Raw genomic sequence first — 115343 nt, forward strand, 5'->3', positions numbered from 1 at the left:
GAATCCCGCCGAGCAGCGTTTTTCCGTCGGGACTTACATTAATGCGTTTGTAAATTCCCTTCGCCTTATTCTCGTAACGAACTGTGGTACAAGCAGGCTCTTCAATAAAAGGATCTCCAAAACTGGCGACGTCGGTACCAATCAGTTTGAGTTTGGTTGACATATCGAAAGGCAAAAATTCTTTCGCACCGCCGGTCAGTTTCGCAGCAACTACATCGGCCATTTCGTAGCCTGGCGCGATCAGTCCGTAGATCATGTGGTGCGCCAGCGCGCATTCTCCTATTGCAAAAATGTTGGGATCGGAAGTTTGCAGCTGATTATCGACGATAATACCGCCTCTCGGGTGCGTTTCCAGTCCCGCGATTTTAGCAAGCTCGTCGCGCGGGCGGATACCCGCTGATATCACGAGCATATCTACTTCCAGAAAAGACTGGTCGGCAAACTGCATTCCTTCGATACAATCGCCGCCTTTGATCTCCTGCGTATTTTTGGAAAGATGAATATGCAGTCCCAAGCTTTCCAGCTGACTTTGCAGCATGCGGGAACCGGCCTCGTCGATCTGCCTCGGCATTAACCTGGTTGCAAATTCTACCACGTGCGCTTCTTCCAGACCGAGGTCGAGCAGTGCTTTTGCAGCTTCTAATCCCAGCAATCCGCCACCGATCACCGCACCCTTTTTAGCTTTCCGTGCATAGGATTGGATCAGTTCGAGGTCTTCAATGGTCCGGTACACGAACACGCCGTCTTTTTCAACTCCTGGAATAGTTGGAACAAACGCGCCTGAACCGGTGGCCATGATCAGGTAGTCATATTGTACTACAATACCATGATGAGAACGAACCAGTTTGTGTTCCCGGTCAATATCGACGACTGGATCGGACAGGTAGATCTTTATACCATTATCTGCATACCAATCTTCACCAGCCAGCGTCAAATCGTCGGCCGTTTTGCCAGCAAAGTATTCGCTTAAATGTACGCGATCGTACGCCACACGCGGCTCTTCACCGAATACAGTAATGCTGATCTGCTGGCTTGCCTGCCGCTTCGCCAGAAGTTTTTCACAAAACTTAAAACCGACCATTCCATTGCCAATCACTACAATTCTGATGACTGAAATATGTTTCATAGTATATAGTAACTATTAGTTTGTAAATCAATTATTATTTTGTTGTATTATTCCTATTATAGAATATTGTATACCTCTTTTGTGGCACTCAAAACTAAATGGCAAATAGTCATTTTCCTAATTTTATATTCTTAAATATGGTCATTTATAAATATATATTTTGGTTAAAGGGTTGTTTTGTAAAATTTAGCTTCTAATTTTGATGCCGTAGTAATGATGGTTATTAACTACTATACATAGTACATTTTCAATATTCACTCCTGTATTACGAAACAAATGGAAGCTAAACTAACATTGGTTGGTGCCGGGCCGGGAGACGGAGAGCTGATTACCTTAAAAGGGATCAGGGCACTGGAAAAAGCGGACGTCGTACTGTATGATGAACTCGCCTGTCATGAACTGCTGGACTTCGCGCCGGCGCATTCCATGAAGATCTACGTAGGAAAAAAAGTGGGTGAACCTTCATTTTCACAGGAGGAAATCAACGGTCTGATCGTGCGGCTTGCCCGCAAGAAAGGTCACGTGGTGCGTTTGAAAGGTGGCGATCCGTTTGTATTCGGCCGCGGACACGAGGAAATGGAATATGCCAGGGACTGTGGTGTGACGGTGGAAGTTGTGCCGGGTGTTTCGAGCTGTATCTCGGTGCCTGCGTCGATGGAAATTCCGGTTACCCGCCGGGGTGTGAGTGAAAGTTTTTGGGTGATCACCGGTACTACCCGCGACGGTTCACTTTCTGACGATATGCAGCTTGCGGTTCAATCCAAAGCTACTGTGGTAGTATTAATGGGATTGGGCAAACTGGAAGAGATATGCGCATTGTACAAGCGTTTCGGTCGTGGGCATTTGCCGATGGCAGTGATTCAAAATGGAACGCGGCCTGACGAAAAAAGTGTGATCGGACAGGTTTGGGAAATGCCCCAGCTCGTGCGTGAACAAAAGATCGGTACGCCCGCTATCATGATCATGGGCGAAGTAGTGGCCCTGCATCCATCTTACGCACTGGAATATCTGCATAGTAACGGTTTGGCCTGCTAACTCTTCTACCCTGAAAATATAATATGAAAACAGCTATACGCATCGTAATAGCGGGTCTATCAGCATTGCTGGTAGGTTCGGAAGCATTTGCCCAGTTCAGTTTGTCGGGCCAGCTGCGAACGCGCACTGAGCTACTTCACGGGCAGGGATCTCCTTTGTCCAAAAATGATAAGCCGGCGTTTTTCACTTCCCAGCGTACCCGGCTGAATGCGGGCTACAAAGGTTACCGGATGCATTTTTTTACGGCTTTGCAGGATGTACGCGTTTGGGGACAGGATGCTTCTACCAATAATAGGGTCACAAATCAGCCTCAAAATGGCCTGATGCTGCACGAAGCGTGGGGCGAGATCAGTTTGCTGGATACCAACAAAACCAGGCTGGGTAAAGTGTTTTCGGTTAAAATAGGACGGCAGGAGTTGCTTTACGACGACAGCCGGCTGCTGGGAAATCTGGACTGGCTCCAACAGGCAAGGCGCCACGATGGGGTTTTGCTTAAATTTGAAAACGACGGATTTCTCGCACATATTGGCGCTGCGTATAATCAAAACCGTGAGACAAGGAGCGCGACTTTATACGACGGTGTTCCGGTAGGTTACCCGGCCGGAACGAATGGAATAGGTACCATGTACAAATCCATGCAGTTTGTTTATTTAGGTAAAAAACTGAAAAAGGGCAACGCTTCTTTTCTGGTGTTCAAAGATGATTTCCAGAAGTATAAGTTAGATTCAGCGGGTGCCAAAAACCTGCGCCCAGGCACGTGGAAGCGCATTACTGCCGGACCTTACGTGCAAACTGCATTGGGTAAATTCTGGAACCTGACAGCTAGTGTCTATTACCAGACTGGAAAAGACAAAGACGGAAAGTCGCTGAGCGCGTGGATGTATTCGGTGCGGGGACTGTATAATATGACGCGAAGTTTTTCAATAGGACCAGGTTTCGACTATACCTCCGGCTCAGCAGCTGGATCAGCTAAAAATCACACATTTGATCCATTGTACGGCACTCCTCATAAGTTTTGGGGACAAATGGATTACTTCTATGCGGCCAACGGTTTCGGTCGCGGCGGTCTGGCTGATTTTTATATTAATACACTCATAAAACCTTCCTCCAAACTGACTATACAAGCTGATCTGCACCAATTTTCCAGTGCAACGCCTGTCCGGAATGCGCAGGACCAGAAGCTGTCTTCCAACTTCGGCAGCGAGCTGGACGTGATCGCAACCTACAATCTCACCAATATGATCAGCTTCCAGGGCGGGTATTGCACTTTCCTTCCTACGGGCAGTCTGGCGGCTGTTAAGAATGTGAAAGATCCGCAGAAAATGGCCAACTGGGCTTATCTGATGATCAATATCAAACCCGATTTTTTGAAGTAAGTCCCGACGTAAAATCATCATTTCAAAACTCTTATTACAATGGAAACGACTCAGAAGCCCCTTGAAAAGTTGAACATTTTTAGTTTCAAAGGCGTACAGATGCGGACCTTTCATTTGACATGGATGGCGTTTTTTCTATGTTTTTTCGGCTGGTTCGGCCTGGCTCCCCTGATGACGATCATTAAAAAAGACCTCGGATTGAGCAAAGAACAGATCGGTAATATCATCATCGCATCAGTGGCGGCTACGGTAGTCGCCCGGATTTTAATAGGCAAACTTTGCGATTCGTGGGGGCCGCGGAAAACTTATGCGGCTTTAATGGGCGTTTGTTCCATTCCGGTTATGTCTGTCGGGCTGGTGCATTCGTATGAGGCATTTCTGCTGTTCCGCCTCGCGATCGGCGTGATCGGCGCTTCGTTTGTGATCACGCAATACCACACTTCGGTGATGTTCGATCAGAAGATCGTCGGTACGGCCAATGCGGTCGCTGGCGGCTGGGGTAACCTCGGCGGCGGGATCACAAATATGGCTATGCCGCTGGTTTTTGGGTTTTTTATCAGCATGGGCTACCTGCCTGAGTCGGCCTGGCGCGTGGCGATGATCATCCCGGGCGTGTTCCTATTCATTTTTGCATTCGTTTATTATCGTTTTACAAAAGATACCCCTGCGGGAAACTTTGAGGACCTGGCAATTGCCAATCCAAAAGCTGTCAAAACAAAAGGTGCATTGGCGAAAGCTGCGAAAGATCCGCGTACCTGGGCATTGTTTCTGGCTTATGGTGCATGTTTTGGGATAGAAATTACTTTTGATAATGTAGCGGCACTTTACTTTTTTGAATACTACGAAACTTCGCTGGCCACCGCCGGGATACTCGCAGGTACTTTTGGTTTTATGAACATTTTCGCCCGGGCGATCGGTGGTATTCTGGCTGATAAGGTGGGAAATAAATATGGTATGGTAGGAAAAGGTCGGTTGCTCGCCGCGCTATTGTGTCTGGAAGGTATTGGTATCGCACTTTTTGCGCAAAGCGGCAGTCTGACGATGGCGGTAGTGACGATGCTGGGCTTCGCGATGTTTCTTAAAATGGCAAATGGGGTTACCTATGCAATCGTGCCTTTTATCAATCGGAAAGCGATCGGCTCGGTAAGCGGGATTGTCGGCGCGGGAGGAAATGTAGGTGCGGTACTGGCTGGGTTTCTATTTAAATCTAGCTCTATTTCGTATTCGGAGGCATTTATGTACATTGGCGGGGCTATTGCCTGTATTGCTGCGGTGGTGGCATTAGTGAATTTTGAGAAGACACAAACCATCATGTCCGAGCGCCTATCTCCGTCGGCTGAGGCCGTGGGGAGTTGAGTGCTAGCGGTGTCGCACTTTCCGTCGGCTGAAGCCGTGGGGCTTGGGTACTACCGGTGTCGCACCTTCCGTCGGCTGAAGCCGTGGGGACTGAGTACTAGCGGTGTCGCACTTTCCGTCGGCTGAAGCCGTGGGGACTTTAGTACTAGCGGTGTCGCATTTTCCGTCGGCTGAAGCCAACGGTTATTGATAAGGGCGGGGCGTTTCACTGCCGCCGATTGCATCATCGCCCCATTCGGTCATTCAATCATTCGATCATTCAATCATTCAGCGCATCGGCGCCCGCTCATTCAATCATTGAACATGAAACCAACATCATTCAAATCGACCTGCTGTTACTGTGGCGTGGGCTGCGGGGTGGTGGTGACGAAAGAAAGTAATGGTCAGCTGAGCCTCGAAGGTGACAAAGAACATCCATCCAACAAGGGTATGCTTTGTTCCAAAGGGATGAACCTGCATTATACCGTCATGGACCATTCGGATAGGCTGCTGTATCCGCAAATGCGCATGAATCGGTCAATGCCGATGCAGCGGGTTAGCTGGGACGATGCGTTGGAAAGAACTGCTGCGGTTTTTAAAACATTCATTAAAAAGTTTGGCCCCGATTCAGTTGCATTTTACGTTTCGGGACAATGCCTTACGGAAGAGTATTATCTTGTTAATAAGCTGATTAAGGGTTTTATAGGATCTAATAATATAGATACCAACTCCCGGCTCTGCATGAGCTCGGCGGTAATGGGCTACAAGCTGGCACTGGGCGAGGATAGTGTGCCTGTGTGCTATGATGATATCGAGGCGGCCGATGTTATGTATGTGACAGGCGCGAATCCTGCCTGGTGCCACCCGATTATCTGGCGCCGGATTGAGGCGCATAAGGCTGCCAATCCCAATGTAAAGATCATTTGCGTGGACCCGCGCCGCACCGATACTGCGCGTTCTTCCGACCTCCATTTGCAGATTATTCCAGGTACTGATATTGTGCTCAATCACGCAATAGGAAGGTTATTGATTGAAAATGGGTACGTAAATAATGAATTTATCCTCGATCATACCGACGGTTTTCAGGCTTATTGTGAAAAAGTAATGCAGCGTACGATTGCGGAGGCGGCGGAATTATGTGGTGTTGAAAAAGCGGATATTGAACTGGCAGCGGAGTGGATCGGCCAGTCGCGCGGATTTCTCTCTTTCTGGACAATGGGATTGAACCAGTCTGTGATCGGTGTTAATAAAAACCTTTCCCTGATCAATCTGCATTTGATCACGGGCAGAATCGGTACCCCCGGAAACGGACCTTTTTCACTGACAGGCCAGCCGAATGCAATGGGAGGTCGCGAAACGGGCGGGTTAGCGAATATTTTGCCTGGTCACCGGGAGGTAGCGAATGCAGCTCACCGTCGGGAACTGGAAGCATTTTGGGGTAGTCCGGTGGAAATCGGCAACAAGCCGGGACTCACGGCGACTGAGATGTTCGAGGCACTGGCGGAGGACAAATTGAAAGCGATCTGGATCATTAATACCAATCCGCTGGTGAGTATGCCGGATATGAATGCGGTGGAAAGTGCGCTGAAAAAAGCGCGGTTCGTGGTGGTGCAAGATGTTTCGAACCGGGCCGATACCGTGCATTTTGCGGATGTAGTACTACCCGCGGCGGCCTGGCTGGAAAAAGAAGGTACGATGACCAACGCCGAGCGGCGGATCACGCATTTACCCAAAGTAGTGAATACACCCGGTGAGGCGTTGCCCGACGCGGAAATTATCTGGCGGTTTGCGGCGAAAATGGGCTTTGGAGATTCATTTAATTATAGCAGCGCTTCCGAGGTTTATGATGAATATGTGAAAATTACCGCAGGTACCAGCATTGACGTTACCGGCGTGAGTCACGCGGTTTTGCAACAAAATAGAAGTGTACAATGGCCATTTCCTGCGCATACTGAGGCATTTGACCAAAAAAATAATAACGCCCGGCTTTTCACAGACCACCAGTTTTACACTCCCAACAAAAGAGCGCAGATCCACGCAGTCGACGATGAAAACAGGTCGGAGCCGGTGGATGAAAATTTTCCGTTGATATTAACGACAGGCCGGATCAGGGACCAGTGGCATACGATGACCAAAACAGGCTGGGTCGCGCGACTAAACAAACATATTCCGCAGCCTTTTTTGCAAATTCACCCAACCGACGCAGCGAAGCGAAATATAAGCGACGGTCAGCTGGTTACTGTGCGGGGCAGGAGAGGGGAAGTTCGGGTAAAGGCACTGGTTACCGAAGATGTGCGCCCGGGATTGTGTTTTCTGCCCATGCATTGGGGTAAAATATTGGGTAGCAACGGCGTGAGGGCCAATAATATCACAAGTTCGCTGGTGGACCCACGTTCCAAAGAGCCGGATTTCAAGTTCTCGGCGGTGGAGGTTAGTTTGTATCAAAAACCGGTCGAAAAAATTATTATCATAGGGGCAGGTTCCGCGGGACTGGGGTTTATCAATGCATACCGCGCATTAAATCAGGAAGATCAAATTTACGTTTTTTCCAAAGAGGTCAATCCATTCTACAACCGCGTCATGCTGCCCGACTATATCAGCGGGGCGCAGCGTTGGGAACAGCTCGTCAGGTTGCGGGAAGACCAGTTTGAAGAGCATAATATAGTAGTACACAAAGGATTAGGTATCGCGCATATTGACAGAAAAAACAAAACTGTAATTGACAGCGAGGGCCAGGAACATACTTACGACCAGCTGATCCTGGGTACGGGCAGCCGCGCATTTATGCCAAAAGGAGTGCCGCGGCTCAAAGGGATCTTTAATATGCGCTCGCGTCCAGATGCCGATTCATTAACGCCTTTTTTAACCCAAAAAGACCCGCACGCGGTGATCGTCGGCGGTGGTATCCTGGGTCTGGAACTGGCAGCTTCTTTTCGGGAAATGAATGTAAAAGTGACCGTGATCCAGCGCAGCGGCCGTTTTATGGAGCGACAACTCGATACGCTTGCGAGCGAATTGTTATACCAGGAATTGCTCGACCGACGAGTCGAAGTGTTTTTTAACGATGAGGTAGCAACATTTTCCGGCACGGACAAAGTGGAAGGTATTCGCCTGAAATCGGGCAGAAAGCTGGATTGTCAGGTGGTGGTGATGACGATGGGAACGGTGCCGAATATTGAGCTGGCCCAGGAGGCGGAGCTGGATTGCAAGCGTGGCGTGGTCGTGAACGATTATATGCAGACTTCGGATCCTTCCATTTACGCAGCCGGCGAGATCGCGGAATGGAATGGTAAAATGTGGGGCATCACTTTGGGGGCGGAGGAGCAGGCCGCCGCGATCGCCAGCTATCTTGCGGGGGATATTTCGCAACCATATAAAGGAAGTATTTCGATGAATATCCTGAAAATGGAAGGTTTGCACCTGTGCAGCATCGGACTTACCGAAGTGCCGGCGAACGATCCTTCTTACGAGCAGATCATTTTCACGGATCAATCAAAAAGATATTATAAGAAGTGCATTGTCCACCACGATCGGCTAGTGGGCGCGATTATGATCGGGGATAAGAATGAGTTTGCCGAGTTCCGCGACCTGATCGCCAGCGGCACGGAGCTTTCGGAAAAACGCTTGCAATTGTTGCGCGCCAGCAAACCTGCCGAGCCGCTGATTGGAAAGCTGGTTTGTTCATGTAACAATGTTGGAGAAGGGAATCTGGAAAAGGAAATTTCCGGTGGCTGCGCAGATTTTCAGCATTTGTGTCAGAAAACGGGCGCGGGAACTGGCTGCGGATCTTGTCGGCCCGAAGTGAAAGCGATTTTGAAAAAAGTATTGGAGGGAAATCTGGTGGCTGTTTAGCAAATGCTATTCGATAAACTGACGGAACCGTGAGAGACTATTATACCGTAAAGATCAATCTGCCGGGCGGCATTGCGTCGCCGGGATTTTTGAAAGAAGTGTTACTGGCTGCGTGGGAGGCGAATGTCCGGAAAGTTCGGTTTGGATCGAGACAGCAAATGCTGATGACGGTTCATTACGAGGTAATGCGGTTTTTGGAAAAAGATCTGAAAAACAGGGGGATAAGTTATGAAGTGAATGGTGACCGTGCGCCTAATATACTGAGTTCGTATTGCGGCGAGGACGTTTTCAGGACCGGCCAGTGGCTGGTTGCGAATGAATACCATTCCGTGCTCGACAGCATTGATTATGCGCCCAGATTGAAGATCAATATCTCCGATTCTAATCAGAGCTTCACGCCGTTTTTTACCGGTAACCTCAACTTTATCACCTCTCCTGACCCGCATTTCTGGTACTTATATGTGCGCCCGAAGCAGAGCAATGCTGTATTCCGGTGGCGGGAGCTGATTTATACCAACGAGATCGGGAAAGTGGCGAAGGCGGTGGAGGAATGTATGTTGGATGAAAATTTGACAGAAGAAAAAGCTTTGTACCAGGGAGTTAGCGAGCGCATTCACTATATATCGCAGCCTGCGACGCAGGAACTGGACTTGCCTTCTTTTTCACTTCCTTATTATGAAGGTTTCAACAGGTATGAATCCCGGACGTGGCTGGGCTTGTACCGGCGGGACGAGCTGTTTTCGGTAGAGTTCTTGCTGGATATCTGTACGCTTTGCCTTAAAACCAAAATCGGAGAAATATGCATTACGCCCTGGAAATCGATGATTATCAAGGGTATTGAAGACCAATACCGGAACCAGTGGAGTGGTATTTTGGGGAAACACAATATCAATGTTCGCCACGCCGCAAATGAGCTTGCCTGGCAGACGGAAGATCACCACGATGAAGGAACGATCCTGAAAAATGACCTGATCCGCTATTTTGAAAAACACGATACACGCACTTTCGGACTTTGTTTCGGTATTCAAACGCGGCCGAAATCGGAAGTTTTCAGTTCGGTACTGATAAAAAAGCGTCCTGTTCTGCGGATCGGGCAGCTGGCTGTTTTTAGTCAGTACGATATTTATTACACTGAAAACTTTAATCCGAACAGCCGCCGGTTACTGCTTTTTGAAAAAGGACTTTATAAAATGCAGCTGGCGGTACAGCTGGAAAGGTTGTGCCGGCGGTTTAATAACAAGCGTTTGAAGGAGGAAATGCAGATTGCGCCTTCCGAGCCAGAAGTAGTTGACACATTTACGCCGACCCGGTACATTCACCAATGCCCGGACTGTCTGACAGTATATGATGAAACCTTCGGAGACCCCGTGCAGAGTATCCCGGCGGGAACTTCCTTTAACCAGCTGCCGCAGGATTACTGCTGCTCGATGTGCGGGACGGAGAAATCGGAAATGATATTGGTGGAGGAAGCGATCGTGGCGGCAGACTTCTGAAAAAAAGACTTACAAATAAAAAAAGCTCCTGATTTTTGATCGGGAGCTTTTCTGTACCGGGGACGGGAATCGAACCCGTACGAGCGTTTCGGCTCACAGGATTTTAAGTCCTGCGTGTCTACCAGTTCCACCACCCCGGCATCAGCCATTGATTGAAACTTTGGCACTTTTATGAGAAAAAAAGCACCGTCTCCGGTGCTTTTATCTCTGAGCGAAAGACGGGGTTCGAACCCGCGACCTCGACCTTGGCAAGGTCGCGCTCTACCAGCTGAGCTACTTTCGCAATACCCGATGCGATTATCGTGGTGCAAATGTATGTAGCCGCTTTTTTTGACGCAAGCTTTTATGATAAATATTTAGCAAAAAAAGTCCAGGCGAGGATTAACAAATTGTAAATCAAGCGCGGAAGCTGATGAAATTTTTTCTCAATGCACTTTTGTAAACAGTATGAAGGTCGCATTTGATTTGATCTGGAAGCATTTCGAATTCAGGCATGAAAATTACCGTCCGTCCCAATTCAGTTATCCATTTTATATTTTGATTACCTTTATCGTTGCAGAATATTTGCGTGGACGAGCGTGAAGTACTTTTGCAATTCACTGTTCCATTTGAATTGAATTTTTTAAAATAGCTTTTTCCATGTTTTCGAACGAAGTATTGTTTTTTGGAGGCTTCATAGTGATGATCACCATTATGCTCCTTCTGGACCTTGGCGTTTTTTTTAAGACGAAGGATCATATAGTAAAATTTAAAGAAGCGGCTGCCTGGACGGTGGCGTGGATTGCATTGGCGATGATCTTTTACGTGATCATCAGGACGCACGGGGACCTGATTCATGGAATGGAGAATTATGCGCAGCTGGAAGGTATTGCACAGAAATATGCGCCGCACCTGAAACTGATACCCGGAGATTTCGAGGCAAGTCTGGAAATCTATCGTAAGAACATGTCACTGGAATTTATCACGGGTTACCTATTAGAGTACGCGCTTTCCGTAGATAATATCTTTGTTATTATTCTGATTTTTGCATCTTTTGGAGTAAGACCCAAATACTATAAAAAAGTGCTTCTTTGGGGCGTTTTAGGCGCAATTGTAATGCGTTTTGTATTCATTTTTGTTGGGTCTGCGTTAATGCAGCGATTTGAATGGATTATTTACATTTTCGGTCTGCTGCTGGTTTATCAGGGAGGCAAGATATTCTTTGAAGGCGGAGAAGATGAGAAAATTGATCCTGCGAAGCACCCGGTCGTGAAGTTTGCATCCAAGTACCTGCCCGTTTTTCCAAGGTACGTCAGAGAACATTTCTTTGTATTGAAGAAAGGAAAATGGATGATCACGCCGCTTTTTGTGGTGGTTCTGATTATTGAATTTACCGATTTGATCTTTGCAGTTGACTCTGTTCCGGCCGTTTTCTCGGTCACAAAAGATCCTTATGTAGTTTTCTTTTCAAACATTTTTGCGATCATGGGACTTCGTTCCATGTTCTTTTTCCTGAGTAATATCATGGGGCTTTTCCGGTTCCTGAAATATGGGCTTGGTGTATTGCTGGTATTTATCGGAGGAAAAATGCTGGCACACGCGCCGCTCGAGAGAATGGGTTTCGAAACCGTTTATTCGCTTTATGTGATCCTCGGGATCCTTGCGATAAGTATACTCGCATCGGTACTTATTCCTGAAAAAAAGGTTGCAGAGAACAAGGCATTGCCCAATAGTTGACCCCCAGGATCGTTTTGGTAGCTATGCACAGGATTCTGAAAGCCTATTTAAAGCGACTTACCAATCTTAGTACCCGAAATAAATCGCTCCTGCTGACGCATCTGTCAGCGGAGCAATTTATTGATCTGCACGAAACGGACTTTCTGCTAGGCAAATCATCCATTGAATTGATCAGTCAGCTGGTGCAGGCGAAAGCACGCGTGGCAGTTTGCGATGTGGCGGATTCCCGGTATGAAAAGGTCAATCTGGTTAGCAAAAGGCTTCGCAAAATCAGCCGGACCGAGCAGTTTATCCAGGAAGAGCGCGGCTCTCGCGACTTATTTGTCGGTTACCCGTTTATAAAAGGCAAGCTAGCCGACGGAACGCCTATTCATGCACCTTTCCTGTTTTTTCCTGTACACTTGAAAATGGATCGGGAACAGTGGTGCCTTTACCCGCGGGAGGATAGCAATATCGTGCTCAATCAGAGCTTTGCGCTGGCTTATGCGCATTTCAACGAAACTGCTGTTGCAGATGAAATCCTGGAAAAATCGTTTGAAGAGTTTTCTGATAATTTTCTGGAGTTCAGGACACAGTTGTATGAATGGCTGAAAACAACGCCGTTTAAAATCAATTTCAATCAGGCACTTTTTGAAGATAAGCTGATCTCTTTCACAGCTGAGAAATCTGCTGAACTGGATGTAAATGAGCGGAACGGCGAACTCAAACTCTATCCCGAAGCAGTACTGGGCATTTTTCCGCAGGCAGGATCCTACCTGGTCCCGGATTATAATGCATTGATCGAAAGTCAGGAGCAGGAGCCGAAGCCGCTTCCTTTAATTTCTACCGAGGCTGATACAGAAGCAGTTTTGTCTGAAAACACAAATGCTGCCAGGGTAAAAGAGGAGGAGATACTTACCCCTTTTCCGGTTGACGAGGCACAGGAGGAAATCATATTGAATGTCAAATCCGGGAAATCAGTTGTGGTTCAGGGGCCGCCGGGAAGCGGGAAATCGCAATTAATATGTAACCTCACAGCCGACTTTGCTTCGAGAGGCAAGCGGGTATTAGTAGTTTGTCAGAAGCGGGCGGCGCTGGATGTGGTTTACCAGCGTTTGCAGACGATCGGAATGAACGATTTCGTCGCATTAATTCACGATTTCAAGAACGACAGAGCAGAACTTTACCGGCAAATTGCGGCTCAGATCGAGAAAGTAGATACTTATCGGAAGCAGAATTACAGCCTGGACGCAGTTTTTCTGGAAAGACAATTTACCCAGAACAGCCGGGAGATCGACCGGATCGTGTTGGAACTGAATGCATTCCGGGATGCGCTTTTTGACGAAAAAGAATCTGGGGTAAGTATCAAAGAACTGTATTTGACGAGCAGCTTGAAGTCGCCGCATGTACCGCTTCAAACATATTACAGGCATTTTCGGCTTGATACCTGGGATGATTTCAGGCGAAGGTTAAAAACATATTGCGATTACAGCCGCCACATTCGGCCTCAGCATGAATGGTACCAGAGACGAAGTTTCGCGCAATTTGGTATTGCCGAGCTGCGGAATATGGAAAGTATGTTGCGGGACTGGCCGGATGCGTTTTTTAAACAAAAAGAAAAATTTGAAAACCTGACCGGAGAAGATTTTGCCACTCAGTATCTTGACAAAAGGCCGGAAATACTGGAAAGGATAACGGATATTTCGCAGCTGGTTTCCGAAGGTAATTCGTGGCATTTATTCAGGAATTATGTCGGTTCAAATGGCAATTGTCATGAAAGGCTGGCATTTATCCGGCAAACTACCGATACGTTAGAAGGATTTTTGCAGGAAGACGGTATTGAATTTTCACTGACATCTTCCGGGTTGAATGCATTTGCATTGAGTCTGAAAAAGGCGGTAGAAACAAACGAATCGGCTGTATCAGGGTTTTTCTGGGGATTTTTTGGCAAAGAAAAGAAGGCGATTGAACAGGTAGCGACTGAAAACCGGCTTACTGTTTCACTGGAAGATCTTAAAAAATTGCAGCTTAAACTACGAAACCGGCAGGAGTTGGAAAGCTGGCTGTCGCATGAAAGTTTGAGTTTACAGCGTGTAAATGCTGATTTAACTAATATTCGGTCTGCGGAAGGTTATCTTCAATTATTCAGGCAGGCCGAATCGGCTGCGGATGCAGCGGTGAGAGCTAATTTTCAGCCATGGAGTGGTATTTTAAAAAGAATCGTGGCGCAATCTTCGGATTTCTTTGCCTTTGAGTCTACACTGAATGCGCTCAAAAAATGGCTGGAAACCTGGGATCGAATGGAAAAGGGAATGCTGCCCTATCTGTTGCCGCAGCAGATCCGCAAGCTTATTCAGGAGCCTCAGGATTATTCGGGCAAACTTCTCGTTTCGCTGATCAGAGATTTTGATTCGCTGGCTGATATGGACCGGATTTATGCAGAAATGCCCGCGATCGAGCAGAATGTCACGTCACTGGTTTTGCAGGAAAGTCGTAAGGTTGAGTTGAAAGCCCCAGAGGAAATGGTTACGCTTTTTGAAAATAGCGTCAAATTATCCTGGATCGAGCATATTGAGACGAAATATCCGCAGCTGCGTTCTGTTACTTCATTGAAAATGAGTCAATGGGAAAGTGAATTGCAAACTAGTATCACTTCGAAGCAGAAGCTTAGTATTGATATTAATGCGATAAAACTGCGGGAAGGGACTTACGAGGATATTGAAAAGAACCGTCTCGGTAATACGGTAACATATCGGGAACTGGGTCATCAGGTGACCAAAAAGCGGAAAATCTGGCCGATCCGGAAAATGATGGAAAGTTATTCCGAAGAGGTTTTTTCACTGATACCTTGCTGGATGGCGTCTCCGGAGGCCGTTTCTGCCATTTTCCCGATGGTAGAAAATCTGTTTGACCTGGTCATTTTTGACGAAGCCTCGCAGTGTTACGCGGAATATGGGCTGCCGGCGACTTTCAGGGGTAAGCAGCTTGTGGTCACGGGTGACAGCAAACAGTTGCCGCCGAGCGATTTATATAAGGTCAGGTACGAGGATAGGAGCGAGGAAGAGGATTTTAATGCTGCGATAGAAATAGAATCGCTGCTCGATCTTGCCGCCCAGTCGCTCGACCAGTTTCAGTTAACCGGACATTACCGCAGCCAGTCACTGGATCTGATCGACTTTTCTAACAAAAGCTTTTATAAAGGTACGCTCCGGCTTTTACCCGAATTCAGCGATATTAATGAGCATCAGCCTGGTATTCAGTATATTAAAACGGAGGGAATCTGGAAGAACAATACGAATGTAATTGAGGTTGAAAAGGTAGTTGGTCTGGTAAAGGAACTGGCTGTCAGCGGAAAAACGCTGGGTATTGTTACCTTCAACTTCTACCAGCAGGCGGCTATTCTTGACAGTCTCGAAAAGGAAAATATCAACGTTCCGGACCTTTTTGTAAAGAATATAGAGAACGTGCAGGGAGACGAACGTGACATCATTATTTTTTCGATGGGTTATGCACCCGACGAGCGCGGCAAGCTTTCCATGCAGTTCGGCAGCCTGAATATGCAGGGTGGTGAAAACCGGCTAAATGTGGCAGTAACACGCGCAAGAGAGCGGATTTATTTTGTGACCAGTTTGTGGCCATCACAATTGCAGACGGAACAAACTGCCAATGCCGGTCCTAAAATGTTAAAAGCTTATTTAGAATATGCGCTGGATGTGTCAGAAGGGCGGTTCAAGCCAACTCCCACACCAGTGCAGCATTTCAGGTCTGACTGGCTTTTGAAAGAGCGTATTGCCGGATTCAGTCCGGATTATGAAAAAGAACTTCCGTTTGGGGATATTACCGTAAAATCAGAAGGGGCGTACAAGGGTCTGATCCTGACGGACGATGATCTCTATCATGAGAGCAAATCATCCAAAGAACCACACGCTTATCTGCCCCTTCTGCTACGATTAAAAAACTGGCCTTTCAAACGGGTTTACAGCCGTGAATATTGGTCTGGAACGCTTGAAAAGGATATTCTATAATTCTTTGATGCGGATATTTCTGTAAGACACTTTATCTCCGTGATCTTGCAAAGCGATTTTACCTTTTGGCGAAGCACCGAAACCTTCCCAGGTTTTGAACTTGCTGTTAGCTACCAATTTCTCCCAATCAGCACCTTGAGTAGGGAAATCAACTACTTTTTTTCCATTCAGCCAGCTCTCGCCGCGACCACCTTTGATCACCACTTTCGCCTTATTCCATTGTCCGGCAGGTTTTACCGTCTTGAAATCATTCGGTGGCAACATATCATACAGGGAACCGGATTTGTGGTTACCAGCTTTACCAGCTTTGGCGTCAGGGTGATTTACATCGTCCAAAACCTGGATTTCCGGGCCGGTTGAGTACGGGCAGCAGTATTTTTTATCTTCGATCACGTGATAAATAATCCCGCTGTTACCGCCTTCCGCTATTTTCCATTCCAATTCGAGTTCAAAATCCCCATATTCCTTGTCAGTAACGAGATCCTTTCCGCCTTTTTCAGTCAGTACGATTGCATTATCCTGCACTTTCCATTGCGGTAATACTTCATCCGACTGCCAGCTGTGCCAGCCGTTCAACGTTTTGCCGTCAAAAAGCGTAACCCACTTTCCTTTTTGTGCTTCCGCGTCATTGGATGAAAAAGCCAATGCGAATATCGCCACCAGTGATGCTCTGCTGAAAGCTTTCCAATTCGTGTAATTCATGTTCTCTTTGTTAAAAATTTGGATCACAATATTAAGTACTTTTGAGTTTTTAAATACTTATTTCGGGCTAAAGTTCAGCGGGTACGCTATTGTTACGCGCCCTTTAAAACAAACTTCTCAAAATGGCTTCTATATTTTCAAAGATCGTAAACGGAGAAATTCCTTCGCATAAAATTGCTGAGAGCGACGATTTCCTGGCTTTTCTCGACGCATTTCCCATCGCATTCGGACATACTCTGGTAATTCCCAAAAAGGAGGTCGATTACCTGTTCGATCTCGATGATGATACCTATTCCAGGTTGTTGTTGTTTGCCAAAAGCATTGTTCCGGCCCTTGAAAAAACGGTTCCGTGTATTAGAATAGGAGTGAGTGTGATCGGATTGGAAGTGCCTCACGCGCACATTCATCTATTGCCGCTAAATAGCATGGGCGATGCGGATTTTAGCAAAAAGATCAAAATCTCGCAGGAAGAGTTGGCTGCGCTGGCTACTCAGATCCGTGAAAATTTGCAGGGTCAGTAAAAGACGAAGTCTTTTCTGATACCGAGCATGAAGCCGTGGGTTTGACGGTAAAGATCCCCGATATCAGTAGCGTATGAGCCTTTTACAGTCAATCCGCCAAGTACGTCCACTTTGGTTTGTAGTCCGAATATCCCTGAAAACTGTTTCGGAACACTCAGGTATTTTTCCAGATAGGTTCCGTAATTAAGCGAATAGGACAATTTTGTCTGCCACTCCAATTTCCTGAAAAGTGTTCCTTTCAATCCAAGGTGGTAGAGCAGTACGCGATTATTGCTCGTGAAGTTGTCCGCATACAAAGGCCATTTCCAACTGGTTTGGGAAGCCGGTGGGATAAAAGGCGTTCCGATCGTTCTCCCAAAATAGGACCAGCCGTCGCGCACCTGCTGGTTATTGAAATAGTTGTCGTGGCCGCGGTATTTACCATTTCCAATATCAAAAATATCGCCGCCCTGGTTTTTTGTATAGAGAATTTCAAAAACACCTTCCGTGATCTCGAAATTGGCGCCGTAAGAGTTTTTCTTTTTAATTCTCGCCCCGTACAATCCGTCGTTCAGGGTGGTCAAATAAAACAGAGAACCATCTTCGTAAACGAACTGACGGTAAAGGAATATGCTCATTCCATAAGTCTCGATTTCGATTGCCGCGTCAATAGAACCCAGGTGATTTCCGATGCGGCTGGTACTATCAAAATGCGTGATATTGTCGCCGGAACCGCCGATTGCGCCGGTTATTGCATTAATATAGTTGGAAAATCCGTCAGGCAGTTTTCCATCCTCAGCTGTCAGGTAGGGAGATTTTCCGCCCCACTGGACCTGGTGGTTGAAGCCTCCATATAGTTTGAGTATGGAGTTGGGCTTTCCAATGCGGAGGTAAAATGCTTTTTCATGAAATTTCAATCCGCTCGTGATAGGCCGGTCTCTTTCAAAAATACCATCTGAATAAAACGCCTGAAATGAGATCCACTTTTTAGTGAAAGGTACCGGGACAAAACGGGTAGTTCCAAGATGAATTTTCGGAATAGGAAGCGCATTTCCGGACCAGGCGTAAGAACCTGAGCCTATTGTAGAATCCGCCAGTCCAACCCACTGTTTTTTTCTGCCCACATAAAGCTCCCAATTCTTATATCTGATCGTCGCATGTAGCTGAGGAATAAGTACTTTGGAAAATTCTCCCACATTAGCGACCGCTTCCACTCCGGCTCCGACTCGAAAAACATTTCTGTTTTGATTATCCGCAACCGGCCAGTATCCTTCAATTCCCGCGCGCGCAGACCCAAACGGACCAATTGTTGGCACTGTCCCGAATTGGTTAGCCTGTTGCCAGAACGGAATGTAGCCATTTGTGGTACCCGCTCCCAGCAATTCAATATAGTTCGTGGTGGAATCTGTGTAAATCTCAGGCTGCTTACTATCGGATTGGGGAAAACCGATGAGTGGTAACAGTAATAAAAAAAGTAGATAATGATATCTCATATAAATACCCTCATGCTTTTCCGCGATGTGTATAATGGTGCCATTCTGGTAAAAATAGGTATTACTTTTCGGTTTTCATATTGCATTCAGGCCAGAAAGCGGGCATTAATCAATAAATCCGCTCTTTCGAAAGCCGATCATTATGCCGGTTGAATTCTCGTACAGATCACCAAAATCAGAAGATATACTCGTGAAAACTGTGCTTCCTTTTAAAGCCTTTATATTTTTTTCAACATTCAAAATCACCGAAGCCTGCTGTTTAACCGAACCGTAGTCACTTATAAAAGTCCCTGAATTCCGGGAATATGTGCCTTTGAATGCGAGCCTCAAATTCATCCAGGTGGCGGTTATACCAGTATGAAACGCCCACAGCCGATTATTATTGGTAAACTCCGACTTACTCCGCGGTAATTCTTCCCTCGTATTTCCTGCATTCGGTATTAAAGGAGTGCCAATGCCACTTCCGTAATATGACCAGCCCCGGTTGAATAGGTAACTGTTGTAATAGTTTCCGCTTTCAAAAATTGCCAGTCCGGAAAGTGGATTCTTGTTGATCTGGTTCTGAGTTCCAAGTACTTCAAGCAGAAACGATTGAAATGCGAAATAGGTCTTACTTTTCGGGAGCGGCTTGAGTCTTTTAACACTTACTCCATTCAACCCGTCAGTATAATTAATGATCTTGAAAAGAGAACCCGTTTCGTAAATATTTTGCCTGTATATGAAATACGACCAGTTCTTTCCTTTCCATTCTCCACCTATATCTACGGTACCGAAGTGATTTCCGATTTTTCTGTAATCGACTGTCTTGCCAATGATCGTGTACAAATAGGCAGTCGGCGGGTCAAGCTTCCGTAGCGGAGTAGTTTCTGCCTCGCCTCCCCAAACTGCCTGATGGTTAACTCCTGCATATATTTTATAGCGATCCTGCTTTCCTCCGATCCTGAAATACAGACTCTTATGGTGAAAGTAGGAGTTGGGTATCCAATTTACGCTGCCGTAATTAATTCTGCTCGAACCAAGGTAACCATCGGAATAGGAAAACTTGAATGCGACGAAATTATTCGTGAAAAAAAGCGGGAAGTATTTGGGAATTGCGATTTGTACCCGTGGGAATGGGCGCGAATTGCCGGCCATCGATAAAGAGCCGGAAGTCATCGTCGTATCCATCAACCCCGAAACCATTCTCTTCTGCCCCGCCAGAATCTCAAACACGTTTATTTTGGCAGCAAGATATGCGTCTGACAAAAATGCATTACCCGATTTACCATAGCTGCCTATTCCCTGAATCCCGCCACTCCACTGAAATGTTCTCGGGTTATTAGGATTGTAAATTTTGTAGATACCAACATCTGCCAGCCCAAAGTTACCGTCCAGCGGTACGCTACCGTGCTGATTGGCATATTGCCAAAAGGGTGTTCGGCCAGTGGCGCCTGCCGCTGTGATCGAACCTTTATAATAAAGCGTTGAGTCCTGAGAGAAAGCAGTAAAAGCAAAGCAGGAAATGCAGAGGATTAGACAGAATCGAATCTGGCAGACGGGAAAGGGCATTTAAGTATAAAGAAGTTATTCCTCCGTTGATCAATTGATATTTTGCCAAAGTTATCGGATAAAACCGGATTTTTTCCATCCAACCATCAGCGCGACGCTATTAGGGAACAACTTGCCAAAATCTGTGGCCAAATCGATTGTTAGCCGGTCATTTTTCCTCGCAGATAAAGGGGTATTCATAGAAAACAGAAATGAGGTCTGTCTCAGAGTGCGGGAGAATTCGGTGGAGTAGGAGCCAAAGTTGAATGAGTGACTGCCTTTGAAGATAAAATTCGCCCTTCTATACGATCCGGCGAGGCCAAGGTGATAGGCGAACAATCTGTTATTGGGTGTAAAAAGTGTTGGTGATGTTTGTAAATTTTTGCGGATTAAATGCTGCGGTGCGATAAATGGCGTACCCAGGCTTCGGCCGCGGTACGACCAGCCCTGGTTGTAGACGTAATGGTTAAAATAATTGTCTCGCCCGAAAGTGCCGGTCGCGAAGTCAAATACATTTCCTCCCTGGTTTTTTGTATAGAGAAATTCAAGTAGCATTGTATTGAGTCGAACAGATCGGATAATCTCGTTTGTTGAATTTCGCTTGATCCTGAATCCGTTGAGACCATCTGCCAAATTACTCAGGTTACTGAGTGAACCGTCTTCATAAACATTTTGCCTGTATAGAAAGGAGGTCCATTGATCACCCTTCCATTCAGCGGCTACGTCAATCGTTCCAAAATGATTACCGACCCGACTCGCCGCCCAGGGTTTCCCAAAAACAATGTAACTGTACGCTTGTTCCCTTTTTAGTCCGCCGCTGAAAATCTGGTCTTCGCTTCCCCACATTGCCTGATGATTGAACCCGGCGAAAAGATTTAGCCGGTGCCGGTACCTGCCAAGTTTAATATAAATCGATTTTTGATGGAAGTAAGTCTCGCTAACACGGTCAATGTTGCCGTAATGCACATTTGCCGGACCGAAAAGTCCGTCGGAATACGAAAATTTGAAAGAGAGAATATCATTCAGCGGAAGCAAACTAACGAAACGAACTGTGCTGAGCTCAATTTTGGGATACGGGCGGAAATTGGCCGACATCGCGAACGAACCGCTCGTTAGCATGGAATCTGCCAGGCCCATTGCCCGGTTTCGTTGTCCGACACTTAATTCAAACGGGCCGGCTTTTCCTGCTATAAATAAGTCGGAGAAAAATACGGTTGACTTCTTGCCGGCATTTGCAACCAGCTCAGCGCCGGCAGCCCATTGAAAAAACCTGGGATTGTTGGGATTATATACCCTGTGCAGGCTGGCCTCAAGAAGAGCGAAGGAGCTTCGGGTGGGAACTGATCCGTTTCTGTTGGCATGCAGCCAGAAAGGTACAGCCGGAGACGACCCGGTTGCGGCGGCCCCGAGCGAATAATAAAAGGTGGAATCTTGTGAAAAGACATTCGAGGCACTGGTTACTGCGAGCAGCAACGCTAGAAAAGTAACCCTCATTCATCAGCGTGTTATACCTGTAAAGCATTATAGTGAAAACACTACCTGCCTCTTTTGCGTAGGATAACAACGGCGGTCAGCAGGATGATTTTAAGCTCTAAATAAAGGCTCCAATTTTTGATGTAATATAGATCATACATCAATTTGTGCCGCGCATCGAAAACTCCTGCCCCGTAAGAATACATAACCTGGGCATATCCGGTGATTCCGGGTTTGATATTATGCCGCATGTTGTAATAGGGAATCGTTTCGTCGAAGGTTTCAGTAAAAACCTGCCTTTCCGGTCGCGGACCGATCAGCGAAAGGTCTCTTCTGAAAATATTGATCAGCTGAGGAAGTTCGTCAATACGGGTTTGCCGCATGAAAGAACCATAAGAAAAAGTTCTGCTATCGTTCTTCTTGGAAAATGAGGCTCCGTTCTGCTCTGCATCGAGCCGCATAGAACGGAACTTAATGCATTTAAAGGCTTCGTTATTCATTCCCACCCTTTCCTGGTAGTAAAATATAGGGCCGGGCGATTGCATTTTTATTCTGAAATAACTGAGTATCCAGAGCGGGAACGTGCAAAGGAAAAGAATGATAGAAATGCAGACGTCAATAATTTTCTTTGGATATCTAACTCTCTTTCCGAATGATGGCAAGGAAAGCAGATTGGGATTTATTTCTGAAACGTCGTCAGGGATGTAAACTTTTTTAAGGATCTTTTCACAAAAGTCGTAAACGGTATTAATCCGGATCGATTTGTTTTTACGGACAACCAGCTCGTATATAACCCGGTTTCTGCGATCGTATTGGGGATTTGTGACTAAGTGGATCTTCTCGAACTTGTCCAACATCGGCCTTACCGTGTGGTTGAGAAGATAATCGTCATCAGAACTGTGGGGTATCAGGATGATCTCCTTATATTTTTTCAGTAACAGAGCGAGATCATATTTCTGCAAAAAGTAATCATAACTTGTGACAATCAGTACCTCTTCAGAAACGGAATTTTTACTTAATAAGCGATGAATATACCGTTTCTCAGATACGTATGTATTGCTCATATGTGTGTATTTTTAATGAGAGAGATAGTGTTGTGTTATCTTTTGTGTGTTCGGAACACAAGTTTAGTTATAAAGTTTCTAAAAAGGAAATTATGTTTTTGTAACTAAATATAATTTTTTGATGATGCCGAAAACAAAAAGGCTTACTAATGAGGCAGTAAGCATACTGTTTTAAAAACTATTGAATTATTTTGATTATCAGCCTCTACTTGTTTCTATAAATAAAGTTCGTTTGGATTATTCTGCGGAAACTGTCGACCCAACCTTGTTATAAGTTTTGAACCACGATACGAACGCGGCAACTCCATCTTCAATATCTATTTTTGGTGCGTAGCCCGTCGAGTTCCGGAGTGTTTCCGTGTCCGCCCAGGTAGAAACGATGTCACCGGGAGCCATTTCACGCATATTTTTCACCGCTTCCTGTCCGAATGCATTTTCCAAGCAAGTTATGAAATGGAGCAGATCCACTGGCTTGCCATTTCCAATATTGAAAATCTGGTATTTGGCAGACAGGTCGGTATCTAAGACACTGACGATACCGTCCACAATATCGTCTATGTAGGTAAAATCGCGTTTCATCAACCCGTTGTTGTAAACGGTAATGGGGTTCCCTTTTGTAATGGCGTCGGCGAATAGGAAAGGGGCCATATCCGGCCGGCCCCAGGGCCCGTAAACCGTAAAAAATCGCAGGCCGACGGTCGTAAAATCGTACAGGTGACTGTAAGCGTGCGCCATCAGCTCGTTCGCCTTTTTCGAGGCCGCGTATATGTTGATCGGCGTTTCTGACTTCTGTTCAATCGCAAACGGTTGTTCGGTGTTCAGGCCGTAAACACTCGAACTGCTCGCGTAAACCAGCTTTAGCGGTGGGAAGAGCCTGCAACATTCCAGGATATTAAAGAAGCCCTCCACGTTGGATTTGAGATAGCTGCGCGGGTTTTCCATACTGTAACGAATGCCTGCCTGCGCGGCCAGATTGACAACATAGTCAAACCGATTGGCTTGAAAAAGTTGCGATAGCTCGTCCATTTCTGTGAGGTCGAGCTTATGAAAAACGTAGCTGCTCTTTGAACTTGAATATGCTTTTCCGTCAATAGCGTCATCGATCTCTATTCCGCATTCACGCAACCGGTCCAGTTTCAGATCGACGGAATAGTAATCGTTGATATTATCGATTCCTACAACACTATGTCCATTTTCAACCAGTTTTTGAACCAGGTGAAAACCAATAAAACCTGCCGCACCAGTAACCAGTACTTTCATGATCGATATAACTTAACTATTTGACTGTAAACGGTCTCTTCTGAGAACTCTTCCAATGCAAGTCGCCGGCTTGCGTCGCCCATTGCTTTCCATTCCGACTGTTTTGATAACATTTTTATCACCGCATTTTTGATCTCAGTTGCGGAACGGGGTTTGATAATATATCCATTCTTGTCCTGAATTACGGTCAGATTGCAGCCCGGGACATTGGTGGTGATAACAGGCAGGCCGCAGGCAAGTGCCTCCAAAATACTCCTGGGAATGCCTTCCCGGTAATAGCTGGGAAGTATAAAAACGTCCGACGCGTTCAGGAATTGTGAAATATTATTCTGTCGGCCCAGGAAACGAATTGAGCTATTTGTCTGAAACTTTTCAATAAAATCCCGGGTAACAGTGCGCGGGTTCTTTTCGTCGGGTTCGCCTATAATGAGCAGTTGAAGGTTCTCTTTCGTGGTTGCCGGCAGGGATTCAAAAGCCTCCACCATTTCAGCGATCCCTTTTTCCCAAATCAGGCGGGTAGTGCATAAAAATGTCACTTTCGAACTTTTAATTACATTTTCAGCTCTGTCGGGCGCAAATTTTTCAATATCAACCCCACTTCCTTTCACTACCTTGATCTTATTCCTGAAAGATCTTTTGAACAGAAAATCATCGTAATCGTCAGGGTTTTGAATAATGACAAGATTCGCCCGAAGAAACTGGATCAGAAAAAGTATCTGCTGGACAAATTTTAAAAAACGGTATTTCAATCCGGTATTCGCAAATGCAATTCCCAGACCGGCAATGTGCAATACGACGCGCCTGGACGTGAATATATTGGAGAAAGAATTGATCAGGTTGGGGACAAATTTGAAGGAATGCACCAGATCTATCTTATTCTGATGCGCGAATTCACGTACCTCAAAAATCGTTTTGACAAGATTCAGCGGATTCGTATTGTCCCGCTCCAAACTGGAATTCTGAACAGTAAATCCTTGCTCATTGATGAGGTCGGTATATTTATCCTGCGGAAGCATGACGAACACCTGATATCCCTGCTGCCTGAGATATTTTGCAAAAGAGATTCTGGCTTTGAAAAAATCTTCCCCGTCATGGGCGAGAAGAAGGATGTTTTTACCGGTCATTTCTAAGACGATTTAAGTTAGAAATAGACCATAATCGGCTTGGAAATCGTGGAACAGAACGAAATGGTATAGCTTGTCCTTTCATTACGGGAGACTCAGTGTGTTTTTAAAAATGCCAAATTACTGTAAACCGGTCAAGTTTGATAAATTTTTGCGTAGAAACTATTTGGCGGGAGTGCTGAAATAGCAAAAGCCCCGTAAACGAAACCGCTACGGAGCTTTCATGTATTGTCTTAAACTTTAAGGCTGTACCGTCCAGGTACCGACCATTTCTTTCACGGTCCAACTATTATCAGATGATTTTTTCAAAATGATCCGGCTTCCTACAACATTGCTGGTAATATACTTTCCGGCAGTGCTCGACAAGGGCAATATATTGTCGGTTGCGTGTGGCTGAATGCGTATCGCCAGTCCCTTCCTGACTTCCACAGTTACCTCAGGGAAATTTGGATTCACCTTTTCCATTGTAAGGATACGCGCAGCAGAGGAATTCAGATTGTGAAACAATGGCGTATAATAGCCGATTCCAACCACCTTATTATATGAACCGAAATCTGTGGTGATCGAATTGCTGATGTCGGAAACGGTAACCTCTGCATTGTGAGCAATAATGTGCTTGTAATTAGATGCAGCTTCTGGTTTAACCGGATCAATAACACTGCAATTGTAAATCCTGCTTCCGTCTTTCAGATCGCGGAAACAAAAAGAAGTGGTAACCTGCTGCGGGCTTCTTGTCTCTGTGATCTGCGGCCGTACAATGTGGATGTTGCCGATATTGGAATCGCCGCCATCTGTTGCAGCCCGGTAGATAAGAAAGGCTGCACCCAGGTTCGGGGAAGTGTTTTTAGATGTATTCGGATTTAATACCACCGGGTTTAATACCTGCACCGAGCATGCACGATAACTCCAGTTCCGCGCTACAAAAGCGCTTATCCTTGAATTTTTCCAGATAGGCTTATCGATAATGACAGAGCCAAGGAGCGGACCGGCGACTGTTGTTACAAGACAGCCATACTGGCTTCCGTCATCAATATGATTGGTAACTATAATGTCAATAACTTTTCCGGTATTGCTCAATGCGCCCGGACTTATAATGATGCCAGGGCCGGTGTTTCCCGAAGTTGTCGGATTATCTATTCTTATTTTATCCAGAAAGAAATCACCGCTGCCAGGTTCAATATCTATTCCTGATGAAGGAGCTTCTCCGTTGCTGTTCGAAACTATCGGGTTTACAATGTCAATATGTTTTCCTGAAACCACGGTTATTCCCTGGCGTCTGTTATTATGAGACTTTACATTTACCAGCTTCACGTGTTCACTAAATTTCTTGACACTGGCTGCGCCGATATAAAATCCATCTCCGCCACTGCTTTCGGCCGTCATACCTTCAAACAAACCGTTGGTTAAGCCTTCAATTGAAAAGATGTGTCTCCATTGCCCGGTTGTATACTTTTCGCGATGGTCTTTGAAAACGCAGTTATGTGCTCGTATTACAATATTGCTGGCATCATAAATCGTAATCATTCGCTCGTAGGTTCCAAGCGTTCCCATACCTTCCACCACAGTACCTTCCTCAAACGTCAGTGTACTGTTGCTGTAAATCCTAAGTGTCTTTATCCGGTAGGAAGCAGCTGCTTTTGGGAAGTATACGTTCCGATACTTTTCATTATTTAAAATTACCTGGATCTTGGCACTCTGGTCGGTTGTACCGTCAGCCACCACACCGAACCACTCTACATTTACAGCGCCTTCGTATACGCGTTCGTAACGCTTGGACCCGGTAAGCAGCACAATCGAACCATCGTCTGGTCTGGTCGATTCAGGATTATGTCTGAATAAGCCGTACTTGCCTTTATCTGTTACAAAAACTGCTTTTGCCGTATCGGCGACTCCTGCCCTTACTTCGGCAATGGTCAGGTAGGGAATATACCCGGGAGTTGGGGTGGCCGCGACGCGGGCGTTTTCCTCAGTGTCCGCAGCCAGTGAATTAGCCACATCCATTTTGAAATTGAGTGTGCAAACCTGTGTGAAAGTGCTTTGGTTATTGGCATTTTTATGACTGCGAAGAAGCTGAAAAAGTCCATCACCTGCGTCAGATACAAACTTTCCTTTCAGTGTGTAGTGGACATACGGTTTTTGCGAGGACAGCTGTGTACCCACAAAATCTGTAAAATCGCCACCTGTCTGCTCGAACCCGACAGGTAAAATCATTTTAAGTCGGAATGCATTTGCACCTTCAAATACAAACGCTACGTTTCCGGGAACACTCAGGTAGCTGGCTTTTATATCAATCTGAAATTCTTCATTCAATCCCACATTTGTTGCGGTCGTAGTTACCGAGAAGCGGATAGGATCAATAGCAGATCCTCTGGCCGATAGAAGACTGCTACTGATAAAGAAGAGGCAGATAAGCAGGCCGATGGTTGACTGTAAGCGTGCGCAAAGTAATTTGTTGTACATAGTTTTCTGCTAAGTATTTAAAATATATTACAGTTAAATAAAATATATACTACAAATCTATGTACAATGTTTTAAATAATTTCTATTAATGATTCTATTTTTATACGAACAAAGATTAAACTAGTTCTAATGCCGTAGATTATCGCATGACTGCGGCAGTGTTTTGAATAGCAGTAAGTTAGAGGAAGATTTTATCCGCCGTAAGTACACTTGTGGATACAAAAGTTGAGGGGGTACATGAAGGTATCGCTGTCTGACGGATGGCGTCGGAGAGTTTGTTCGGGATATCCGAAAAGAAAGCAGTTAATAAAATAGTCGTGGCAGTTCTACCGCTTGCGAACTCAGCACGCTGCCAATAATTCGCTGTAAAGCTTTAGATGCTTGCTTGCCATTTCACGCAAACTGTTTTTAGCTGCGTGCGCAACACCGGTATCGATCAATCTCTGGTAGGCAGCCTGATCCATGGAACCGATTGCCAGAATTTTTTCGGCCAATTGTTTGGCATTTCTGTATTCAAATAGCATTTCAGAAGAGGGAACAACATCGTTGATGCCCGGTACATTGGTTCCCAAAAAAGGCTTCCCGGAAGCTAGTCCTTCGAGTGCTACTCCCGACATTCCTTCATATGCCGATGACAAAATATTAATGTCCACAGATTTCATCAGACTGGGGATGTCTTGCCTGAAACCGGTGAAAACTACCCGCTGGGACAAATTATGAGACACTGCGAGCTGCTCTATCACCAGCCTGTCAGGGCCATCTCCGACCAATAGTAAATAGTAGTTTTCGGGCAGGAGCGCCAGGGCATCAACGAGTGTCGCATGATCCTTGGGATAGTTAATCCTGGCGGTCATCATGAGTTTAATAGAATCCTCCGGCAGATTGAAGTGTTTTAACCAATAACTAGAATCATAAATAGGCGCCGACGAAAAGCTGTCGATATTCACGCCGTTGGTAATAACCATCACCTGTTCCGGTGGCGCCACACGCCCAACCAGAAAGTCCCGGACATTGTTTGAAACAGCGACTATCTTATCCAGAGAGGAGTACATTGATTTTTCAATCCATCTGAGATAACCTTTGTTCGCCCTTTTGTTTTGGGTACTGTGTTCTGTGTAGACAAGGACAGGTTTTTTGGCCGAAATCCGTGAGGCTAGTGCTATCCAGTAGAGCGCAGGGAATAAATGCGTGTGAATAATATCATATTTATGGCGGCTCAGAAAATTTCTGAGGCGGAGAATATACAGGGGAGAATAGACGCTATCGGAGCCGAGGTGATAGATCTTTATCCCTTTCTGCCTTAGTGAAGTAAGAAATGCAGGCTCCGATCCAATTTCAGAGAGAAGTAGCAAATCAACCTCAATACCCATTTCTTTGTAGACGGGCAATATGTCAACGAGCAGCTTTTCGGCGCCTCCTTTGCCAAGCTTGCTAACCAAGTGCAGAACTTTCAATGACAGTTAGTTAAATGAATTTCCACTGATCTTAACATTCGATTGACCTTTCGTATCAATATATCGCGTATTGACCGCCTCTGAAGCGACCCGCGCATTTTGTGCCTGAATAGGCTGCTTCGCCTGAACGGGCTTTTTCACGCCTAATAAGGTCATTTTATTACCCGTGATCTGCAAACCGTCCAGCATGAATGTCGGCTTGTGGATTGATATAAATGAAAAAGGGCTGCGCTTGATATTGTAAGTATGGTATTCCTGATTGTATACCATCGTATTGTTCCGGATCGTAATGGGAGAGAACTGATCTTTCAGGTCTATCGACTGGCCGCAATCCTCTGATAACGTTACGGCGATAGAGCTTTGTGAAAAGTTATTCTTTTCTATTAAATGTCCGCCCCAGTCGCATTCAACATGGATATTGCGGGCATATCCACCTATCTTATTATTTCGGATAATAGCTTTTTCAGTGTTTCTTTCCATCACAATTCCGCACCTTCCAATGTATTTAGATTGTGCCAGATTATTAAGAATAGTAGAGTTTTCAACTGTCGGTTTATTAACCGAAATGAACTCGATGCCGTCACCGGAATCGTCTCTTTTAGAATAGCCCCAAACATTATATATTCTGCAATTTCTAATCACAGGAGACTCTACGCGCTTCTTCCGCGTATATTTTCCCCCCAGATAATTTCCGATCAGAATACCACGCCCGTAGAAATTTCTGATCGTAACATTTTCGATAGTCATCGTTTTCACGTTAATACCGCCAATAGCATGCTTGTAGATCATATTTTCATTTCCAAAAAACGGATGACCTTTTGAATAGGGCTTATTATTTCCTACAAATTCAAGATTGCTGATCTTCACTACCATAGTAGGGTTATCAATATTACCCTCAAAGCTGAAAAAATGGTGTGGCGGCACCGCGGAGTTTGTGTCCCTGAGTATCGGCAGCTTGCCTTTGCTATTCTTCAAACCTGTAACTGTGATCTTGGGAGTATCCTGTTTTCTCTTAACCACAACCGCCGAACGCACAGGATATATGCCATACCGGATTCTCAGAGTGCCACCCCCTGCCTTGATTAGATCTTCAAAGGCCCGGGTGATCACTGGTCCGTAATCCTTTACTGTGTCGGAGTAAGTAATGGTTTTTATTGAAGTCTGACTAAAAGAAACTTGGCTTGTACCAAAGGTCAATGTCATTGCCAGCAGCGCTGCTATTCCTGATATCCTCATCACTTTTTTAGTTTGTTTGAGATACTTTTTTTCTCCCTTAGATATAACAAATATCCTAAGGGCACGCAAAACACGTTCCAGATGTGCCTGACAGCAGCGAATTTATTAATAAAGCTTTGAGACCTGTTGTACGGAGCAAACCGCCAGTAATTGATATTAGCTCGTATTCTGCCCTTTGCAGGTACACGCGGATTGCTGGCCATTTCACTATATGCAAGGGTTGAGTATCGCGGATACTTTGCCCTCACAAACTTGGAGCTGTTTGTAAGGCCGCCTTCGAGATAGTCACCCACATAAACCCCTTTATTGAAATAGCGAAGCTTGTAATGATTTGCAATGCGATACCAGACCAACGACTCGGGGCAATGCTTCTCGTTTTCGAAAACAGGAAATGGATATTGTCTTAGAATATTTGTTGCGTACGCCTCGGCCTTGTCACCTTTATAATGGCGACTCAGCCGGTAGTCGAAGTTGTCAGTGTCAAGAATATCATAATCAACACTTCCGCCATTGACTTCTCCGTTTGAGTGGATCCTGTTACCCGAAATTCCGGCAAACTGCATTGCATCAGGAAGCTTCTTGACATTATCCCAATGAAACCACATCGTTTCTAGGGAGTCTTCCGGAAGCCAGTCGTCACTATCTACTATAAAAAACAACTCGCCGAGTGCCATAGAAACACCCTGATTAACTGCCATCGGTTTGCCCGCATTCTCCTGATATTGATACCGGATGGGAAAGTTTTGTGCGGCGATGAATTCCTTCATTACATCCGCAGTGCCATCAGTACTTCCGTCATCAACGACTACCCATTCAAAATCGCGAAATGTCTGTTTGGTCAAACTCACATATAGTCTTTGCAGTAAATCCGCCCGGTTATAGGTCGGGGTAAAGACGGATATTTTTGGATTTACCATACTAGATTTGTCCGGATTCATTTTGATAACGTTGCTGTTGCTTAAAATCCTGCGCAATGATCTCAATAGTATGCTGCTTTTTAAAACGGTCAAGGTTGTTGCATTGCTCTTCGTATTGACCAATTAATTGGGGATCCCGATTCGCCAGTCGTGATACTACCTCCGACATATGTTCCAGATCTCTGCAAAAGAAACCAATATTTCCCGCCTGAGCTGTCAGGTAGGTGAAAAACGGATGCTCGAATGCCAGGATCGGCTTTTTAAAATCAATCACATCGAATACTGCTCCGCTCGCCCGGAAAATGAATTGCTCGGGTTTGAAAAAGAATACTGCATAATCTATTCTGCCAATTTCTTCCTCAAACCGCTCCCTGGTAACATAGGCGGATTTCTCTGACTCCGTAAAGTCGACCACCCAGTTGTTTTGATAAGGTAGTGCATCCTTTTCGATCGGCCCGATCGCGCGTAGCTGTATCAGGTCGTTCTGAATTTCCGGTAAGTTGATTTCGGCAAGCTTGAAGATCAGGTGGGCATTTTTCCGTAGCCCGAGGCTCCCCACGTGCCCTATTACAACCGGTCCTGTTACATTCAGTGTTGAGTCGCGCCGTTCGTTTTGATAGGGGTATGGGTGGTCAATTTCAATGACTTCCTGAGGTACCATGTATCCGTCACGAACCAGGATATTTTTTGAGATCTTATTGAGCAGAATGTACTTGAAGTTTTTGGATCTGAAAGAAAGGATTCGCTGGTAGATCGTCTTCATCCTGTTTTCCCAATCACCCTGAGCCGAGTACAAAAATTCCAGTTCGCCATGCATCACAACTAAAACGGGAACATCACTGTAAAAACGCTTCAAATACTTGATGGCCAGAATGGACAGCGGATGTGCTTTGAAAATAAATATAATATCGTTTCCAGACCTGGACGCACGTCGCAGCAAGTTAAGAAAAAACGCTGCGTCGACCCACGTTTTCCGAATGGCTAATACAAGCTTTTGCAATTTGCCCGGAACAATTCTCTTGGAAGGAATCGAGGCCGATACGATCTGCTTTTTTTCTGAATCGGTCAAATAGCCGAACACTTTCTGCTGATGCAGTTTTTCAGAATAAAATGTCATGTTCTGATCCGGGTAACCGGCCAGCAGAACTTTGATCATCGAAACATTGAAGATCACGTGTGTGTTTTCGTGAGAATTTATATCCAGTATATGAATCATAATTAATAAACATATCGATCCAAATTATCAGAGAATATCCAGATATAGGGTACAAGTAAGTGCTGGGCATTTACGATAATTGAAATGAGCTTAAATAAAGAATAACCTATTATTATAATTAACCAGATCGATTTACTGCGGACATTAACAAAGAGAATGCAGAATAAGAGAATTTCAAATATGTAAAAATAAGAGGCGATTCTTTGCAGCGTAAGGAAATCAATTACCAGAAAGAACAGGATATTTCCAAATGTGTAGAGGTTTAAAAAGCCTTTGTATTTATCCTCATAAATGGTGAGTTTCTCCTGGAAATAAAAGAATATTGGTAGCAGAATAGCGCGCTTGAATATTGCCGCTATCAACCGCTGGGTCTTGCTTAAATTATTTCCATAATTCACCTCATTACCCGATTCCATATAGGATTGCGCTTTATCATTAAGCCTGTCCAGCCCGATTCCGCTGGGTGTATAATCGACTACAATTTGAAGCAGGTTCTGAGAAACGCTGAGTGAACCGATAGCCAGACTTAAAAAGAGAAAGAATACTTTGTATCCCACGCTCCATCTCGCGTGGTAGACAAAATAGGAAAAAATGAAAATGTAGGACGTGATATGTATTTGTGCCGCGATAAAAACCATGATCACAAAATACCAGGGCTTTTTCAGGATAATAAAATGCGTACTCAGCAGGCACAAACTAATAGCGAGTGATTGCCGCACTGCTATTATATCACTCAAATTGGTGCCCCAATATAAAATTGCCGCCAAGAAGACCGCTCCTGCATATTCATAAAAAAATGCAGCCTTGATGCCGATTGTCAGAATAGACAGTACAGTTAAGTAGAATGTAAAGTTATTGGAAAAGAACCGAAGGAATTTAACGAACTGAGTAAAACCCGGTTCCATTGCAATCAGAAAGTACGGGTTGTCAGTGGTAAACGTCGTGAAGAAATTAAAATACGGTTTCCAGTCATTTCCGGTGTGCCAGCGTAAGCTACCCATTATGATAAATCCCACAGAGAGCGCAATGTATGCGGCTTTCCGGGTTTTTCCGGGCATAACCACCATTTCCAGTAGTGCAAAAAGAGCCAGAATACTGAATATGATGAAGTAAAACATGAAAATAAAATGGGATTAATTTCTTGGATTATCAGAAAAGTTGAGTCGAAGACTGGGTACTTTTGAAAAGCCTGGCTTTGATTCGTTTCAATTTATCTTTTCTTTTGATTCCGATAAGTTTAATGATCCGGTCATTCAGGATAAGTGTAATTGCCGATTTAAACCAGGCAATTGAAGGAACCGATCGGTAAATGCCATTATTTATTTGAGCTTGTCTTATTTCATTGAGCAATTTAAAATCACTAGAACTGGCACTTACGCCGGTAGCCCTCATTTTGGCAACAGTTTGCGGCAGATACAACGGATCGTGATTTTTCAGATAACTCAAAAGCAGATCATAATCCGCCGTGATCTTGAAAGTAGGATCGTAAAGCCGGTCTTTAAACAACGCCCGCGAATGGAAAATACCTTGGTGAGATATATTCATCCTGATATTTCTGAAATGAAAGCTGATATCCTTCCATTCCGAACCTCTCAATTTTTCCGGACCCGATTCATAAATAAGCGACACATTTCCGTACACAACTTTGCTCTTAGTATTTACCAGAAAGGGAACTGCGTCGGCAATTACATTTGGCCCGGCCAGGTAATCATCTGCATTGATGAATATCAGCCACTCGCCTGTTGATGCTTTTATTCCCTTATTCATTGCATCATAAATACCCTTGTCTTTTTCACTGATCCAGTAATGTATCCGATCAGCATATCTTTTTACGATCGATACAGTACTGTCCGTCGAATTACCATCGATGATAATATATTCTACGTGCGGGTAAGTTTGTTCAATTATACTTTGTATGGTTTCCTCAATATGCTTCTCACCATTTCGAACAACCGTAATCACAGAAATTACCGGAGTTTCTGCGGTTGCTTTTGCAATAGGACGATCTGTTTTACCGGATTCTGACATATCAGTTTTTTAGTATTCAATACAGGCTGGCTTCTAATTTGACGCGGCCAGAATTTCTTTCAGGAATGTTTGTGTGTAACTTTTGACAGTAAAATATTTGCTCACATGTTCAATCCCTGCAATTGACAGGCTGTTGTAAAGCGTTTCATCCTCTGCCAGCCTTCTGATTTGTGATGCCAATTCTTTCTCATCCCGAGAGTATAGTAATCCCGTTTTTTCAGCCTGTACAATTTCTATTGTTCCCGATGACGCAAATGCTACAACCGGAACACCGTACATCATACTTTCAATAGTAACGCGTCCCAAAGCTTCATTTTTTGCGCACATCAGAGATATGTCAAGATGCTTGTAGATTTCAGCAATATCCTTTGTAAAACCCTTAAACTTCACAACATCGGAAATATTTTCATTTGTCACATATTGCTGCAAGTTTTCGAAATACACTTCGGAACTTACATTCCCTATTACGTGAAGTTCAGCAGGAACGTTGGCTTTCTTTAATTCATGAATAGCTTTGATCGCAGTGAGTTGTTCCTTGGCAGGATCTATAATCCCCACTATTCCGATTACTATCCGGCCGGCAGGCTTGCTCCGCGGAGGGCTTACCTGATCTTCCTGTACAATACCATTATAGAGAATGATCGTATCGCTTCTAATGTTCTGCTGAACTACTCTTCGCTCTCTGATGCTATTTGAAATGCAGATGATCTTGTGTGCTTTGTTCGCCCAGAATTGAAAGGATTTGTTGCCAAGCAAATATTTAAGACCGTAGTCTTCAAATACGAATTCCCTAATGTGCCACAGGTGCTTTTTTCCGGAAATCAATGAAACCATTGCACCAATAAAAATCACTGATGAATTGCTATGGATTACATTGACCTTCCCTTTTAAAGCCAGAAAAGCAAGATAAATCGCCCAGGGAATGTTGTAACAAAACCGTTTTATGCTATGTAAAAGCTGAAACTTCTTTTCGATTTTATATACATCATTCGTAAAGGGAATAACGGTAAATCTGATACCGTGTTTGATCAGCTCGTCCGTGAATTCACTTTTTTCCTTACAGATAATCCACCAGTTAATCTGGTCTTTCAGGGTAATGATCAAAGTCAAAAGTGACCTGTTTGCACCATACAACTGGCCGTAATGCGTGAATGACATGACGGTCGGTTTTCGGTTATTATCTTGCATCCGGTTTTAATTTTTGACTATTCACTTGAACTAATCCAGTTACTTCTTCTGCACTTTCCGGGCGACCAATATGAACGTACAGGCATCGCGGTCCTTGAAACGCTGCCGGGTCGTTTTATCAAACACGTAGATAAGCGGCTGCAATATTAGTGCAAGCAGCGGTCTCAGCGGCTTGGGAACGCGAAACGTAAATGCGTCCTGGAATAACTGAATACCCATGGCTGCGCGGCCGATAATTCCTTTAAAATAGATCACTTCGAACCCTGAATCTGTCACGATCTTTTGCAGACCTGTCGAAGTCCAGCGCCAGAAATCTGTCGGGTCCGGGTGGAACATCCAATATCCGTGGGTACTTAATATCAGCATTCCGTCATCTTTCAATACCCTGCGTGCTTCGGATAAATAAAACAGCGGGTTGACCACGTGCTCCAGTGCCTGGGTTGACAAAACTACGTCCAGGTTTCCTTCCGGCAATGCGATAGTTCCTTCCGGGGTAATATGAATGTCTGCGATCTGGTTTGCGGGCAGATCAATACCAATATATTTATCAACAAATGGTGCGATCAGGGATTCATAGGGTTTGTTACCGCATCCGTAATCAGCCAGCACCAGCTTCACGGGACTTGGCGCAACAAACTTTGCGATCACATCTTCAATGGCTTGTCTCAGCTGCCGCAGGTAATAATAGCGGGTCGCCATTCTTCCGAAAATGGAAGGATAAAGCCTGTCGATGCCGGGTTCTCTTACGTACATTGTATTTAATTTTAGTGATTATAGTTTGACCATTTCTTTAAGCGTATTAAATATTGTATCTCAACTTTTAATCGCGATTCTTCCAGTATAATCTATCCTGTTCAACAGAATACGGGTATTTTCAAAATATTCATCCACTGCCCGGCGGCAGCCTGCCCAATGTCCGTAATCATCAATTATCAAAACGCCTGAGTGATTAAGCATCGGGTAAAGGAATTCCAGTTCATGCGCGGTTGACTCGTACCAGTCGGTATCCAGTCTCAACAATGCTATATTCTGCTGTGGTAACAGTGCAGGAATGGTATCTTCCACCTTGCCTTTCACATAATGCAGATTTTCCGCCGGATAACCGGTCAGCGCCATATTTGCCTTTACATCTTCCAGAGTTGCAAGGCACCAAACGGATGTTTCTTTATTCGCTTCTGCTTCCTTCATCAGTATTGTCGCAGCATCACCTTTGAAGGTTACATCGTCGCCGGTCGGGTCGGACATGCCTTCAAATGTATCATAGAGATAGATCTGCCGATCTGTTTGCCCCAGTTTTGCCAGTGTCAGTGCGATCATCATTGAGCTGCCACCCCGCCAAACGCCGCATTCCACAAAATTGCCAGGGATATTGTATTTAACGATATACCTGACAGCCTGATACAGGGAGTACATCCGCTCAATAGTTGTCATCGTGTAGGGCCTAGACTTTTCATAAAGATCCATAAACACACTATCATCAATGAACTGCTCCTCGGCCTTCACTTCCAGGCGGGATAACTTCAAGCCAAAAGGCTTAAAAAAGATTGAATTGATCGACATAACAAAACCTTTAAATGTTAGAAATAATTAGAACTGCACGAATGAATTGCGATTCTGAAACAACTAATACTATATTTTCAAGGTCTGTCGAGTAAATCAATCTGCTAGATACTGCTGCGTTTGGTAAGCTTGTCTGTAATTGTTTTTAATTGTTTTAAATGAAATAATCCGAAAAGAATACCCGTAATAGCCCCCTTGCAGCCAAGCGAGATCACCTTCCCGAAGGGTGATACATCTGATCCAAATATAGCCTGATAGGCGAAAAGTGACAGGATCAGGACAATTGCAAAAGGTAATTGTGTAAATAGGGGCTTTAAAAAATTGATAAATGATTCTTTTAATAGTTTGTTGATCAGTATGTAAAATATCACAACAAAGTTGATGAAAAAAGCGAAAGACAGTGTAAATGCGACTGCATTAAGCGATTCAAAGTAGATTACACCGGTCAGAATACAGGAAATGATTGTCAATGCACTGAACAACCCTAGTTTGAACAGAACATCCGTTCTCCCGATAGCCTGGAAAATGGCGCCTGCGCTGGAAGTAATGATCTGAATCCAGATCGTCACACTAAAAATTCTGAGTACAGGGATCACAGAGAGCCACTTGGCGCCAAGTAAAATGGTGATGATTTCGTCCGACGCAAAGAAGATGAGTATCGACACGGGCACGCCTAAAAGTGCCAATATGTTAACGAGCTTCACATATTCTTCAAAAATCACTTTGGGCTGATCCCTGAACCGTGCCAGAACAGGATGAAGAACCGGGGTAATCACGTGGGTAAGGTTCTGTACCGGGTACATCATCAGCTGGTACGACTGGTTGTAGATCCCAAGAACCTGATTTCCCATATATTTCCCAATGAGGATATTATCCAGGTTTCTTGAAAAATAATTGATAAAATTGAAAGCGAACTGAAAAAACGAATACCGCGCAATCTTTCTGAAACCGTCCAGGCCAAAACCTTTTTCAATCTTAAAACGCGAGAAATGCAGATAAAGGAAAAATACGATGATACTCGTAAGGATTGATCTCCATACGATCGAATAATAGCTCCATCCCATTTTCGCGAGAATAATCACGCACACACCGGTCAGGATAGCGACTGAAACCTCGATCGTTCCCAACAGTTTGAATGTCTTTTCCTTGGCCAGCAGGTTTTTTGGTACAACTGATAGCGAGCTAAAGAACACGCTGATGGAAAGAAGCTGCCCGATCGGAATGTATTTTTCACTTTCGAAATACCAGGCTATTCCGTAAGAAAGCCCAAAGAACGAGATAGCAAGTGTTGCGCTTAGTAACACACTTAGCTTAAAAATATCTGAGATATCCTTTTTGGTAAGATCCTGGTTCTGAATAATCGCTACTCCGATTCCAATATCACTAAGAATGTAAAAGAATGAGATAAAGACAGTAACGATGCCGAGCGTGCCATATTCACTTGGTGAAAGCAGCCGCGCAAGCACGGAATTAATGCCCAGACCGATAAGTATGTTACTATACTTGGCCAGGAATACAGCAAGAGTCCCTCTCTTAATCTCCTGTTGAACTCCCATTATGCTTCAAATTTTTGTTTAATCTTGATGATCAGGATCAGGAAAGGGAAAAACAGCGAGAAAAGGGTACTTGCGTTTTTTGCAAAAGCAATATTGAAAAACGCATTCCGGTAAGCAGTTGCGCCAAGTGATTTGTACATGGTCAGACGCCAGAACTGCATATTGATCAACGACGATTCGAGTTTGAAACGCAACCCGGAAGAAATCGGCAGCTTTTTATAATTGTCAAAGAAATCATTGATCAGCCCGTCCTTTCCATAACCCCAATCTTTCTTTTTGACCGGCTGGACCACGCGAACCGGGAACTCTGTAACCAGGTAAGTCGTGCCTTTCATGCAGGAAATGCCGGCGAAAAAGATGTAAGGGTAGAGGTTGTCAACCTTAGCCTGATGATATGCTTCAAACAAACCTGCTCTTTTAAAGATCAGTCCGCTCATTTGATGTGCTTTCCACGCACATCTGAACATGGTAGCATTACCCGGCAGGAACTTTTTGACCGGCCCTATCGGGTCTCTTGATTCCGAAACAAGCTCATTATCAATGCTTACAGGGACATAATTGGGTACAATATAAGCCGTTTTGGGATCGGCTTCGATAATATTCAGACAACTGGACAGATATTCGAGGGATATATAGTCATCATCACCCAAAAACATCACATATTCTGACGTCGCTTTTTCAAGCACGAAAAGCACATTGGCTTTCAAACCAATATTCTCTCTTTGTCTGTAAAAATCGATATTGATTTTGCCCAGTTCCTTAAATTCGCTTACTTTTTCGAAGGTATCGTCGGGAGAACAGTTATCAGAGACAACCAGGCGAACCTTGTCAGTAAATCCTCCCTGCCCGACCATTTCCGCAAGCATTTCCAGATTCTTCATCAGGAATTCGGAGCGGTTGTATGTTGGAATTAGTACGCTGAGCATAATATAACGTAGTGTGGATATTGTTTGTCGCGTAGCCCGGGGCTAACGCTGTTTCAATTATCTAAATATTCGCCGATGCTGTCCACAATGGAAATGGCGGGTTTCCAGTCCGGAAACTGGCTTCTAATCTTTTCTGAATCAAGTTCAAGATATTTCATCGTCTCGTCGTACCTCTGAAGGCTGGCCGGTGTAATGGAATTACCAGCGTCAAGCTCCTTATAAATCGTTTCGATGATATCCCTGACCAGCCTTGTTTCATAGCAGGGGACATTGTAGATCCCTGAACTTGCCTCCAACGACGTGATCAACAAGCGCAAAAGCGCTGCCACATCCTTCATATGAATATATTGCCTTGTCTGATAGCCGCTGGTCAGCTTAGGTACTTCCTTGTTAATCAGCGCATTGACCAGATAAGGAATCAAGCGATTCGGATTCTCACCTTTTCCGTATATAGTCGGCAGTATCAAATGAAGGTAGCGGATGTTCAGGTTGGCACTGTTGAAGAAACGGGATAGCATTCGTTTCGAGACACAGTAATTGTTGGGTACCGGCAGTGTTGAGGTTAGCACATCCTGCTCGTTATAAGCTTTTTGCACGCCGTTATTTCCTATTTCCGCATAAGAACCAAAAGTAATGTAGGTTCCTTTGAATGCGTGAGTATTCAGGAATAAAGCGATCTCCAATGGAAGATAGGTATTCAGTTCATACACGTGCGCTTCGCCTTGCCCAGCCTGTATACCACTTCCTGCACAGTAAATAACCGTATTGAAATCAAGAAGCTGATCAAGATCCAATTTCTGCTTGGGGTAATCGAAACTGACATGATTTTGCAGCCGGTTGTGATTGTGCCTGCTGTACCCGACAAGTTCATGATCTGCTGACAGGTCTTTGACGAGGTAGGTGGCAAGAAATGAATCGCTGCCTATGATCGCAATCTTATCTGGCATATTCTAGGATTGTCTCTCTTGTTACTTTTGCAGCTTCGCTTTGTGAGATTGAGAATGCTTTGTACCATTCCAGCGTGATCGCAATTGCTTTTTTTGCATTGTATTTGGGCTTCCAGCCCAGTTCATTAATCGCCTTGCTGATATCCAGTTTGAGCAAACCAGCTTCGTGGGGCTGGCCGGTCATCATCTTGCTTTCGTAAGATCCCGCGCCCCAGTATTGAATCGCTTGCTGAACAAGCTCCTCAACTGTCAGATTATCCTCTGCGAACGGACCGAAATTATAGCTCTGACTATAAAGGCCAGGATTTTCTGCAAGTCTGGTGCCCAGGTGTAAATATCCTGCGACCGGTTCAAGTGCATGCTGCCACGGCCTAACCGAAAAGGGGTTTCTGACATGGATCGCTTCATCTTTTTGAAGTGCCCGAATCACGTCGGGTATAATGCGGTCTTTTGACCAGTCTCCGCCTCCGATCACATTTCCCGCTCTTGCACTCGCTATTCCTTTTTTGTGTTCAGAAAAATGAGCCGGGTTGAAAAATGAGTTTCGGTAAGAGCTGATTACGATCTCGGCACAAGCTTTACTCGCGCTATACGGGTCGTAGCCGCCGAGGCGGTCGTTTTCCCGGTAAGGATAGTGCCACTCGTTGTTTTCATAAACCTTGTCAGTTGTAATCAAAACCACGCAACACGCATTTTGAAGCGCCCTCGCTGCATCAAGCAGGTTGGCGGTACCAATTGCATTTACCTCAAAAGTTTCCGAAGGTATCTGGTAAGAAAGCCGTACGAGCGGCTGAGCGGCGAGGTGAAATATAAAATCGGGCTGGAAGCTGTTTACTTCTGAGATCAGCCTGTCTCTGTCACGAATATCGGCGATCACCGAGTTGCAAAGCTGATCACCGTCAATACAATTGTAAAGGTCTGTCGCATTTAGCGGAGCCAATGCATACCCTTTAACCTCCGCTCCCAGAATGTTCAGCCATTGCAGCATCCAAGCTCCTTTGAAACCGGTATGTCCGGTCAAAAAAACACGTTTGCCTTTATAGTATTCACTTAGGTGTTTGTAATTCATATTCGGGATCACCAGTTTTTCCAGGGAGCTTTCCCGGAATTCCATAAATTTTCAAGCTCCTGTTTGTCCCGCAGCGTGTCCATGGGTTTCCAGAAACCGCTATGTCTGTACGCCACCATCTTATTATCAGCAGCTATATTTTCAAGGGGATCTTTTTCAAAAACAGTGCTGTCAGCTGAAATATAGTCCAATACCTGTGGCTCGCACACGAAGAAGCCTCCATTGATCCAGGAACCGTCGCCTTTCGGCTTCTCCATAAATGAAAGAACATCATCATTCGTTTCGGATATATTAAGAGCCCCGAAGCGACCAGACGGCTGTACCGCAGTAACGGTTAGCAGCTTTTTGTTTTCCTGATGAAATTTCACCAACTCAGCTATATTCACATTTCCTACGCCATCACCGTAAGTCAGGAGGAAAGGCTCATTATTGAGATATTGTTGTACTCTTTTTACCCTTCCGCCGGTCATCGTGTCATGGCCGGTATCAACCAGCGTGACTTTCCACGGTTCTGCCTGAGAGTTATGTATTTCCATCCTGTTTTCCTTCATGTCAAACGTGACGTCTGACTGGTGAAGAAAATAGTTGGCGAAATATTCTTTGATCACATAACCCCTGTAACCCAGACATATAACGAATTCGTTAAAGCCGTGCGAAGCGTAAATCTTCATGATGTGCCAGAGAATCGGGCTCCCGCCAATCTCGACCATCGGTTTCGGCTTTAAAACTGTTTCTTCCGAGAGGCGCGTACCAAGCCCACCAGCTAACAAAACTACTTTCATATTAGAATTGAATTGTCGAAGATGTTTAAAACTATTTGCCTCCAACCGGAGACGAGATATACTAGCGAAGGAGCTTCAAATGAAGCTTTTCCCTTACAAGCATGATATATGCAAGCATGAGGAAAACAGCAAATACGGCAAAGAGCAGGGCAATTGCAACCCTGTTCGGACTGCTTGGATTGAGCGGGACTTTCGTAGGTTCAAGTACTTTAAAAACCGGCCGCTCCTCTTTTACCTTAATTTTAGCCTGTTCCAGTTTCACAACCAGGTCAGAATATATGGACTGAGCGAGCGTATAATCAGATTGCAATCGCTGTTCCTCGATCCTCGCGACATTCAGAAAAGCATTACGGTTTCTGTCTCTGTAACTTTGCAAAGCGTATTCAGCATTTCTGACTCTGGTTTTCGATTCGTTGACGCGGGACGACAAAAAAGCCAGTTGCTGTTTTAGTTTGGCGGTCCTGAAATCTTCAACATAGTCCACCAAATAAATGCGCGAAGCTTCCACCAAAACTGCGGCCACTACCGGATCCGGCAATTCCGATTCAATCGAAATTAGTCCGTTCTTTTGCTCGATAGAAGCACTTACTAGGCTTTTGGCACCTGATATCAATCCTTGTTCCTGACTGGAATAGTTCAGGATGCCGCCGCCTTCGAAAGTAACTTTCGGTACTGCCTTGGTACTGGCTGGCGCTGGTTTTGAAAATGAGAAAAAGGACTTTACTCTGGACATGAAACTAACTGTTGTGTCACGCCTGAGGTAGTCTTTCAGAGTTGCAAATTTTTGTCCTGACTCGGTAGTAATAGGTTGTTTTACGAGATATTCACCAAAGCTGGTGCTCTGCAGGACGTTCGGGTACAGATCAGGCGTAAGATTACCGGTACCCTCTGTTGAGCTGCCACCTACGGCAAGACTGAAAAAAGAGGATCGGCCGCTGCTGTATTCAGGTAAAAGAATGGTTGACGCGGTGTATTTTTTGGTAATTAAAAAACTGGCGAAATACCCCAAGATAACAGCGATAAACCCGGTTAAAATCAGGAGAATAATATACCTTTTAAAGAAACCGATAATGTCGCTCAAATGAATTTCGAACGCGGGCTCGTAAGTCTTAGTAGGTGAGAATTGTTGAGACATATTCTACGCTAAGTGTGATTTGATTGTATTAGAGGAATCGTATTATCGAAATTCCCAGGGTTGTCAGCAAAGAAATAATAGCGAGCCTTTCCCCTGTACTCATTTGACGGTCAGGTTTCGGTTCCTTCATCGGAATCGTCACCACCGATCCAGGCTCGACTTTTGGGTAAGATCTGAAAAATAGAAACCGTGTCGTCCGATGCGTTCTTCCGTTCGGATAACTCACATATGTTCTGTTTTTTCGTGCCCTCTCCGTATACCCACCTGCCTGGGAAATGTATTCTTTAAAATTAAAGCCTTTATCGAAGTTAACTACGGAGGGATTATACACACCTCCCTGGATACGCACCATTTCAGATTTTTTCGGAATGTATAATGTATCCCCATCTACCAAAAGCAGGTTCGCCGGAATATTTGGCTTTTCAACAATTGCTTTCAAATCAAGTGCCACAAGTTCTCTGTTCCGGTAAAAACGGGCGCCTTCAATGTATGCTTCCTTTTTCATACCGCCAACTTTCGGGAACAAATCGGAAATGCGTTCGAAGTTATTGAGAATGGTATAGGTACCTGGATAAGTTACCTCTCCTGCCACCGTAACGATTTTCTGACTTTCGTAACGAGGCGATTTTCTTACCAATACAATGTCGTAGGGAAGCAACTTGAATTTTTGATCTTCCTCATTCAAGACGAGGTTGTCAGTCACATTCAGTGTAAAGATCCGCACATTCTGTGATTCGGGAAGGCCGATCGTGTCATTTTTCACCCGGCGCGATACTTCAATGCGATAGGGAACCCCACCTTCTGTGTAGCCGCCGGCTTGGAAAATAAGGTCGGCAATCGTGATATCTTTATAATAGTAATAGGCTCCCGGATTGATTATCGATCCGTCGATAGAGAGATAAGTAAATTCTTTCAGATCTTCTACCGACTTGATTGTCAGGACATCTCCTGGCAAAAGTTGAATGTCAGGTATTTCGTTATTAATTAATTTCCTAAGATCGATCGCAACAAGCCCGGTTTGTGTATCTCCGCTGGCTCGCTCTAATAGTGCACGGTTTAAGAATGCCCGCTGGCCAATTCCCTGCGCGATATTGATCAGCTCTTTAACCGTCTTTGTTTTCTCATCCAAAGGATAAAAGCCCGGCCTGGTTACAGCCCCGCGGATTTCAACCTGGTTGGCGATTACGTCCAGAATTCTCTTGACAGTATAAATGTCACCATTCTTGGGCGTAAAAGAGGAAATCTGAGTGGAGTCAATCGTACCGATCACGAAATTGTTACCCGTATTGCGTTGGTACTGGATCATATCAGTGTAAGCCTCAGGCGCATAGCCACCAGAATAACGGATCATATCTTTCAATGTTTCCCCAGCCTTCGCTTCGAATATTCCGCTCTTCTTCACCTGACCTGCCAATTCGATCCTGACTTCATAAGGACGAATTAATATAATGTCCTGATCCTGCAGCGCGACATTGTCCTGCAAATCTCCGTCAATCAGAAACCGGTAAAGATCTATTTTGCGTATAACTTTATTGGCACGGATAATCTCAATATTACGGTAAGATCCATTGCGGTTGGGACCACCGGATACGTAAAGTGCATTAAATGCAGTGGCAAGTGAGGAAACCGTATAAGTACCTGGTTGAACCGCTTCGCCGATAATCATCACCCGGATACTCCTGACATTACCAAGTGTAATAGTGGAATACGTTCCTGATCCGGGTCTGTTTAATGTTGAATATGCTTGTCTGAGCCTGTTAACGATGCGCTCATTAGCCTGCTCTATGGTCATTCCATTTACATAAACCGGCGCCAGGTTCAACATTTTCACAGTTCCTTCCGGACTGATCTTCATGCGGAAGTTATCAACCGAGTTGCCGTAAATGTCAACGATCAGCTCGTCGTCAGGCCCAAGAATGTAGTTTTTAGGAGTTGGTATTCTAAGATTTGGTTCAAAAGTAGCTGCCGACCTGCCAAAGAACGCTGATCCGAAAGTCCGGCTGAGCCTGCGCATCTGCGCCCGGCCTGCTGCTGTGGAATCTCTTTCATTATTAGTTTCGTCATCCAGCTCGTCCCGGTCATCTTGTTCACGGGTTTCATCAATCTGATCCCGGTTTGGATCGTTTTGTGCATTGTTACTTTTGGATGTTTGCTGCAATCGTCTTCTGATCGTCGAAATATCATCCAGAGAGTAGCCTCGCTGTAATGCTGCCCGCTCAATATCCATATCCGACATGCCGGCGCCTTTGGCCTGATTGTAAAATTCAACAGCCTGTGTATTAGTGACCTGCGAAGGATCTACTGTCGGCTGGCCAGCTGGCTGCGTAGTTTGTGGTGCTGTATTCTGTGCAAAAACGGAGAGGCTCGAAATGATCAGGAAAAATAAAGAAATACTTTTCCAGTATTTCTTTTGAGAGGATTGATAATGCATGCAGTGTTTTATATTTCGTCCGGTACCTGCGTTTTTACAAGTACCGGCGTGATTTGAATATCCTAAGTTGCGGTAAAACTACAAAATCTTATCATAATATAGTTCTTCCCAAGTCAGCTGCTGAATCCTACGATTCAACACGAATTGAAAGCTCTTTTAACTGACTATCAGCTATTACTGATGGCGAGTCGATCATAACGTCGCGGCCTGAGTTGTTTTTCGGGAAAGCGATGAAATCGCGGATCGATTCGGCACCTCCAAAAATTGAACATAACCTGTCAAAGCCGAATGCGATACCTGCGTGTGGCGGCGCACCAAATTCAAATGCATTCATCAAAAAGCCAAACTGATCCTGCGCTTCCTCAGGTGAAAACCCAAGAATCCCGAACATTTTCTGTTGGAGCTCTTTCTCAAAAATACGAACTGAACCTCCGCCCACTTCAACGCCGTTGATAACCATATCGTATGCATTCGCACGCACAGATCCCAGATTCCCGTCGAGTAACCCAATATCCTCCGGCTTCGGGCTTGTGAACGGATGGTGCATTGCAAACCACCTGTTTTCCGTTTCTCCAAATTCCAATAAAGGAAAATCCAGAACCCATAGCACTCTGTATTCATCCGGATTTCTCAATCCAAGGCGCGTACCCATTTCCAGACGAAGTTCGTTCAGTTGCTTGCGCGCCTTGTCAGCCTGTCCCGAAACTATCAATATTAAATCGCCGGGCTTAGCATTGAACGCAATGATCCATTTCTTAATGTCTTCTTCCGTATAGAATTTGTCAACGGAGGATTTGATTGAACCATCGGCATTGTAACGCACGTAAATCAATCCTTTTGCTCCGATCTGGGGGCGCTTCATCCAGTCTGTCAGTTCGTCGATTTGTTTACGCGTATATTCAGCGCAACCGGAAGCGGCAATACCAACGACCAATCCTGCGTCGTCAAATACACCAAAGCCTTTTCCTGACGTAAGATCTTGATCTTCACCTTTCAATTCAGTAAATTTCATTTCAAAACGAATATCAGGCTTGTCGGAACCATATTGGCGCATAGCTTCCGCATAAGTCATACGCGGTACCTCCGGCAAATCAATTCCTTTTACATTCTGGAAAAGATTCCGGATCATTCCTTCGAATGTATTGAGCACATCTTCCTGCGTCACAAAAGACATTTCACAGTCTATTTGCGTAAACTCAGGCTGGCGGTCTGCACGAAGGTCTTCATCCCGGAAACACTTCACTATCTGATAGTAACGATCAAAACCGGCTACCATTAACAGTTGCTTGAAAGTTTGCGGGGACTGCGGCAATGCATAAAATTCACCCGGGTTCATTCTGCTCGGCACAACAAAATCCCTGGCGCCTTCCGGTGTGGATTTAATAAGCACCGGCGTTTCTACCTCTATAAAATCAAGGTTGTCCAGATAGGTACGGGTGTATCGGGCAACCTGGTGTCTCAATTGTAAATTTTTGCGAACGATATTTCTTCTCAGGTCAAGATATCTGTATTTCATTCTGATATCGTCACCACCGTCGGTTTCGTCTTCGATCAGGAATGGGGGAAGTTTCGCAGGATTCAGAACGCTCAGCTCAGTCACCCGTATTTCAATGTTACCGGTAGCGATTTTATCGTTCTTAGAAAGGCGCTCTATGACCGTTCCTTTGGTAGAAACCACAAATTCGCGGCCCAGTGAGCGGGCGATTTCAAGCACATTTGCAGGCGTTTTACCCTCTTCAAAAAGCAGTTGGGTAATGCCATAGCGATCGCGAAGATCAAGCCAGATCATACCTCCCTTATCGCGAACCCGCTGAACCCAGCCGCACAATACAACCTCCTGATTAACATGTTCTAAGCTTAATTCCCCACAGGTATGTGTACGTAACATATAACTATTTTAATACTGATATATAGAAAGCGCCTGATAATAAATGGCGCAAAAGTACGTATTTTTAGCAAATCTAACATGCAAACGTTTTTTATGAGTGTATATAAAAGTATTGGAGGTCAGCTCGGAATGGCTGCGGCGTCATTATTATTTTGTTTGACCACTGCCTGCCACCCGGAACCTGAACCACCACTCGGAAGCTCAGACGAGTTTGAAACAGTACCTGAACAATTCCCGATCGCGCCGGGAATTATCGACGAAGCTTCGGGGCTGGCGCAAAGTAATACGATGGCTGGCTTTCTGTGGAGCAACCAGGATGCGCAGGCGCCCAACTCGATCTATCTGATCAGTAAAGACGGGAAATCGATTAAAGAATTTACAGTACCAGGTACAGCTAACAGGGATTGGGAGGAAATCGCATCCGGGCCCGGGCCTGTTGATGGTGTCAGCTACCTTTATATTGGTGAAATTGGAAATAACAATGCGCCGACTGCTCCCACAAGTACCATTTACCGCGTGCGCGAGATCGCTGATCAAAATGCTTCTTTCAATGAGTCAATGGTTGAGAAGATCAACTTTACCTATCCCGATGGTCCAAGAGATGCCGAGTCGCTGATCGTTGATCCGGTGACAAAGGATATTTTTGTGATATCAAAAGGGCTGACCTCTGATGTATACCGACTTCCGTTTCCTCAGTCGACCGGCGAAACGATGACAGCCGAGAAAGTCGGTGATGTGCCGTCAGTGTCAATTGCGACTGGCTCCACGATTTCGAGGGATGGAAAGGAAATTATGGTCCGGACTTACCTGGGAGTCTACTATTGGAGAAGAGAAGAAGGGCAAACCATAGCGCAGACGATCACAAAGCCTGCGACGAAGCAGCTGACCGTTGCATTGGAGCCACAAGGCGAAGCTATTTGCTTTGATATTACAGGAAGCGGTTTTTATACGCTTAGTGAAAGGTCCAATGCGACCAGTGTTTCTTTGAATTTTTACAAAAGAAAATAAAATAGGGTATGCTAAAAAATCTATTGACGGCAGCACTGGTACTATTTGCTTTTGCAGCAAATGCCCAAACTGAATCTTACGAAAAGTGGATCCGGGACAATTATTCGAAAGCAGAATATGATATTCCTGTGCGGGACGGGATCAAGCTGCACACGATCGTGTATTCACCCAAAGATGCGGCCGGAGATAAGAAATACCCTTTCTTAATGCAGCGAACGTGTTACAGCGTCGCGCCTTATGGAGTAGACAATTATCCTCCAAGACTGGGACCAAGCCCGGCGCTAATGCGGGACAAGTTTATTTTTGTGTACCAGGATGTGCGTGGCCGCTATATGAGCGAGGGACAATGGACGAATATGACCCCACATATTGATCAGAAAAAGAAAAAGACAGATGTGGACGAAGCTTCCGACACTTACGATACTATCGAGTGGCTTCTCAAAAACATCCCAAATAACAATGGTCGGGTAGGGCAGTGGGGCATTTCCTATCCCGGTTTTTACACAACTGCCAGCGCACTTTCAGGGCACCCCGCATTGAAAGCTTCGTCGCCGCAAGCGCCTATCGCAGATTTCTTTTTCGATGATTTTCACCATAACGGCGCTTTTACGCAAGGATATTACCTTACATTTCCTGTTTTCGGGATCACGCCGCCAAAGCCTACAACTACTTCCTGGTTTGCCGGAGAAATGATCAAGCCAGAGCCTGATGGTTATACATTTAACCTGAAAATGGGTTCGCTTAAAAATTTCGATAAGTACTATGCTAAAAACTGGTATTGGCAGGAAACGGTGGAGCATCCCAATAAAGATGAATTTTGGGAAAAAAGGGACATTCTGCCGCATTTGAAGGATATTAAGCCTGCATTTATGACGGTAGGCGGCTGGTTTGATGCAGAAGATCTGTATGGCCCGCTGAATACCTACAAGACGATCGAGAAAAACAATCCGTCTGCTTATAACACGCTGGTAGTCGGTCCGTTCGGGCATGGGCGGTGGAGCCGTGAAACCGGGCATACGCTGCACAATGACATTTATTTCGGGGATAGTATTGCCACTTTTTACCAAAATAATATTGAGGCCAAATTCTTCAAACATTTCCTGAAAGAAGCGGGCGACGGGAAAACAGGCTTACCAGAGGCTTATTTATTTGATACCGGTAAAAAGGAATGGAAGACTTTTGATAAATGGCCGGTAGCGGCAGTGGAAAAGAAGAAATTGTATTTCCATGAAAAAGGCAAGCTGGATTTTAATGCACCGAAAGAGGGGAAATCGGTCAGCGAATATGTGAGCGATCCTTTGAAACCTGTTCCTTACACTGCCAATTACAAGCAAATGTCCGGCTTCACGCCTTTTGAATATATGTCCGAAGATCAGCGTTTCGCCGCTGCAAGGCCGGATGTACTCGTTTTTGAAACCGATGTGCTCGATCAGGATATTACTCTGGGAGGCGAGATTTCTGCATTGCTTAAAATCAGCAGTACCGGAACCGACGCGGATTTTTTTGTGAAACTGATCGATGTTTACCCGGGCGACGAGAAAAACCACGCTTATCTGACAGATCCGAAAACGGTACTCGCGGGTTACCAGCAAATGGTCAGGAGCGAAATTATGCGGGCGAGGTTCCGTAACAGTTTCGAGAAGCCGGAGCCGCTGGTTGCAGGGAAGGTGACGGACATTCAGTTCTGTTTGCAGGATGTGTTGCATACTTTCAAAAAAGGCCACAAAATCATGGTACAGGTACAGAGCACTGCATTCCCGCTATTTGATCGAAATCCACAGAAGTATGTGGATAACATTTACAAAGCGGCGGATTCGGACTTTACCGCAGCCAAGCAAACAGTATATCACCAGGCTGACGCTGCCAGTGCCCTTGAAGTGGACGTGATCAAATAATGCCAGACATTTTTATGAAATTTAAATCAATAGTAATGAGCATTACCGCTGCCAGCTTGCAGGGCGCGAGCATTTTTGCGCAGGAAATTAAATATCCTCAGACAAATAAAATTGAGCACACCGATGAATATCACGGTACCAAAGTTGCCGATCCTTACCGGTGGCTCGAAGATGACAGGTCGGAGGAAACGGCGGCGTGGGTGAAGGCGCAGAACGAGGTGACTTTTGGTTATCTGGACAAAATTCCATTTAAAGGAAAGATTTTCACTGACCTTGAAAAAGCTTACAACTACCCTAAATATTCAGCGCCCAGCAAAAAGGGTGAATACTTTTATTTCTACAAAAACGACGGACTGCAAAACCAGGCGGTACTTTATCGTCAAAAAGGGCTGAAAGGCGCTCCCGAAGTGGTTTTGGATCCTAATAAACTTTCCACGGACGGTACTACCCGATTATCCGCATTTAGCTTATCGAAAGACGGTGCGCACGCAGTGGTCGGACTTTCCCGGGGAGGCTCTGACTGGCAGGAATATGGCGTAATGGATATGAAAACGCTCTCCATGTTGCCGGACAAGATCGAGTGGGTGAAAATCTCCGGCGCGGCCTGGCAGGGAAATGGATTTTATTACAGTCGCTACCCGAAGCCCAACGGCAGTGCATTGGCGGCTAAAAACGAGAATCACCAGGTGTATTTTCACACGGTCGGGACGGAACAGAAAGATGATAAGCTGATTTTCGAAGACGCTGCAAATCCGCAACGTTTCCATATTGTAAGTACGACCGAAGACGAGCAATATGCCGTGCTGAGCGTGAGTGACAGGGGTAAAGGGAAAGACGGAAATAGTGTTTGGGTTTTGAAAAGAGGCGAGAAGGATTTCAAAGCGATCAAAGAAGAGATTACGGATTTCAGTTACGGAATTATTGACAATCTGGGTGAGGATTTCCTGGTAGAAACAAACGAAAATGCGCCAAATAGCAAAGTAATGCTGTTTGAAACCAAAACCGGAAGTTGGAAAACTGTGATTGCAGAAAAGCCGGAACCTTTGCAGGGAGCAGGCACGGCGGGTGGCAAACTTTTCGCCACTTATTCCAAAGACGTTACCACGCGGGCTTACGTATATAAACTTACGGGCGACCTTGAAAAAGAAGTGAAATTGCCCGCTTTGGGTTCTGCGAGTGGTTTTGGCGGGGAAAAGGATGATAGTTTTGTTTTTTACACATTCACCTCATTCAATTATCCTCCGACTATTTTCAGGTACGAGATCGGTTCTGGAAAAAGCGAAGTTTTCCGGGAGCCTGAGGTGGCATTCAAGCCGGCGGAATATGAAACCAGGCAGGTTTTTTACCCGAGTAAAGACGGTACCAAAATCCCTGCATTCATCACTTTCAAAAAGGGACTAAAACTGGACGGTACCAATCCGACGATATTATATGGATACGGTGGCTTTAATGTAAGTCTTCCACCATCATTCAGCCCCACGCGCATTCCATTCCTGGATCAGGGTGGCGTGTATGTGCAGGCCAACCTGCGCGGCGGAAGTGAATACGGCGAAAAGTGGCACGAACAAGGTATGAAGCTGAAAAAGCAGAATGTATTTGACGATTTCATTGCGGCAGCCGAATATCTGATCAAGGAAAAATATACTTCACCGGAGCGGCTGGCGATACAAGGCGGCTCGAATGGCGGCTTGCTGGTCGGCGCGGTAATGAACCAGCGACCTGAATTGTTCAAAGTGGCATTTCCGGCTGTGGGAGTGATGGATATGCTGCGTTTTCACAAGTTTACCATCGGCTGGAACTGGATTGCAGATTATGGCAGCAGCGATAATGCAGAGGAATTCAAGGTATTGCGCGCCTATTCGCCGCTTCATAATATTAAAGAAGGAGGTCAATATCCAGCAACCATGATCACCACCGCCGATCACGACGACCGCGTAGTTCCCGCGCATTCATTTAAATATGCAGCAGAGTTACAGGCTAAGGCAGGCGCGTCTTCTAAAAACCCGCTGCTGATCCGCATTGACACCAATTCCGGTCACGGAGCCAGCAATACCAAGAAAGCATTGGAAACGCAGGCTGATATTTACGCGTTTTTGTTTGCGAATATGGGGTTGGTCTGGAAGTAAGTTTACCTTCTGCTAACAAGCTGAGGCAATGCAGCTTTGAGATCGCCTATTACCATTTTTGTGCGGAGATCGACACCAGTTTTTGTTAAATGATAATTGGTGTCGAAAAAGAGTGAATCGTGGAAATTGTAGTCTTCGGGAGGAGCCAGTAAAGAAAATCCATTGTTTAGTAATTCAAGATGAATTTTCTGAATCAGATTTTTTTGATTTTTAAAAGAGCTCGATTGATAAGCAGGTGGAATGATAAACAGGCTTGCCGATTTTGATTTCACCAGCTTATCAAAGTCTTTTAGAAGCGCAATACACTCATTATTAATCTCCTCTTCACCCGTTTCCGGTTTGGTGACCTCTACTTTCTTGGCTGGCAGGTCCCAATGGATAAAAGCGTCACCATTCTCATTGAATGCACCTCTGTGATAAACACCTATTTTTCCTTGGCTAACCGACGAGCTTTCGAATTTGAGTTTAGAGGCTGCATATTGAGGAATATGCGGAAGTAAACGGTACCAATGTGCTAAACTCACCAACTTTCTTCCATCAGGAAAAATATCAAAGAGAACTGATAGTAACTCCGCCTTACCATAAAAAGAATCTGTATAGAACTGGCTGTATTCTGGTGATATAATAACAATATCACCTCTATTAACAAACCGTTCAATATCTCGTATCTGGTATTTTAAGCCTATACTGGCGTGTACTCCTGCGTTAATAACCAGCATTTTTAAACTTCTCTGAATAGTCCGGCTATCTAATCCGAATGCCAGATTTGATCCTCCTGCAAAAATGATCTTTGGTGATTGCGAGCCGGAAAGCATTTTATGCTTGTCAGGTACCGCGCCTAAAATACTTTCCCGGGCTTTATAGCTATGGATGTAAAATAGCGAAAGGCCAAGAATACCAGTAGTTATAGTTATGAAAATGGCTATCCTGGATAGGAACTGTTTCATTTGAATTAGAATTGAAAATAGATGAATTCCTGATTTTGCTTGAAATGCGCCAGGCAGATCAGGAAAATGGATATATATGCGACCCATTTTAAGGAAGTAGACCAGGCTGGTTTCATGGCGAGCCCGTGTGATTTGTCTCTTTGCAGCCATTCAATAGTAACTAAGGCGCCCATTGCAGCCAGTTGAAACAGATAAATACCGGGAGCTGGTTTAGTTAGCAGTGTTTTGTCAAAAAGCCCGTCGAGGTAGTGAAATGCAGTTGTAAGGTTCGGTGCGCGGAAGAATATCCACCCGATCAGTACCAATGCGAATGTGAAGGTGATTTGCAGAAGTTCAGTGATCGAGGGAAGTAATTTACCTTTTGCTGCGGTGTCGGTATGCTGTCTGTTTTTGCCGAAAATCAGCAAAGGCAGAAACAGCAAACCGTGATAAAATCCCCAAATGAGAAAGTTCCAGCTTGCCCCGTGCCAAAGTCCGCTTACAGCGAATATGATCAGTGTATTCCGGATGCTTTGAAGTTTACCGTTCCGGCTTCCACCCAAGGGAAAATAGAGGTAATCCTTAAACCACGATGAAAGTGAAATGTGCCACCTCCGCCAAAACTCGGCGATATCTCTTGAAAAATAGGGATAGTTGAAGTTTCGAAGCAGCTCAAACCCGAATAGCCTGGCGGTACCCAAAGCAATGTCCGAATAGCCAGAAAAGTCACCGTAAATCTGAAAAGCAAAGAAAACAGCTCCCACCAGCAAGGTACTTCCCGAATGGTGCGAGGGATCTGAAAACGCCAGATTCGCATATTCTGCACAACCATCGGCAACCACGATTTTCTTGAAAAAACCCCACAGCATCTGCCTCATTCCGTCTACCGCCTGACTGTAAACGAATCGCCGGGGCCTTTCAATTTGCGGCAGCAAATGCGTAGCTCTCTCAATTGGACCAGCCACGAGCAGCGGGAAAAAGCTTACAAATAAAGAATACTCGACAATGTTGACGGAAGGCTCTATTTTCCGGTTATAAATATCAAATACATAGGAAAGTCCGTGAAAGGTATAAAAGGAGATTCCGATCGGAAGAATGATACTAAGCATTTGTGTATTTGAGCCTACACCTCCAAGGCGCAGCAACTCTGCAAAAGAATCAATGAAGAAATTGTAATATTTGAAAAAGCCCAAAAACCCCAGATTGATTGCTACACTGATAATAAGCCAGGCTTTTCGAAGTTTGTCAGATTTAGAATGATGGATTTTGAGGCCGCTGTAAAAATCGAGGGCAGTGGAAAACATTAACAGAAACAGAAATCTCCAATCCCAGCACCCATAGAAGAAATAGCTACCAGTCAAAAGCAGGATGTTCTGAAACCGCAGAGAGTTCTTTGTGACAAACCAATAAAGGATAAATACTGTCGGCAGGAACAGTGTAAAGCCGATCGAGTTAAAAAGCATATGCGGGTTGTTAGAGTCAGTAAGATTCAGATCTGAGCTAAATCTTTTGTCTTCCCTTTATTTCCCGGCAGATACTAATTAGTAACAGTAGATATGTAACTGGTTTTTATTTAGAGTCTTGATACCTCTAACTCTATCATGACTTTATGAAAAAACTTCTAGTTGCTGTTCTCCTGTTAATTTGTGCCAACAGTTATTCCCAGACATTGGAGGATGACAGGCTTGCGCTGATTGCTTTTTATAATGCAGCAGACGGGCAGTCTTGGTTTTCTGAAAGGCCACATGATAATCCGACTTGGCAGGTTCCAGGGCAGCCAGGTGACAATCCATGCAGCTGGAACGGCGTGACATGCGAAGGAAACAGGGTTGTAGGGCTGGCTCTCTCAGGAGAAGATGTGTCCGGGACAATACCGAAGGAAATAGGAAATCTTACCGCCTTGAAGTCACTTATACTTCCTGGTGGTGGCTTTTTTCAGTTTCAACGTCCTACGCTGTATGGAAGCTTACCACTCGAATTTGCAAATCTTGTTAATCTGGAAACACTTGACTTGTCCGCTAATTTTTTTGACGAAGAAAATTCTCACGTCCTTTTCAGCCTTCCCAAATTAAAATCACTTTCTTTTTCCGCTAGCTGGCAAATTCCTGCGGCCATTGGAAATTTATCTAATCTTGAAACTCTCGTTATAGATAATGGTGGTACAATAAATCCGGTTGAGAACCTAGGTGCATTTCCTGTTGAAATCAGTAATCTAACTAAGCTCACCAGCCTGCGTATTCACAATACGCGCTTTCGTAGTGGGATTCCCACTGAAATTGGAAATTTGATTAATCTAAAGTCACTCTACATGTCTGCCGCTGTCCAGGTAGGATCAATACCTGCTTCAATAGGGAACCTGGCGGAACTCACCTCACTCTATTATTCTGAAATGCCAAATTCGGGTCCCGTTCCGTCTGAGATTGGGAATCTTGTTAAACTGACGCGCCTTGAAGTTACAGGATTAGGTAACGCAGGTCCAATACCAACGACAATAGGAAATTTGATCAATCTGGACGTCCTGGATTTGCATGGTAATGGCCACACAGGCACAATCCCTGCATCTTTTAACAAATTGACCAAAATCAATTATTTGGCTCTGTTTAACAATTATCTCAATGGACCGCTCCCCACGCTGTCCTCATTGCGATCGCGGAAAATAGACATAAGAATTAATAATTTTACTTTTGATGTCCTTGAGACATACGAGAATAGATTTAGCCAATATAGTGATCAGCGAAAAATACCTGTGATGAGGGAGAACGGCGTGTTGTCTGTAAATGCAGGCGGAACAATGTCGAGAAACACATACAGATGGTATTACGATAATCTTTTAGTTGCTACAAAAACGGGTGACAACACTTTTACTCCCACAGATCTGAGAGATTATCGCGTAGAGGTTACCAACACAATTGCAGTGGGAGCCAGATTAGTAAGCGAAACGGTCAGAAGTCCCCTTCCCGTGACACTTATGAATTTCGAAGCAATGCCGCAGGATGGCCGCAATCAGCTAACCTGGAAAACTACTTCAGAGACTAATAATAAGGGCTTTGAAATCGAGAGAAGCAGGGATGCCAGGACGTTTGAGAAAATTGGTTTTGTGGAAGGAGCGGGGGACGCACAGCAAACCGAATCATACCGGTTTACAGATTTAGATCCCTTCAACATCACCTATTACAGATTGAAACAGCTCGACCACAACGGAGTTTTTGAGAACTCAAAAATTATTATGGTAAAGAACGAGCGGGAAGTGATCATTTATCCAAATCCAGCCCGTGGCTTTTTGACTGTTTCAGGAATTGATAGTGAAAAAGATATGTCGGTGTTAAATCAAGTGGGTGATATTGTTTTAAAACAAAAAGTGGAACCTTTAAAACCCGTCCATATCGGAACGTTGCCAAATGGTATTTATACAATAAAGATCGGCGGCACAACGAAACGCGTGGCTATTTCAAAATAGTAACTAAGGTAATTTCTCCTGTAAATGGTCTGTTCTTAAAGGAGCGGACCATTTTGCTGAAAAACTATCAATTCTCACATTAATTCTTAATTTATTTCTACGTGCAGGATACAACAGGACGGTGCGTATAGCTAAGTTTTCTATTCTTGTGAGCTGTTTCCAGAGTAGTATTTGTTCCCGCAAGCCCTTTCTGCAAACTAAGGTCCTTTACCACAAAACGATTAAATATTTAACTAAAAGAATATGAGCAGTTCTAAAGTAAGCCAGTATAGGTATGTAAGCTATTTGTGGGATGATGAAAAAGCGGCTTCGCTCGGAGACGATCAGGTAGCACTTCTTCTTTACCGTTCCAATCTGTTAGGGGCCGACCTCCGACTGACCAATTATGCAGGTGGAAACACCAGCTGTAAAACGATCGAAAAAGACCCTTTGACAGGAAATCCTGTGGAGGTAATGTGGATCAAAGGCTCAGGAGGCGATATCGGTACGCTAACCAGAAGCGGACTGGCTGGTTTATATGTTGACAGACTACATAGTTTAAAAAGTATCTATCGCGGGCTGGAATTCGAAGACGAAATGGTGGAGCTTTTCAACCACTGCATTTACGATCTTAAATCAAAAGCACCTTCTATTGACACGCCGCTGCACGGTTTGCTGCCTTTCAAACATATTGATCACCTGCATCCTGACGCATTGATCGCTATTGCAGCTTCAAAAGAAGGGGAGGCTATTACAAAGGAATTATTTAACGGTGAACTGGCGTGGGTGCCCTGGCAACGTCCCGGCTTCGATCTTGGATTGCAGCTGGAACAGGCGCTCGCGGATAATCCCGGCATTCGTGGCATCGTGTTAGGCGGTCACGGGTTGTTTACCTGGGGTGATACGGCTTACGAATCTTACATCAATACATTAGATACTATTGAAAAGGCTTCGGAATACCTCAATGCAAACTACGGCAAAAACCGTCCGGTTTTCGGAGGAGCGAAGCTGCAAAGCGAGCCGCAGGAACGTCGCACGGAAATTGCCGGAAAACTGGCACCCTACCTCCGCGGGCTGGCGTCCGACAAACAGGCGATGATCGGTCATTTTACCGACGACGAGCGCGTTCTGGAATACATCGCAAGTAATGATCTGGAAAAACTGGCACCACTCGGAACCAGCTGCCCTGACCACTTTTTGAGAACGAAGATCCGCCCGTTGGTACTCGACCTTCCTTTTGAAAAACTGGCTGCGACAGATCAGGAGATATTAGACCATATTCGCCCGCAATTTGAAGCATATCGTGCAGACTATCAGGCATATTATGACCGAAGCAAACACGATAACAGCCCCGCAGTACGTGACCCGAACCCGGTGATCATTTTGCTGCCAGGCGTTGGAATGTTTTCATTTGCGAAAGACAAGCAGACTGCGCGTGTTGCAGCTGAATTCTATATCAATGCAATCAATGTAATGAAAGGCGCTGAGGCGATCTCTTCTTACGTTTCATTGCCGGAGCAGGAAGCATTTGATATTGAATACTGGTTGCTGGAAGAAGCGAAATTGCAGCGGATGCCGAAAGAAAAGTCAGTTTCGCGTAAAGTTGCGTTTGTTACCGGAGGTTCTGGCGGTATTGGAAAAGCGATCGCGCAAAAATTGTTGCAGGAAGGCGCTTGTGTAGTTATTTCTGATATTGATGAAAAGGCGCTTGCAGAAACAAAAGCTGAGTTTGACGGAAAATTTGGAAAGGATTTTTCAGATACTACGATTGCAAACGTGCTGGATGCAGACCAGATTAAGGCTGCATTGCACGCCACCAAATTGAAGTACGGCGGACTGGATATCGTAGTGAACTGCGCTGGTCTTTCTATCTCAAAACCAATAGCGGAAACGACGATTAAGGATTACGATATTTTGCAGGATGTTTTGGTTAAAGGTCAGTTTCTGGTTTCTCAGGAATCGGTTGCGATCATGCGTCAGCAAGGTTTGGGTGGTGATATCATCAATATTGCGAGCAAAAACGGTATTGTTTCCGGCCCGAACAATGTGGCTTACGGAACTGCAAAAGCAGCTCAGCAACACATGTCGAGGCTTTTGGCTGCTGAACTTGGTCCTGACAGGATCCGTGTAAATGTGGTCAATCCGGATGCAGTAATTGCAGGAAGCAAGATATGGGAAAGTGGCTGGGCTGCCGGCCGCGCCAAAGCTTATGGTATTAAAGTTGAAGAACTGCCTGCTTACTATGCAAAAAGAACTGTTCTGAATGCGGAGATCCACACGGAAGATATCGCAAACGGAGTTTACATTTTTGTGAGTGGCTTGCTGAACAAAAGCACAGGAAACGTGATCAACGTGGATGGTGGAGTTCCTGCGGCATTCCTGAGATAAAATCATTGAGTGAAATACGCCGGGGCCGAGAAGCCCCGGTTTTTTTGTTCCATTTAAAACCATTTACCGATGAAAATTGAACAATATCAGATTGACCAGCACAACGATAGTCTGCTGTCAAGACATAACAATCATTTTACCTTTGCCAAGGAACAACTGGCGGAGCAGGGGATCAATGCAGACGATGTTGTAAAAGCATTGGCAGATTTTCAGGTAGCTATTCCAAGCTGGGCTTTGGGAACCGGCGGGACCCGTTTCGGGAGATTTTCGGGTGTAGGCGAGCCGCGTTCGTTGGAAGAGAAAATAGAAGATGTAGGCTTGCTGCACGCATTAAACCGTTCAAGCGGCTCTATTTCACTGCACATTCCGTGGGATATTCCCGGTCAGGCGCAGTCGATCATGGATCTGGCTTCGTCGGTGAATCTGAAATTCGACGCGGTTAACTCCAATACTTTCCAGGATCAGAAAGACCAGGAGCAATCCTACAAATTCGGCTCACTTTCGCACGTTGATCCCAAAGTCAGGAAACAGGCTGTGGAGCATAATATTGAAGTGATCAAATACGGAAAAGAGCTGGGTTCAAAAGCATTATCGATCTGGTTGTCAGACGGTTCCTGCTTTCCGGGGCAATCGAATTTCGTAAGGTCTTTCCAGAATACACTTGAATCTTTGCAGGAAATATATGCTGCGCTGCCGGAGGATTGGAAGGTGTATGTGGAATACAAAGCTTACGAGCCTAATTTCTATTCGACGGTAATTCAGGATTGGGGAAGCTCGCTGTTGTTTTGTCAGAAATTAGGGCCAAAAGCAGATGTACTGGTTGATCTTGGCCACCATTTGCCGAATGCAAATATCGAGCAGATCGTCGCTACGTTGATGATGGAAGGTCGCCTCGCCGGTTTCCATTTCAACGATTCCAAGTACGGAGACGATGATTTAACCGTTGGCAGCATTCGTCCGTATATGTTGTTTTTGATTTTTGTAGAGCTTGTAGAAGGTATGAAACGTGCCGGCCGCGCAAGCGACACGTACGCTTGGATGATCGACGCGAGCCACAATGTGAAAGATCCTTTGGAAGATTTGCTGCAATCGGTAGAAGCCATTTTGCTGGCTTACGCACAATCGCTGCTCGTCGATCGGAAAAAACTGGAACAGGCACGCAACGAAAACGATGTGGTACTTGCCCAGCAGATCCTGCAAAATGCATTCAGAACGGATGTGCGGCCGCTGGTACGCGAATCCATGCGTTTGAGCGGCGGCGCGCTGGACCCGATCGCATTGTTCAGAAATTTGAGTGTAAGAACAGAATTAATGAATGAGCGGGGTAGGTTGACTGTCGCGACGGGGTTGTAGTGGTAGTGTCGTGCACGTGCCTTCGACCGCCCGACGGCCCGGTCCGCTCAGGCTAACAAACCTTGTCACACTGAGCGCAGTCGAAGTGCATGCACCATGCCTTCGACTTCGCTCAGGCTGACAAGTCAGCTCCGCTATCTCAAAGCGACTTCCTCCGAATCAACGTAAAAGGATTCTTGATCAGCGCCCTTTTATTTTCATTGATCAGCTCCGCGGCCGTTCTTCCCATTTGCTCATGATCTGTTGAGATGGTAGTAATCCCGTCCAGCAAAATCTCTTTCAGCGGCGTTTCATTGTAGGAAATAATACCAATATCCTTTCCAATCACCAGCTGCTGCTCGCGGCATTTCTTGATCAGATTTACCAGGTCATTTTCCTCAATAACTACATAAGCAGTATCCTTCACAGCCACACTGTTTTCATGAAAATCGTACATGATCTCATGCTGAAACTCGTGTTGGATGCAAAAAATGCGGAATCCTTTAATGATCTCTTTCGGGTAGCGGATAATAGTCGGGAAAATAAGGACAAGGCGCTTGTACACTTTCAGCAGATCAGTCGCTTCATTGAGTGCAAAAACAATATCCTTTTCGAAGTTCTGGTAAACGGAAGAATGCTTTTTACTTGGTAACTCTACGTCTTTATCCAGTAATATCAGCTTCTCGGCCGGAATCAGTTTCAGCGTCTCAATTGCGTCTTCGGCCTTTTCATAAAAATGCGGCATGATCACATAGTAATCATATTCGCCAAGGCTATTCTTAATGAGGTTCTTGAAAATGTTGGTATTGGAATGGTGAATGTGCAGATCGACATTTACATTCCTACCTATATTCTCTACAAATGCATTATAGATTTGCTTTTTGTAGTTACTTATTTTGTTGAAAACGAGCAGAATACGAAGCGAGGTTTCAATATCTACCCGATTTATAAAATACCCCTTTCCGCGCACTGATATCAACACACCATCCTTGATCAGATGTTTGTATGCTTTTTCAACGGTATCACGCGACAGGAGGTATTCTTCACTCAGTTGATTGATAGAAGGGATTTTGTCGCCCCTTTTCAGCTTTCCTTTGCTGATAGCCTGCAACAGCGATTTAATGATCTGAATGTACTTAGGGGCACTTTCTTTGAACTCAATATCAAACTGTATTTCCATTAATAAGTGGGTTTAGAATAGCCTAAAAATAACACTTTTATCCTGCATATAATAGCAAAAAACCCGCTGCAAATTGCGTTTACAGCGGGTTTTAAACTGATAGAATATATTATTATCGGGGACTTCGGCTGCTTCGTTCGCTGGCCCCGCGACTCGGGCTTTCCTGAGACGATCTTCCATTGCTGCGTGGTTCCGGCGCGCTTCTTTCCTGGCGGGTTTCACGCTGCGGCGCTTCATAAGATCCCCGCGACGGGCCTGGATTCGCAGGCGCATTATTGGAACGATTCGATCGTTCACTTCTCGGCGCGCTATATTCCGGACTGCTCGGCTGGCGGTTGCCACGTTCTGACTGGCGGGGAGACTCATATCTGTTCTCCACTGGTGCAGAAGGCTCCAAACCACCGCGGTTTCGATTGCTTCTCATATTCTCGCGGTCTTCCGACGGAATTCTCGGAGTACTTTCAATGCGCGAATTTTCACCTCGTTCATTGGAATTCTCGTTTATTCTGCCATTCCGGTCGCCCCGCTCGAAACCTCCGTTATTGCGTTCATTACTTCCGTTTATACGCTCGTTCCTGTTAGAATTTCCAGTCCGGTCGCTACGGTCGACATCGCCACCAATGCGCTCGTTTCTATTATTATAGTCATTGTTGCCACGACTTCCCCGGCCTGCACGGTCTGCGTCGATCACCGATCCGGTACGATCTGATCTGCTTCGTGCACCTCTGTCGTCATTATTATTTCCAGCTACGATCACCCGGCCGCGGCCACTTGGCGTTGCATCAATCGTGCGCACCGGAACACTTCTTCTCGTAACACGCTCAATCTCATCGCGTCTGGGTCCGTACACATAGGTCCGGTTGTTGCTGCGGTAATAGTTATTGATGATCACGGTCTGATTATAAACGTGCGTCACTCTCCTTCTCGGCGGGCAGTAGCTATGCCAGTTCCGGTAGCTCACGTATTGTTGTGGTACAAAAACCCACCAGAACGAAGGGATATTGATAGACACATTCACATTCATACCCGGACCCAGCGGAGCCCAGCCATAATAGCCGCCGCCCGAGCGCCAGTTGACCCACGCAGGTCCCCACTCGTAATCAGGGATCCAGAACCAGCCATTGAAATCGTCAAACGACCAGCGACCGTAGTGAAATGGCGCCCAGCCCCAGTCGTAATCCGAAACCCAGGTATTACCATATTCAGTCACTTCCCAGTATCCATTGGTTGAATAGGGTTGAAATTCCCTGGACACATCAGGAACCCAGACCGATCCGAATTGCGGGTTGCGTACCCACCTTCCGTAAGGCGATAATTCATTGTAAAACGTTTGGAACGAAACACTTACCCCTGGTTGTGCCTGAGTTTCGTTTGAAACCGAAACACCGCCTGATAAGATAACGAACAGGCCGAGGATCCGAAAAATGCGCATGGTGTTCATGGCTATGTGTTTAAATTGTTTTCTGTTTTTAAAAATCGTTTATTGGACTTAAACTTTTACGACGGGTTTAATTCTCTCTCAGGACGCAGGAATATGTGTTTAGGTTGCCTGAAAGCATTTTGCAAAGGCGTTATTTCTAGTAAGCGAGATATTATTTCAGCAATCAATTGTGAAACAGTCATTTAAGTTGTGTTTAAGTAGGGTTGTTGCTGAAAAATGCTTTCATTAAAGACAACTGAGCTCTATTAAAGCCCTATTTTTGCAGAAAAAATTAACAAGCGTTAACAATATCTCTTAACAGAATAATGATAAATCCCGAGACCCTACATGGAGAACTGACGTTTCAGACTGCACGCAGCGGGGGAGCGGGAGGGCAGAATGTGAATAAAGTTGAAACCAAGGTGGAGTTGCGGTTCGATGTGAAAAACTCGGCAGTACTTACTGAAAGTGAAAAGGAATTGCTGGTAGAAAAGCTTTCGTCCAAATTAACGAATGACCAGGTATTGGTATTATACCACCAAACCGAGCGGTCGCAGCTCGCGAACAAGGAGAAAGTGGTCGAGAAGTTCAACCAGATTATCAAACAAGCCAGTTTTATCCCGAAAAAGCGAAGACCAACCCGCCCGACGACCGCCTCCAAAATAGACCGGTTAAAAACCAAACAGCGCAATGCGACCGTCAAGGCAATGCGCAGGAGGCCCTCCGAAGACTAATTCAGTTTTTCAAATAATCTTAAAATGCACTCCGTTACTTCTCCCGAACCAAAATTCAGCGCGGTATTGACAATACCGGTTATCGTGGTTTCCCTCGGCTACTTTGTCGATGTTTATGACCTGCTACTTTTTAATATCGTGCGGGTGCCGAGCCTGAAAGATCTTGGATTGAGCGAAGAAGAGATTTCAAGAATAGGCGCCAATATCTACAACTGGCAGCAGGCGGGTCTACTGATCGGCGGGTTTCTGTGGGGTATCCTGGGTGACAAGCTGGGCCGGCGCTCGGTGCTTTTCGGGTCGATACTAACCTATTCGATAGCCAATATCGCCTGCGGTTTTACACACAATATCGAATTTTATTCAATGCTCCGATTCATTGCCGGGCTTGGCCTCGCGGGTGAACTCGGTGCGGGCATTACGCTCATTGCAGAGATATTGCCCAAGGAACTGCGGGGTTATGGCGCGTCGGTAGTAGCGAGTGTGGGACTTGCAGGAGCAGTAGCAGCATTCTTTGCAGTGAAGCTAACCGACTGGCGCACAGCTTATTTTATAGGCGGTGGGATGGGGCTGGTACTTTTGGCATTGCGGGTAAATGTGCTGGAATCCATAGTATTTAATAAAAGTCTCGAAAACCGTGGTAGCAAACCGGTCCCTTGGTGGACGATCTTCACAAACTGGTCGCGCTTCGTGCGTTACATTCGCTGCATGGGCATCGGGCTTCCTACGTATATGGTGATCGGTATCTACTCCACTTTCGGGAACGAGTTTGCCAAAGCGCTCGGGATCGCCGAAGAAGTGCCCGCGGGAACTTGCGTGCTGTACACTTACATTGGTGTAGTGACGGGAGATTTTTTCAGTGGTATCTTGAGTCAATGGCTGCGTTCACGCAAGAAAGCGATTTTATTAATGATGGGAATGACGCTAGCCGGCGTGGTCTGGCTGATTTACGGTGGAATTTCCTCCGCCTCCACACTTTACATTTGTTATGCGTGGCTCGGGTTTTCAATAGGCTATATTGCGATGTTCCTGACCACCACAGCCGAGCAGTTCGGTACCAACCTGCGCGCAACGGTCACTACTTCCGTCGCTAATAATGTCCGCGCGACTGTTTTACTTACATTACCTCTGTTCCAGTTCTTAAAACCTGATCTCGGTGTATTGCAGGCCGGTGCATTGGTCGGGTTTCTGTGTTTTGCACTCGCATTAATTTCTTTATCAAAAATGGAAGAGACTTATGGAAAAGAGCTCGATTATGAAGAAGTCTAAGCGACCTATTGCCCTGGTTCTCCGGCGAATATCAGCTTGTCGGGGGTAGGATATTCAATGAGTTTTGAGAAATCCGTTTTCCAGAAATCCAGGTCGAGTAGCTGCCCGTTTTCATCTTTGGTAAGTGTGATCACAACCGGCACATCGTCCTGGTCGACATATTCCGCCTGGATCAGATCGCCTGCATAAGCGTCCACATTTCCGCCCAGACTGATGCTGCCCATCTTTCCACCCTCATATTCATCCACATTTTCATTGATCTGAAAATCATTGATATTGAGGTCCACTTGCTTTAATAGCCTGTCGATCAGTTCTTTTTCGTTTTGTCTGATAGGTCTGATATTGTTCATTGAGAAACTGTTTTGTTCCGCCACTGCTCTGCTTTTCTTCCCACAAACCAGAATGAAAGGGCAAGAATGGCGAAGAATATTCCTTTATTGGTGCGATCCCAGAAGTACTCGAAATACCGGGTATATATATTGACGAGGAAGAAAATGAGGCAAAGATCACGGAGCGTATCCAGCCTGTTTTTGAAAGCATAATAGAGTAACCCTGCGAGCAAAATGGTAAATGCGACTGCCCAATACCAGAAATGTCCCTGCTTTAAAATTTTCCAGCCTTCCCAGTCGGCATAGTTGCCAAAAATCGACAACGTCCACGCTGCCAGCAGAAACAGAAACAGCCCGATGGAATAGGTGATTTCCCTGACGAATTTCAACGAATCAATGCGCTGCACGATCCAGGAAGAGGCCCAGATCGCTAACCCAAAAACGGTCATGCGCAGCGGGTAATTCATTCCAAGAAAGCGAAAACCGCCGTCTGACCAGAAGTAAGTCTGCGCGCCCCACCAGCCGGCGAGGGAAAGGATCATCACCGTCCAAAGCAATGTGGAATGCAGCAAAACTGCGATTCCTCCATATACTATCGCGGTAATAAACAGCGGCACGGCATAGTTGCTGTTTTCATCAGAAAAGCTTCTTGTCCAGTAAGTTACCGCAATGGCAACAGTAAGGATAATCGTGATATTGTAAGCCTCATTGCTGGCGCGGGCCTGCGGATATTTGATTTGCCTTCTTTTTGCAAGAAATACAAAAAAGGCGGAGAGCAGCGAGAATGCGATCCCGAATATGTTTTCCGAAATACCCCACTTCGTGCGCAGCGTTTCGATCCATTTCTCATCAATAACCAGCGCTCCGAATGCAAGTAAGCCGCAGGAAATCGCAGAGATCAGTGCGTAGATCGCGACAGTGTCCACGTTTGAGTTCCTGAGCTGGTAGCTGCTGCGGAGGTCGGCTGCCAGTTCCTTTGATATCTTATTGGTTTCTTCCCAAAACTGAATGGCCTTGCTGACGGTTTCTGCCTCTTTTTTATCTAATTCCATTACAATTTTTAGCGTTGATGAATATAATTTCTATGCCTGCTAATCGCACGGAAAGGGCAAAATAAAGCCCGGATTTTGTCCGGGCTAAAACTATCAATTATTTTTTCAATCCTGATAAAAACTCGACTACATCCCTGATTTCCCTCTTCGACATGATCGAGCCCATTGGCGGCATGCTGGAAGGAACGTTTTCGCGTTTCGCAATCCGCGCCGTCGCAATTTTCAGCGGCTCGGCTTCCGAAGTTTTCAGTACCAGCTCGTGTTCGTTTTCCTGCGCCAGGATTCCCGCCGCGCTGGTTCCGTCTTTAAGCGTCAGCACGACCATTCCGTAACCAGGCGACAACCGCGCGCTTGGTTCTACGAGTGCCTGCAATATTTGTTCACGCGTAAGTACATTGCCAATGTTCGAAAGTGAAGGTCCCACTTCTCCGCCTTGTCCGCCGATCGAATGACACCGGGAGCATTCGGCTGCCGAGCTGGTCAGGAAGTAACGGCGACCCAGTTGAGCATTCCCACCGTACAATGCATCCTGGTAGTCAGCCACAGAAGCGCCACTTGTGCGCAAGGGAGCCAGTTTTGCGATCAGCGAAGTTGACTTAGTTGAATCAATCGCTTCTCCCAAATCCAGCGCAAGGCTTGGCGGCAGTTTTTTATCGGTCATCCTTCCGATCAGATCGGTCAGGATAGTTTCCGTTTTTGCTACCGGCAAACTTCCCAGCACTTTCAGCATTTGCTGTTGTTCTCTTACACTGCCTTTTTCAAAAATCGCGTTTGAAATATCAGTAAGCGTTTCTTTTGACATAGTCACACTTCCAACCATACCCAGGGCAGCAGTACGCACGTCAGCATCGGGATCCGTCATACCCTTTTTCATAACAGTTTCCATCCCTGAATATTTCAGGTTATTGAGCGCCACGAGCATTGCCGCGCGCACTTTCGGATCCTTGTTATCATTCAGGATTTTAGCAAGAGATTCATTGCTTTCAGTTATGCCCAGATTTGTCAGCATTTGCGCAGTAGCGATCAAAACAGTCGGGTCACTATCCTGCAAAAGGTCAGCAACAATCGGTTGAACTTTACCTTTGATCGTAGCCGCGTTTCTTTCCACCACACCCCGGTAGCGTCCATCCACACGATCCATTACCGACGGGCTCGCCCAGGTTCCGAGGGTAGCAAGTGCCTCAGCCCTGATCTCCTTTTCCACGTCCGTGCGTTTTGCAAAAGCAATCAGATCGTTCAATTGCGCATCGCCGCCTACTCTTAATGCAGCATTGATCGCGCGGCGGAGTAACGGTTCGGATTTGAAGTTCTTATTGTTTAAAGTAGCTGCAAGTGCAGGTAATGCATTTGGGATTGAAAGGTCGTCATTGATCGCACGGGCCGTTTCTGCTACGATATATTCATCTTTGTCTTGAAGAAAAACGCTGATCTTGTCATTTTTCATTCTGCGCAAAACCAATACAGCCGCTGTACGAAGCGATTTTTCGGGACTGTTTGAAAGTGCCAGAATTGGTTCGGCTTCTCCAATACGTGACAGTGCCAAAACGCCAGCGTGACGAATATAAACGTCCTGGTCATTATTCGCTTTAAGCATATTCAATATCGGCGTAACTGCCTCTTTCGACTTGAAACGACCTAGTGCTTGCGCCGAAAAGAACTGTGCGCGTGGATTTTTACTTGAAAGCATCGGGATCAGCATCGGGCCAGCTTCCGCAATGCGCGCATCGCCCAATACCTTGGCAGCTTGAACTGCAATTTCTTCATCCGAATCTTTCAGTAATGTCATTAACACATTCGCGTAAGACTTATCTGTGCTTGCCAGTTGGCCCATTCCCCATATTCCGTGGATCCGGCCGAATTGATTTGCAGTTTGTGCGATCGCCTTGCTCAACACCGGAGCGCCTTTTGCGCCGCGTGAAGCCAGCTCAAACTGCGCTTTCTGCCGGATACGCATATCTTGGTTAGATAACAATTTCAGCAGCATATCGTCATTTTGCTCGGGATAGTTAAGCTGCATTAGTTTTTTAGTCTCAGCACGCAGCGCTTTCAGGTCATTTTTTTCTTCGGTTACATCCAGTTTCCAAACGCGTCCGTAGTTTTTAGTATCCCAGCCATTGATCCAGTCAGCCACATATAATGCACCGTCAGGACCGAAGCGAATGCCGGTTGGCAGAATGCCGGAAAGGATATTTTTTTCACCATTTAAAACAAAAGAAGCTCCTTTCGGTTTCAGTCCAAATGCCCAGATCGGCGAGCGGGCGGGGTTCCCTACGAATTCAACCAGGAAGAATTTATTTTTCCATTCCGAACCTAGCGCTGTACCCGGATTGTATTGCATTCCGGTCGGGCCATTTTTGAAATTCTGGATCGGTGGAATAATATATGCAGCCTGACCTTCCCAGCGCGGTTTGAACAGCTGTTCGTCCATCCACACTTTATAGTTGTTGTTCTTTGGATCTGTATATTTTCCATACTGCCAGTTTGACCGCCAGCCTGCATCAGAACCTTCTACCACGTGTACCAGACGCTCGCTTTCTCCCGGATGATCACCATCGTTATCGGAGCTGATCAGGTTTCCATATTCATCAAAAACAAACTCGTGCGTATTGCGTAGTCCGTGTGCAAAAACCTCGAAATCGCTTCCGTCCGGGTTAGAACGCGCGATAATACCAGAATTAGGATGCTCGTGTTTCACACCTTCGGCTGTTGTGATATTGGCGCCGATATCACCGATATTCCAGTAGATCTTTCCGTCTGGACCTTCAATTGGATTAGACATACCGTGTCCACCGAAGCCAATATGTACCCCATAACCGTGGCTGATCGACGTTTTTTCGTCAAGCACACCGTCGCCGTTTGTATCTCTCAGTCTCCACAAGTCCGGCGCGATCGCAACAAAAGCATCTTTCGCGCGTATCAGCAGCCCACCGGCTACGTCACTTACTTCTTCAAAGAAATCGTCCAATATTCTTGTCGAAACATCGGCAATACCGTCATTGTCCGTATCCTGAATCTTCCAAACCTCATCTTTTTCTACTGCCAGATCTTTCCAATCGTGCGAGCCGTCGCCGTTGAGGTCTTTCAGCCAGTTATTCTCCTTGCTTTTTTCGGGTGCAAAAGTGCTGCGCAGGAATGCACGGCGCTCCTCCACAGTTTGCAGGCCGATAGAAGCTGTCATCCAGTTCTGGTGACCGCGAATGTCGAATTCCGAGTTTTTCTGACGATTGGTACGGTTGAGGTAGACATTACCCCAGTCATCCATCGCTATTGCAACAGGATCGGGTGCAAGTGAATCCGACGCCCAAAGGTCGAGTTTCAGACCGTCAGCGAGTTTAATCGAAGTTTTTTCACGAATTTCTTTCGCCCTTGCTTTTCCGGTCGCCGCATCTTCCTTGATAATAAGTGCGGTGCTATTCGTTTTAGAAGTCTTGCCCGCCTTGTAAGTTGAGCCGGTCGGCGCCATTTTCATACAAGACACCACAACCACCGTGGTCGCAGCAAGAAGTAGTAAAGGTTTTTTAAGTTGGATTTTGGGGATCATTGAGATAATTGCTTATGCGGAATAATGTGTTTTCATTGAGAAAACGCATACAAAGTAATCAAAAAGCTCGAAAAATTGAGCTTTTTCTAAGATAGAACTGAGAGGGAATGGGATTTATTTAAATGGAAGTTGAAAGGAGATCTCTGGCTGAGATCGCAAAGTCCGGCATAACCGGCGCGGCAGAGCATATATCCAAATCCGTACAAATGAAGACGTTTTTGCGGGAGGTATAAACGTACACCACCTCATTTTCAGGGTAAATGTGCCAGACAACTTTTACATTTGCATTGAAATATTCGACTAGTTTTTCTTCAACGTTTTCAGCGTCATCGGTAGGGGAGATCACCTCAATCAGAAATTCAGGTATAGGTTCTTTATCCGAGGTTACAGAAGCATCAATTTGGGTTCCGCTGAAATAGGCAAGGTCCGGGCGCCGCATTTGAATGCCGCTTAGCATTACATCCTGCTCCATAATTAGCGCAGACCCTTTTTGAAAAGCGACAGTCCTGTAAAATAACTGCTGCAGACGCCTGATGATAAACAAATGCTTCTTTTTCAATTTCCCGAATCGAATAATTTTACCGTCGTTCCATTCATATTTAAAGCCATCGACGGATTCCCACTCCTGAAATTCATCCAGGGTGCGCGGTAAAACTGATGATGGGGAACGAAGTATCATAACTGACTGAGTTGTTATAGTTACTTTGCAAATGATCAAATAGACTAGCATAAATTTACTAATCCGTACATTACTATCAAAGTCATCGTGGCGGCACTGAAATCCCCCGGTTAGCAGAAGGATTTCTCAATGGTATAATTTTTTGTTAGAATGCAGCTTAGTGCGCATTTCGTTACTCTTAAACTTCTTGAATGGCTATCCAGGTCTTAATTACATTAGTGCTCGTTCTGTTGAACGGTTTTTTTGTTGCTGCTGAATTTGCTATCGTGAAAATCCGGGCATCTCAATTGGAGCAAAAGGCGCAGGAGGGTAATAAAATGGCCATTTTATCCAAAAAAATTGTCGCCAATCTCGACGGATATCTCGCTGCGACGCAGTTTGGAATTACGCTGGCGAGCCTTGGACTTGGGTGGATCGGGGAGCCGGTTGTTTCCAAGATATTGATCGGTGCCATGGAATTAGTCGGGATTTCTCTGGATCCGGAACTCGCACACCAGATCGCATTACCCACTGCATTTGCGATTATCACCGTTTTGCATATTGTTTTTGGCGAATTGGCGCCGAAATCCATCGCTATTCAACGCCCGGAAGCCACGACGCTGGTATTGTCTTACCCACTCCATATTTTCTTCCTGGTTTTCCGACCTATTGTTTGGATTCTGAATGGGATAGCCAACTTCATCTTGAAAGCCGTGGGTATCAGTCCGTCGCACCGAAGTGAAGTGCACAGCAGCGACGAGCTTCGGTATCTGGTTCAGCAGCAAAAAGATAGTGGAATGATAGAAGCAGCTGATTATGATTTGATTAAAAATGCATTCAACTTCTCCGAGCGCCTTGCCAGGCAGGTTATGATCCCGCGACCACAGGTGGTAGGTGTGGATATCAACGATTTCAATGAGGTCAAACTTGAGAAGATAATAGAGGAAGGATATTCAAGAATCCCGGTTTATGAAGATACCCTCGACCAGATCGTCGGTGTGCTGCATTTGAAGGATCTGCTATTAAAAATGCGACAAGGAAAGGATATCGTATTGCAGGAGCTCGTAAGGCCGATTTCTACCGTTCACGGGTCAAAACCTATTGGCGCATTGTTGCGAGATTTCCAGGTTAACCGTCAGCAAATGGCCGCAATTGTGGATGAATATGGCGGTTTTGATGGCATTATTACAATGGAAGATATTTTGGAAGAACTGGTTGGGGAGATCCAGGATGAATATGACAACGAAGCGCCGGTTCTTAAAAATGAAGGCGATAACAGCTTTACGGTACAAGGATCGATCTCAATTCAGGATTTGAACGATCGGTTGCCGCACGACCTGAGCAAGCACGCCGACTATGAAACATTGGCTGGATATCTTATCTGGAAATTCGGTCGCATTCCGGCTGTCGGTGAAAAAATCAAGACTAAACATTTTGAATTTACCGTGCTTAAAAAGCAGCGTAGCATGATCAGTCAGGTGAAGATTACGGTTTTGGAGAGCCAGGAATTATTTTAACTAAACTTTCCCAGTCAACGAAAAAGATCTGGAACAATTAGCCTACGCCTGATTGTAAAGCTTCAAGACAGTTTCTCTCATTTTGCCGCCTGTTTCACTGAGGATAAATGCAATACCCTCGGCCGTGTCGGCAGTCGAAATCCACTCGCTAAAATCAGAATCCGGCATTGCTTCCCGGTTATCGGGCGTGTCAATAATGCTCGGAACAACAACCGAGGCAGTGATATTGCTGGCTTTCCCTTCTGCATTGATCATGTCAGCCATTTGAAACAGCAGCGATTTCGATAGGGTATAAGCAAAACTTCCAGCGCCCTGAGCGGCTACAAGCGCCGGGCGTGCGCCGATAAATATGAACTGGCCACCTCCATTTGCTTCAAAATGCGCTTTTAGAGGTTTTGCCAGATTGAATGCCGTCGAGAAGTTCATTGTGATCATCTTCTCAATATCGGCGGGCGTTGTGTCGGCTAACTTTCCTGGTGCAAAACCTCCGGCCAGGAAAATACCCGCATTGATCCTGCCTGCTTTTTTGGCAGCATTTTCAACAAAACTCAAAGCCTGCGCTTCGTCTGAAAGGTCGGCAGGGTAGGTGGAAATTGTTTTTTGGTCAAAGTCTTTCGCCTTTCCGGAATCTCTGATATTAATATGTAAACCATAACCAAGCCCCGAGAGTTTTTTCAATACCTCTCCGCCCAGATTACCGGTCGCCCCGCTGATAATGATCTGTTTTAGCATGGTTATGGTTACTATTAAAGCTATTTATCCAGAATTTCAATCAGGAATTTGCGGAAAGGCTCTGCAAACTCTTTTCTTTTCAATGCAAATTCCACTGTCGTTTTAAGATAATCCAGCTTGTCGCCGATATCGTGCCGCTTGCCTTCGATATGGTGCGCGTAAATGTTCTCGCGTTTCAAAAGCAGCAACAGCGAATCTGTCAGCTGGATCTCGTTATTTTTTCCTTTTGGCGTTTGCTCGATGGTATTAAAAATTTCCGGAGTAAGAATATACCTTCCAGCAATCGCCAGATTCGAAGGTGCAGATTCGATCGAAGGCTTTTCAACCAGCGTCGACAGCTCCATAATGAAGTCACTGAGCGTTTTTCCACCCACAATACCATACCTATTCACTTTGTTGGCAGGCACTTCCTCCACCGCGATCACCGATCCGCCATATTGCTCGTAAGTGTCCATTAATTGCTGCGTCACCGGGATCACCGAATCCATAATGGTATCGCCCAGTAAAACTGCAAACGGTTCATTTCCAACGTGATGGCGCGCGTAATAAATTGCGTCACCCAGTCCGTTTGCTTCCTTCTGGCGAACAAAATGAACATTTGCCATATCGGCAAGGCGGCGCATTTCATTGAACCAAAGCAGATCTTCTTTCTCTTCCAGGCGGCTTTCCAGCTCCACATTCCGGTCAAAATGGTCTTCAATAGCCCTTTTTCCTTTACCCGAAATGATCAGGATATCTTCAATACCCGAGTCAACTGCCTCTTGTACAACATATTGAATAGTAGGAATGTCGATAATCGGAAGCATTTCCTTCGGCATCGATTTGGTAGCTGGTAAAAATCGGGTTCCAAGTCCGGCAGCAGGTATTACGGCTTTGCGAATCATATTGAAGTTGTATTTTTTGGCTGTTGGCTGTTGGCTGTTAGCTTTTTATAAATAAAATGTATTAGTATTGAACTATCGGTTCGTATTAAGTTTTCTCGCTAAAAGCTAAAAGCTAAAAGCTAAAAGCTAAAAGCTAAAACTCAAACCACAAACGGCTTAATAACCCTTGCGTTGTGCTTTTTCAGCTGCACGAAAAGTTGGTTAAGCATATCGTCGTCGCGGTAAATACCGATGATCGTACCGCCGGAACCTGCGAATTTGGCTGAGGCGCCACATGCCCGCGCCGCGTTGATCAGCCTTTTGTTTGAGTCGGGTACATTATAAATCTGACAGCGTAAGTCGAAATTTTCGTTCATTAACTGGTGCAGATCGTCCGCCCGGCCTTCCATCAATGCTTTTTTTCCGTCTTCCGCTTTTTGGGCAATCTTGCCAAGTACGTCGATCACGTGCGCTTCGCCCCGGTCGAATCTCGTTCGCACGTCGCTGTGAACCTTTCCTGAAACTTTGCTCAGATTGGTATTATAAGCGACATATAGCTTTGGAAGCAGCTCAGGATTAATGCGTTCGTACAATCCGTGACCTTTTTGCTCGATCATATCCTTGTCAAAATCCATGTACACGCAGCCTTCGTAGCATTGAATCACGCGATCCTGCAAGCCGGCTGTAATACCAAGCTCTTCCGTTTCGGTGACCATCACAAGCTGCGGGAGAATTTCTATCGGAATCTCAACTTTGTAAAACTGCATTAATGCACGGAAAAGCGCGACTACGATCGCACTTGATCCTGACATACCCACCTGCCGGGGAATGGACGAGCGGTAGCGAACCGTGAAGTTTTTGTTCGGCAGACGGATACCCTGATCCTCGCAATAATCGCCAAACTTCTTGATACCGGCTTTGATCAGCGGAATTCCACCGTTATAACCCAGCATACTAACCGTATCGCGCAAATGGAAAATGCTCCGGAATGTGCTTAAATCCTGTGGCTGAGCCTCAATATGTAGCTCCGGGGACTCGTAAAGTGAAATGGAAGCACCGAAGTTCCTGACGGAAATCGATATGGTTTTCCCAAAAAAACCGTCAGAAGGATTGCCTAATAACCCTGCGCGGGCGTAGGCGCGTGTTTCAATGATCAAGGTAAAGTCTTTTTTTGCTAAAAGTAATAACTTCCTGACGATACAAAGCCATTTCTACCCCCGCCTGCAAATAGTCCAGCATTTAAAATTCTCGAAAGAATGCAAGCCAACCCTTGCTAAACAAAAAAAGCGGGACAATTGCTTGCCCACGCTTTCTGGAAGAGTCTGGTTTACTTTAATATTTATTGCTTCGCTACCTGGATGTTAGCGATCAGTTTTACATCGTCTCCAACTACCACGCCGCCCGCTTCGGTTACAGCGCTCCATTCAAGACCGAATTCTTTCCGGTTGATTTTGCCCACCACTTCAAAGCCAGACTTATTATTTCCATAGAAATCCGTCATGTTGCCACCGTATTCCACTGCGAATTCGAATGGTTTTGTAGTGCTTTTAATAGTCAGATCGCCCTTTAATGTATAGCTGTCACTGCCTGATTTTGCCAGTTTACCAGTGAATGAAATTTTCGGATATTTTTCTGATTCAAAGAAGTCACCTGATTTAAGGTGTTCGTCGCGTTGTGCCTGATTGGTATCAATGCTGTTTGTATCAGCTGAAAACGAAACAGTCGCGCCGTCGAAATCTTCTGTTTCGGTCACTACCGATCCTTCGAAAGTCTTGAATGCACCTGTAACTGTTGAGATTACAAGGTGTTTCACTTTGAATTGAATTTCTGAATGTGTTGGGTCGATAACCCAGGTTGAAGTAGCCATAGCAAGTATTGTTTATGTATGTAATAACATTTAATGTATATACATGTAAATTTGAGGAATAGTTTCCTAACAACAAAAAAATCCCGCACAAAATGTACGGGATCTATCAAATTGACTTTCTTGATTATCAGTTCGGCATTGCGAAAATAGCGGGATCGATCTTCGGATTGACTTCCAGCGTTTTAATATGGAGCGCCATTTTGGTGCCGGGCATAGCAGAAGTAGACACTTCGGAAGTAAAAGGATAATAGATGCCGTCAACCTGGCGAAAATCTGACTGCACATTTTCAGATTCAATATCCTGTCCGTTTACATTGGTTTTAGCAATTATTTTAAGGATATAAAAAGTGTCTTTTGAAATGTAGTTCACGCGTTTCACACCATTTTTCAGTGTCATCGTAACCTTGTAAACTTTGGCACCCGCTAAATCTTCTTCACCGTCGAGCGTCAGCTGATATCCTTTTTGCTTGTAGTTATATAATCCCGTCAAATCCGTCTCCGATGCCATCGACTTCACAGCTTCTTCGGGAAGAGCAGTAGCTTTGTTGTTTCCGGTCATCGGGTTGATAGACCAGCCGGTATTTCCGTTAATCGCCTGCACGATTGTTGCTCCCTGCACAGTGGTCTCACTTCTGAAACCCTGATTTTGAATGATCGTGGTATTAATAGGTACCTGCATATTCATCACATCCATTTCGGCAGTGATTTTCATGCTTTGCAGTTTGGACAGTTTGTCTTCCCCACCCATTGCCTTAATATGCTTCGCCACGATTTCATCGACATTCTGCGCAGAAATCGTCTGAAAAACTCCGGCCGAAAGCAGCAGGAAGAATATGTTTAAATAGGTTGTTTTTCTCATTGTTGGATTGTTTGTTAGTTAATGAATACCCAGTATTTCTTCCGGAAGCACTGTGATTAATTTATAGGTATTGCTGAGATCTGCGATTACCTGCCAGTTTTTGTGAAGCAGCTTGAAAAGGTTTCCCGCCTTGATATTCCCGAGCTGAAAGTAGATTACGCGAGGAGGTGGGGTAGAAGTGCTGATTCGAATCGAAAAATCTGAATCTCTCGTAACTATTGTTAGGCTCCTCTCCGTAGCGAAATTCCAGATCTCTGAGTCCAGCCATTCATCATTTAAGTCCCGCTGGTGAATAAACTCATCTGAATTCCATAACGAACAATGATATGGAAGATTGACGTCGATCAGGTATTTCGGCATATTACGCTGCCACCGGATAACTTGCAAAGCTTCGTCCAGCCATTTGAGCGGCAAAGCTCAGGCAAGCATCAATATCTGGGTTTTCCAGAGACGGGAATTGATATAAAATTTCGTCCCTGCTGTCACCTGCGGCCAAATGTTCAAGAATAGTCTGAACGGTAATCCTTTTACCGCGTATTGTAGGTTTACCATTGCATAAATCCGGATTCAATGTAATCCTGTCCATTATATTGACCATAATCCTGTCGGTTTTCTGGTGAAAGTAGTGATGTGTATTTTACAAATATAGCAACAAAAAAACGAGCGAACATTTATGTCCGCTCGTTTTGTATTGGATCAGTTTCCTGATTTCTAGTTTTTCAGCGCCTCGGCTCCACCTACGATTTCAAGGATTTCCTTGGTAATCGCAGCCTGACGGGTACGGTTATAAACCAGTTTCAAATCTTTCAATAGCTCCTGGGCATTTTCAGTCGCCTTGTCCATTGCCGTCATCCTCGCACCTTGTTCGGATGCATTGGAATCCAGAACCGCTCTGTACAATTGAATTTTAAGTGATTTTGGAATCAACTCAGTTAAAATCTCTTCCTCGGAAGGTTCGAAAATATAGTTAACCTCTGCTTTTTTGCTGTTCGCTGGCCTTGTTTCGGTCGGGATCGGCAAATACCGGTCTGCGTGAATGATCTGCGTTGCTACGTTTTTAAATTCGTTATAAACCAGATCCACAGCATCATAGCGACCATCAGTAAATGCTTTCATTATCTCCTCGGCAGCGAGTTTCACATTAACGAAACTTAATCTTCCGAACAAATCGGTATAACCGATATTCACGAGCATTCCGCGGCGGGTAAGTGACTCAGCGCCTTTTTTCCCGATCGCAAATATCTCAACATTCCCCTTGCGAGCCTGTTCAGCATATTTTTGATCGATCAGTGCTAGTGTCGCTTTAATGATATTGGTATTAAAAGCACCACACAGCCCACGGTCAGAAGTGATCACGACGATCAGAACTTTCTCAACCGGGCGTATTGCTTTTAATGGACTGTCACCAGAAGTTTCGGCTCCGGCAGAAACAGTCGCAAGCATTTCACTCAATTTCTGGGCGTAGGGGCGCATTTGCATGATACCGTCCTGAGCCCTGCGCAGTTTCGCAGCAGCGACCATTTTCATCGCCTTTGTGATCTGCTGCGTAGAGTTTACCGAAACAATTCGGCTACGTACTTCTTTTAAGCTTGCCATTATTTGGAAGTTTAAAACATATCCGGTGCCCGCACCGGTGGATATAAATGGGAAAGGAGCCAGACGAAAAATCTGACTCCTCAATAATTATTGATATTTAGCAGCAACTTCTCGGGCAACCTTTTCGATAACGTCGGTAACGCTGTTATCCAGCTTACCAGCACGCAATGCAACAAGTGCCTCTTTGTATTGTCCGCTCAAAACGGTCAGGAAGTCTTTTTCGAATTCCTTCACACGGTTCACATCTACCTTGTCAAGTAAACCTTTTGTAGAAGCATATACCGTAGCAACCTGCTGTTCAACAGGAACTGGTGCATATTGAGGTTGTTTCAAAACCTCCTGGTTACGACGACCACGGTCGATAGCAAGCTTGGTAGCCGCATCCAGGTCAGAACCGAATTTCGCAAAAGCTTCGAGCTCGCGGAATTGCGCCTGATCCAGTTTAAGTGTACCAGATACTTTTTTCATCGACTTGATCTGCGCATTACCACCCACACGGGATACCGAGATACCTACGTTGATCGCAGGACGGATACCTGAGTTAAAGAGGTTGGATTCAAGGAAGATCTGTCCGTCGGTAATAGAAATTACGTTCGTAGGAATATATGCAGAAACGTCACCAGCTTGTGTTTCGATGATTGGAAGTGCAGTCAATGAACCACCACCTTTTACAATACCTTTCAATGAAGGCGGCAGGTCATTCATATTTCTTGCAATGCTGTCATCCGAGATGATTTTCGCAGCACGTTCCAAAAGGCGGCTATGCAGATAAAATACGTCACCTGGGTAAGCCTCGCGGCCCGGAGGACGACGCAGCAGCAGAGACACTTCGCGATAAGCTACCGCCTGTTTTGAAAGGTCATCATAGATAACCAATGCAGGGCGGCCAGTATCACGGAAAAATTCTCCGATTGCAGCACCTGTAAACGGCGCGTAAAATTGCATTGGAGAAGGATCAGAAGCACCTGCAGCTACAATCACAGTGTAATCCATTGCACCGTACTTGCGAAGTGTTGCCTCGATCCCTTTAATAGTCGAAGCTTTTTGGCCGCAGGCTACATAAATACAGTAAACCGGCTCGCCTTTGTCAAAATATTCTTTCTGATTGATGATCGTATCGATCGCCACAGCTGTTTTTCCAGTCTGGCGGTCACCGATGATCAACTCGCGCTGACCACGGCCGATAGGAATCATCGCATCGATCGCTTTAATACCTGTCTGAAGAGGCTCTGTTACCGGCTGGCGGTAAATAACACCAGGAGCTTTACGCTCGATAGGCATTTCGTAAAGGTCCCCAAGAATAGGGCCGTTACCGTCAATGGGTTCAGCAAGGGTATTAACAACACGTCCGATCACTCCGTCACCTACCTTTACGGAGGCAATTTCTTTCGTACGCTTTACTGTCGCGCCTTCCTTAATGTCACTGAAATCTCCAAGCAAAACGGCTCCGACATTGTCTTCTTCCAGGTTGAGAGCCAAGGCTTTAAGGCCTGTCTCGAAAACAAGCAGCTCACCTGCCTGTACCTGGGAGAGTCCGTAAATGCGGGCAACACCGTCACCAACCTGGAGAACTGTGCCTACTTCTTCGAGCTCTGCTTCTGATCTGGCGCCTGCGAGTTGTTCGCGCAGGATAGCCGAAACTTCATCCGGTCTAACAGATACCATAGTATAATTGACTTATTTAGAGTATAGTAGTAAGTTTTTGAAAACTGCCGCAAAGGTAGTGTTTAATTCTGGTAAAAACAGAATGTTTCGGATACTATAATTAGGAATAAAAGCCCTTAGATAAATTAGATTTTTCCAAGTGTGCTGCTCTTAAAGGCTTGTGCAACGTTGTTTACCGTTTGTCAGTCTTTGGGAACATTTTTAAAACTTTTTTAGGTACTATTTGTGTTTTTGTTGTAATTGAATTCGTTAATGTCACTTATATCTAGAAAATATTATTTTATCGTCCACCAGTCAGTATAATGTACAAATTAGAAAAAACCATTTTAGCAGCGTTGGTACTAGGATTTTTTGTAACGGCGGAAAGCAATGCACAGACTATCAAGAAAACAACTAAACCTACCACCCCGGCAAAGAAAGCACCGGCAGCAACCACAAAAGCAGCAGCTACTCCATTAGTACTCAAAAATCAGATGGATTCTTTGTCAGCCGCCATCGGAGTAAGCTTTTCAGGTTCCCTGGCTTCACAGGGTGTGGAAAATATTAATACAGAAGTGCTTACAAAAACGATCAACGCAGCGTTGAAAGGTGGCAAGACGGTATTCACGGCAGACGAAGCCAATGCATTTATAGGTAGTTATTTTCAGAAAATCATGGAAGAAAAAGGAGCAACAGTTCGTACCGAAGGGCAAAAATTTTTGGAAGAAAATAAAAAGCGCACTGGGGTAACCACTACCGAAAGCGGCTTGCAATACGAGGTTATCAAAACCGGCGACGGGCCCAAACCTGCGGCGACTGACAAGGTGAAAACGCATTACCACGGCACGCTTGCAAATGGAACGGTTTTTGACAGTTCTGTTGACCGCGGTGAGCCGGTTGAGTTTCCTGTAAACGGTGTAATTAAAGGATGGACAGAAGCACTCCAGTTAATGCCCGTAGGTTCGAAATGGAAACTATTTATCCCCTACGACCTTGCTTACGGAGAACGCGCCGCAGGACCTCAGATACCCGCTTATTCGGCATTGGTATTCGAGGTCGAATTATTAGAAATTGTTAAATAGGAAAACGTCAACAATGAGAAAGTACCTAATCACTCTTATTCCGGTTGTGTTGCTCGGATGGCAATGGGGCCCTGTTCAGGATCATGCAACGACAGTGCCTGCTGTTGGTACCTCGATGGAGGACGATATCAAGCCAATCCCTGCTCAATACAAAGCGGAGGAGCTGACTACGCGTATTTTGTCGAGTTATCATTATAGAAAGACCAAATTAAACGACTCGCTGTCAGCTGCGATTTTTGATAAGTATATTGATGGAATAGATCACGGAAAGCTGTATTATCTGGCAGAAGATCTTAAGAATTTTGAGCAATACAAAAATTCCTTCGATGACTACCTGCAAAAGCGCGAACTGGACGTACCGTTTCAGATTTATAATGTTTTCAGAAAACGTTACAAGGAAAGAAGTGACTATATCCAGAATCTTCTGGGTCAGCCGAAACCATTCGATTTCACAGCTGATGAATCTATGGATACGGATAGGGAAAAAGCTGCCTGGGCCAAAAATACCGATGAGCTGAATGATACCTGGCGTAAATACTTAAAAAGTGAAGCGCTGGATCTAAAACTTTCGGGGAAAGCTGATACAGCAGTAATTTCAACACTTCGTGATCGCTACAAAAACCGCGATCGTGCATTGGGCCGTATTCGTACCGAGCAGGTTTTCCAAATGTTTATGAATGCGTATGCAGAGTCTATGGACCCGCATACTAGCTACATGGCGCCGACTTCTGCGGATCGTTTCAAGCAGGAAATGAGCCAGTCGCTGGAAGGTATTGGTGCATTACTTCGCGAAGAGGATAATTATATAAAGATTGTCGAAGTAATTCCGGGCGGACCTGCATTTAAGGGAAAGCAACTCAAAAAAGAAGACAAAATCGTGGCAGTTGCGCAAGGCGACGAAGGTAAAATGGTGGATATCATAGGCTGGTTCGTTGATGATGCTGTAAAGCTGATCAAAGGCCCGAAATCGACCGTAGTTCGTTTGCAGGTAATATCAGCAGATGCATTGCCTGGAACTGCGCCGAAGGAATATCGTCTGGTTCGTGAAAAAATCAAGCTGGAAGAGCAGCGTGCGAAAAGTGAGATTGTTTCCGTGAATAATTCCAATAAAACTTTTAAGATCGGGGTGATTGATATTCCATTGTTCTACCGCGACTTCGAAGGCGCTCAACACAAGGAAAAGGAATTTTCAAGCACAACTCGTGATGTTCAAAAGCTGGTCACTGAATTGCAAGCTTCAAATGTCGATGGTATTGTGATCGACCTGAGAAATAATGGCGGTGGTTCGTTGACAGAGGCGGTTTCTCTGACAGGATTATTTATCAACAGAGGCCCGGTTGTTCAGGTGAAAGAAGGTCAGGGTGAAATTGAAGTGCAGTCTGATAATGATCCTGCAATTGCGTATGATGGTCCTATGGCGGTGATGGTCAACAGGTTCAGTGCTTCTGCATCCGAGATTTTCGCAGCAGCGATCCAGGATTATAAGCGTGGTATTATTGTCGGGGAGCAGACTTACGGCAAAGGTACGGTACAAACACTGATTGATTTGAACCAGTGGGTACCCAAAGAAACGGATCAGCTTGGACAGGTGAAGTTGACAGTTGCGAAGTTTTACCGGATCAATGGAAGCAGCACGCAACTAAAAGGTGTGATGCCGGATTTGGAATTACCTACTGCATTTAAAGAAAATGAATATGGTGAAGGTTCTCAGCCAAGTGCATTGCCTTGGGATCAGATTCCATCGTCAAGATATGACCTGGCGAATAACATCAATCCAAAAGTGATCGACCAGCTTCGCGACAAATACAAGCAACGGTTGAAGTCGGACGAAGAATTGAAAACACTGGCTAAGACGCTGGAAGAATTCAAAGCGGCCCGCGAAAACAAGGTTGTCTCTTTACAGGAATCCAAAAGGAAGATCGAAAGGGATGAAGCTGAGAAGAAAAGAGCTGCCATGAAGCAACTTGGCGAAGACACGACTGACGGCGAAGAAGACGAAGATGCTGATCCAAAAGCAGCAGAAGCGCCAAAGGCGGCTAAAAAGAAAAAGGATATTTACCTGACCGAAACCGGCAGAATGCTAGCCGACCTGATCGTGATATCGAAAGAGCCGAGCTTCGCCGGGAATAAGAAGAAGCAATAAAATACTGTTGAATATCAATAGGAAAGAGGAGCTACATGTAGCTCCTCTTTTTTTGTTTGCTCAGGAATACTATCGAGGTTGTTATCGATCCGCTTACTTTCAGACTAAAAACTTCTGCTACTCCCAGCCACCTCCAAGCGATCTGTACAGTTCAATTAACCCTAAAAATTGCTGTTTCTGCACCTCAGTCTGGTTAAGCTCGGCTTCGAGTACGCTTCGCTGGGCTGTGATAACTTCCAGGTAAGATGCGTAGCCGGTCAGGAAAAGGTCTTTTGAGGTAGCGACAGCTTGCTGTAAAACTTCCACTTCCTGCGTTTTGAAATCGTTGATCCTTTTTGTGTTCTCAATCTTTTTCAAACTTGTGCTAACTTCCTGAAAACCGTTAAGTACCGATTTGTTATAAGCATACAACGCTTCCAGGCTAGCAGCCTCGGATCTTCTTTGTCCCGCCTTTAAAGCCTTGCGATTAACAAGCGGCCCGACCAAACCACCCAATGCATTGTAGGCAAGTGAACCCGGAGAAAACAACAGATTGCTCTTAAAAGCATTGAAACCAAGAAACGCAGTAATATTCAGCGATGGCAGAAACGCCAGCTGTGCTGCCTGTTGCTCAGAATAGTTAGCGAGCAGATCGAGCTGTGCCTGCTGAATATCCGGCCTTCTTTTTAGCATATTGGCTGGAATACCCGTTGCGACGGTTTGCGCGAAAGTTTGCTGCTGCACGGTCCCGCGGGCTATTGGTTGGGGAAAACGTCCGAGCAGCAGGTTCAGGTTATTTTCCGTTTCAGTGATCTTTTGCTGGATTTCGAATTCAAGACTTTGCGTATTCAGCAGTTGGGCTGTCAGTTGTCGTACACCCAACTCGTTTGCCCGTCCGCCTTCCTTTTGGATCTTCACAGTTTCCACCGCAGATTGTTGGAGGATGATATTTTTACGGATAATATTCAATTCAGCATCCAACGCAATCAATTCATAATAAGAAGAAGCTATTTGTGCGATCAGTCCGGTCACAATTGCCTGACGGGCTTTTTCAGATGCTAAAAACCGGCTGTATGCAGCTTTTTTCTGAGTTTTTAATTTGCCCCAGATATCGATTTCCCACGAGCTTCTCAAACCCACAAAATAGTCGGGAAGGAACGGTGCCGGCAATCTTCTGTCTGCATCTATATTATCGGAAAAATTAGTATCGTAATTACCAACTCCGTCCATTGTGTAATCCCCGAACTTCCTGCCTCCACCTGAAATCTCGCCGGTAACAGCGGGCAGCATTGCACCCTGCGCGATCAGAATGTTCGTTCTGGCTTGCTCAATCCTTTGAGCCGCCATTCTCAAATCCAGGTTTTGCTGTAAAGCAGTGTCTATCAGCGCCACCAGTTGCTGATCCTGGAAAAATGATCTCCACTGAATAGAGCCTATTCCTGTTGAATCGGATTGATCTGCAAATGCAGGAGGTGTTTTTATTCCGGAAGCTTGCTCCACGGGCCGCATTAGTTTGCAACCTGACAGGAAAAGCAGCGCGCCCACTACTAGCAGCGAATATCGCCTTTGATAAGTTTTCATTAAATAAGATTTTATGTAAGAAGGCAGCCGGAATATGTCCGACTGCCTGAAAGTCTGATCATTAACCCAGAATAGGTTCTTCGTGCTCGGCTTTCGCCTTTTTCGCAACCTTCGGACGGATCATACTGGCGAACAGCACATACAAGCCCGGAATGATAATAATCCCGAACAATGTTCCGATGAGCATACCACCCGCAGCCGCTGTACCAATTGACCGGTTTCCGATCGCACCTGCGCCAGACGCCATTACCAGCGGGATAAGTCCGGCGACAAATGCAAGTGAGGTCATCAAAATAGGGCGTAACCTTTCCGTAGCGCCTTCAAGCACCGCGTCGATTACCGACCTGCCCTCTTTCTGCCTGATAATCGCGTATTCCACGATCAGGATCGCATTTTTACCTAACAACCCAATCAGCATGACGAGTGAAACCTGCGCGTAAATGTTGTTCTCCAACCCCATTAGTTTTAATGCAAGGAATGCACCAAAAACACCGGTTGGAAGAGACAAGATAACAGGCAGTGGGAGCAGGAAACTTTCATATTGGGCCGCCAGCAGCAGATACACGAATATCAGACAGACACCAAAAATGTAAATCGCCTGGTTTCCCGACAATATCTCCTCGCGCGTCATACCCGACCAATCGTAGGTAAATCCTTTCGGAAGGCTCGTAGCTGCAATGCGTTCCACGGCCTTAATAGCGTCACCGCTACTGTAACCGGGCGCGGCGTCACCATTGATCATCGCGGAAGTGTACATATTATATCGCGTCAATAGCTCCGGTCCGTACACCCTTTCCAGTCTGATGAATGTCGAGAATGGTACCATTTCACCGCGGTTGTTTTTCACATAGAGTTTCAGAAGGTCCTCCGGAGTGCGGCGATAGCTCGGGTCAGCTTGCACCATCACCTTATACATCTGACCAAAACGAATGAAATTGGAAGCGTACAAACTACCTATCATCGTTTGCAGCGTACTCATAGCTGCGTCCACCGAAACGCCTTTTTTCGAAGCAATATCCGCATCAACATGGATCATATATTGCGGAAAACTTGCGTCAAAGCTGCTGAATGCGGATGCGATCTCCGGGGAAGCCATTAAATCCTTCACAAACTGGTTGGTTACTTCGGCCGTTTTTTGCAAATCCTCGCTTCCTGTACGGTCCTGAACCCGAAGCTCAAAACCACTTGAATTACCAAAACCAGGCACGGTAGGAGGCGGGAAAAACTGAATATCGGCATCAGTAATATGCTTCGTTTTCTGCTCCATTTCTTTGATAATATCCTGAACAGAAGCAGTCCGCTGATCCCAGGGTTTCAGGTTGATCATCGCCATACCATACGAAGAGCCCGCAGATTCGGTGATCAAACTATATCCTGAAAGTGAAGAAACGGATTCCACTGGTTCCAGCGACTGGGCTACTTTCTGAATTTCATCGAGTACCGCCTCCGTTCTTTCCACAGTAGCCGCTACCGGCGTAGTTACGTTTACGTTGATAACTCCCTGATCTTCTGTGGGAATAAAGCCCGTCGGGAGCACCGTATTAATGCCGTAAGTGCCAATGCAAAATGCCGCCAGCAAGCCGATAGTGACCATTCTTCTGCCTACTATCACGGAAAGCAGCTTCCTGTATTTATTGGAAATACCATTATAACCATTGTTAAAACCTCTGAAAAAGCGGTCGAGCAAGGTATTTTTGGAAGGCTGCCCGTGCGTATTTTTCAGCATCAATGCGCAGAGTGCAGGTGTTAAGGTTAATGCGTTGATACCTGATATCACGATGGAAATCGCCAGCGTGATAGAGAATTGTCGGTAAAAAATCCCTACCGGACCGGACATAAATGCGACCGGAACGAATACCGCCGACATGACCAGCGTGATCGCAATGATCGCGCCGCTCATTTCTTTCATCGATTCAATCGTCGCTTCCCGGGCATCGAGGTGCTTTTCCGCCATCTTGGCGTGCACGGCCTCGACGACGACAATCGCATTATCGACCACAATACCGATCGCAAGTACCAATGCAAACAAGGTTAGCAAGTTGATTGAAAACCCGAAAAGCTGCATGAAAGCAAATGTTCCGATCAAAGCGACAGGCACCGCGAGCGCCGGGATAACCGTAGAGCGGAAATCCTGTAAAAAGAGGTAAACGATAATAATTACAAGGATAAATGCCTCGATCAGCGTACGCACAACCTCGTCAATCGACGCATCAAGGAAGCGGGAAACGTCATAGGAAACGAAATAGTCCATTCCCGGAGGAAAAGTAGTGCCTTTCAGCTCGGCAACTTTGGCCTTGATATTCTTGATTACTTCCTGCGCATTGGAGCCCGGCCGCTGCTTGATCATAATAGAAGCAGAAGGCTTTCCATTGGATTTTGAGGCCATATCGTATTCCAGCGTACCGAATTCAATATCCGCTACGTCTTTCAGTTTCAGCATGGAACCGTCAGGATTCGATCTCAGGACAATATTCTCATATTGAACCGGTTCGAAAAGCTTTCCTGTATATTTCAATACATACTGCAAAACCTGCGTTTCACGTCCGGACGCAACCCCCGTTTTTCCCGGAGCCGCAACCACATTCTGGTCGCGGATCGCCTGGACAACTTCGTCGGCAGACACATTGTAGCTGTTCATCCGATCCGGTTTCAGCCACACGCGCATCGAGTAATCCTTACTACCCATAATTTGCGCGCGACCCACACCGTCGATCCTTTTCAGCTCTTTCAGGATATTGATATCCGCAAAGTTGTACACGAAATCCTCAGCCACGGATGTATCGGAGCTCATGATATCGAGGTACATCAACATACTGTTTACCTCTTTTTCAGTGGTAACACCCGCTTTGATAACCTCTTCCGGCAACTCGTCAATCACCGTTTGCACACGGTTTTGAACGTTCACCGCCGCCAGATCCGGGTCTACGCCCACATTAAATGAAATTGTGATCGTAGTAACCCCGTCATTTCCGGAAACCGACGTCATATAGGTCATTCCCGGCACCCCGTTGATCGCTTTTTCAAGCGGAACGGCCACCGCATCCACACACACTTCTGAGTTTGCGCCTGTGTAAGTGGCAGTTACGACAACTGAGGGCGGTACAATGTCAGGAAACTGCGAAACGGGCAGTCCTGTAAAAGCTAAAATCCCGAGCAGGGTTATAAAGATTGAGATAACCAGTGACAGCACTGGCCGCTCTATAAATTTTTGAAACATGATTTTAAATTCAGGTGAGAAAAAAAGGTCTTATCGCGCGGTCAGCTCGATTTTGCTTCCCGGCACATTCAGACTGTCTTGTGAAACTGCTTTCGGGTTAATGGTCGCGCCATCTTTCAAACCCTGCAATCCCTCACAGACAATCGTTTCCCCTGATTCTAATCCTGATTTTATTACATAATAACCTGATAATCTTGATCTTGGCACAAAACTGCGCGTTTTGATCTTATTATCTTTCCCCAGCACGTACACAAAGTTTTTATCCTGAATTTCAAAAGCCGCTTTTTGCGGAATAAGGATCGCATTCTCAACTGTATTCGTCAACCGGATCGTACCTGTCGAACCGTGTTTCAGCAACTTTTCGGGGTTTGAAAAGCGCGCACGGAATGCGATCGAGCCGGTACCTTCGTCGAATGCGCCTTCCATGGTTTCAATAGTTCCCTTGTGTTTGAAGAAAGAACCGTCGGCAAGTTCCAGTTCTACGATCGCTTCCTTGTTCGAAGCTTTGCCTCTTGCCCGGATATATTCCAGGTATTCATTCTCAGATACATTGAAATATGCGAATACATTTTTGGTGTCGGAAAGCGTCGTGAGCAGGGTTCCTTCGTCGATCAGACTTCCCATTTTATGCGGAATACGGTCGATAACCCCGTCGAAAGGCGCTTTGATCTCTGTCCGTGCGAGTTGAATTGCTGCATTGGATTTTTCTGACCTGGCTTCTTCAATTTTTGCATTCGCTGCTGCAAGCTTGGCGTCGGCTACATCGATCTCAGTTTTGGAGATGACATTCTTATCGACGAGCATTTTGACCCTTTTCAGTTCAAGTTCAGCGCCTTTCGCTTCTGCTATTGCACTTTGAAGGTTAGCCTTCGCTTTGGCCAGCTGCGCCTCATATTCTTCGTTATTGATCCTGAAAAGTGTTTGTCCTTTACGCACTTCTTTACCCTCGTCCACATATACTTCTTCCAGGTAGCCTTTCACCCGGGCGTATATTTCTACGTTTCTGACGGCATGTATATCTCCCACATATTCGCGGTGGAGTTTGGTATTCTGAGGTTTCAGTTCGGTAACAGGTATAGTACGGATGCTGTCGGCAGCTCCGGAAGTGGTTTCACTCCTGGAAGCGCACCCGTAAGCAAAAACGCTTACCAGCAAAAGGAGAGACCATTTGAAATTTTTCATAATGAGTAGTTGAATGGATGATTATGGAGCTTCGGGGTAAAAAGGAATAGTCCTGCGGCCGGTTAGGGCACAGTATAAATGAATATCCTGGGCGCAATGTGCAGTTGTAAACGCACACCGATCCTGGTGGTCAATCAGTTAAATAAAATGAATGAAGGAAAACAGCGATGCTGTTAGAATGGGCACAGACGGTGCAAGAAGCTGTAATAGCCGGGAAGCACGAAAGTACTTCTTGAAATAATAGGCAGAGTAACCGATTCCCGGATGATTTTCGGGAATATGGTAATGTTGTATTCAGGAGAAGCCTGATCTACGATTGTGAGAAACCGGAAACTTGAATGCCGGTGACGAAGCAGGTCGTTCAGACTTTCCTGCCACTCAAATTCATCGGCGCGAACGATCGTTAAGTTCTTCCGGATCGTATCGTCTTCAAGCACGATATCCTTCTCCCGGGTATCCTGATTCTCGTGTATTGAGAAGGTTCCGGCACCCGCTTCCAATTTGCACGACGATACCGTTCGTTCCGCAAAAACGGGAGAAACGAGAACGTGCACAAGGCAGAAAAACAATACAAAAGTTCTTTTTATCATGATGCTGATTGAGATCAGTACATTAAAAAATTCATACTTTTATAATGAATTCAAGAATGATTGGAACTATTAATGCGGAATGTTAATATCATTACCTGATAGTCCAAATGTAACAATTCAAATGTAGAATCCAAATTTAAAGTTCTGTTAACGATTGTTAACAAATTCAGATTTAAAAGAAAATGAATGCCAAACTGGTTTTCTCCAAAAAAATCATCAACTTTTAATGATTTCACCATAGAAGTTATGGGTGGGAGAAAAACGTAATAAAGTACAAAGGTCGTGCCATGAAAATAAAGCCGATCCGCATCGGGCGGTTTTTACTAACTAAAATGACAGCCTCCGACGGGGAAAAGTACCATCAGCTAAGCGATGATGAGGAAGTGATGAAGTACGTAACCGGCTACGCACTCAACCGCCAGGAGTCGGACAAAATGCTGAGCGTAATGCTGGCAGAGCACGGTGACGATACTTATTTGGGCAGGTACTTTATTGAAGAATCGGAAACCGGCGAACTGATCGGAGCCGCGAAACTCGACCAGGTCGGTTCGGAAATTGAGATCGGGTACCGGATACAAAAAGCGCATTGGCACAAAGGGATCGCAACGGAGATTGCAGAAGGATTGATCAGGTTTTCGAGGGGAACTTTGAATGCAAAAACAGTGATCGCTTTTGTGAATGTTGATAATGCGCCTTCTATCCGCGTGCTTGAAAAGGCGGGAATGAAAAATGTGCAGACCATTGAAGATATTGATGAGGTCAAATACAAGTTCATTCATTCAACCCAACCAGAATCTGCGATTGGAAAAGCGTTTCACAGCTTTTTCAAGTGGTTTAATTAGAAAAATAAGTAGTTCTGCTATCAATACTTCCCTTCCGCGTCTGCCATGGAATACCTAAAAGTGTAGTAGCTGGATTCTTCTGTCGGAACATCTTCCGGCGCTCCTTTGTAGTAGCTGATAATTTCAACCTTGACAAATTTCCCTTCCGCGATCTTCAACAGAATAGTTCTTCCCAGAATCGGCAGAATTGCATGCACGCTCATATCGTATTTGTACCACGAATTTCCGCTTCCGCCCGGAATAGCAAATCCTGCGTCGCTGTCAGATTTATAACCATCTTTGGGTGCTTCTGTAACCGATGCGAAAGGTTTTTCAACAACGATTGCGCCAGCCTGGCCCGGGCCGCTGGTGCCGCTATTTATCGCAATAGTCGTTTTGCTGAATGCAATATCCCATTTTGTCGATTTAGCCTCACTCGCCGGTACCTCTTTTCCGGTAGCAAAACTGAAATAGCTGTAAGGCGTCGCATTTGCATTGAGATCTTTTACTACTATAATTTCCGCAGCAGCATTATGATCAGGAGCATGCAGGTTTGAGTCGGGCATATACAAGGTAGAAGTGAGAAGTGAAATGGACAATATCAGAATCTTCATAGAAAACAATTTTTGAATTTATAAAAAAACAGGGGCGCACGCAAAGTAACGCCCCTATTGAATGTTTTAAACGCCTTTTTTAACCAGCTTGTATTCCAGTTTCGGCTTGCCGCGCTCGCCGCTGTCGCTTGGATGGAAGCTTACAAAACGCAGCTTGTAAATGTTGCCCGCAGGATCTTTGATCAGGTAAAAACGATCCGTTTTCACACCCACAGTTCCACCCGAAGTTACCCGCCATTTCGAACCGATCGCATCCGCATCTTTTGAGAAAGTGATGCCGGTCAGATTAGTTTCTGCGAATGCATCATAAGTAGCAGTAGTAGTCAAAACTTCCGCAGATTCTACATTAGCCTGTTTGTTGGTAAAAACCAGGTCCGAAAATCCGTAAGGAATCAGGCCGGTGCCGAAATTGGTGTAATACATACTATATCCCCATTGCAGATCCCAGCGATCTTTGGCAGGCTCCACATCCACGGTAGCGCCTTTTTCAAGCGATACATATTCAAAATTCAAAGTTGCGTCTTTCGCCACATCAAGCGTTTTGAATGTGGTTTCATTCAACTTCGCATATTGGACCGAGTACCCTGTTCCTTTACGTAAAATGCGGATTTTGTAAAGCTGATCAGCCGGCAAAACCGTAGCTGAACCTCCTTTGCGGTTTAATACGTATACTTTATTGTCCGCGTCAGTTGCGGAAATTTCTTTGATTACCGTTTTGGTTAAATCCCCTTTTGCATCGTCAACCAATGCCAGCTTCCCCATTCCCTGGCCCACTGCAAGTGAGTCGGCAACCAGATCTTTGTCGGTAACTGTATTAATATCCGTTTTGTTGATCATCAATGCAGAAGCGCCATTTGTTCCGTTGATAGTCACACGGAAATCGGCGCCGCTGTAAAATCCGAGGTCCCAGCTGTCGCGGAGAACGGCGGTTTGTACATTGGAACTCAGATCAAGAAAAACTGAATTGGCTGCACTGCTGCCGGGCTCTGCGCCCGCGATCCCATTCAATTGAATACTGGTACCTTCGGAAATGATCGCCTTAAAGCTCAGTTTCAGATCTGTCGCAGTACCTACCAATGCAGGTGCACCAACTGAGATAACTTTAAAGGCAATGCTTTCGTCACCATCAAGCAATACACCCGCTTTCTTGGCCACTTTAAAAGATACAGAAGACTGGCCCGCCGGTACTGATAATGCAATCGCATTGTTGGCCACAGCCGGTGTGGTGGTAAATTCGGTATTGTAAGTCAGTTGCGTAGGCGTCACCGAAACGGTAATAGGAGTAACCACGTCCACGGCCCGAGAAAGGATAATTTTCACTTCCGTTTCTTCCCCTTCAAAACCTTTTTCGGCACTTTCAAACCCGGCTACGTTGTCAGGAAGCGGTGGTTCTTCATCGGTACACGCATTAAAACTTCCTAGAAATGCAATCAGCAACAGCGATTTGGCTATTTTCTTCATCTTGATTTGATTTATGTAAAAAGGGTATTTGTTAATTTTTTGACCACTGGATATTCAACCCGAGAAACCAAGACCGGCCGTAGGACATCGGTACTGCGCCGCCGGTACTGTGCGCCCCGCCGGTATCGGTTGAGGTATTATTGAGGGTAGTAACATTGAAGAGATTCCGCGCGCCGGCGAGCAGGTTCACGTATTTACCGAAAGACTTATTAACCGTCAGATCGGCGGTGTGAAAGCCCTGTGTCTCAGCCAGGTTTACGTTGATCAGGTCCGCAGATTCGTAGTTAGGCCGCTTGCCGGAGTATTTATAAAAAAGGTTAACCCCTGCACGGATCCTGGTGAAAGTATAAAGCAAGTTTGCATTGATTTCCGGAGACCATTGAAATTGCGGCAGCTCGCCATAAAGCTCAGGATCGGCCGAAAACTGATTGTATCTTCCAATATAACTTCCCCCTATACTTGCCTGAATATGTTTGATAAACAGCTTATTATCAATCGTGAAACCTGTGGTTTTGAATAAATGCACATTGAGGTAAGTTGTCCTGCTGGCATTTTGCGGGTCCAGCGCCAGGTCGATCAGGTCATTGAAAATGTTGTAAAAACCGCCGAGCGTAGAAGTAAGGCGGAAATGCGGCCGCGTAGCTGCCTGCCACGCCAGAAACGAATTGAAGCTATTTGAATTTTCTGCTTTGAGGTTCGTATTTCCGTGAATCGAATGCGACGCGTCTACAAAATCAAAATACAATTCACGCAGTGCAGGTGAGCGGAAACCACGGGCATAGCCGAAGCGGAAGTCCAGGGTTTTTGACAGCGTCAGTTTTCCATTCAAGGAAGGAACTACCGGTGGCGCGTCGTAAACTGAATTTTTGAGAAAACGTAGTCCCGGAGTAAGTCGCAACACTTCGCCCACTTTGATTTCGGGAGCTATAAACACAGCATATTCCGCAATACTCGGAGAGCCTGAAATCCTTGCGCCAGAGCTTCCATTATCCGAAAAATCGATCCCGGACATAATGGAAAACGCATTCGACACTTTATAAAAAGCAGTTCCCCTGAAAAATGTGGTCGTGAAAATAGACTTATCCTGCGAGCCCGGTTCGAGCGACAAAGTGCGGCGGTCGTTTGCATCAACGTTCGTGCTGAGTGTTCTTCGCGAGTAGTCTGTGTAGGAAAGTACGCCATTCAGGTTCAGTTTTTCATTTATCTTCAACTCAGACTGTACCTGGTGAAACCATCGCTTGGAAGTGTAATCCTTATCGCCTGCGATCTGTGTATAAATATTCCTTTTTCCGAAGTACCGGATCGTTTCGTCGGCTCCATTGAAACGGTACCAGATATTCCATTTGCTGCCCTGGTAGCGCGCGCCGGCGGTATAAAGCATTTGTTCTTTGGGCATCCAGTCCTTTTCGCGCCCGACGGATTTCCCCTGCCAGCCGCCAAAATTATTTCTGGAAACATTTCCTGAAAATTGCAGACGCTGATTCTGCCAGGTTAAGCCGAGACTCTGATTATGAGTACCTTTTTTGTCAAATGCATTGTATTCTTTTCCCGCAGTTTCTTCCTGCAACCGCGCACTCAGGATCAGATTGGATCCGGAATGCCCTTTTTTAGTAATAATATTGATCACTCCGGCCAGCGCGTCAGTACCGTACATCACCGACATGGGCCCTTCGACGATCTCTATACGTTCAATGCTATTGATATCAATCTGCCCCAAACTCTCCCGCGTACTGCCGCGATCCACCATCGGAATTCCGTCCAGAAGGATCTTGACATTTTGCCCCGACATGCCCATTAACTGAATATCGCTGGTGCCTAATGTGAGGTCATTGGAAAAGCGGATACCCAATTCGGTGTTTAAAACCGTTTGCAGATTAGTCGCGCCCCGCATCCGGATCCGTTCGCTGTCGATCGTGCGAACCTGGTAAACGGAGTTTCTAAGTGATTGCGGTTCAAATTGTCCGGTAACCACCATTTCCATTAGCTGAATAGGGTTCTCGGCTGTTTTCTCTTCAATGACACCTTCTTCTGTTTGCGCCCAAACGCTTGCTGTACAGATCACCAGACATACCAGGGTAAAGATTGATCTCATTGAAGGATTATTTAGACTAATTATGAATACAAAGTAAATGTATTATTTAGACTAAATACAAATTAACGTACAAGAAATAAATTCGGACCTGTAATAAGGTCCAAAATGACGGGTAGTGATTAGGAAATCGGGTAGAAGGCTATTTAATGGTAGCTTCGAGATTCACGGTCACGATATCTTTCAGTTTCCAGTCCTTCTCACCGATCTTGTAATCAAGCCGGTTGACCTCGAAAGTACTGGTGAGCAGGTAGCTGCCATCTGCATTCTTTTTTGCTTCAAAAGGCAGGGTAACGGTCTTGGAAACGTCGCGGATGGAAAGTGTGCCGGTAGCCTGGTATTTCGCTCCGCGCTTCTCGACTTTGGAAGATTTGAAATGGATATTCGGATGCTTTTCGACATAAAAATACTTGTCGCTTTTCATGTCCTTGTCGCGGGTGTTGCTCTTGGTATCGAAGGTATTAGCCGCAATTTTAATATCGAATGAAGCATTCTCGGGGTTCTTTTCATTAAAAACGGCAGTCCCCGTCGGCGCGGCGAAAGTACCGTTACAGGTTCCCATGATAAACTTCACACTGAATTTCGTAGAGCCGGAAATGATTTTGGAAGTCTGTGCCGACACAAGACTGGAAACAAGAAAGAATGCAAGTAAGAAAAGTCCGTTTTTGAGCGAGCGCATGCAAGTGTTGTTGATGTTGTCCGACTATTTTTCTTCCAGCAAAGATTCTCCAAAAGACTGGTCTCCCGAAGTCCATTGCCATTTTTCATGCATACGTAATTTTCCATTCGGAAGTTGCTCGGGAGTAGATTTACAGATGCCCGTCGTGATTTCGCCTTTGTCGTTCACCTGGTGATAGCGCATATCCAGCTTTCCCTGTTCATCCACAATTGCAATCAAATGCCCGCTTTTGATCCGCCCGCCCGAATAGGTTGACGTCACAATATTTCCGGTTTGCTTATAAATGAAATGCATTTCCAGATCCACTTCCCCATTTTCAGAATTAGATAACGGGAAGAAAACCTTGTTGTCGTAATTGATCATATTTCAAAAAATGGTCTTTATCATCCCTAATGTAGCGATAAAGACCATTTTCAGATCATATAACCGCAGTAATCCACCACACATTTCCGCAAGGATCAGCTACGCCGCAGCTCCGGCCATAATCCTGGTCAGCCGGTTCCATTACACTTTCGCCGCCCGATTCGAGTGCTTTATTGTAGATATCGTCCGCATTTTCAACGTATACAAACATATGCGCAGGTTTAGGAGCCCACTCAGCGCGGCTGTCACAAAACATAATCGTACTCTCGCCGATTGAGACCTCGGAATGCTTGATCAGGCTCGGATCGTCGTCCTGGAAATGGACTGAAGAAACCGTCGCGGCAAATACAGTTTCGGTGAAATCCTTGAACCTGGATGCATTTTCCAGCATTAAATAAGGCATTACGGTCTGGTGGCCATTTGGAATTTTGATCGTGCTCATGCTATTTCTATTGTTTGTTTGAGACAAATGTAAAGTGGCTGTTAAAGCTGAAATTGGAAAAACACGACATCATACATCACGATATTCAGTCGCCTCCGAATTGCCTGAAAAATACCGTCCCGGGTGCTCGCCGGAGAAGGTTTTGAAGTCGTGGATAAAATGCGATTGATCATAATAACCAGCTTCGTAGGCAATCTCGGTCAGCGACTTTTCTTTATCTCCATACGCATTCATAGCGGCGTGAAACCTGATAATGCGTGAAAAAAGCTTGGGGCTGAATCCTGAAAAAGCCTTGAATTTCCTTTCAAACTGCCTCGTAGACAATGCATTCCGCTGCGCAAGTTCGGTAACACTGGTCAGTCCGTTACTTTGGATAATCTGGCTGATCATAGCAAATGCGGCGGGCTCCGGCTGCGCGTTTCTGGTCAGGCACCCTCGCATAAACTGGCACATTATCGTAATCCTGACCTGATTATTTTCCGCCAGCATTATTTTTTCTTCCAGCTCTAAGCCCTTCTTTCCCAGCATACTATGCAGGTCAGGCATTTCATTGACGGTTTCAATTGTTGGCATTCCAAATAACGCCGGCACTGCAAAAGGGTAGAGGTACACACCAAAAATGCCAAAATCCTCGCTGATACGAAACCGCCGGTAAAGCGAGCTTGGACCAGTCAAGCCGGCAATGAAAGATAATTCTGCATTCCCGGCCCGGTCAATTTCGTCGAACCTGCCTTTGTAATGGAATACGAGCTCGGGAAATCCGTCAGCCAGTGTTTTATGGAAATAGGGTTTTTCTGCGGATACTTCATGTTCCAGCACCCAGAAACACTTCACGAACGGAGCTAGGTCTGGCGGGGGCAAAATGGTGTAGTATTGCATGGGAGCTGCTGCAATTTTGTGTTAATCTACTATTCCTATATATTTAAGAGAATATCATTATTAAATGATTTGAAATTTATATTTTTGAAATCTCTTTAATACATTTGATCAGTAATTTGCCACTTGAAAATGTTCGGCAATGCCACTGAAAACGTTGAGTTTATCAGTATTATAGTCTAATTGATTACCTATATACTCAGTTTCTGTATGAAATTAGTGCCAATAGAAAAGCGTAGCGGTTTGACCCGTGAAGAGTTTATTGAAAATTATCTGAAACCAAGCCGGCCGGTCGTTTTTACCGATCTGGCGAAAGATTGGCCTGCGGTTCAGAAATGGACATTTGAGTGGTTGAGGGAAAATCACGGCGATCTGGATGTACCCCTGGTTGACAAACACCTGCACGATGCCGATAAATATTTTCAGATAGCGAAAACCATGAAGTTCGGCGAGTATCTTTCGCTGATCGAGAAAGGCCCTACCGACCTGCGTATCTTTCTTTTTGATATTTTTAAGAAGATCCCCGAGCTTGCAAACGACATCCGTTTTCCGACGATTATGGATGGATTTTTGAAATCTTACAAGTTTGTATTCTTCGGAGGTCAGGATTCGATTACCAGCCTGCACTACGATATGGATTGCTCCAATGTGTTCCTGACGCAGTTTCAGACGCGCAAGCAGGTGATCCTGTTTTCTCCCGAAGAAAGCCGCAGGTTATACCATCACCCGTTTACAGTGATGAGCAAAGTGGATCCTTTGAACCCAGATTACGAACGTTTCCCTGCATTGAAAGGCGCAACAGGACATGAAACTACGTTGCTTCACGGCGAGACGATCTTTATTCCTTCTCTGTGGTGGCACCATATCCGCTATGTCGACGGCGGTTTTAGCCTTGCATTGAGAGCTAACAATTCGATTTTCACAGCAGTGAGAGGTGGAATGAACCTGGTTCGCCACACCTTTGTAGACAGAAGCATGACCAAGTTGCTCGGTCTCGACTGGCAGCATTGGAAAGAGAAAAAAGCAGTTGAAAATGCGCAAAGTGTGCTGAGACAACAGGCATAAGGCAGTCCCGGACGCATTTCAAGGAAACTAATCTATCTTTGAAATGCGTTATTTCCGGTACGGCCTTATTTGTTGTTATGAATTTCGAACTCACTTCCGAATACCAACCTACGGGCGATCAGCCCGTTGCAATCGATCAACTTGTTCAGGGAATAGAAGCGGGCGAACCTGCCCAGACACTGCTCGGTGTGACAGGCTCGGGTAAAACCTTTACCATTGCCAACGTGGTCAACCGCGTTCACAAACCTACTCTGGTATTAAGCCACAACAAAACCCTCGCTGCACAGCTTTACGGCGAATTCAAGCAGTTTTTTCCAAGTAATGCGGTGGAGTATTTCATCAGCTACTACGATTACTACCAGCCGGAAGCATTCATTTCCACGACCAATACTTATATTGAAAAGGACCTGATGATCAATCAGGAAATTGAAAAACTGCGGCTGCATACCGTGTCCTCGCTCATGAGCGGGCGGCGGGACGTGATCGTGGTTGCTTCCGTTTCTTGTATATATGGCGCAGGAAACCCGCACGAATACAAAAAAAGCATTGTCAGCGCCAAGCTAGGCGATATTGTAAGTCGAAACCAGTTCCTTTTTCGGCTGGTGGAAATACTGTACAGCCGCACCGAGCTTGAATTTAACCGCGGAACATTCCGTGTGAAAGGTGATACCGTAGATGTGTATCCCGGTTACGCCGATTTCGCTTACCGGTTTATCTTTTTTGGGGATGAAATTGAGGCAATACAACGCATAGAGCCGGAATCCGGAAAGAAAATTTCTTCCGAGAAAGCTGTTGCCATTTTCCCTGCAAACCTTTTTGTGACGGGCCGCGATGTACTTAACCAATCGATAAAAGAGATTCAGGATGACCTGGTGACGCAGATCAAGTACTTCACAGCGGAGGGGAGATTGGCCGAGGCCGAGCGTGTGAAGGAACGGACGGAATTTGATATGGAAATGATGCGGGAACTGGGTTATTGCTCAGGAATCGAGAACTACTCCCGCTACTTTGACCGCCGCCTGCCGGGCCAGCGGCCTTTCTGTCTGCTGGATTATTTCCCGGACGATTTTCTAATGGTAGTGGATGAAAGTCACGTGACGATGCCGCAGATCCGTGCGATGTGGGGCGGTGACCGTTCGAGAAAAGAGTCGCTTGTTGAATATGGATTCAGGCTTCCTTCTGCATTGGACAACCGGCCGCTTACTTTCCAGGAATTCGAAGATATGACGCCGCAAACGATTTTTGTGAGTGCGACGCCTGCTGAATATGAGTTGAGAAAATCAGAAGGTGTTGTTGTTGAGCAGATTATCCGACCAACCGGACTATTGGATCCAGAAATTGAAGTAAGACCAAGCCTCAACCAGATTGACGATCTTCTGGAAGAAACAAACAAAAGGATCGCGATGGGCGACCGTGTACTGATCACCACTTTGACCAAAAGAATGGCCGAAGAGCTAAGCAAATACCTCGACCGCGTCGGAATCAAATGCCGCTACATTCACTCGGAAGTGAAGGCTTTGGACCGCGTGGAGATATTACGGGAGCTTCGGTTGGGTGTATTTGATGTACTGGTGGGGGTGAACCTGCTGCGCGAGGGGCTCGATTTACCCGAAGTGTCGCTCGTAGCTATTATGGATGCCGATAAAGAAGGATTTTTAAGAGATACCCGCTCAATGATCCAGACAATCGGCCGCGCCGCGCGGAATGACCGCGGAAAAGTAATTATGTATGCTGATGTCATGACGGGCTCCATGCAGCTCGCAATAGACGAGACCAATCGCCGCCGCAGCATTCAAATGGAGTATAATATTGAAAACGGTATTGTGCCGAGAACGATCCTGAAATCGAAAGAAGCGATCATGGAACAAACTTCCGTCGCCGACTCGAAAGTGCGTAAAGTTTATGTGGAGCCAAGCGAAATCCGAATCGCTGCCGATCCTGTCGTGCAGTATATGGGTAAAAACGACCTGCAAAAACTCATCGCCGAAACGCAGAGAAAAATGGAATCCGCCGCGAAAGATATGGACTTCCTCGAAGCCGCGAGACTACGCGACGAGCTGCTGCAATTGAAGGATCGGGCGAAGCAGGAGGCGTAGGAAGTATGTATTCAAAACACGAATATCTTTTCTATATTAGGACACATTTTAACCACACTACAAATGATTAGGACCTTGATAGTCCCCGAGAAAAGAAATATTTCCATTCAGCTGCCCGATTCCTTTATTGGTAAGCAGGTTGAGGTGATCGCATTTACTGTTCCTGATAAAACAGTGAAAAGTGCGACGCAGGATAAAACACAAACACACTATGCGAGTCTAAAATCTTTAAGCAAAGATTGGCTCAGCGATGAAGAAGACAAAATATGGGAAAATTTGTAAAAGGTGAAGTCGTTGTTATCCCGTTTCCTTTTTCAGATCTGTCCGGAAGTAAAAGAAGACCTGCACTTGTACTGGCAGATCTCACAGGAGACGATATCTTGCTATGCCAGATTACTTCAAAAGCTGTAAAAGGCCAGCCTTCGGTAGCGCTAACTACCAGAGACTTTGCGGTTGGCTCTTTGCCAGTCGATAGTTTTGTCAGACCGCTACGAATCTTCACAGCCGACAAAACAATCATAATCAGGAGTGCAGGGATATTAAAATCAGGAATAGCGAATGAGGTTGTCCGAAAGATAGTGGACGTTTTAAATGCTTAAACTCTGGTTGTCTGTTCAAACAATTCCAGCACCTCTTCCCAATTATTAACCCTCCGATATTTCTCAATCCCTGCATTATGTCCGGCGGAGAACAGAATCGGTATTCCCTGGCAGTAATCAAGGTTTTTCAGGTGGTCGTCGATCAGGTAGTCAGTGTTGATCACGCGTTTATCTCCGCAGAAAACGATGTTTTTCCAGTGGATCGAGGGGAAATGTTCGTTTAGCCAATCGTGTTTTTCCAGAAGCGAATTGGGAAATTCCATTGCGGCAGAAACGATGAAAATATCAAAATGCTCCTGCAACTTCAGGATCGCCTCCTGTGCGCCGGCTATCACCGGTGCGTCACGAAAAAAGCCGGGTTTATATAAAAGGCTTCTGGCTGCATCAGGATCCGGAAATGCCTGATCCTCAGGTATTCCTAGCATTGCCTCGCGCGCTACTTTTACTCCGAATGCTTTTTCATAAGCATTGATCCAATTGACTTCAATGTCCACAATGACATTGTCCATATCCACCGCTATTGATTTTCTAGTCATCTTTAATTTGCGTTTTATTGCAACAAAAGTAGAATATTGGTGCAGTATTTTGCAATGTTTGTTTTAAACAAATATTAAGTTTGCAAAAATTACGATGTCATTATGTTGAAGGAAGAGCGGTTTAAAGTTATTCTCGATCGTCTTGTCAATGATCAAAAGGTATATCTAGCCGGACTAAGTGCATTGTTGAATGTATCTGAGGATACTGTCCGGCGGGATATCAAAGAGCTGGCAGAGCAGGGACTACTAAAATCGGTACGGGGAGGTGCAGTACCACATGCTCCCGGGCCGCACCATTTTCGTGACCGGATTTCCCACGATAAGGACCAGAAGCAGATCATTGCAAACAAAGCATTATCGTTTCTAAAAGACGGGCAGGTTGTCATTTTCGATGGAGGAACTTCTGCTATGCTTATCGCACAAGCATTACCCAAGGATTTGAGAATCACCGTTGTTACGAACAGTTTTCCAATCGCTTCCTTGTTGGAGGAACACGAATTTGTTGAAGTACTCTTTGCCGGTGGTCGACTTTTGAAAAACTCCTTTGTGACAATCGGAAGTGATACCATTCAATTTTTGCAAAAGTTCAGGGCTGATATTTGTTTGCTTGGAATTTGCAGTATTCACAAAGAGTTGGGAGTAACCGGGCCGGACTATGAAGAAAGTGAAGTGAAAAGGACGATGATCCAGTCTTCACGCGAGATAATTGCACTCGCTACCGCAGAAAAACTCGAAACGGCCGAAGCCTTTTATATTTGCCCGACTGAGCGGTTGTCTGTCATTATCACCGATCAGCCGGGCGGGCAGGAAGCATTTAAAATGTATTCTGAGCTTGGAATTCAAATGGTTTGACCAATTAGTCTATTCTTCTTTATCCGGCAAAACCTGTTCCGTTTTAAAGAAAGTATCGTCTATCGTTTTGGTTTCCTGATAGATAATATTGGAAAAGCCCAGCATAAAAGCGATAACAAATCGTCGTAGCCACTTGATGAGGCTGCGGAATATTTTACCAATATTCATTTCCTGATTTTTTAAAATGAATAATTGCGTTTCCTGAAACAGAAAACAGCATATAAGTTGACTACAAGCGTTTACGCTCGCAGTATTTTGGGACAAAGCAGTTGCCCCGAATCAGGAAAATGAAGGATCAGACTGGTAAGAAGAACTTGTGCATCCTTGTAACCTATTCATTTTCAGTAACTCAAATGAATAGGAAGCGAATTGATGCGAGGCTGAATTAAAACGGGTCTTATTGAGGTTTGTGAAGCTCCGCTGCCTCGCATGACGGATCTCAGCAGATTCTTTGAAGTCTGCGATTGCAGCCTTACTGTTCGATGCAGGCTGCTTGAACACGACAATTGTACCGGCATTTCTGCTTCGGTGAGAGTTAAAAAACTGCTCTGTCTGGCAAGCCGCGGCTCGATTATATTCCTGAAAAAAGCCGGATCCGGTTGATAAAATAACCAGGAATAACCACCGTAAAATGGTTCTGTTTGCGGGCAATATGTTTGAATGTGAATGCATTATCTCGGTCCCATTCTGATTGCCCCGTCGAGGCGGATCACCTCACCGTTCAGCATTGGATTTTCTACAATGGATTTGGCCAGCAACGCATATTCGGAAGGTCTTCCAAGGCGGGAGGGGAATGGTATCTGCTGCCCCAGTGACACGCGCGCCTCTTCGGGTAATCCCATCATTAACGGCGTTTCAAACAAGCCGGGGGCTATTGCCATAACCCGAATGCCAGATTTGGCAAGATCACGGGCGACAGGCAAAGTCATGCTAACAATCCCACCCTTACTAGCCGCATAAGCGACCTGTCCCATTTGTCCGTCGTAAGCAGCTACGGAGGCTGTATTAATGATCACGCCGCGCTCTCCTTCCTCATTTGGCGAATTTTGTTCCATTGCAAAAGCCGCCAGGCGCATGACGTTAAAAGTGCCGATCAGGTTTGTGCGGATGGTTTTTTCGAATAACTCGAAGGAATGCGGACCGTAAATGCCCTCTGATTTGCCGACTATTTTCCGGGCCGGTGCAACGCCAGCGCAGTTCACAACAATATCAATCTGACCAAACTGAGCAATTGCAAAGTCGACGGCGGTTTTTACCTCAGTTTCACTGGAAACATCGGTTTTAATGAATCTGATTTTTCCGTCAAATGATTCTTCCAATGCAGTTCCCGCCGCTTCGTTCAGATCCAGGATCACCGTATTTGCGCCTGCCTCCACAAACAAACGGGCGGTAGCCTCTCCCAATCCGGAGGCTCCGCCCGTTATGAATGCAGTAGCATTTTGTAGTTGCATATACTTGCTATCTTCTTTTTAAAAGATGCTCCGGAACCGGATGTTCTTCCAGGAATTTTCTGGCCTCTTCTGCTTTCCTAAGCACAACAGGGTGATTGGAAAGATCAGGAAGGGAATTGTCGATTGTAATTTTAGGTTTTAAATACCTTGGAACAAGAACTGTTTTATCTAGAACTTTCATAGCGTGAAACAATTGATTATTACGAATCTAGCGATTTTTTTCCTATCAAAAAACTTTCAAATGAACCGTTTGGTTCGAAGAAAAACCATTGCTGATTTCGATACCCTAGAATGACAAGGAAGTCTTGCACATCAATAAAAACTACCGATCGAGATTTGATACAACCTTGTCCTTGCTTTTGAATTTCCTGATAAAGCAACAAGATTTTCAGGATGATCCTCCAAATATTTCAGAACTACGGCCATTACTGTCGCCATAATTTCAGGAACGTCGCCATTATCTGTCACAGTATCGTCCACGTAATCCCGCCTCACCGGGCAATAGTCCAGCAAAGCAAGATTGTGTATCTGTGGTGCAATCGGTGAAAAGGAAATAGCCTTTTCTACTATTCCCTTTTTACCGATGCTTTGAAATTTATAGTGTGTTTCCGCTTCGTTTAGTGCGAAGGGATATGCCTGATATTGATTCATCTGCTATACCACTTCAATCTTTACCTTCAACAAAAATTCATCCATTTCGATTTCACTCGCTTCTCCATTTAGATCACTGACCAAATTGAGATCCAGCGCCTGTACTTCCTGGCAGATGTAATCTTTGTTGGCAGTCACGGCGCTTGCGAGCAGGCTGTCGTTATTTTGTAAGGTAATGCGGATCTTGTCAGTAACCTCAAAGCCGCTGTCTTTTCGTAGATTCTGAACACGGTTGACAAAATCGCGCGCTATACCTTCGAGACGAAGTTCGTCGGTGACGGTAATATCCAGCGCGACGGTCAAGCCGCCTTCGCTCGCTACCAGCCAGCCGGGAACGTCTTCCGCGATGATCTCGACGTCGGTCAACGCAATATCGATCGGGCCGCTTGCTGCTTGCAGATTAATGGTCGAGTTTTTCTCAATATCCTTGATCTGAGCTTCATCCATAGCAGAAATAGCAGCTGCTACTTCCTTCATTTTTGGTCCGAACTTCGGTCCCAAAGTTTTGAAATTCGGTTTGATCTTCTTTTTCAGGATACCACTGTCATCGTGCACGAATTCAACAGTTTTTACATTTACTTCCGTCAGGATAATGCCCGTTACCTGCTCGATCTGGCGTTTTGTGTTGTCACTCAAAACAGGGATCAATATCTTGGAAAGCGGCTGACGAACTTTCAGCTTATGTCCCTTGCGGATCGAATGCACCAACGAACTGATTGATTGTGCCAGTTCCATCGACTGTTCCAGATCGGTATCCACATATTCCGTCTCGATTTTCGGCCAGTAGGTCAGGTGCACCGATTCGTATTTGTAATCAGTACCGTGCTGAACAGCCAGCTCGCGGTCGCCATCGGTCAGGTTTTTATACAACCATTCCGCAAAAAACGGCGCGATAGGTGACATTAGTTGAGAAACCGTAACCAAACAATGCTGCAAAGTTTCGTAAGCAGCTCTTTTATCATCCGTTAAGCCGGTACCCTGGTCCTGCGAAGGATTCCAGAAGCGACGACGGTTTAACCGGATATACCAGTTGGAAAGCTGATCAGTCACAAAATCCTGAACCAAACGGCCGGCTTTTGTCGGGTTGTAATCGTCAAATTGCTCGCCTACTTCCTTGATCAGCGTATTCAGTTTGGACAAGATCCAGCGGTCCAGCTCCGTACGTTTTTCAATAGGAACAGAGGTCGCTTCGTGGAATTCATAACCATCCAGGTTCGCGTAAAGGGCGAAGAAATTATAGGTATTGACCAGCGTTCCGAAAAATTTGCGCTGTACTTCACCAATACCATCAATATTGAACTTCAAATTATCCCACGGTTCCGCATTGGTGATCATGTACCAGCGTGTCGCGTCGGGGCCGTAGTGCGCCAGGGTCGAGAACGGATCCACCGCATTGCCGAGGCGCTTCGACATTTTATTGCCGTTTTTATCCAAAACCAAACCCGTCGAAACTACATTTTTAAATGCAACAGAATCGAACAGCATTCCGGCGATCGCGTGCAATGTAAAGAACCAGCCACGCGTTTGGTCCACACCTTCGGAAATGAAATCGGCTGGATAACTTTTGTCAAATATCTCCTGATTTTCAAAAGGATAGTGCCACTGTGCATAAGGCATTGCGCCGGAATCAAACCAAACATCGATCAAGTCCGGCTCACGGTGCATGACGTGGCCTTTTTTGGAAACCAATACAATATCGTCTACATACGGTCTGTGCAGATCGTATTCCCCGTGTTCCAGTTTTTGCAGATATTCAGAATTGTGAAACGCCTGCTCACGTGTCAGATGCCCTGAAATAATCGCCTCTTCGAGCAGGTCTTTCAACTCGTCAATCGAGCCTACGCAAACTTCGTCGCCATAATCATTGCGCCAGATCGGCAGCGGGGTACCCCAATAGCGCGAGCGCGACAAGTTCCAGTCAACAAGATTTTCGAGCCAGTTACCAAAGCGGCCTGTCCCCGTACTTTCCGGTTTCCAGTTAATAGTTTTGTTGAGTTCTACCAGCCTGTCTTTCATGGCGGTGGTTTTGATAAACCAGCTGTCGAGCGGGTAGTAAAGCACAGGTTTATCTGTCCGCCAGCAATGTGGGTACGGGTGTTCGTATTTCTCAACCTTAAATGCTTTGCCCTCTTCTTTGAGCCTGATCGCGATCAATACGTCGGTAGCACGGAATTCAGGATCATTTTGCTCTTCTTCCGAATAATATTCAGGTTTGACAAAACGTCCCGCGTAATCTGTTATCTCTTTCACAAAACGGCCACGACGATCCACGATCGGTACTTCTTTGCCATTTTCATCTTTCACCATGATCGCTGGAATACCGTTTGCCTGCGCTACCCGGAAATCGTCCGCACCGAAAGTAGGGGAGGTATGTACCACACCGGTACCATCTTCGGTCGTAACAAAATCGCCCAGGATAACCCGGAAAGCGGGTTTTTCCGACGGCCCGACGGTCGGCTGCACATAGGGCATTAACTGTTCGTATTCAATGCCTTCCAGCTCACGACCCTTAAATTCCTTCAAAACGCGCCATGGGAGCAGCTTTTTATCACTCGCCGCGTAGCCTTCGAAGTCGCCGTTCTGACTTTTTTCACTAAAATATTTACCCAACAAATCCTTCGCCAATATCACCGCAACCGGCTCGTGGGTATAAGGATTGAAGGTCTCAACCAATGCATAGGTAATATTCGCACCGACGGTCAATGCTGAATTGGCGGGCAAAGTCCAGGGTGTTGTAGTCCAGGCTAATATCCGGATATCCAGATCAGAGAAATCAGCCAAAACTTCCGAAGGCTTAGCCTTAAACATCGTCACGATCGTCGTGTCCTTCACATCCTTATAAGTCCCGGGCATATTCAGCTCGTGTGACGAAAGGCCGGTTCCGGCCGCAGGAGAGTATGGTTGGATCGTATAACCTTTGTAAAGCAAACCTTTGCCGTACAGCTTTTTAAGCAGGTTCCAGAGGCTTTCTATATATTCACTTTTATAGGTAATGTAAGGATCTTCCAGGTCGACCCAATAGCCCATTTTCTCGGTCAGGTCATTCCATTGATCGGTAAATTTCATGACGGTCTGGCGGCATTTTTCGTTATATTCTGCCACCGAGATCGTCTTGCCGATATCTTCTTTTGTGATACCAAGTTCTTTTTCGACCTGCAATTCAACCGGCAAACCGTGCGTATCCCAGCCGCCTTTGCGTTTTACCTGAAACCCCTGCAACGTTTTATACCGGCAAAAAATATCCTTGATCGAGCGCGCCATCACGTGGTGAATGCCCGGCGTGCCGTTTGCAGAAGGCGGACCTTCGAAAAAGGTAAAACTCTGTGCGCCCTCGCGGGTTTCAACAGAAGCGTCGAATATCTTTTTGTCTTTCCAGAACTGCAATATCTCGTCGCCGATCTTTGGATAACTCAGGTTCTTATATTCGTTGTATTTCATGATAGCAATTTGCTGTTAGCCTTTGGCTAGTAGCCAGTCGTGTAATAAGCGGTTTCCATTCCCGCTTTTTGAATTTTTTGGAGTGCAAAATTACGGATTTTTTTCTGCTAAATTGGTCGCGGTACTTGTAATGAATGTGCTGACTATTATATTATTTTAGCGTCAACCTCACTGAGAAAATCAAATGGAACTTCTGGTTGTGGGACATTACAAATGCGGTGATGCACATGCCGCCGGGAAGTGTGAGCCCGGGATTAAGAAATATGAATTTGACTAATCTGTTTCCTGTGAAAAAAGTTAGCATTACTTTCGTATCTTGATTCAGTCTAATTAAGAAAACGGGATTAATGAAAAAACTGATTGGCAAACTTCACCTCTACCTGGGGCTCATTTCCGGGGCGCTGGTTTTTGTAATAGCTATTACAGGCTGCATTCTCGCATTTGAGCAGGAAATCAAGGCTGTTACCCAGCCTTATATGTTTGTTGAAGGACAGAAAGAGGGCAAATTATTGCCGCCATCGGTTTTAGCTGCCGAGGCTGAAAAGTTGCTTCCCGGTAAGAAAGCAAACGGGGTTCTCTACGATGTGCCGGGCAGAAATGCGCAGGTCGGTTTCTATAACATTGATCCCGAATACTATTACGTAGCCTACCTGAACCCATTCACTGGAAAAGTGGCCAAAGTGTGGGACGAGGACGGGGATTTCTTTCATTTTATACTCCACGGGCACTATTATCTCTGGTTACCCGAAAAGATTGGCCAGCCGGTGGTGGCTTCGGCGACGCTTATATTTTTTGTAATGATGATCAGCGGGCTGGTACTCTGGTGGCCTAAAAATAAAGCTGCATCCAAACAGCGTTTTTCGATCAAATGGAATGCAGCCTGGCGCCGGAAAAACTATGACCTGCACAATGTGCTGGGTTTTTATATTATGACAATCGGTGTAATTCTCTCGCTCACAGGCCTGGTCTGGGGATTTCAGTGGTTTTCACAGGGCGTTTACACAGCCACGGGAGGTGAGGGTTCCGACGTTTACTATAACCCAACTTCGGATACCACGCTGGTAAATGCAGTCGCCGGGCCGAAGCAGGCGACGGATCGCGCCTGGTATGCTTTGCAGCGGGAATATCCTAAATACGCGACACTGAATATCTCGTTCCCGAATCTGCCTTCCGAGTCAATTTTCTCTTATGTGAATTTCCGGGAAGGGACTTACTACAATGTAGATTACAATTATTTTGACCAATATACCCTTAAAAAGATCAAGGCGACCGGGCCTTACAGCGGCAAATACAGCGAGGCTAATCTGGCTCAAACCTTGCGCCGGATGAACTACGATATTCACGTCGGCGCTATATTGGGATTGCCGGGTAAAATATTGATGTTTCTGGCTAGTCTGGTCTGCGCTTCTTTGCCAGTAACCGGGTTTCTGATCTGGTGGGGACGCAGGAACAAAGCACCACGCCCGGTTCGCAAAAGTATGCGTCGCGCCAGACGCGATTTGGTAACGCGATAGTCGGATTATTTTTTCTGATAAATACGTACATAATCTACTTCAAACCTGGCAGGAAAATCAGTTCCCGACGGATCACCTCCATTATCTCCGCCCACAGCCAGGTCCAGCAATACATAATGCGGCTGGTGAAAAGGCTGGATATCCTTGTTTTTAGCATTTACGGCTTTGGAAAGATCCTGTGAAGTAAGGAGCAGATCGTCGACGTACAGCTTAATGGAATCTTCATCCCAATCCATTCTCCAAACGTGAAATTTATCCGCCCATTTCGGGTCTTCGAAGGTGTTTAAAGGCTTTTTAACCGAATTCCATATTGGCTTGTACTGTTCATTAGAACCCCAGGCAACATTGGCCAGCAGCATATCCCGGTAATATTCCATGATATCTATCTCTCCGTTATCTGGCCAGCGACCTTTTATTCCAAGTGTCCAGAAAGCAGGCCAGAGCCCGGCGCGGGTATCGATTTTAGCCCGGATCTCAAACCTTCCATATTGCCAGCTTTTGCTTTTTTTAGTAGTTAAACTCGCCGAAGTATATGCTGCGAATTCCCGGTTTTCTTTCCAATTGTTGCTTCCTGCTTTGTAATTTGGGTTTTTAACTTTTTCTTTTTTAGCCTCAATAATTAAAAGTCCGCCTTTGCAATACGCGTTTTCGGCCTGGTACCACTGCAATTCTTCGTTTCTGACAAAACCTTTTTCCGGCTCCCAGATCTTTGGATCGGGTGCGCCTTCACTATCGAATTCATCAGCCCAAACCAATTTCCATTGCGCAAACGAAGGAGCCGCAAATACTGTCAGCACCGCGGCGAGTACGATATTTTTCATATTTCAAGTAATTGTTGGAACCGTTTGCACGGGTGTACCTATTAACTTATAAGGCGGAAGCGGATTTTATTTAACCAACTTTCCCTTCTTTTGTTAGTAAGCAAAAGTTGCCAATTCCTCAGATTGGCAGCGAAAAGTATATCAAATGATTAAAATATTAGATACTGCCCGCAAAGCCGGATTGGATGGTTTTATGCTTGCATTGCTCAGCATGATATTGCTGGCCTGGCTCTGGCCGGAACCCGGGATGAAAGAGAGTCCGGTCCCGCTTTCCGAGATCTCCACCTACGCCGTTTCGGTCATTTTCTTTTTCTACGGATTGCGGCTCAGTCCGGACAAGCTGCGCGAGGGACTTACCAACTGGCGGCTGCACGTGATGGTGCATTTGTCCACATTTGTACTTTTTCCACTTATCGCGCTGGCATTCAAGCCAATGTTTCAAGGCGAAGAGAATCATACTTTGTGGTTAGGTATCTTCTTTCTGACAGTATTGCCTTCCACGGTTTCATCTTCTGTAGTGATGGTTTCTATTGCAAAAGGCAATATTCCGGCGGCGATATTCAACGCGAGCATATCGAGCCTGATCGGTGTTTTCCTGACTCCGCTTTGGATGGGATTGGTACTGGATACCGGCCCAGGGCATTTTGACCTGCTTTCAGTGGTCGGAAAGCTGGCTTTGCAAGTACTACTTCCGGTATTTGCGGGTATACTGTTGAACAAGCGCTGGGGATATTTTGCCGAAAAAAACAAAAAGTATATCCGCTATTTCGACCAATCGTCTATTTTGCTGATCGTATACACTTCTTTCTGCGAATCATTTGGCGAAGACCTGTTTAGTTCGCTTGGATTGAAAGATATTGTATTTTTAGGAATGGGAATGCTGGCACTATTTTTCGCTATTTATTTCCTGCTGACATTTATTAGTAACCTTCTGAAATTCAGTCATGAAGATAAAGTAACGGCTGTTTTTTGTGGTTCGAAAAAGTCGCTGGTGCAGGGAGCGGTTATGTCAAAAGTGCTTTTTGCAGGCCCGCAGGCGGGTATTATGTTGCTGCCGATCATGATTTACCATGCATTGCAATTGATAGCAGCCAGTATTATCGCCCAGCGACTGGCGGCGGAAGCGGAAACAGACAAGAGTTTTTAACCTAATACCCTATTCAATGCGATTGATTTCCTGGTTTGTGCGTGTGCTTGTATTGATTCTGTTGATAGCGGGGTTAAATTCATTATGGTCCAATTTCAGGACCGGGAACTGGGCGCCGGACTGGTTTGGGATGGAGGATAAAACGCAGACTACGCATACTATTGTTTTGCAGGAGATCAGCGCGATGGGCAAGCTGGAACTGGTTAAGTACAATTTTAAAGATGTTGTCGAGCGCGAAAAGGTCAAAATGTTTTTGCCCAATGCGAAAGCGGTACTGATCGTGCAGGGGGAAGCGATCGGTTGCATTGACCTGACACTGGTGGATATTGCGGACATTTCTTCGGAAGACGAATACCTGGTGGTCAATATGCCCGAGCCTGAGCTTTGTGTTTTTAAGATCGACCATAGCAAATCCAAGATATACAATACCGAATATGCATTCAATGAAGAAGGAAAGCTGGTGGAGGAAGCCTACAAGCAGGCCGAAAAGCAGATCATGAAATCCGCCCAGGATATGGGGATTTTGGAACAAACCAAAGTGAACGCACGTAAAATTCTCACTCCTGTTCTTGAAAAAGCTTCGGGGAAAAAAGTGATATTGAAATTTCCAATGAATACCGAGATTGAAAAATTGCGCTAACTATTTCGCCACAAACCCTTTACGATGGACAAGAAAGGATTTCTCACAGCAGAAGAACTCAGGAGTAAAACGGTGGAAGGGTTGATTGATACCATCGTGGTTGGTTTTACCGATCATTATGGCCGGTTAATGGGAAAGCGAGTCGATGCGGAATATTTTCTGGATTCGGTATTGGAAGACGGTACGCACGGATGCAACTACCTGCTAACCACGGATATAGCAATGGAGCCTGTGTCGGGTTACAAATATGCAAACTGGGAGTTGGGTTACGGCGATTTTCATCTGCTACCTGATCTGAAAACGCTGCGGATCGCAGATTGGCTTGAAAAAACGGCGCTTGTGATTTGTGATGTTCACAATGATGAATCGCACCAGCTTGAATCCATCGCGCCCAGATCTATTCTTAAAAAGCAGCTGGACAACTTGCAGGCAGATGGAATGGACTGTTTCGCGGCTTCTGAACTGGAATATTATCTTCTCGAAAATACTTACAAACAAGCTTTTGAACAAGGTTACCAGAATCTCTCGCCGGCTGGGTATTACCTTGAAGATTACCACATTATGCAGGGGACGCGAAATGAGAAATTCACTTCCGCGGCAAGAAAACATTTAAAAAACTCCGGCATTCCAATTGAAACTTCCAAAGGTGAGTGGGGGCTGGGCCAGCATGAGCTGAATGTAAAATATGCCGATGTACTTTCGATGGCCGATAATCACGTTGTGTACAAGCAATGCATGAAGGAAGTGGCTGACGCAATGGGACTTTCGGTCACTTTCATGGCCAAGTTTGCCACTGATCAGGCCGGTTCGAGCAGTCATATTCACATGAGTTTGTGGAAAGATGGAGAAAATGCATTTGTCGGAGATCAGGCGATCGGCCCAGTACAAGGATCTGATCTGTTTCGCTGGTTTCTTGGCGGTTGGATCAGGCACGTGCCCGATGTAATGCCTTTTTACGCCCCAACTGTGAATTCTTACAAAAGATTTGTCGACGGCTCCTGGGCACCTACGCGGCTGGCTTGGAGTTATGACAACCGCACTGCCGGCTTCCGCGTGGTAGGAAGTGGAAAAAGTCTGCGCATTGAGTGCCGCATTCCCGGCGCCGATTGCAATCCCTACCTCGCATTTGCGGCTTCACTCGCCTCCGGACTCGACGGTATCAAAAATAAGATAGAGCCGCCGGAATGTTTCGAGGGCGATATTTACGCAGCCGCCCATTTGCCACGGGTGCCCTACACCTTGTCCGAAGCAGTTAACATATTTGAGCAAAGCGAATTCGCTAAAAATACATTCGGTAATGAAGTAATCGAACATTATACTCACTTTTTCCGAAATGAACAAAAAGCGTACGATACGTCGGTAACGGACTGGGAGCGAAAACGGTATTTTGAGCAGATATAATGGAAGCAATATTTACACACACTTTCAGATATAATGGCAGATACATTTTCACAGATTTATCTTCAATTTGTTTTTAGCGTAAAAGGCAGACAGAGTCTGATACCCAAGGAAAACAAAGAGGAATTACACAAATATCTGACGGGGTTAGTGCAGAATCGCAAAGCAAAAATGCTTGCGGTGCATTGTATGCCTGATCACGTGCACATTTTTGTTGGTTTTAAACCAGTTATCTTGATTTCGGACTTTGTGAAGGAAATTAAGGTAGAAAGCAACGAATTCATTAATGCGAAAGGCTGGACAAAGTTTAAGTTTGCCTGGCAGGAGGGTTATGGAGTTTTTTCCTATTCGCATTCACACATTAATTCAGTGGTGAATTACATTTTAAATCAGGAAGAACACCATCGGAAGAAGTCGTTTCAGGAGGAATACAAGGAGTTTTTAGAAAAATTTCAGATCCCGCATAAAAGTGAGTATCTATTCGAATTTTTAGAGTGATGCGGTTTGGTGCTAAAAGCATTAGGAGTGCAAAACAGGGGGCTCCTCCGGAGCCACGGCTTGATTTGATGCTGGCTGTTCTAGAAACAGGGGGCTCCTCCGGAGCCACGGCTTGATTTGATGCTGGCTGTTCTAGAAACAGGGGGCTCCTCCGGAGCCAATTGTTGCCCAGCGGGCTCCCTGTTTCTAGCAATGGCGACGTTATGTTTGTGGTTCGGGCCCCAGCGGGGCCTCCTGTTTCTAGCAATGGCGACGTTATGTTTGTGGTTCGGGCCCCAGGGGGCCTCCTGTTTCTAGCAATGGCGACGTTATGTTTAGGGTTCGGGCCCCAGCGGGGCCTCCTGTTTCTAGCAACGGCGACGTTATGTTTAGGGTTCGGGCCCCAGGGGGGCCTCCTGTTTCTAGAACCAGCGACGATATGTTTGAGATTTGGGCCCCAGTGGGGCCTCCTGTTCGCGAACATCATTGATTTGCATTGGCTCGGAATGTGATGATAGAATATTTGGCCAAAACAACCACTCAAAAATCATTGCATTAATTTCCGCGGGTCCATTTGATACTCAATTACCATAAATAATCTTCACCCTATTAAAACAAACACAATGCGGTTAGAAAATAAGGTCGCACTCATTACAGGCGGAAGCGGCGGAATTGGCCGTGAGACAGCCATTTTATTTGCAAAAGAAGGGGCTAAAATCGTAGTAACGGATGTCAACGACGCTGGGGGCCAGGAAACTGCAGATGAGATCGTACAAGCCGGAGGAGAGGCTTTTTTCCTGCATTCCGACGTTTCGAAGCCCGCGGACTGTGAGGCTGCTGTTGCTTTCACAGAAGAGAAGTTCGGTAAGCTGAATGTCATTTTCAACAACGCCGGGATTATGCACAGCGACGATGACAACGCCATGACGACCGAAGAATCGGTTTGGGACCTGACGATGAATATCAATGCAAAAGGTGTGTTTTTGGGTTGTAAATACGGTATTCCTGCATTGCAAAGAGCAGGCGGCGGCTCGATTATCAATACTGCTTCCTTCGTGGCAATATTGGGCGCAGCAACGCCGCAAATAGCTTACACAGCCAGCAAAGGCGCTGTTTTAGCGTTAACCAGAGAACTTGCGATCATTCACGCCCGGGAAAATATTCGCGTAAATGCATTGTGCCCAGGACCACTTCGGACAGAGCTTTTAATGAAGTTTTTGAACACCGAAGAAAAGAAACAACGCCGCCTGGTACATATTCCGATGGGCCGCTTCGGCGAAGCCAAAGAAATGGCCTA

General features: G+C 45.4%; 92 protein-coding genes and 2 tRNA genes (2 of these 94 cut by a window edge). 31 read left to right on the plus strand and 63 right to left on the minus strand.

The annotated features are described in order from the left end of the window. A protein-coding gene (nirB, locus tag LZG94_RS00885) for a nitrite reductase large subunit NirB (protein WP_233790011.1) crosses the window boundary here: on the minus strand, positions 1 to 1126 show its 5' end (the start). The gene continues 1391 nt to the left of window position 1, outside the view; only the first 1126 of its 2517 coding nucleotides appear in the window; its start codon is at positions 1124 to 1126; its stop codon lies off the left edge, out of view. A 276-nt stretch (positions 1127 to 1402) separates the two neighbouring features. Here nirB and cobA point away from each other — a divergent pair, with 276 nt between their 5' ends. From cobA to LZG94_RS00910, 5 genes are all read left to right on the plus strand, one after another. Further along, positions 1403 to 2161 (plus strand): uroporphyrinogen-III C-methyltransferase, encoded by a 759-nt coding sequence (gene cobA / locus LZG94_RS00890; protein ID WP_233790013.1) that lies wholly within the window; start codon positions 1403 to 1405, stop codon positions 2159 to 2161. 23 nt (positions 2162 to 2184) lie between these two features. After that, positions 2185 to 3537: an alginate export family protein gene (locus LZG94_RS00895; protein ID WP_233790015.1), complete on the plus strand. Its 1353-nt coding sequence runs from the start codon at positions 2185 to 2187 to the stop codon at positions 3535 to 3537. 39 nt (positions 3538 to 3576) lie between these two features. After that, on the plus strand, positions 3577 to 4893 hold the full coding sequence (locus LZG94_RS00900) for a NarK family nitrate/nitrite MFS transporter (RefSeq protein ID WP_233790017.1): 1317 nt from the start codon (positions 3577 to 3579) through the stop codon (positions 4891 to 4893). Positions 4894 to 5196: 303 nt separating this feature from the next. Next, positions 5197 to 8724 carry a nitrate reductase gene (locus LZG94_RS00905; RefSeq protein WP_233790019.1) on the plus strand — a complete coding sequence of 1176 codons (3528 nt, stop codon included), beginning with the start codon at positions 5197 to 5199 and terminating at the stop codon, positions 8722 to 8724. Between the two features lie 29 nt (positions 8725 to 8753). Further along, positions 8754 to 10217 carry a rubredoxin gene (locus LZG94_RS00910; RefSeq protein ID WP_233790020.1) on the plus strand — a complete coding sequence of 488 codons (1464 nt, stop codon included), beginning with the start codon at positions 8754 to 8756 and terminating at the stop codon, positions 10215 to 10217. 54 nt (positions 10218 to 10271) lie between these two features. Here the strand turns inward: LZG94_RS00910 and LZG94_RS00915 are convergent. Both LZG94_RS00915 and LZG94_RS00920 read right to left on the minus strand, forming a co-directional pair. Next, positions 10272 to 10357: transfer RNA gene (locus LZG94_RS00915), tRNA-Leu, on the minus strand. Positions 10358 to 10427: 70 nt separating this feature from the next. Next, a tRNA-Gly gene (locus tag LZG94_RS00920) sits at positions 10428 to 10500 on the minus strand. 356 nt (positions 10501 to 10856) lie between these two features. Here LZG94_RS00920 and LZG94_RS00925 point away from each other — a divergent pair. After that, positions 10857 to 11933, plus strand: a complete 1077-nt coding sequence (locus LZG94_RS00925) for a TerC/Alx family metal homeostasis membrane protein (RefSeq protein WP_233790021.1) — start codon at positions 10857 to 10859, stop codon at positions 11931 to 11933. A 23-nt stretch (positions 11934 to 11956) separates the two neighbouring features. Continuing rightward, the gene (locus LZG94_RS00930; protein ID WP_233790023.1) at positions 11957 to 15937 is read left to right on the plus strand and encodes an AAA domain-containing protein; all 3981 of its coding nucleotides are present in this window, start codon (positions 11957 to 11959) and stop codon (positions 15935 to 15937) included. Here LZG94_RS00930 and LZG94_RS00935 read toward each other — a convergent pair. Further along, positions 15932 to 16639, minus strand: a complete 708-nt coding sequence (locus tag LZG94_RS00935) for a DUF1080 domain-containing protein (RefSeq protein WP_215233989.1) — start codon at positions 16637 to 16639, stop codon at positions 15932 to 15934. The genes LZG94_RS00930 and LZG94_RS00935 overlap by 6 nt on opposite strands. A 122-nt stretch (positions 16640 to 16761) precedes the next feature. On the opposite strand from LZG94_RS00935, the gene LZG94_RS00940 reads away from it, so the two are divergent. Then, positions 16762 to 17160 (plus strand): HIT family protein, encoded by a 399-nt coding sequence (locus tag LZG94_RS00940; protein WP_233790025.1) that lies wholly within the window; start codon positions 16762 to 16764, stop codon positions 17158 to 17160. On the opposite strand, the gene LZG94_RS00945 is transcribed toward LZG94_RS00940, so the two are convergent. The 24 genes from LZG94_RS00945 to aspS form a co-directional block, all read right to left on the minus strand. Next, positions 17154 to 18632: a capsule assembly Wzi family protein gene (locus LZG94_RS00945; protein ID WP_233790027.1), complete on the minus strand. Its 1479-nt coding sequence runs from the start codon at positions 18630 to 18632 to the stop codon at positions 17154 to 17156. The two genes, LZG94_RS00940 and LZG94_RS00945, sit on opposite strands and share 7 nt — an antisense overlap. Positions 18633 to 18737: 105 nt before the next feature. Further along, entirely contained in the window at positions 18738 to 20180 is a 1443-nt protein-coding gene (locus LZG94_RS00950; RefSeq protein ID WP_233790029.1) for a capsule assembly Wzi family protein, read from the minus strand. Between the two features lie 51 nt (positions 20181 to 20231). After that, positions 20232 to 21653: a capsule assembly Wzi family protein gene (locus LZG94_RS00955; RefSeq protein WP_233790031.1), complete on the minus strand. Its 1422-nt coding sequence runs from the start codon at positions 21651 to 21653 to the stop codon at positions 20232 to 20234. A gap of 41 nt (positions 21654 to 21694) precedes the next feature. Then, a complete protein-coding gene (locus tag LZG94_RS00960) occupies positions 21695 to 22696 on the minus strand; it encodes a sugar transferase (protein WP_215233984.1) in 1002 nt (333 codons plus the stop codon). A 237-nt stretch (positions 22697 to 22933) separates the two neighbouring features. Then, positions 22934 to 23956, minus strand: a complete 1023-nt coding sequence (locus LZG94_RS00965) for an NAD-dependent epimerase/dehydratase family protein (protein WP_233790033.1) — start codon at positions 23954 to 23956, stop codon at positions 22934 to 22936. Continuing rightward, the gene (locus LZG94_RS00970; protein ID WP_233790034.1) at positions 23953 to 25080 is read right to left on the minus strand and encodes a glycosyltransferase family 4 protein; all 1128 of its coding nucleotides are present in this window, start codon (positions 25078 to 25080) and stop codon (positions 23953 to 23955) included. Before LZG94_RS00970 ends, LZG94_RS00965 begins: the two co-directional genes overlap by 4 nt. A gap of 240 nt (positions 25081 to 25320) precedes the next feature. Continuing rightward, complete coding sequence (locus LZG94_RS00975; protein ID WP_233790035.1) at positions 25321 to 27540, minus strand: right-handed parallel beta-helix repeat-containing protein; 2220 nt, start codon at positions 27538 to 27540, stop codon at positions 25321 to 25323. 341 nt (positions 27541 to 27881) lie between these two features. After that, positions 27882 to 28994, minus strand: a complete 1113-nt coding sequence (locus LZG94_RS00980) for a glycosyltransferase (RefSeq protein WP_233790036.1) — start codon at positions 28992 to 28994, stop codon at positions 27882 to 27884. Positions 28995 to 29000: 6 nt separating this feature from the next. Further along, positions 29001 to 30230 (minus strand): right-handed parallel beta-helix repeat-containing protein, encoded by a 1230-nt coding sequence (locus LZG94_RS00985; protein ID WP_233791107.1) that lies wholly within the window; start codon positions 30228 to 30230, stop codon positions 29001 to 29003. Beyond that, positions 30230 to 31147, minus strand: coding sequence for a glycosyltransferase family 2 protein (locus LZG94_RS00990; RefSeq protein ID WP_233790037.1), 918 nt, complete (start codon positions 31145 to 31147; stop codon positions 30230 to 30232). Before LZG94_RS00990 ends, LZG94_RS00985 begins: the two co-directional genes overlap by 1 nt. 1 nt (position 31148) lies before the next feature. After that, complete coding sequence (locus tag LZG94_RS00995) at positions 31149 to 32363, minus strand: hypothetical protein (RefSeq protein ID WP_233790038.1); 1215 nt, start codon at positions 32361 to 32363, stop codon at positions 31149 to 31151. A 2-nt stretch (positions 32364 to 32365) separates the two neighbouring features. Next, positions 32366 to 33481, minus strand: a complete 1116-nt coding sequence (locus LZG94_RS01000; RefSeq protein WP_233790039.1) for an EpsG family protein — start codon at positions 33479 to 33481, stop codon at positions 32366 to 32368. A 31-nt stretch (positions 33482 to 33512) separates the two neighbouring features. Further along, the gene (locus LZG94_RS01005) at positions 33513 to 34391 is read right to left on the minus strand and encodes a glycosyltransferase family 2 protein (protein ID WP_233790040.1); all 879 of its coding nucleotides are present in this window, start codon (positions 34389 to 34391) and stop codon (positions 33513 to 33515) included. A gap of 33 nt (positions 34392 to 34424) precedes the next feature. After that, positions 34425 to 35579 (minus strand): glycosyltransferase family 4 protein, encoded by a 1155-nt coding sequence (locus LZG94_RS01010; RefSeq protein ID WP_233790041.1) that lies wholly within the window; start codon positions 35577 to 35579, stop codon positions 34425 to 34427. 39 nt (positions 35580 to 35618) lie between these two features. After that, entirely contained in the window at positions 35619 to 36332 is a 714-nt protein-coding gene (locus LZG94_RS01015) for a class I SAM-dependent methyltransferase (RefSeq protein ID WP_233790042.1), read from the minus strand. Between the two features lie 60 nt (positions 36333 to 36392). Then, complete coding sequence (locus LZG94_RS01020; RefSeq protein ID WP_233790043.1) at positions 36393 to 37139, minus strand: TylF/MycF/NovP-related O-methyltransferase; 747 nt, start codon at positions 37137 to 37139, stop codon at positions 36393 to 36395. 104 nt (positions 37140 to 37243) lie between these two features. Beyond that, positions 37244 to 38695 carry a lipopolysaccharide biosynthesis protein gene (locus tag LZG94_RS01025; RefSeq protein WP_233790044.1) on the minus strand — a complete coding sequence of 484 codons (1452 nt, stop codon included), beginning with the start codon at positions 38693 to 38695 and terminating at the stop codon, positions 37244 to 37246. Then, positions 38695 to 39621 carry a glycosyltransferase family 2 protein gene (locus LZG94_RS01030; RefSeq protein ID WP_233790045.1) on the minus strand — a complete coding sequence of 309 codons (927 nt, stop codon included), beginning with the start codon at positions 39619 to 39621 and terminating at the stop codon, positions 38695 to 38697. Before LZG94_RS01030 ends, LZG94_RS01025 begins: the two co-directional genes overlap by 1 nt. A gap of 53 nt (positions 39622 to 39674) precedes the next feature. Continuing rightward, positions 39675 to 40568, minus strand: coding sequence for an NAD(P)-dependent oxidoreductase (locus tag LZG94_RS01035; protein WP_233790046.1), 894 nt, complete (start codon positions 40566 to 40568; stop codon positions 39675 to 39677). Then, on the minus strand, positions 40558 to 41682 hold the full coding sequence (gene rfbG / locus LZG94_RS01040; protein WP_233790048.1) for a CDP-glucose 4,6-dehydratase: 1125 nt from the start codon (positions 41680 to 41682) through the stop codon (positions 40558 to 40560). The genes LZG94_RS01035 and rfbG overlap by 11 nt, the downstream gene beginning before the upstream one ends. Beyond that, positions 41646 to 42419: a glucose-1-phosphate cytidylyltransferase gene (gene rfbF, locus LZG94_RS01045; RefSeq protein WP_233790050.1), complete on the minus strand. Its 774-nt coding sequence runs from the start codon at positions 42417 to 42419 to the stop codon at positions 41646 to 41648. Before rfbF ends, rfbG begins: the two co-directional genes overlap by 37 nt. Before the next feature lie 61 nt (positions 42420 to 42480). Then, positions 42481 to 43554: a Wzz/FepE/Etk N-terminal domain-containing protein gene (locus tag LZG94_RS01050; RefSeq protein WP_233790051.1), complete on the minus strand. Its 1074-nt coding sequence runs from the start codon at positions 43552 to 43554 to the stop codon at positions 42481 to 42483. Positions 43555 to 43582: 28 nt separating this feature from the next. After that, the gene (locus LZG94_RS01055) at positions 43583 to 45985 is read right to left on the minus strand and encodes an SLBB domain-containing protein (protein WP_233790053.1); all 2403 of its coding nucleotides are present in this window, start codon (positions 45983 to 45985) and stop codon (positions 43583 to 43585) included. Positions 45986 to 46112: 127 nt separating this feature from the next. Continuing rightward, the gene (gene aspS / locus LZG94_RS01060) at positions 46113 to 47873 is read right to left on the minus strand and encodes an aspartate--tRNA ligase (RefSeq protein WP_233790055.1); all 1761 of its coding nucleotides are present in this window, start codon (positions 47871 to 47873) and stop codon (positions 46113 to 46115) included. Between the two features lie 93 nt (positions 47874 to 47966). Here aspS and LZG94_RS01065 point away from each other — a divergent pair, with 93 nt between their 5' ends. The 3 genes from LZG94_RS01065 to LZG94_RS01075 are packed head-to-tail and all read left to right on the plus strand — an operon-like array spanning position 47967 to position 52902. Next, positions 47967 to 48881 (plus strand): PE-PGRS family protein, encoded by a 915-nt coding sequence (locus LZG94_RS01065; RefSeq protein WP_233790056.1) that lies wholly within the window; start codon positions 47967 to 47969, stop codon positions 48879 to 48881. Positions 48882 to 48889: 8 nt separating this feature from the next. Then, a complete protein-coding gene (locus LZG94_RS01070; RefSeq protein ID WP_233790058.1) occupies positions 48890 to 50776 on the plus strand; it encodes a CocE/NonD family hydrolase in 1887 nt (628 codons plus the stop codon). 35 nt (positions 50777 to 50811) lie between these two features. Continuing rightward, on the plus strand, positions 50812 to 52902 hold the full coding sequence (locus LZG94_RS01075; protein WP_233790060.1) for a prolyl oligopeptidase family protein: 2091 nt from the start codon (positions 50812 to 50814) through the stop codon (positions 52900 to 52902). Between the two features lie 2 nt (positions 52903 to 52904). Here LZG94_RS01075 and LZG94_RS01080 read toward each other — a convergent pair whose 3' ends face one another. Both LZG94_RS01080 and LZG94_RS01085 read right to left on the minus strand, forming a co-directional pair. Further along, positions 52905 to 53849 (minus strand): hypothetical protein, encoded by a 945-nt coding sequence (locus LZG94_RS01080; RefSeq protein WP_233790061.1) that lies wholly within the window; start codon positions 53847 to 53849, stop codon positions 52905 to 52907. A 5-nt stretch (positions 53850 to 53854) separates the two neighbouring features. Beyond that, the gene (locus LZG94_RS01085) at positions 53855 to 55291 is read right to left on the minus strand and encodes an MBOAT family protein (RefSeq protein ID WP_233790063.1); all 1437 of its coding nucleotides are present in this window, start codon (positions 55289 to 55291) and stop codon (positions 53855 to 53857) included. A 146-nt stretch (positions 55292 to 55437) separates the two neighbouring features. Here LZG94_RS01085 and LZG94_RS01090 point away from each other — a divergent pair, with 146 nt between their 5' ends. The 3 genes from LZG94_RS01090 (at position 55438) to LZG94_RS01100 (ending at position 61005) form a co-directional block, all read left to right on the plus strand. Continuing rightward, positions 55438 to 57285: a T9SS type A sorting domain-containing protein gene (locus LZG94_RS01090; RefSeq protein WP_233790064.1), complete on the plus strand. Its 1848-nt coding sequence runs from the start codon at positions 55438 to 55440 to the stop codon at positions 57283 to 57285. A 243-nt stretch (positions 57286 to 57528) separates the two neighbouring features. Next, positions 57529 to 59652, plus strand: coding sequence for a bifunctional aldolase/short-chain dehydrogenase (locus LZG94_RS01095; protein ID WP_215233957.1), 2124 nt, complete (start codon positions 57529 to 57531; stop codon positions 59650 to 59652). Positions 59653 to 59721: 69 nt separating this feature from the next. Continuing rightward, positions 59722 to 61005 carry a TIM barrel protein gene (locus LZG94_RS01100; protein ID WP_233790065.1) on the plus strand — a complete coding sequence of 428 codons (1284 nt, stop codon included), beginning with the start codon at positions 59722 to 59724 and terminating at the stop codon, positions 61003 to 61005. Positions 61006 to 61144: 139 nt separating this feature from the next. Here the strand turns inward: LZG94_RS01100 and LZG94_RS01105 are convergent, their stop codons facing one another. After that, positions 61145 to 62164, minus strand: coding sequence for a GntR family transcriptional regulator (locus LZG94_RS01105; RefSeq protein WP_215233955.1), 1020 nt, complete (start codon positions 62162 to 62164; stop codon positions 61145 to 61147). Positions 62165 to 62276: 112 nt separating this feature from the next. After that, positions 62277 to 63605, minus strand: coding sequence for a DUF6600 domain-containing protein (locus LZG94_RS01110; RefSeq protein WP_233790066.1), 1329 nt, complete (start codon positions 63603 to 63605; stop codon positions 62277 to 62279). Positions 63606 to 63910: 305 nt separating this feature from the next. Here LZG94_RS01110 and arfB point away from each other — a divergent pair, with 305 nt between their 5' ends. Further along, positions 63911 to 64318 (plus strand): alternative ribosome rescue aminoacyl-tRNA hydrolase ArfB, encoded by a 408-nt coding sequence (arfB, locus tag LZG94_RS01115; RefSeq protein ID WP_233790067.1) that lies wholly within the window; start codon positions 63911 to 63913, stop codon positions 64316 to 64318. Between the two features lie 24 nt (positions 64319 to 64342). Continuing rightward, positions 64343 to 65584: an MFS transporter gene (locus LZG94_RS01120; protein WP_233790068.1), complete on the plus strand. Its 1242-nt coding sequence runs from the start codon at positions 64343 to 64345 to the stop codon at positions 65582 to 65584. 5 nt (positions 65585 to 65589) lie between these two features. Here LZG94_RS01120 and LZG94_RS01125 read toward each other — a convergent pair whose 3' ends face one another. The 4 genes from LZG94_RS01125 to LZG94_RS01140 all read right to left on the minus strand — a co-directional run bounded on the left by LZG94_RS01125 (position 65590) and on the right by LZG94_RS01140 (position 71185). Further along, positions 65590 to 65934, minus strand: a complete 345-nt coding sequence (locus tag LZG94_RS01125) for a DUF6984 family protein (protein ID WP_233790069.1) — start codon at positions 65932 to 65934, stop codon at positions 65590 to 65592. Beyond that, on the minus strand, positions 65931 to 66965 hold the full coding sequence (locus tag LZG94_RS01130) for a hypothetical protein (protein WP_233790071.1): 1035 nt from the start codon (positions 66963 to 66965) through the stop codon (positions 65931 to 65933). The genes LZG94_RS01125 and LZG94_RS01130 overlap by 4 nt, the downstream gene beginning before the upstream one ends. Positions 66966 to 67062: 97 nt before the next feature. Continuing rightward, a complete protein-coding gene (locus LZG94_RS01135; RefSeq protein WP_233790073.1) occupies positions 67063 to 70506 on the minus strand; it encodes a HEAT repeat domain-containing protein in 3444 nt (1147 codons plus the stop codon). Positions 70507 to 70624: 118 nt separating this feature from the next. Next, positions 70625 to 71185 carry a Uma2 family endonuclease gene (locus tag LZG94_RS01140; RefSeq protein ID WP_233790074.1) on the minus strand — a complete coding sequence of 187 codons (561 nt, stop codon included), beginning with the start codon at positions 71183 to 71185 and terminating at the stop codon, positions 70625 to 70627. Between the two features lie 191 nt (positions 71186 to 71376). Between LZG94_RS01140 and LZG94_RS01145 the strand changes: the two genes are divergently transcribed. Then, positions 71377 to 72681 carry a hemolysin family protein gene (locus LZG94_RS01145; RefSeq protein WP_233790076.1) on the plus strand — a complete coding sequence of 435 codons (1305 nt, stop codon included), beginning with the start codon at positions 71377 to 71379 and terminating at the stop codon, positions 72679 to 72681. Positions 72682 to 72723: 42 nt separating this feature from the next. Here LZG94_RS01145 and LZG94_RS01150 read toward each other — a convergent pair whose 3' ends face one another. From LZG94_RS01150 to atpA, 9 genes are all read right to left on the minus strand, one after another. Next, positions 72724 to 73413, minus strand: coding sequence for an SDR family NAD(P)-dependent oxidoreductase (locus LZG94_RS01150; RefSeq protein ID WP_233790078.1), 690 nt, complete (start codon positions 73411 to 73413; stop codon positions 72724 to 72726). A 20-nt stretch (positions 73414 to 73433) separates the two neighbouring features. Then, positions 73434 to 74297: a UTP--glucose-1-phosphate uridylyltransferase GalU gene (gene galU, locus LZG94_RS01155; protein WP_215233945.1), complete on the minus strand. Its 864-nt coding sequence runs from the start codon at positions 74295 to 74297 to the stop codon at positions 73434 to 73436. Positions 74298 to 74437: 140 nt separating this feature from the next. After that, positions 74438 to 75433: a mevalonate kinase gene (locus LZG94_RS01160; RefSeq protein ID WP_233790080.1), complete on the minus strand. Its 996-nt coding sequence runs from the start codon at positions 75431 to 75433 to the stop codon at positions 74438 to 74440. A gap of 182 nt (positions 75434 to 75615) precedes the next feature. Continuing rightward, complete coding sequence (locus LZG94_RS01165) at positions 75616 to 76143, minus strand: YceI family protein (protein WP_215233943.1); 528 nt, start codon at positions 76141 to 76143, stop codon at positions 75616 to 75618. Positions 76144 to 76270: 127 nt separating this feature from the next. Next, positions 76271 to 77002: an outer membrane lipoprotein-sorting protein gene (locus tag LZG94_RS01170; RefSeq protein WP_233790082.1), complete on the minus strand. Its 732-nt coding sequence runs from the start codon at positions 77000 to 77002 to the stop codon at positions 76271 to 76273. Between the two features lie 18 nt (positions 77003 to 77020). Next, positions 77021 to 77389, minus strand: coding sequence for a DUF5615 family PIN-like protein (locus LZG94_RS01175; protein WP_233790084.1), 369 nt, complete (start codon positions 77387 to 77389; stop codon positions 77021 to 77023). Then, complete coding sequence (locus tag LZG94_RS01180; RefSeq protein ID WP_409013232.1) at positions 77364 to 77588, minus strand: DUF433 domain-containing protein; 225 nt, start codon at positions 77586 to 77588, stop codon at positions 77364 to 77366. The genes LZG94_RS01175 and LZG94_RS01180 overlap by 26 nt, the downstream gene beginning before the upstream one ends. A 125-nt stretch (positions 77589 to 77713) precedes the next feature. Then, a complete protein-coding gene (gene atpG / locus LZG94_RS01185; RefSeq protein WP_233790088.1) occupies positions 77714 to 78598 on the minus strand; it encodes an ATP synthase F1 subunit gamma in 885 nt (294 codons plus the stop codon). An 87-nt stretch (positions 78599 to 78685) separates the two neighbouring features. Continuing rightward, positions 78686 to 80263 (minus strand): F0F1 ATP synthase subunit alpha, encoded by a 1578-nt coding sequence (gene atpA / locus LZG94_RS01190; protein WP_233790090.1) that lies wholly within the window; start codon positions 80261 to 80263, stop codon positions 78686 to 78688. A gap of 302 nt (positions 80264 to 80565) precedes the next feature. Between atpA and LZG94_RS01195 the strand changes: the two genes are divergently transcribed. Further along, the gene (locus tag LZG94_RS01195) at positions 80566 to 81324 is read left to right on the plus strand and encodes an FKBP-type peptidyl-prolyl cis-trans isomerase (protein ID WP_233790092.1); all 759 of its coding nucleotides are present in this window, start codon (positions 80566 to 80568) and stop codon (positions 81322 to 81324) included. A gap of 13 nt (positions 81325 to 81337) precedes the next feature. After that, the gene (locus LZG94_RS01200) at positions 81338 to 83467 is read left to right on the plus strand and encodes a carboxy terminal-processing peptidase (protein ID WP_233790094.1); all 2130 of its coding nucleotides are present in this window, start codon (positions 81338 to 81340) and stop codon (positions 83465 to 83467) included. Between the two features lie 117 nt (positions 83468 to 83584). Here the strand turns inward: LZG94_RS01200 and LZG94_RS01205 are convergent, their stop codons facing one another. From LZG94_RS01205 to LZG94_RS01220, 4 genes are all read right to left on the minus strand, one after another. After that, entirely contained in the window at positions 83585 to 85027 is a 1443-nt protein-coding gene (locus tag LZG94_RS01205) for an efflux transporter outer membrane subunit (RefSeq protein ID WP_233790095.1), read from the minus strand. 61 nt (positions 85028 to 85088) lie between these two features. Further along, a complete protein-coding gene (locus LZG94_RS01210) occupies positions 85089 to 88244 on the minus strand; it encodes an efflux RND transporter permease subunit (protein ID WP_215233931.1) in 3156 nt (1051 codons plus the stop codon). A 30-nt stretch (positions 88245 to 88274) separates the two neighbouring features. Beyond that, complete coding sequence (locus tag LZG94_RS01215; RefSeq protein WP_233790096.1) at positions 88275 to 89426, minus strand: efflux RND transporter periplasmic adaptor subunit; 1152 nt, start codon at positions 89424 to 89426, stop codon at positions 88275 to 88277. Between the two features lie 173 nt (positions 89427 to 89599). Beyond that, positions 89600 to 90016 carry a hypothetical protein gene (locus tag LZG94_RS01220; RefSeq protein ID WP_233790097.1) on the minus strand — a complete coding sequence of 139 codons (417 nt, stop codon included), beginning with the start codon at positions 90014 to 90016 and terminating at the stop codon, positions 89600 to 89602. Between the two features lie 287 nt (positions 90017 to 90303). On the opposite strand from LZG94_RS01220, the gene LZG94_RS01225 reads away from it, so the two are divergent. Next, positions 90304 to 90858, plus strand: a complete 555-nt coding sequence (locus tag LZG94_RS01225) for a GNAT family N-acetyltransferase (protein ID WP_233790099.1) — start codon at positions 90304 to 90306, stop codon at positions 90856 to 90858. Positions 90859 to 90878: 20 nt separating this feature from the next. On the opposite strand, the gene LZG94_RS01230 is transcribed toward LZG94_RS01225, so the two are convergent. The 7 genes from LZG94_RS01230 to LZG94_RS01260 form a co-directional block, all read right to left on the minus strand. Beyond that, positions 90879 to 91451 (minus strand): HmuY family protein, encoded by a 573-nt coding sequence (locus LZG94_RS01230; protein ID WP_233790100.1) that lies wholly within the window; start codon positions 91449 to 91451, stop codon positions 90879 to 90881. 66 nt (positions 91452 to 91517) lie between these two features. Beyond that, positions 91518 to 92912: an HmuY family protein gene (locus tag LZG94_RS01235; RefSeq protein WP_233790102.1), complete on the minus strand. Its 1395-nt coding sequence runs from the start codon at positions 92910 to 92912 to the stop codon at positions 91518 to 91520. Between the two features lie 31 nt (positions 92913 to 92943). Next, complete coding sequence (locus LZG94_RS01240) at positions 92944 to 95004, minus strand: TonB-dependent siderophore receptor (protein WP_233790104.1); 2061 nt, start codon at positions 95002 to 95004, stop codon at positions 92944 to 92946. Positions 95005 to 95143: 139 nt separating this feature from the next. Next, positions 95144 to 95680, minus strand: coding sequence for a YceI family protein (locus LZG94_RS01245; protein ID WP_233790106.1), 537 nt, complete (start codon positions 95678 to 95680; stop codon positions 95144 to 95146). Positions 95681 to 95704: 24 nt separating this feature from the next. Beyond that, positions 95705 to 96043 carry a n-acetylglutamate synthase gene (locus tag LZG94_RS01250; RefSeq protein ID WP_215233925.1) on the minus strand — a complete coding sequence of 113 codons (339 nt, stop codon included), beginning with the start codon at positions 96041 to 96043 and terminating at the stop codon, positions 95705 to 95707. A gap of 55 nt (positions 96044 to 96098) precedes the next feature. Continuing rightward, positions 96099 to 96485, minus strand: coding sequence for a glyoxalase/bleomycin resistance/extradiol dioxygenase family protein (locus tag LZG94_RS01255; protein WP_233790108.1), 387 nt, complete (start codon positions 96483 to 96485; stop codon positions 96099 to 96101). 69 nt (positions 96486 to 96554) lie between these two features. Further along, a complete protein-coding gene (locus LZG94_RS01260) occupies positions 96555 to 97364 on the minus strand; it encodes a helix-turn-helix domain-containing protein (protein WP_233790110.1) in 810 nt (269 codons plus the stop codon). 207 nt (positions 97365 to 97571) lie between these two features. Between LZG94_RS01260 and LZG94_RS01265 the strand changes: the two genes are divergently transcribed. The 4 genes from LZG94_RS01265 to LZG94_RS01280 all read left to right on the plus strand — a co-directional run bounded on the left by LZG94_RS01265 (position 97572) and on the right by LZG94_RS01280 (position 101121). Then, a complete protein-coding gene (locus LZG94_RS01265) occupies positions 97572 to 98426 on the plus strand; it encodes a cupin-like domain-containing protein (protein WP_233790112.1) in 855 nt (284 codons plus the stop codon). A 77-nt stretch (positions 98427 to 98503) separates the two neighbouring features. Continuing rightward, positions 98504 to 100522: an excinuclease ABC subunit UvrB gene (gene uvrB / locus LZG94_RS01270; RefSeq protein WP_233790114.1), complete on the plus strand. Its 2019-nt coding sequence runs from the start codon at positions 98504 to 98506 to the stop codon at positions 100520 to 100522. A 63-nt stretch (positions 100523 to 100585) separates the two neighbouring features. Continuing rightward, positions 100586 to 100804 carry a hypothetical protein gene (locus tag LZG94_RS01275; RefSeq protein ID WP_233790115.1) on the plus strand — a complete coding sequence of 73 codons (219 nt, stop codon included), beginning with the start codon at positions 100586 to 100588 and terminating at the stop codon, positions 100802 to 100804. Beyond that, the gene (locus tag LZG94_RS01280; RefSeq protein WP_233790116.1) at positions 100789 to 101121 is read left to right on the plus strand and encodes a type II toxin-antitoxin system PemK/MazF family toxin; all 333 of its coding nucleotides are present in this window, start codon (positions 100789 to 100791) and stop codon (positions 101119 to 101121) included. The genes LZG94_RS01275 and LZG94_RS01280 overlap by 16 nt, the downstream gene beginning before the upstream one ends. On the opposite strand, the gene LZG94_RS01285 is transcribed toward LZG94_RS01280, so the two are convergent. Beyond that, positions 101118 to 101657, minus strand: a complete 540-nt coding sequence (locus tag LZG94_RS01285; RefSeq protein WP_233790117.1) for a 5' nucleotidase, NT5C type — start codon at positions 101655 to 101657, stop codon at positions 101118 to 101120. The genes LZG94_RS01280 and LZG94_RS01285 overlap by 4 nt on opposite strands. Before the next feature lie 102 nt (positions 101658 to 101759). Here LZG94_RS01285 and LZG94_RS01290 point away from each other — a divergent pair, with 102 nt between their 5' ends. After that, positions 101760 to 102509 carry a DeoR/GlpR family DNA-binding transcription regulator gene (locus tag LZG94_RS01290; RefSeq protein ID WP_233790119.1) on the plus strand — a complete coding sequence of 250 codons (750 nt, stop codon included), beginning with the start codon at positions 101760 to 101762 and terminating at the stop codon, positions 102507 to 102509. A 9-nt stretch (positions 102510 to 102518) separates the two neighbouring features. Here the strand turns inward: LZG94_RS01290 and LZG94_RS01295 are convergent, their stop codons facing one another. From LZG94_RS01295 to ileS, 5 genes are all read right to left on the minus strand, one after another. Then, positions 102519 to 102677: a hypothetical protein gene (locus LZG94_RS01295; protein ID WP_233790121.1), complete on the minus strand. Its 159-nt coding sequence runs from the start codon at positions 102675 to 102677 to the stop codon at positions 102519 to 102521. A gap of 503 nt (positions 102678 to 103180) precedes the next feature. Beyond that, positions 103181 to 103960, minus strand: a complete 780-nt coding sequence (locus LZG94_RS01300) for a 3-hydroxyacyl-CoA dehydrogenase (RefSeq protein ID WP_233790122.1) — start codon at positions 103958 to 103960, stop codon at positions 103181 to 103183. Positions 103961 to 103967: 7 nt separating this feature from the next. Continuing rightward, positions 103968 to 104141 carry a hypothetical protein gene (locus LZG94_RS01305; RefSeq protein ID WP_233790124.1) on the minus strand — a complete coding sequence of 58 codons (174 nt, stop codon included), beginning with the start codon at positions 104139 to 104141 and terminating at the stop codon, positions 103968 to 103970. Positions 104142 to 104272: 131 nt separating this feature from the next. Next, positions 104273 to 104611, minus strand: coding sequence for a DUF6934 family protein (locus tag LZG94_RS01310; protein ID WP_233790126.1), 339 nt, complete (start codon positions 104609 to 104611; stop codon positions 104273 to 104275). Positions 104612 to 104614: 3 nt separating this feature from the next. Beyond that, positions 104615 to 108049 carry an isoleucine--tRNA ligase gene (gene ileS, locus LZG94_RS01315; RefSeq protein ID WP_233790128.1) on the minus strand — a complete coding sequence of 1145 codons (3435 nt, stop codon included), beginning with the start codon at positions 108047 to 108049 and terminating at the stop codon, positions 104615 to 104617. A 347-nt stretch (positions 108050 to 108396) separates the two neighbouring features. On the opposite strand from ileS, the gene LZG94_RS01320 reads away from it, so the two are divergent. Then, positions 108397 to 109563, plus strand: a complete 1167-nt coding sequence (locus LZG94_RS01320) for a PepSY domain-containing protein (protein WP_233790130.1) — start codon at positions 108397 to 108399, stop codon at positions 109561 to 109563. 5 nt (positions 109564 to 109568) lie between these two features. Here the strand turns inward: LZG94_RS01320 and LZG94_RS01325 are convergent, their stop codons facing one another. Next, positions 109569 to 110384 (minus strand): family 16 glycosylhydrolase, encoded by an 816-nt coding sequence (locus LZG94_RS01325; protein WP_233790132.1) that lies wholly within the window; start codon positions 110382 to 110384, stop codon positions 109569 to 109571. A 145-nt stretch (positions 110385 to 110529) separates the two neighbouring features. Here LZG94_RS01325 and LZG94_RS01330 point away from each other — a divergent pair, with 145 nt between their 5' ends. The 5 genes from LZG94_RS01330 to LZG94_RS01350 form a co-directional block, all read left to right on the plus strand. Further along, the gene (locus LZG94_RS01330; protein ID WP_233790134.1) at positions 110530 to 111531 is read left to right on the plus strand and encodes a bile acid:sodium symporter family protein; all 1002 of its coding nucleotides are present in this window, start codon (positions 110530 to 110532) and stop codon (positions 111529 to 111531) included. A 16-nt stretch (positions 111532 to 111547) separates the two neighbouring features. Continuing rightward, a complete protein-coding gene (locus LZG94_RS01335) occupies positions 111548 to 112171 on the plus strand; it encodes a DUF4230 domain-containing protein (protein ID WP_215233907.1) in 624 nt (207 codons plus the stop codon). A 24-nt stretch (positions 112172 to 112195) separates the two neighbouring features. Then, positions 112196 to 113572 (plus strand): glutamine synthetase family protein, encoded by a 1377-nt coding sequence (locus LZG94_RS01340; protein ID WP_233790135.1) that lies wholly within the window; start codon positions 112196 to 112198, stop codon positions 113570 to 113572. Between the two features lie 33 nt (positions 113573 to 113605). Then, positions 113606 to 114067 carry an IS200/IS605 family transposase gene (gene tnpA, locus LZG94_RS01345; protein WP_233790136.1) on the plus strand — a complete coding sequence of 154 codons (462 nt, stop codon included), beginning with the start codon at positions 113606 to 113608 and terminating at the stop codon, positions 114065 to 114067. A 602-nt stretch (positions 114068 to 114669) separates the two neighbouring features. After that, positions 114670 to 115343: the 5' portion of a glucose 1-dehydrogenase gene (locus LZG94_RS01350; protein ID WP_233790137.1), read on the plus strand. Its footprint extends 100 nt past the window's final position; 674 of the gene's 774 nt are visible here — the first part of the coding sequence; the start codon lies at positions 114670 to 114672; the stop codon falls past the right edge of the window.

Source organism: Dyadobacter sp. CY343 (assembly GCF_021390335.1).
Taxonomy (GTDB): domain Bacteria; phylum Bacteroidota; class Bacteroidia; order Cytophagales; family Spirosomataceae; genus Dyadobacter.

Coding starts and splice junctions, on each gene's coding strand:
- cobA (WP_233790013.1), top strand. CDS start 1,403: ATGGAAGCTAAACTAACATTGGTTGGTGCCGGGCCGGGAGACGGAGAG.
- LZG94_RS00895 (WP_233790015.1), top strand. CDS start 2,185: ATGAAAACAGCTATACGCATCGTAATAGCGGGTCTATCAGCATTGCTG.
- LZG94_RS00900 (WP_233790017.1), top strand. CDS start 3,577: ATGGAAACGACTCAGAAGCCCCTTGAAAAGTTGAACATTTTTAGTTTC.
- LZG94_RS00905 (WP_233790019.1), top strand. CDS start 5,197: ATGAAACCAACATCATTCAAATCGACCTGCTGTTACTGTGGCGTGGGC.
- LZG94_RS00925 (WP_233790021.1), top strand. CDS start 10,857: ATGTTTTCGAACGAAGTATTGTTTTTTGGAGGCTTCATAGTGATGATC.
- LZG94_RS00930 (WP_233790023.1), top strand. CDS start 11,957: ATGCACAGGATTCTGAAAGCCTATTTAAAGCGACTTACCAATCTTAGT.
- LZG94_RS00935 (WP_215233989.1), bottom strand. CDS start 16,639: ATGAATTACACGAATTGGAAAGCTTTCAGCAGAGCATCACTGGTGGCG.
- LZG94_RS00940 (WP_233790025.1), top strand. CDS start 16,762: ATGGCTTCTATATTTTCAAAGATCGTAAACGGAGAAATTCCTTCGCAT.
- LZG94_RS00945 (WP_233790027.1), bottom strand. CDS start 18,632: ATGAGATATCATTATCTACTTTTTTTATTACTGTTACCACTCATCGGT.
- LZG94_RS00950 (WP_233790029.1), bottom strand. CDS start 20,180: ATGCCCTTTCCCGTCTGCCAGATTCGATTCTGTCTAATCCTCTGCATT.
- LZG94_RS00955 (WP_233790031.1), bottom strand. CDS start 21,653: ATGAGGGTTACTTTTCTAGCGTTGCTGCTCGCAGTAACCAGTGCCTCG.
- LZG94_RS00960 (WP_215233984.1), bottom strand. CDS start 22,696: ATGAGCAATACATACGTATCTGAGAAACGGTATATTCATCGCTTATTA.
- LZG94_RS00965 (WP_233790033.1), bottom strand. CDS start 23,956: ATGAAAGTACTGGTTACTGGTGCGGCAGGTTTTATTGGTTTTCACCTG.
- LZG94_RS00970 (WP_233790034.1), bottom strand. CDS start 25,080: ATGACCGGTAAAAACATCCTTCTTCTCGCCCATGACGGGGAAGATTTT.
- LZG94_RS00975 (WP_233790035.1), bottom strand. CDS start 27,540: ATGTACAACAAATTACTTTGCGCACGCTTACAGTCAACCATCGGCCTG.
- LZG94_RS00985 (WP_233791107.1), bottom strand. CDS start 30,230: ATGAGGATATCAGGAATAGCAGCGCTGCTGGCAATGACATTGACCTTT.
- LZG94_RS00990 (WP_233790037.1), bottom strand. CDS start 31,147: ATGGTAAATCCAAAAATATCCGTCTTTACCCCGACCTATAACCGGGCG.
- LZG94_RS00995 (WP_233790038.1), bottom strand. CDS start 32,363: ATGATTCATATACTGGATATAAATTCTCACGAAAACACACACGTGATC.
- LZG94_RS01000 (WP_233790039.1), bottom strand. CDS start 33,481: ATGTTTTACTTCATCATATTCAGTATTCTGGCTCTTTTTGCACTACTG.
- LZG94_RS01005 (WP_233790040.1), bottom strand. CDS start 34,391: ATGTCAGAATCCGGTAAAACAGATCGTCCTATTGCAAAAGCAACCGCA.
- LZG94_RS01010 (WP_233790041.1), bottom strand. CDS start 35,579: ATGCAAGATAATAACCGAAAACCGACCGTCATGTCATTCACGCATTAC.
- LZG94_RS01015 (WP_233790042.1), bottom strand. CDS start 36,332: ATGTACGTAAGAGAACCCGGCATCGACAGGCTTTATCCTTCCATTTTC.
- LZG94_RS01020 (WP_233790043.1), bottom strand. CDS start 37,139: ATGTCGATCAATTCAATCTTTTTTAAGCCTTTTGGCTTGAAGTTATCC.
- LZG94_RS01025 (WP_233790044.1), bottom strand. CDS start 38,695: ATGGGAGTTCAACAGGAGATTAAGAGAGGGACTCTTGCTGTATTCCTG.
- LZG94_RS01030 (WP_233790045.1), bottom strand. CDS start 39,621: ATGCTCAGCGTACTAATTCCAACATACAACCGCTCCGAATTCCTGATG.
- LZG94_RS01035 (WP_233790046.1), bottom strand. CDS start 40,568: ATGCCAGATAAGATTGCGATCATAGGCAGCGATTCATTTCTTGCCACC.
- rfbG (WP_233790048.1), bottom strand. CDS start 41,682: ATGGAATTCCGGGAAAGCTCCCTGGAAAAACTGGTGATCCCGAATATG.
- rfbF (WP_233790050.1), bottom strand. CDS start 42,419: ATGAAAGTAGTTTTGTTAGCTGGTGGGCTTGGTACGCGCCTCTCGGAA.
- LZG94_RS01050 (WP_233790051.1), bottom strand. CDS start 43,554: ATGTCTCAACAATTCTCACCTACTAAGACTTACGAGCCCGCGTTCGAA.
- LZG94_RS01055 (WP_233790053.1), bottom strand. CDS start 45,985: ATGCATTATCAATCCTCTCAAAAGAAATACTGGAAAAGTATTTCTTTA.
- aspS (WP_233790055.1), bottom strand. CDS start 47,873: ATGTTACGTACACATACCTGTGGGGAATTAAGCTTAGAACATGTTAAT.
- LZG94_RS01065 (WP_233790056.1), top strand. CDS start 47,967: ATGAGTGTATATAAAAGTATTGGAGGTCAGCTCGGAATGGCTGCGGCG.
- LZG94_RS01070 (WP_233790058.1), top strand. CDS start 48,890: ATGCTAAAAAATCTATTGACGGCAGCACTGGTACTATTTGCTTTTGCA.
- LZG94_RS01075 (WP_233790060.1), top strand. CDS start 50,812: ATGAGCATTACCGCTGCCAGCTTGCAGGGCGCGAGCATTTTTGCGCAG.
- LZG94_RS01080 (WP_233790061.1), bottom strand. CDS start 53,849: ATGAAACAGTTCCTATCCAGGATAGCCATTTTCATAACTATAACTACT.
- LZG94_RS01085 (WP_233790063.1), bottom strand. CDS start 55,291: ATGCTTTTTAACTCGATCGGCTTTACACTGTTCCTGCCGACAGTATTT.
- LZG94_RS01090 (WP_233790064.1), top strand. CDS start 55,438: ATGAAAAAACTTCTAGTTGCTGTTCTCCTGTTAATTTGTGCCAACAGT.
- LZG94_RS01095 (WP_215233957.1), top strand. CDS start 57,529: ATGAGCAGTTCTAAAGTAAGCCAGTATAGGTATGTAAGCTATTTGTGG.
- LZG94_RS01100 (WP_233790065.1), top strand. CDS start 59,722: ATGAAAATTGAACAATATCAGATTGACCAGCACAACGATAGTCTGCTG.
- LZG94_RS01105 (WP_215233955.1), bottom strand. CDS start 62,164: ATGGAAATACAGTTTGATATTGAGTTCAAAGAAAGTGCCCCTAAGTAC.
- LZG94_RS01110 (WP_233790066.1), bottom strand. CDS start 63,605: ATGAACACCATGCGCATTTTTCGGATCCTCGGCCTGTTCGTTATCTTA.
- arfB (WP_233790067.1), top strand. CDS start 63,911: ATGATAAATCCCGAGACCCTACATGGAGAACTGACGTTTCAGACTGCA.
- LZG94_RS01120 (WP_233790068.1), top strand. CDS start 64,343: ATGCACTCCGTTACTTCTCCCGAACCAAAATTCAGCGCGGTATTGACA.
- LZG94_RS01125 (WP_233790069.1), bottom strand. CDS start 65,934: ATGAACAATATCAGACCTATCAGACAAAACGAAAAAGAACTGATCGAC.
- LZG94_RS01130 (WP_233790071.1), bottom strand. CDS start 66,965: ATGGAATTAGATAAAAAAGAGGCAGAAACCGTCAGCAAGGCCATTCAG.
- LZG94_RS01135 (WP_233790073.1), bottom strand. CDS start 70,506: ATGATCCCCAAAATCCAACTTAAAAAACCTTTACTACTTCTTGCTGCG.
- LZG94_RS01140 (WP_233790074.1), bottom strand. CDS start 71,185: ATGATACTTCGTTCCCCATCATCAGTTTTACCGCGCACCCTGGATGAA.
- LZG94_RS01145 (WP_233790076.1), top strand. CDS start 71,377: ATGGCTATCCAGGTCTTAATTACATTAGTGCTCGTTCTGTTGAACGGT.
- LZG94_RS01150 (WP_233790078.1), bottom strand. CDS start 73,413: ATGCTAAAACAGATCATTATCAGCGGGGCGACCGGTAATCTGGGCGGA.
- galU (WP_215233945.1), bottom strand. CDS start 74,297: ATGATTCGCAAAGCCGTAATACCTGCTGCCGGACTTGGAACCCGATTT.
- LZG94_RS01165 (WP_215233943.1), bottom strand. CDS start 76,143: ATGGCTACTTCAACCTGGGTTATCGACCCAACACATTCAGAAATTCAA.
- LZG94_RS01170 (WP_233790082.1), bottom strand. CDS start 77,002: ATGAGAAAAACAACCTATTTAAACATATTCTTCCTGCTGCTTTCGGCC.
- LZG94_RS01180 (WP_409013232.1), bottom strand. CDS start 77,588: ATGGACAGGATTACATTGAATCCGGATTTATGCAATGGTAAACCTACA.
- atpG (WP_233790088.1), bottom strand. CDS start 78,598: ATGGCAAGCTTAAAAGAAGTACGTAGCCGAATTGTTTCGGTAAACTCT.
- atpA (WP_233790090.1), bottom strand. CDS start 80,263: ATGGTATCTGTTAGACCGGATGAAGTTTCGGCTATCCTGCGCGAACAA.
- LZG94_RS01195 (WP_233790092.1), top strand. CDS start 80,566: ATGTACAAATTAGAAAAAACCATTTTAGCAGCGTTGGTACTAGGATTT.
- LZG94_RS01200 (WP_233790094.1), top strand. CDS start 81,338: ATGAGAAAGTACCTAATCACTCTTATTCCGGTTGTGTTGCTCGGATGG.
- LZG94_RS01205 (WP_233790095.1), bottom strand. CDS start 85,027: ATGAAAACTTATCAAAGGCGATATTCGCTGCTAGTAGTGGGCGCGCTG.
- LZG94_RS01210 (WP_215233931.1), bottom strand. CDS start 88,244: ATGTTTCAAAAATTTATAGAGCGGCCAGTGCTGTCACTGGTTATCTCA.
- LZG94_RS01215 (WP_233790096.1), bottom strand. CDS start 89,426: ATGAAAAATTTCAAATGGTCTCTCCTTTTGCTGGTAAGCGTTTTTGCT.
- LZG94_RS01220 (WP_233790097.1), bottom strand. CDS start 90,016: ATGATAAAAAGAACTTTTGTATTGTTTTTCTGCCTTGTGCACGTTCTC.
- LZG94_RS01225 (WP_233790099.1), top strand. CDS start 90,304: ATGAAAATAAAGCCGATCCGCATCGGGCGGTTTTTACTAACTAAAATG.
- LZG94_RS01230 (WP_233790100.1), bottom strand. CDS start 91,451: ATGAAGATTCTGATATTGTCCATTTCACTTCTCACTTCTACCTTGTAT.
- LZG94_RS01235 (WP_233790102.1), bottom strand. CDS start 92,912: ATGAAGAAAATAGCCAAATCGCTGTTGCTGATTGCATTTCTAGGAAGT.
- LZG94_RS01240 (WP_233790104.1), bottom strand. CDS start 95,004: ATGAGATCAATCTTTACCCTGGTATGTCTGGTGATCTGTACAGCAAGC.
- LZG94_RS01245 (WP_233790106.1), bottom strand. CDS start 95,680: ATGCGCTCGCTCAAAAACGGACTTTTCTTACTTGCATTCTTTCTTGTT.
- LZG94_RS01250 (WP_215233925.1), bottom strand. CDS start 96,043: ATGATCAATTACGACAACAAGGTTTTCTTCCCGTTATCTAATTCTGAA.
- LZG94_RS01255 (WP_233790108.1), bottom strand. CDS start 96,485: ATGAGCACGATCAAAATTCCAAATGGCCACCAGACCGTAATGCCTTAT.
- LZG94_RS01260 (WP_233790110.1), bottom strand. CDS start 97,364: ATGCAATACTACACCATTTTGCCCCCGCCAGACCTAGCTCCGTTCGTG.
- LZG94_RS01265 (WP_233790112.1), top strand. CDS start 97,572: ATGAAATTAGTGCCAATAGAAAAGCGTAGCGGTTTGACCCGTGAAGAG.
- uvrB (WP_233790114.1), top strand. CDS start 98,504: ATGAATTTCGAACTCACTTCCGAATACCAACCTACGGGCGATCAGCCC.
- LZG94_RS01275 (WP_233790115.1), top strand. CDS start 100,586: ATGATTAGGACCTTGATAGTCCCCGAGAAAAGAAATATTTCCATTCAG.
- LZG94_RS01280 (WP_233790116.1), top strand. CDS start 100,789: ATGGGAAAATTTGTAAAAGGTGAAGTCGTTGTTATCCCGTTTCCTTTT.
- LZG94_RS01285 (WP_233790117.1), bottom strand. CDS start 101,657: ATGACTAGAAAATCAATAGCGGTGGATATGGACAATGTCATTGTGGAC.
- LZG94_RS01290 (WP_233790119.1), top strand. CDS start 101,760: ATGTTGAAGGAAGAGCGGTTTAAAGTTATTCTCGATCGTCTTGTCAAT.
- LZG94_RS01295 (WP_233790121.1), bottom strand. CDS start 102,677: ATGAATATTGGTAAAATATTCCGCAGCCTCATCAAGTGGCTACGACGA.
- LZG94_RS01300 (WP_233790122.1), bottom strand. CDS start 103,960: ATGCAACTACAAAATGCTACTGCATTCATAACGGGCGGAGCCTCCGGA.
- LZG94_RS01305 (WP_233790124.1), bottom strand. CDS start 104,141: ATGAAAGTTCTAGATAAAACAGTTCTTGTTCCAAGGTATTTAAAACCT.
- LZG94_RS01310 (WP_233790126.1), bottom strand. CDS start 104,611: ATGAATCAATATCAGGCATATCCCTTCGCACTAAACGAAGCGGAAACA.
- ileS (WP_233790128.1), bottom strand. CDS start 108,049: ATGAAATACAACGAATATAAGAACCTGAGTTATCCAAAGATCGGCGAC.
- LZG94_RS01320 (WP_233790130.1), top strand. CDS start 108,397: ATGAAAAAACTGATTGGCAAACTTCACCTCTACCTGGGGCTCATTTCC.
- LZG94_RS01325 (WP_233790132.1), bottom strand. CDS start 110,384: ATGAAAAATATCGTACTCGCCGCGGTGCTGACAGTATTTGCGGCTCCT.
- LZG94_RS01330 (WP_233790134.1), top strand. CDS start 110,530: ATGATTAAAATATTAGATACTGCCCGCAAAGCCGGATTGGATGGTTTT.
- LZG94_RS01335 (WP_215233907.1), top strand. CDS start 111,548: ATGCGATTGATTTCCTGGTTTGTGCGTGTGCTTGTATTGATTCTGTTG.
- LZG94_RS01340 (WP_233790135.1), top strand. CDS start 112,196: ATGGACAAGAAAGGATTTCTCACAGCAGAAGAACTCAGGAGTAAAACG.
- tnpA (WP_233790136.1), top strand. CDS start 113,606: ATGGCAGATACATTTTCACAGATTTATCTTCAATTTGTTTTTAGCGTA.